The organism is Caldanaerobacter subterraneus subsp. tengcongensis MB4 (assembly GCF_000007085.1).
GTDB lineage: Bacteria > Bacillota > Thermoanaerobacteria > Thermoanaerobacterales > Thermoanaerobacteraceae > Thermoanaerobacter > Thermoanaerobacter subterraneus.
This window is the reverse complement of the sequence record NC_003869.1, coordinates 1,490,001-1,605,343: the sequence shown is the minus strand read 5'-3', so window position 1 is coordinate 1,605,343 and position 115,343 is coordinate 1,490,001. Positions and strand designations below refer to the sequence as shown.

Annotated in this window: 117 protein-coding genes, 2 tRNA genes, 1 rRNA gene, 4 pseudogenes, 1 riboswitch and 2 other annotated features (2 of these 127 cut by a window edge); of the genes and pseudogenes, 104 read left to right on the top strand and 20 right to left on the bottom strand. The window is 38.7% G+C overall.

Features of this window, described 5'->3' with window-relative positions; translation table 11 throughout:
• The 38 genes from rsmH to spoIVA all read left to right on the top strand — a co-directional run.
• Positions 1-748: the 3' portion of a 16S rRNA (cytosine(1402)-N(4))-methyltransferase RsmH gene (gene rsmH, locus TTE_RS07905; RefSeq protein WP_009611109.1), read on the top strand. It extends 179 nt beyond the left edge of the window; only the last 748 of its 927 coding nucleotides appear in the window; its start codon lies beyond the left edge, outside the window; its stop codon occupies positions 746-748.
• Between the two features lie 28 nt (positions 749-776).
• Positions 777-1,217 carry a cell division protein FtsL gene (gene ftsL, locus TTE_RS07900; RefSeq protein WP_011025872.1) on the top strand — a complete coding sequence of 147 codons (441 nt, stop codon included), beginning with the start codon at positions 777-779 and terminating at the stop codon, positions 1,215-1,217.
• 87 nt (positions 1,218-1,304) lie between these two features.
• Positions 1,305-3,305 carry a stage V sporulation protein D gene (locus tag TTE_RS07895; RefSeq protein ID WP_235619547.1) on the top strand — a complete coding sequence of 667 codons (2,001 nt, stop codon included), beginning with the start codon at positions 1,305-1,307 and terminating at the stop codon, positions 3,303-3,305.
• A 106-nt stretch (positions 3,306-3,411) separates the two neighbouring features.
• The gene (locus TTE_RS07890) at positions 3,412-4,815 is read left to right on the top strand and encodes an ISLre2 family transposase (RefSeq protein ID WP_011025025.1); all 1,404 of its coding nucleotides are present in this window, start codon (positions 3,412-3,414) and stop codon (positions 4,813-4,815) included.
• Between the two features lie 172 nt (positions 4,816-4,987).
• Positions 4,988-6,436: a UDP-N-acetylmuramoyl-L-alanyl-D-glutamate--2,6-diaminopimelate ligase gene (locus TTE_RS07885; protein WP_031313955.1), complete on the top strand. Its 1,449-nt coding sequence runs from the start codon at positions 4,988-4,990 to the stop codon at positions 6,434-6,436.
• A gap of 21 nt (positions 6,437-6,457) precedes the next feature.
• Positions 6,458-7,408, top strand: a complete 951-nt coding sequence (gene mraY, locus TTE_RS07880; protein WP_011025868.1) for a phospho-N-acetylmuramoyl-pentapeptide-transferase — start codon at positions 6,458-6,460, stop codon at positions 7,406-7,408.
• A gap of 12 nt (positions 7,409-7,420) precedes the next feature.
• Positions 7,421-8,773 (top strand): UDP-N-acetylmuramoyl-L-alanine--D-glutamate ligase, encoded by a 1,353-nt coding sequence (gene murD, locus TTE_RS07875; RefSeq protein WP_009611118.1) that lies wholly within the window; start codon positions 7,421-7,423, stop codon positions 8,771-8,773.
• Between the two features lie 4 nt (positions 8,774-8,777).
• Positions 8,778-9,884, top strand: a complete 1,107-nt coding sequence (gene spoVE / locus TTE_RS07870) for a stage V sporulation protein E (protein WP_011025867.1) — start codon at positions 8,778-8,780, stop codon at positions 9,882-9,884.
• A 6-nt stretch (positions 9,885-9,890) separates the two neighbouring features.
• The gene (gene murG, locus TTE_RS07865) at positions 9,891-10,985 is read left to right on the top strand and encodes an undecaprenyldiphospho-muramoylpentapeptide beta-N-acetylglucosaminyltransferase (protein WP_009611121.1); all 1,095 of its coding nucleotides are present in this window, start codon (positions 9,891-9,893) and stop codon (positions 10,983-10,985) included.
• 73 nt (positions 10,986-11,058) lie between these two features.
• The gene (gene murA, locus TTE_RS07860; RefSeq protein WP_009611123.1) at positions 11,059-12,312 is read left to right on the top strand and encodes a UDP-N-acetylglucosamine 1-carboxyvinyltransferase; all 1,254 of its coding nucleotides are present in this window, start codon (positions 11,059-11,061) and stop codon (positions 12,310-12,312) included.
• A 56-nt stretch (positions 12,313-12,368) separates the two neighbouring features.
• Positions 12,369-13,067, top strand: coding sequence for a cell division protein FtsQ/DivIB (locus tag TTE_RS07855; RefSeq protein ID WP_011025866.1), 699 nt, complete (start codon positions 12,369-12,371; stop codon positions 13,065-13,067).
• 15 nt (positions 13,068-13,082) lie between these two features.
• Positions 13,083-13,811, top strand: a complete 729-nt coding sequence (locus TTE_RS07850; protein ID WP_011025865.1) for a DUF881 domain-containing protein — start codon at positions 13,083-13,085, stop codon at positions 13,809-13,811.
• Entirely contained in the window at positions 13,811-14,155 is a 345-nt protein-coding gene (locus TTE_RS07845; RefSeq protein ID WP_011025864.1) for a small basic family protein, read from the top strand. Before TTE_RS07850 ends, TTE_RS07845 begins: the two co-directional genes overlap by 1 nt.
• A 24-nt stretch (positions 14,156-14,179) precedes the next feature.
• A complete protein-coding gene (gene ftsA, locus TTE_RS07840) occupies positions 14,180-15,406 on the top strand; it encodes a cell division protein FtsA (protein WP_011025863.1) in 1,227 nt (408 codons plus the stop codon).
• A gap of 14 nt (positions 15,407-15,420) precedes the next feature.
• Positions 15,421-16,494, top strand: coding sequence for a cell division protein FtsZ (ftsZ, locus tag TTE_RS07835; RefSeq protein WP_011025862.1), 1,074 nt, complete (start codon positions 15,421-15,423; stop codon positions 16,492-16,494).
• Between the two features lie 174 nt (positions 16,495-16,668).
• The gene (gene spoIIGA / locus TTE_RS07830) at positions 16,669-17,481 is read left to right on the top strand and encodes a sigma-E processing peptidase SpoIIGA (RefSeq protein WP_031313939.1); all 813 of its coding nucleotides are present in this window, start codon (positions 16,669-16,671) and stop codon (positions 17,479-17,481) included.
• Between the two features lie 14 nt (positions 17,482-17,495).
• Positions 17,496-18,221, top strand: coding sequence for an RNA polymerase sporulation sigma factor SigE (sigE, locus tag TTE_RS07825; RefSeq protein ID WP_011025860.1), 726 nt, complete (start codon positions 17,496-17,498; stop codon positions 18,219-18,221).
• Between the two features lie 72 nt (positions 18,222-18,293).
• Positions 18,294-19,070, top strand: a complete 777-nt coding sequence (sigG, locus tag TTE_RS07820) for an RNA polymerase sporulation sigma factor SigG (RefSeq protein WP_031313941.1) — start codon at positions 18,294-18,296, stop codon at positions 19,068-19,070.
• Between the two features lie 69 nt (positions 19,071-19,139).
• Positions 19,140-19,391: a YlmC/YmxH family sporulation protein gene (locus TTE_RS07815; RefSeq protein ID WP_011025858.1), complete on the top strand. Its 252-nt coding sequence runs from the start codon at positions 19,140-19,142 to the stop codon at positions 19,389-19,391.
• Positions 19,392-19,449: 58 nt separating this feature from the next.
• Positions 19,450-19,926: a transcriptional regulator NrdR gene (nrdR, locus tag TTE_RS07810; protein WP_011025857.1), complete on the top strand. Its 477-nt coding sequence runs from the start codon at positions 19,450-19,452 to the stop codon at positions 19,924-19,926.
• A gap of 21 nt (positions 19,927-19,947) precedes the next feature.
• Positions 19,948-20,670, top strand: a complete 723-nt coding sequence (locus TTE_RS07805) for a response regulator transcription factor (protein WP_009610360.1) — start codon at positions 19,948-19,950, stop codon at positions 20,668-20,670.
• Complete coding sequence (gene pnpS, locus TTE_RS07800) at positions 20,663-22,033, top strand: two-component system histidine kinase PnpS (protein ID WP_011025856.1); 1,371 nt, start codon at positions 20,663-20,665, stop codon at positions 22,031-22,033. The genes TTE_RS07805 and pnpS overlap by 8 nt, the downstream gene beginning before the upstream one ends.
• Positions 22,034-22,110: 77 nt before the next feature.
• A complete protein-coding gene (locus tag TTE_RS07795) occupies positions 22,111-22,986 on the top strand; it encodes a phosphate ABC transporter substrate-binding protein (protein ID WP_009610350.1) in 876 nt (291 codons plus the stop codon).
• A 190-nt stretch (positions 22,987-23,176) separates the two neighbouring features.
• Positions 23,177-24,070 carry a phosphate ABC transporter permease subunit PstC gene (gene pstC / locus TTE_RS07790; RefSeq protein WP_009610335.1) on the top strand — a complete coding sequence of 298 codons (894 nt, stop codon included), beginning with the start codon at positions 23,177-23,179 and terminating at the stop codon, positions 24,068-24,070.
• Positions 24,067-24,954, top strand: coding sequence for a phosphate ABC transporter permease PstA (gene pstA, locus TTE_RS07785; RefSeq protein ID WP_011025855.1), 888 nt, complete (start codon positions 24,067-24,069; stop codon positions 24,952-24,954). The genes pstC and pstA overlap by 4 nt, the downstream gene beginning before the upstream one ends.
• A 43-nt stretch (positions 24,955-24,997) precedes the next feature.
• The gene (pstB, locus tag TTE_RS07780; protein WP_011025854.1) at positions 24,998-25,747 is read left to right on the top strand and encodes a phosphate ABC transporter ATP-binding protein PstB; all 750 of its coding nucleotides are present in this window, start codon (positions 24,998-25,000) and stop codon (positions 25,745-25,747) included.
• A gap of 14 nt (positions 25,748-25,761) precedes the next feature.
• Entirely contained in the window at positions 25,762-26,448 is a 687-nt protein-coding gene (gene phoU / locus TTE_RS07775; protein WP_009610351.1) for a phosphate signaling complex protein PhoU, read from the top strand.
• Between the two features lie 101 nt (positions 26,449-26,549).
• Positions 26,550-27,248, top strand: coding sequence for a DUF1614 domain-containing protein (locus TTE_RS07770; RefSeq protein ID WP_011025853.1), 699 nt, complete (start codon positions 26,550-26,552; stop codon positions 27,246-27,248).
• The gene (locus TTE_RS07765; protein WP_011025852.1) at positions 27,223-28,350 is read left to right on the top strand and encodes a stage II sporulation protein P; all 1,128 of its coding nucleotides are present in this window, start codon (positions 27,223-27,225) and stop codon (positions 28,348-28,350) included. The genes TTE_RS07770 and TTE_RS07765 overlap by 26 nt, the downstream gene beginning before the upstream one ends.
• The gene (locus TTE_RS07760; RefSeq protein WP_009610344.1) at positions 28,347-29,252 is read left to right on the top strand and encodes a YIEGIA family protein; all 906 of its coding nucleotides are present in this window, start codon (positions 28,347-28,349) and stop codon (positions 29,250-29,252) included. The genes TTE_RS07765 and TTE_RS07760 overlap by 4 nt, the downstream gene beginning before the upstream one ends.
• Before the next feature lie 4 nt (positions 29,253-29,256).
• On the top strand, positions 29,257-29,460 hold the full coding sequence (locus TTE_RS07755; protein ID WP_011025851.1) for a capping complex subunit for YIEGIA: 204 nt from the start codon (positions 29,257-29,259) through the stop codon (positions 29,458-29,460).
• Between the two features lie 8 nt (positions 29,461-29,468).
• Entirely contained in the window at positions 29,469-29,900 is a 432-nt protein-coding gene (locus tag TTE_RS07750) for a DUF3189 family protein (RefSeq protein WP_011025850.1), read from the top strand.
• Positions 29,901-29,909: 9 nt separating this feature from the next.
• Positions 29,910-30,374 (top strand): DUF3189 family protein, encoded by a 465-nt coding sequence (locus TTE_RS07745; RefSeq protein WP_011025849.1) that lies wholly within the window; start codon positions 29,910-29,912, stop codon positions 30,372-30,374.
• Positions 30,375-30,433: 59 nt separating this feature from the next.
• Positions 30,434-31,744 (top strand): radical SAM protein, encoded by a 1,311-nt coding sequence (locus tag TTE_RS07740; RefSeq protein WP_011025848.1) that lies wholly within the window; start codon positions 30,434-30,436, stop codon positions 31,742-31,744.
• A 5-nt stretch (positions 31,745-31,749) separates the two neighbouring features.
• Complete coding sequence (der, locus tag TTE_RS07735) at positions 31,750-33,069, top strand: ribosome biogenesis GTPase Der (protein ID WP_011025847.1); 1,320 nt, start codon at positions 31,750-31,752, stop codon at positions 33,067-33,069.
• 18 nt (positions 33,070-33,087) lie between these two features.
• Complete coding sequence (plsY, locus tag TTE_RS07730; protein ID WP_011025846.1) at positions 33,088-33,684, top strand: glycerol-3-phosphate 1-O-acyltransferase PlsY; 597 nt, start codon at positions 33,088-33,090, stop codon at positions 33,682-33,684.
• 15 nt (positions 33,685-33,699) lie between these two features.
• Complete coding sequence (locus TTE_RS07725) at positions 33,700-34,692, top strand: NAD(P)H-dependent glycerol-3-phosphate dehydrogenase (protein ID WP_011025845.1); 993 nt, start codon at positions 33,700-33,702, stop codon at positions 34,690-34,692.
• A gap of 102 nt (positions 34,693-34,794) precedes the next feature.
• A complete protein-coding gene (spoIVA, locus tag TTE_RS07720; protein WP_009610336.1) occupies positions 34,795-36,273 on the top strand; it encodes a stage IV sporulation protein A in 1,479 nt (492 codons plus the stop codon).
• Between the two features lie 43 nt (positions 36,274-36,316).
• Here the strand turns inward: spoIVA and TTE_RS07715 are convergent.
• Positions 36,317-36,392: transfer RNA gene (locus TTE_RS07715), tRNA-Pro, on the bottom strand.
• A 253-nt stretch (positions 36,393-36,645) separates the two neighbouring features.
• Here TTE_RS07715 and TTE_RS07710 point away from each other — a divergent pair.
• A pseudogene (locus tag TTE_RS07710) lies at positions 36,646-36,948 on the top strand (ATP-binding protein); the annotation flags it as partial.
• A gap of 131 nt (positions 36,949-37,079) precedes the next feature.
• Here the strand turns inward: TTE_RS07710 and TTE_RS07705 are convergent.
• From TTE_RS07705 to TTE_RS07685, 5 genes are all read right to left on the bottom strand, one after another.
• On the bottom strand, positions 37,080-37,766 hold the full coding sequence (locus tag TTE_RS07705) for a Crp/Fnr family transcriptional regulator (protein ID WP_009610358.1): 687 nt from the start codon (positions 37,764-37,766) through the stop codon (positions 37,080-37,082).
• Positions 37,767-37,981: 215 nt separating this feature from the next.
• Positions 37,982-38,383 carry a gamma-glutamylcyclotransferase family protein gene (locus TTE_RS13525; protein WP_011025844.1) on the bottom strand — a complete coding sequence of 134 codons (402 nt, stop codon included), beginning with the start codon at positions 38,381-38,383 and terminating at the stop codon, positions 37,982-37,984.
• Positions 38,384-38,399: 16 nt separating this feature from the next.
• Complete coding sequence (gene pcp / locus TTE_RS07695; protein WP_009610337.1) at positions 38,400-39,020, bottom strand: pyroglutamyl-peptidase I; 621 nt, start codon at positions 39,018-39,020, stop codon at positions 38,400-38,402.
• 26 nt (positions 39,021-39,046) lie between these two features.
• Positions 39,047-40,003 carry a DUF979 domain-containing protein gene (locus tag TTE_RS07690; RefSeq protein WP_009610357.1) on the bottom strand — a complete coding sequence of 319 codons (957 nt, stop codon included), beginning with the start codon at positions 40,001-40,003 and terminating at the stop codon, positions 39,047-39,049.
• Positions 40,004-40,018: 15 nt separating this feature from the next.
• Positions 40,019-40,720, bottom strand: a complete 702-nt coding sequence (locus TTE_RS07685; RefSeq protein ID WP_011025843.1) for a DUF969 domain-containing protein — start codon at positions 40,718-40,720, stop codon at positions 40,019-40,021.
• Between the two features lie 792 nt (positions 40,721-41,512).
• On the opposite strand from TTE_RS07685, the gene TTE_RS07675 reads away from it, so the two are divergent.
• The 34 genes from TTE_RS07675 to bcp all read left to right on the top strand — a co-directional run bounded on the left by TTE_RS07675 (position 41,513) and on the right by bcp (position 72,397).
• Positions 41,513-42,280 carry a LamB/YcsF family protein gene (locus TTE_RS07675; RefSeq protein WP_011025842.1) on the top strand — a complete coding sequence of 256 codons (768 nt, stop codon included), beginning with the start codon at positions 41,513-41,515 and terminating at the stop codon, positions 42,278-42,280.
• Between the two features lie 18 nt (positions 42,281-42,298).
• Positions 42,299-43,048 (top strand): 5-oxoprolinase subunit PxpB, encoded by a 750-nt coding sequence (gene pxpB, locus TTE_RS07670; protein ID WP_011025841.1) that lies wholly within the window; start codon positions 42,299-42,301, stop codon positions 43,046-43,048.
• Positions 43,049-43,052: 4 nt separating this feature from the next.
• Positions 43,053-44,060: a biotin-dependent carboxyltransferase family protein gene (locus TTE_RS07665; RefSeq protein ID WP_009610353.1), complete on the top strand. Its 1,008-nt coding sequence runs from the start codon at positions 43,053-43,055 to the stop codon at positions 44,058-44,060.
• 12 nt (positions 44,061-44,072) lie between these two features.
• The gene (locus TTE_RS07660; protein WP_011025839.1) at positions 44,073-44,282 is read left to right on the top strand and encodes an indolepyruvate ferredoxin oxidoreductase subunit alpha; all 210 of its coding nucleotides are present in this window, start codon (positions 44,073-44,075) and stop codon (positions 44,280-44,282) included.
• A gap of 243 nt (positions 44,283-44,525) precedes the next feature.
• The gene (locus tag TTE_RS07655; RefSeq protein ID WP_011025838.1) at positions 44,526-44,945 is read left to right on the top strand and encodes an acyl-CoA thioesterase; all 420 of its coding nucleotides are present in this window, start codon (positions 44,526-44,528) and stop codon (positions 44,943-44,945) included.
• A 394-nt stretch (positions 44,946-45,339) separates the two neighbouring features.
• On the top strand, positions 45,340-45,717 hold the full coding sequence (locus TTE_RS07650) for a RidA family protein (protein ID WP_011025837.1): 378 nt from the start codon (positions 45,340-45,342) through the stop codon (positions 45,715-45,717).
• Between the two features lie 76 nt (positions 45,718-45,793).
• Positions 45,794-47,182 (top strand): tryptophanase, encoded by a 1,389-nt coding sequence (locus TTE_RS07645; protein WP_011025836.1) that lies wholly within the window; start codon positions 45,794-45,796, stop codon positions 47,180-47,182.
• 90 nt (positions 47,183-47,272) lie between these two features.
• Entirely contained in the window at positions 47,273-48,448 is a 1,176-nt protein-coding gene (locus TTE_RS07640) for an HlyD family efflux transporter periplasmic adaptor subunit (protein ID WP_011025835.1), read from the top strand.
• 8 nt (positions 48,449-48,456) lie between these two features.
• Positions 48,457-49,134 carry a YggS family pyridoxal phosphate-dependent enzyme gene (locus TTE_RS07635; protein ID WP_081427411.1) on the top strand — a complete coding sequence of 226 codons (678 nt, stop codon included), beginning with the start codon at positions 48,457-48,459 and terminating at the stop codon, positions 49,132-49,134.
• Positions 49,135-49,150: 16 nt separating this feature from the next.
• A complete protein-coding gene (locus TTE_RS07630) occupies positions 49,151-49,555 on the top strand; it encodes a cell division protein SepF (RefSeq protein ID WP_011025834.1) in 405 nt (134 codons plus the stop codon).
• 19 nt (positions 49,556-49,574) lie between these two features.
• Entirely contained in the window at positions 49,575-49,871 is a 297-nt protein-coding gene (locus TTE_RS07625; RefSeq protein ID WP_011025833.1) for a YggT family protein, read from the top strand.
• 3 nt (positions 49,872-49,874) lie between these two features.
• Positions 49,875-50,621 carry an RNA-binding protein gene (locus TTE_RS07620; protein ID WP_011025832.1) on the top strand — a complete coding sequence of 249 codons (747 nt, stop codon included), beginning with the start codon at positions 49,875-49,877 and terminating at the stop codon, positions 50,619-50,621.
• A 26-nt stretch (positions 50,622-50,647) separates the two neighbouring features.
• Complete coding sequence (locus TTE_RS07615; RefSeq protein WP_011025831.1) at positions 50,648-51,145, top strand: DivIVA domain-containing protein; 498 nt, start codon at positions 50,648-50,650, stop codon at positions 51,143-51,145.
• The gene (locus TTE_RS07610; RefSeq protein WP_031313946.1) at positions 51,135-51,380 is read left to right on the top strand and encodes a TM1266 family iron-only hydrogenase system putative regulator; all 246 of its coding nucleotides are present in this window, start codon (positions 51,135-51,137) and stop codon (positions 51,378-51,380) included. The genes TTE_RS07615 and TTE_RS07610 overlap by 11 nt, the downstream gene beginning before the upstream one ends.
• Positions 51,381-51,440: 60 nt before the next feature.
• Positions 51,441-51,661, top strand: a binding site (T-box leader).
• A 49-nt stretch (positions 51,662-51,710) separates the two neighbouring features.
• Positions 51,711-54,509, top strand: coding sequence for an isoleucine--tRNA ligase (gene ileS / locus TTE_RS07605; protein ID WP_011025829.1), 2,799 nt, complete (start codon positions 51,711-51,713; stop codon positions 54,507-54,509).
• A gap of 50 nt (positions 54,510-54,559) precedes the next feature.
• Positions 54,560-55,861, top strand: coding sequence for an amidohydrolase (locus TTE_RS07600; RefSeq protein ID WP_011025828.1), 1,302 nt, complete (start codon positions 54,560-54,562; stop codon positions 55,859-55,861).
• Between the two features lie 66 nt (positions 55,862-55,927).
• Positions 55,928-56,575, top strand: a complete 648-nt coding sequence (locus tag TTE_RS07595) for an L-fuculose-phosphate aldolase (protein WP_011025827.1) — start codon at positions 55,928-55,930, stop codon at positions 56,573-56,575.
• Positions 56,576-56,597: 22 nt separating this feature from the next.
• Positions 56,598-57,551: an MDR/zinc-dependent alcohol dehydrogenase-like family protein gene (locus TTE_RS07590; protein WP_011025826.1), complete on the top strand. Its 954-nt coding sequence runs from the start codon at positions 56,598-56,600 to the stop codon at positions 57,549-57,551.
• An 11-nt stretch (positions 57,552-57,562) separates the two neighbouring features.
• Complete coding sequence (gene mtnA / locus TTE_RS07585; protein WP_011025825.1) at positions 57,563-58,600, top strand: S-methyl-5-thioribose-1-phosphate isomerase; 1,038 nt, start codon at positions 57,563-57,565, stop codon at positions 58,598-58,600.
• A 10-nt stretch (positions 58,601-58,610) separates the two neighbouring features.
• Positions 58,611-60,320, top strand: coding sequence for an ABC transporter ATP-binding protein (locus tag TTE_RS07580; RefSeq protein WP_009610073.1), 1,710 nt, complete (start codon positions 58,611-58,613; stop codon positions 60,318-60,320).
• 7 nt (positions 60,321-60,327) lie between these two features.
• The gene (locus TTE_RS07575) at positions 60,328-61,077 is read left to right on the top strand and encodes an energy-coupling factor transporter transmembrane component T family protein (RefSeq protein ID WP_011025824.1); all 750 of its coding nucleotides are present in this window, start codon (positions 60,328-60,330) and stop codon (positions 61,075-61,077) included.
• Positions 61,078-61,096: 19 nt separating this feature from the next.
• Positions 61,097-61,879, top strand: a complete 783-nt coding sequence (locus TTE_RS07570; RefSeq protein WP_009610094.1) for an S-methyl-5'-thioinosine phosphorylase — start codon at positions 61,097-61,099, stop codon at positions 61,877-61,879.
• Positions 61,880-61,966: 87 nt separating this feature from the next.
• On the top strand, positions 61,967-62,764 hold the full coding sequence (locus TTE_RS07565; RefSeq protein ID WP_041587170.1) for a QueT transporter family protein: 798 nt from the start codon (positions 61,967-61,969) through the stop codon (positions 62,762-62,764).
• 63 nt (positions 62,765-62,827) lie between these two features.
• Entirely contained in the window at positions 62,828-64,012 is a 1,185-nt protein-coding gene (locus TTE_RS07560) for a trans-sulfuration enzyme family protein (RefSeq protein WP_011025822.1), read from the top strand.
• 18 nt (positions 64,013-64,030) lie between these two features.
• Positions 64,031-64,324: a thiamine-binding protein gene (locus tag TTE_RS07555; RefSeq protein ID WP_011025821.1), complete on the top strand. Its 294-nt coding sequence runs from the start codon at positions 64,031-64,033 to the stop codon at positions 64,322-64,324.
• Between the two features lie 38 nt (positions 64,325-64,362).
• Positions 64,363-64,657 (top strand) — a binding site (T-box leader).
• A gap of 37 nt (positions 64,658-64,694) precedes the next feature.
• Complete coding sequence (gene trpE, locus TTE_RS07545) at positions 64,695-66,125, top strand: anthranilate synthase component I (RefSeq protein ID WP_011025820.1); 1,431 nt, start codon at positions 64,695-64,697, stop codon at positions 66,123-66,125.
• The gene (locus TTE_RS07540; protein ID WP_041587168.1) at positions 66,125-66,691 is read left to right on the top strand and encodes an anthranilate synthase component II; all 567 of its coding nucleotides are present in this window, start codon (positions 66,125-66,127) and stop codon (positions 66,689-66,691) included. Before trpE ends, TTE_RS07540 begins: the two co-directional genes overlap by 1 nt.
• Positions 66,692-67,711, top strand: a complete 1,020-nt coding sequence (gene trpD / locus TTE_RS07535) for an anthranilate phosphoribosyltransferase (RefSeq protein ID WP_011025818.1) — start codon at positions 66,692-66,694, stop codon at positions 67,709-67,711.
• On the top strand, positions 67,708-68,478 hold the full coding sequence (trpC, locus tag TTE_RS07530) for an indole-3-glycerol phosphate synthase TrpC (protein ID WP_011025817.1): 771 nt from the start codon (positions 67,708-67,710) through the stop codon (positions 68,476-68,478). Before trpD ends, trpC begins: the two co-directional genes overlap by 4 nt.
• Position 68,479: 1 nt before the next feature.
• Complete coding sequence (locus tag TTE_RS07525; protein ID WP_011025816.1) at positions 68,480-69,091, top strand: phosphoribosylanthranilate isomerase; 612 nt, start codon at positions 68,480-68,482, stop codon at positions 69,089-69,091.
• Positions 69,088-70,263, top strand: a complete 1,176-nt coding sequence (gene trpB / locus TTE_RS07520; protein WP_011025815.1) for a tryptophan synthase subunit beta — start codon at positions 69,088-69,090, stop codon at positions 70,261-70,263. The genes TTE_RS07525 and trpB overlap by 4 nt, the downstream gene beginning before the upstream one ends.
• A complete protein-coding gene (trpA, locus tag TTE_RS07515) occupies positions 70,260-71,048 on the top strand; it encodes a tryptophan synthase subunit alpha (RefSeq protein ID WP_011025814.1) in 789 nt (262 codons plus the stop codon). Before trpB ends, trpA begins: the two co-directional genes overlap by 4 nt.
• Positions 71,049-71,060: 12 nt before the next feature.
• Positions 71,061-71,843 carry a 3-deoxy-7-phosphoheptulonate synthase gene (aroF, locus tag TTE_RS07510; protein WP_011025813.1) on the top strand — a complete coding sequence of 261 codons (783 nt, stop codon included), beginning with the start codon at positions 71,061-71,063 and terminating at the stop codon, positions 71,841-71,843.
• 80 nt (positions 71,844-71,923) lie between these two features.
• On the top strand, positions 71,924-72,397 hold the full coding sequence (bcp, locus tag TTE_RS07505) for a thioredoxin-dependent thiol peroxidase (RefSeq protein WP_011025812.1): 474 nt from the start codon (positions 71,924-71,926) through the stop codon (positions 72,395-72,397).
• 12 nt (positions 72,398-72,409) lie between these two features.
• Here the strand turns inward: bcp and TTE_RS07500 are convergent, their stop codons facing one another.
• Positions 72,410-73,591, bottom strand: a complete 1,182-nt coding sequence (locus TTE_RS07500; protein ID WP_011025811.1) for a trans-sulfuration enzyme family protein — start codon at positions 73,589-73,591, stop codon at positions 72,410-72,412.
• Between the two features lie 236 nt (positions 73,592-73,827).
• Between TTE_RS07500 and TTE_RS07495 the strand changes: the two genes are divergently transcribed.
• Positions 73,828-74,070, top strand: a complete 243-nt coding sequence (locus tag TTE_RS07495) for a DUF5665 domain-containing protein (RefSeq protein ID WP_043883910.1) — start codon at positions 73,828-73,830, stop codon at positions 74,068-74,070.
• 15 nt (positions 74,071-74,085) lie between these two features.
• The gene (locus TTE_RS07490; protein WP_011025809.1) at positions 74,086-74,706 is read left to right on the top strand and encodes a yteA family sporulation protein; all 621 of its coding nucleotides are present in this window, start codon (positions 74,086-74,088) and stop codon (positions 74,704-74,706) included.
• 29 nt (positions 74,707-74,735) lie between these two features.
• On the opposite strand, the gene TTE_RS07485 is transcribed toward TTE_RS07490, so the two are convergent.
• On the bottom strand, positions 74,736-75,152 hold the full coding sequence (locus tag TTE_RS07485) for a secondary thiamine-phosphate synthase enzyme YjbQ (RefSeq protein ID WP_011025808.1): 417 nt from the start codon (positions 75,150-75,152) through the stop codon (positions 74,736-74,738).
• Between the two features lie 135 nt (positions 75,153-75,287).
• On the opposite strand from TTE_RS07485, the gene TTE_RS07480 reads away from it, so the two are divergent.
• Positions 75,288-76,016, top strand: coding sequence for an SIR2 family NAD-dependent protein deacylase (locus tag TTE_RS07480; RefSeq protein ID WP_009610098.1), 729 nt, complete (start codon positions 75,288-75,290; stop codon positions 76,014-76,016).
• A 19-nt stretch (positions 76,017-76,035) separates the two neighbouring features.
• On the opposite strand, the gene TTE_RS07475 is transcribed toward TTE_RS07480, so the two are convergent.
• Positions 76,036-76,314, bottom strand: coding sequence for a hypothetical protein (locus TTE_RS07475; protein ID WP_011025807.1), 279 nt, complete (start codon positions 76,312-76,314; stop codon positions 76,036-76,038).
• Positions 76,289-77,794, bottom strand: coding sequence for a [FeFe] hydrogenase H-cluster radical SAM maturase HydG (gene hydG, locus TTE_RS07470; RefSeq protein WP_009610104.1), 1,506 nt, complete (start codon positions 77,792-77,794; stop codon positions 76,289-76,291). Before hydG ends, TTE_RS07475 begins: the two co-directional genes overlap by 26 nt.
• Positions 77,795-78,179: 385 nt before the next feature.
• Between hydG and TTE_RS07465 the strand changes: the two genes are divergently transcribed.
• From TTE_RS07465 to queF, 5 genes are all read left to right on the top strand, one after another.
• Positions 78,180-79,856 carry an SWIM zinc finger family protein gene (locus tag TTE_RS07465; protein WP_011025806.1) on the top strand — a complete coding sequence of 559 codons (1,677 nt, stop codon included), beginning with the start codon at positions 78,180-78,182 and terminating at the stop codon, positions 79,854-79,856.
• A 58-nt stretch (positions 79,857-79,914) separates the two neighbouring features.
• A complete protein-coding gene (locus TTE_RS07460; protein ID WP_011025805.1) occupies positions 79,915-80,496 on the top strand; it encodes an RQC domain-containing protein in 582 nt (193 codons plus the stop codon).
• A 51-nt stretch (positions 80,497-80,547) separates the two neighbouring features.
• A riboswitch (TPP riboswitch) is annotated at positions 80,548-80,650 on the top strand.
• Positions 80,651-80,718: 68 nt separating this feature from the next.
• A complete protein-coding gene (gene thiC / locus TTE_RS07455) occupies positions 80,719-82,017 on the top strand; it encodes a phosphomethylpyrimidine synthase ThiC (protein ID WP_011025804.1) in 1,299 nt (432 codons plus the stop codon).
• A 118-nt stretch (positions 82,018-82,135) separates the two neighbouring features.
• The gene (locus TTE_RS07450) at positions 82,136-82,618 is read left to right on the top strand and encodes a QueT transporter family protein (RefSeq protein ID WP_011025803.1); all 483 of its coding nucleotides are present in this window, start codon (positions 82,136-82,138) and stop codon (positions 82,616-82,618) included.
• Complete coding sequence (gene queF, locus TTE_RS07445; RefSeq protein ID WP_011025802.1) at positions 82,608-83,012, top strand: preQ(1) synthase; 405 nt, start codon at positions 82,608-82,610, stop codon at positions 83,010-83,012. The genes TTE_RS07450 and queF overlap by 11 nt, the downstream gene beginning before the upstream one ends.
• Positions 83,013-83,069: 57 nt before the next feature.
• On the opposite strand, the gene TTE_RS07440 is transcribed toward queF, so the two are convergent.
• Positions 83,070-83,318: a hypothetical protein gene (locus TTE_RS07440; protein WP_041587167.1), complete on the bottom strand. Its 249-nt coding sequence runs from the start codon at positions 83,316-83,318 to the stop codon at positions 83,070-83,072.
• A gap of 114 nt (positions 83,319-83,432) precedes the next feature.
• A tRNA-Trp gene (locus tag TTE_RS07435) sits at positions 83,433-83,508 on the bottom strand.
• A gap of 147 nt (positions 83,509-83,655) precedes the next feature.
• Here TTE_RS07435 and TTE_RS07430 point away from each other — a divergent pair.
• Positions 83,656-84,723 (top strand): transglutaminase domain-containing protein, encoded by a 1,068-nt coding sequence (locus tag TTE_RS07430; protein WP_011025801.1) that lies wholly within the window; start codon positions 83,656-83,658, stop codon positions 84,721-84,723.
• Between the two features lie 22 nt (positions 84,724-84,745).
• On the opposite strand, the gene TTE_RS07425 is transcribed toward TTE_RS07430, so the two are convergent.
• The 4 genes from TTE_RS07425 to TTE_RS07410 all read right to left on the bottom strand — a co-directional run bounded on the left by TTE_RS07425 (position 84,746) and on the right by TTE_RS07410 (position 88,133).
• Positions 84,746-86,017, bottom strand: coding sequence for a serpin family protein (locus TTE_RS07425; protein ID WP_011025800.1), 1,272 nt, complete (start codon positions 86,015-86,017; stop codon positions 84,746-84,748).
• Between the two features lie 157 nt (positions 86,018-86,174).
• Positions 86,175-86,519, bottom strand: a complete 345-nt coding sequence (locus tag TTE_RS07420) for an RNA polymerase sigma factor (RefSeq protein ID WP_050724077.1) — start codon at positions 86,517-86,519, stop codon at positions 86,175-86,177.
• 237 nt (positions 86,520-86,756) lie between these two features.
• Positions 86,757-87,668, bottom strand: coding sequence for a sigma factor regulator N-terminal domain-containing protein (locus TTE_RS07415; RefSeq protein ID WP_011025798.1), 912 nt, complete (start codon positions 87,666-87,668; stop codon positions 86,757-86,759).
• Positions 87,669-88,133, bottom strand: coding sequence for an RNA polymerase sigma factor (locus tag TTE_RS07410; protein ID WP_004401162.1), 465 nt, complete (start codon positions 88,131-88,133; stop codon positions 87,669-87,671).
• A gap of 259 nt (positions 88,134-88,392) precedes the next feature.
• Here TTE_RS07410 and TTE_RS07405 point away from each other — a divergent pair, with 259 nt between their 5' ends.
• Together TTE_RS07405 and TTE_RS07400 are read left to right on the top strand one after the other, a co-directional pair.
• A complete protein-coding gene (locus TTE_RS07405) occupies positions 88,393-89,013 on the top strand; it encodes a nitroreductase family protein (protein ID WP_011025797.1) in 621 nt (206 codons plus the stop codon).
• Positions 89,013-89,768, top strand: coding sequence for a sulfite exporter TauE/SafE family protein (locus TTE_RS07400; RefSeq protein WP_011025796.1), 756 nt, complete (start codon positions 89,013-89,015; stop codon positions 89,766-89,768). The genes TTE_RS07405 and TTE_RS07400 overlap by 1 nt, the downstream gene beginning before the upstream one ends.
• A gap of 242 nt (positions 89,769-90,010) precedes the next feature.
• Here TTE_RS07400 and TTE_RS07395 read toward each other — a convergent pair whose 3' ends face one another.
• Positions 90,011-91,639 (bottom strand): peptide ABC transporter substrate-binding protein, encoded by a 1,629-nt coding sequence (locus tag TTE_RS07395; RefSeq protein ID WP_011025795.1) that lies wholly within the window; start codon positions 91,637-91,639, stop codon positions 90,011-90,013.
• Between the two features lie 206 nt (positions 91,640-91,845).
• Between TTE_RS07395 and TTE_RS07390 the strand changes: the two genes are divergently transcribed.
• The 11 genes and pseudogenes from TTE_RS07390 to TTE_RS07340 all read left to right on the top strand — a co-directional run bounded on the left by TTE_RS07390 (position 91,846) and on the right by TTE_RS07340 (position 105,400).
• Positions 91,846-93,744, top strand: coding sequence for an alpha/beta hydrolase family protein (locus tag TTE_RS07390; RefSeq protein ID WP_011025793.1), 1,899 nt, complete (start codon positions 91,846-91,848; stop codon positions 93,742-93,744).
• A gap of 61 nt (positions 93,745-93,805) precedes the next feature.
• Positions 93,806-96,476, top strand: a pseudogene (hsdR, locus tag TTE_RS14640) (EcoAI/FtnUII family type I restriction enzme subunit R).
• A 2-nt stretch (positions 96,477-96,478) separates the two neighbouring features.
• Entirely contained in the window at positions 96,479-98,002 is a 1,524-nt protein-coding gene (locus tag TTE_RS07380) for a type I restriction-modification system subunit M (RefSeq protein ID WP_011025792.1), read from the top strand.
• A gap of 6 nt (positions 98,003-98,008) precedes the next feature.
• Positions 98,009-99,946, top strand: a complete 1,938-nt coding sequence (locus tag TTE_RS07375) for a DUF2075 domain-containing protein (protein ID WP_011025791.1) — start codon at positions 98,009-98,011, stop codon at positions 99,944-99,946.
• On the top strand, positions 99,943-101,139 hold the full coding sequence (locus tag TTE_RS07370; protein WP_011025790.1) for a restriction endonuclease subunit S: 1,197 nt from the start codon (positions 99,943-99,945) through the stop codon (positions 101,137-101,139). Before TTE_RS07375 ends, TTE_RS07370 begins: the two co-directional genes overlap by 4 nt.
• A 92-nt stretch (positions 101,140-101,231) precedes the next feature.
• Positions 101,232-101,979 (top strand): annotated as a pseudogene (locus tag TTE_RS07365) (transposase); the annotation flags it as partial.
• Positions 101,980-102,336: 357 nt separating this feature from the next.
• On the top strand, positions 102,337-102,900 hold the full coding sequence (locus TTE_RS07360) for a GNAT family N-acetyltransferase (protein WP_009610076.1): 564 nt from the start codon (positions 102,337-102,339) through the stop codon (positions 102,898-102,900).
• Between the two features lie 194 nt (positions 102,901-103,094).
• A pseudogene (locus TTE_RS07355) lies at positions 103,095-103,401 on the top strand (nucleotidyltransferase family protein).
• On the top strand, positions 103,379-103,936 hold the full coding sequence (locus tag TTE_RS07350) for a GNAT family N-acetyltransferase (RefSeq protein WP_011025788.1): 558 nt from the start codon (positions 103,379-103,381) through the stop codon (positions 103,934-103,936). The pseudogene TTE_RS07355 and the gene TTE_RS07350 overlap by 23 nt, the downstream one beginning before the upstream one ends.
• Before the next feature lie 100 nt (positions 103,937-104,036).
• The gene (gene lspA, locus TTE_RS07345; RefSeq protein ID WP_011025787.1) at positions 104,037-104,474 is read left to right on the top strand and encodes a signal peptidase II; all 438 of its coding nucleotides are present in this window, start codon (positions 104,037-104,039) and stop codon (positions 104,472-104,474) included.
• A complete protein-coding gene (locus TTE_RS07340; RefSeq protein WP_011025786.1) occupies positions 104,471-105,400 on the top strand; it encodes an RluA family pseudouridine synthase in 930 nt (309 codons plus the stop codon). Before lspA ends, TTE_RS07340 begins: the two co-directional genes overlap by 4 nt.
• On the opposite strand, the gene TTE_RS07335 is transcribed toward TTE_RS07340, so the two are convergent.
• Positions 105,397-106,398 carry an AIR synthase family protein gene (locus tag TTE_RS07335; RefSeq protein WP_011025785.1) on the bottom strand — a complete coding sequence of 334 codons (1,002 nt, stop codon included), beginning with the start codon at positions 106,396-106,398 and terminating at the stop codon, positions 105,397-105,399. The genes TTE_RS07340 and TTE_RS07335 overlap by 4 nt on opposite strands.
• A gap of 216 nt (positions 106,399-106,614) precedes the next feature.
• Between TTE_RS07335 and pyrR the strand changes: the two genes are divergently transcribed.
• From pyrR to pyrE, 7 genes are all read left to right on the top strand, one after another.
• Positions 106,615-107,151: a bifunctional pyr operon transcriptional regulator/uracil phosphoribosyltransferase PyrR gene (gene pyrR / locus TTE_RS07330; RefSeq protein ID WP_011025784.1), complete on the top strand. Its 537-nt coding sequence runs from the start codon at positions 106,615-106,617 to the stop codon at positions 107,149-107,151.
• A gap of 206 nt (positions 107,152-107,357) precedes the next feature.
• Positions 107,358-108,272 (top strand): aspartate carbamoyltransferase catalytic subunit, encoded by a 915-nt coding sequence (locus TTE_RS07325; RefSeq protein ID WP_011025782.1) that lies wholly within the window; start codon positions 107,358-107,360, stop codon positions 108,270-108,272.
• Positions 108,273-108,274: 2 nt separating this feature from the next.
• On the top strand, positions 108,275-109,570 hold the full coding sequence (locus TTE_RS07320) for a dihydroorotase (protein ID WP_011025781.1): 1,296 nt from the start codon (positions 108,275-108,277) through the stop codon (positions 109,568-109,570).
• Between the two features lie 23 nt (positions 109,571-109,593).
• On the top strand, positions 109,594-110,517 hold the full coding sequence (pyrF, locus tag TTE_RS07315; RefSeq protein ID WP_041587324.1) for an orotidine-5'-phosphate decarboxylase: 924 nt from the start codon (positions 109,594-109,596) through the stop codon (positions 110,515-110,517).
• Between the two features lie 8 nt (positions 110,518-110,525).
• Complete coding sequence (locus TTE_RS07310) at positions 110,526-111,257, top strand: dihydroorotate dehydrogenase electron transfer subunit (RefSeq protein WP_009611300.1); 732 nt, start codon at positions 110,526-110,528, stop codon at positions 111,255-111,257.
• On the top strand, positions 111,254-112,159 hold the full coding sequence (locus tag TTE_RS07305) for a dihydroorotate dehydrogenase (RefSeq protein WP_011025778.1): 906 nt from the start codon (positions 111,254-111,256) through the stop codon (positions 112,157-112,159). Before TTE_RS07310 ends, TTE_RS07305 begins: the two co-directional genes overlap by 4 nt.
• Positions 112,160-112,174: 15 nt before the next feature.
• Entirely contained in the window at positions 112,175-112,747 is a 573-nt protein-coding gene (pyrE, locus tag TTE_RS07300) for an orotate phosphoribosyltransferase (RefSeq protein ID WP_009611302.1), read from the top strand.
• Here pyrE and TTE_RS07295 read toward each other — a convergent pair.
• Positions 112,744-112,977 (bottom strand): peptidoglycan-binding domain-containing protein, encoded by a 234-nt coding sequence (locus tag TTE_RS07295; RefSeq protein ID WP_011025777.1) that lies wholly within the window; start codon positions 112,975-112,977, stop codon positions 112,744-112,746. The genes pyrE and TTE_RS07295 overlap by 4 nt on opposite strands.
• Before the next feature lie 65 nt (positions 112,978-113,042).
• The gene (locus tag TTE_RS07290) at positions 113,043-114,218 is read right to left on the bottom strand and encodes a class I SAM-dependent rRNA methyltransferase (RefSeq protein WP_011025776.1); all 1,176 of its coding nucleotides are present in this window, start codon (positions 114,216-114,218) and stop codon (positions 113,043-113,045) included.
• Positions 114,219-114,332: 114 nt separating this feature from the next.
• On the opposite strand from TTE_RS07290, the gene TTE_RS07285 reads away from it, so the two are divergent.
• A complete protein-coding gene (locus tag TTE_RS07285) occupies positions 114,333-115,040 on the top strand; it encodes an ATP-binding protein (RefSeq protein ID WP_011025775.1) in 708 nt (235 codons plus the stop codon).
• A gap of 263 nt (positions 115,041-115,303) precedes the next feature.
• A 16S ribosomal RNA gene (locus TTE_RS07280) occupies positions 115,304-115,343 on the top strand (it continues 1,587 nt past the right edge of the window).

Sequence of the window (115,343 nt, the reverse complement as noted above, 5' to 3'; positions counted from 1 at the left end):
TGCCAAAGAAAGGCTAAAAGATTACAAAAATGTGATTTACATTAAAGACAATTTTAAGAATATAAAAGAGATATTGAGAAATTTGGGGATTGAAAAAGTTGATGGAATTCTTCTGGATTTGGGGGTCTCCTCTTACCAGCTGGAAGAAGTGGAGAGGGGCTTTTCTTATATGAAGGATGCTCCTCTTGATATGAGGATGGATAAAACTTCTCCTTTTTCCGCCTATGATGTTGTGAACAGATATTCAGAAAAAGAGCTAGAGAGAGTGATAAGGGAATACGGAGAAGAGAAATGGGCTTCCCGTATAGCGAAGTTTATAGTGGAGGAGAGAAAGAAGGGAGATATAAAGACTACTTCTCAGCTGGTGGAGATTATAAAGAAAGCTATTCCGGCTTCTGCACGAAGAACAGGGCCTCATCCAGCGAAAAGAACTTTTCAAGCCATAAGGATAGAAGTGAATGAGGAGCTTAAAGATTTAGACAGAGCTTTGGAAGATATGGTGGAGGTATTGAGGGGAAAAGGGAGGATAGCAGTGATTACTTTCCACTCCTTGGAAGACAGAATAGTAAAAAATACTTTCAAAAAGCTTGAAAATCCCTGCACATGTCCTCCTGGTTTGCCGTGCACTTGTGGGAAACAGCCTGTTATAAAAATTATCACAAAAAAACCTATTCTGCCTTCCAAGGAAGAAGTAGAAGAAAATCCTAGGTCGAGGAGTGCAAAGCTTAGAGTGGCGGAGAAACTGTGAGTTCTAAAAGAAATGGAGGTAGAATAAATTGATAGTAGCTCAAAAAGATTATAATTATCAATATCCCCCATATACCTCTTACGACAAAAAGCCTGACAAAAAAGCTAAGCCAAATGCCAAGTTGAAAAATTTGATCTTAGTCGTAATAGTGGCTTCTCTAAGCATCTTGGTATTGTATAGATATGCACTTATTTATGAAAAATCCCTCGCTTTAGATAGACTGGAGAAACAAATTGAGTATACTGAAAGCATTAATCAGCAATTGAGGGCAGAAATTGCTTCTTTAAGCAACCCGGCGAGGATTGAAGAGATTGCAAAGGAAAGGCTTAAAATGCAACTCCCTGAGAAGGACCAGATAGTGTATGTGAAAGTAGGAGAGGTCCCGAAAGTTGCAGAAAGCGATAATCCAAAAGAACCTCATAAAAAGGACAGTTTCTTCATGAGGTTATTGGGGGTGTTCAATAGATAGGGGGGATTTTAGATACATCCAACGGTTTCTACGAAAAAGCGAATTCTTTTTTTGCTGTTTCTGTCTTTTGCTGTTGTGTTTGGACTTATGATGAGACTTTTCTTCATACAAGTGGTAAAAGGCGAAGAATATCAAAAGATGGCTTTGCCTCAATGGACGTTGGATGTGTCTTTAAGTGGCAAAAGAGGGTATATATTTGATAGAAACGGAAAGGTTTTGGCTGAAAATGCAAGTGTGAGCAAAATTAGCGTGATTCCAAAAGAAATTCCAGATTCTAAAAGGCAGGTAGTGGCAGAAACTTTGGCCAGTATCCTTGGCCTTGATAGACAAAAAGTTTTGGAAAGAATTTCTAATAAAAACTTGCAAGAGGTATTGATTGCCAAGCAGGTAGATGAGGAAAAGGCGAAAGCCATATTGAGACTTAATATAGATGGGGTAATAGTTTCTGAAGACATGAAGAGATTTTATCCAGAAGGCACACTTGCCTGCCATGTTTTAGGCTTTACAGGAATTGATAATCAGGGATTGGACGGAATAGAGCTTGTATTTGATAATTTTTTGAGAGGAATACCTGGAAAGTCTACCACTCCCATGGATGCCATAGGGCGAAAGATAGACACAGGAGAGGAAGAGTATTTTGAACCTCTTCCAGGATATAATGTAGTTCTCACTATTGATGAGACAATACAGCATTTTGCTGAGAAGGCTTTGAATCAGGCTATGGTACATTCTAAGCCTTCAAAAGGTGCAGTGGCCATTGTAATGGACCCCAAAACAGGCGAAATACTGGCTTTGGCCAATAGGCCTAATTTCGATCCCAATGATCCCTTTGAAGGTCCTGAAGAAGAATGGTATAGGCGGTGGAGGAATAAGGCAATTTCTGACTCCTATGAACCGGGTTCTGTCTTTAAAACTATAACTGCTTCTGCTGCACTAGAGGAAAAGGTTGTAAGTTTACATGAACAGTTCTACTGCCCCGGCTATACGACTGTTGCAGGGCACAGGATTAATTGCTGGGCAACACATGGTAGCGAGGATTTTGTAAAAGGAGTGCAGAATTCTTGTAACGTGGTCTTTGTGACTGTAGGGCAGAGGCTGGGAGTTGAAAAACTATATAAATACATAAGAGATTTTGGATTTGGAAAGACTACAGGTATTCTTCTTCCTGGAGAAGCTCCCGGGCTTGTATTGTCGGAAGAAAGAGTTGGACCTGTAGAACTGGCAACAAATTCTTTTGGGCAGGGCATTGCAGTTACTCCCCTTCAGATGATTACAGCAGTAGCTGCTATAGCTAATGGAGGCAAATTGATGCAACCGCAGATAGTGAAGGCAATCGTCGATTCAAAGGGGAAAGTGGTAAAAGAGTTTAAGCCGAAGATTGTAAGGCGTGTAATTTCAAAAGAAACTTCTGCTACAATGCGGGAAATACTAAAAAGTGTGGTGGCAGAAGGTACAGGCAAAGCAGGTTATATTGAAGGCTTTGACGTGGCGGGGAAGACAGGAACCACAGAGAAGTACATGCCGGGGAAATATGTAGCTTCTTTTGTAGGATTTGCGCCGGCAGATGACCCAAAAGTTATTGTGCTTGTCGTCATAGATGAGCCTAACAACCCAGAGACCCACTTTGGAAGTCAGCTGGCTGCACCTGTTGTGAAGAGCATTTTGGACGATACTTTAAAATATCTGGAAGTCCAGCCCAGAGGGGTAAAAAAGCCCGAGACGGTAATGGTGCCAGATGTGAGGAACATGAAATTGTATGAAGCAGAAAGAATTATACTTGAAAATAAGCTTGATTTTATTTTACAGGGAAATGGAGATACTGTATTTGACCAGGTTCCAAAGCCTGGAGCTTTGGTCAATGAGAATACTAAAATTATACTGTATTTAAATGGAGTTTCTACAGAGGAAGTAGTGGTACCTGATTTGAAAGGGAAAAGTGTTAAAGAAGCGACAGAGATTTTGAACAGCCTGGGCTTAAGGATAAAAATAAAAGGTACAGGATTTGCAGTGGACCAGAGTCCTAAAGAGGGGACGCTTGTTAAAAGGGGAGAAGTTGTGGAAGTTGAGTTCAGGCCGAAGGAAAATTGACATAGTGTAAAATTATCGTAGGATTTTTTGAGTGAAAAAAACAAGAGACAACCCCTGTGATAAAATAGAACTTGGAAACAAAACATCACAGAAAGGGGTGTCTCTTGTGAAAAAACATATCTTTGAGGATATTATACTACAAAATGCTCTAAATTTCACTGAGGAAGTAGTAGAAATTTTTGGTGATTTGTTAAACAAAGGAATGAATATTACAGAGCTTGTAGCAAGGATAAAGGAACTCACGGACAAACTAGGTAGAGGGGCAATAGAAGCAATTATTGAAGAGTTAGATAGGATAATAAAAGAAGACAAGAGAAGGAAAGAAAAATGGGTAGTAGAGAGGAAAGATAAAAAGAGATTAACGACAGTCCTTGGGGATATTGAATATGAGAGGACATATTACAAATCTAAAGAGGATGGGAGATATACATATTTGGTGGATGATGCATTAGAGATAGGACGGCACGATAGGATAGAAAAGGGAGTAAAGATAAAGTTAGTAGAAAACGCAATAGAAGAATCATATGAGAGAAGTAGTAAAAAAGCATGTCCAGAGGAGTTAAGTAAACAGACGGTATTAAATGCAATAAGGGAAATAGGGGAAGTAGAAGTAAAGAGAGAAATAAAAGAAAAGAAAGAAGTAAGGGTTTTATACATAGAGGCAGACGAGGACCATGTACCTTTACAGGACGGGAGAGATGAAACTCCACGATTAGTATACATACATGAAGGTAGAGAAGAGAAAAACGGAAGGAACGTACTGAAGAATGTCTATTACAAAGCATATGTAGGAGAGAAACCTGAAGACATATGGATAGATGTAGCAAATTACATAGAAGACAATTACAAAGAAGAGAAGATAGAGAAGATATACATAGCAGGAGATGGGGCACCGTGGATAAAAGAGGGATTAAAATGGATATTAAAATCAAGGTTTGTACTAGACAGATATCATTTAAACAAATACGTATTAAAAGCTACATCAAAAGAGCCAAAGTATAGGGATAAGATATGGAGAGCAATAAATGAAGGGGATAAAGAAAGAGTAAAGAAGGTATTTGATGAGTTAATAAAGGCAGCAGAGGAAGAGAGAGAGAAAGAGAAGATAAAAGAAGCAAAGAAATACATACTAAACAATTGGGAAGGGATAAAAATATACAACGAAGACGAAGATGTAATAGGGTGCAGTGCAGAAGGACATATAAGCCATGTATTTTCAGCAAGACTAAGCAGGAATCCATTAGGGTGGAGCAGAGAAGGATTAAAACTAATGGCGAAATTAAGGGTATTTAGCAAGAATGGAGGAGACTTAAGAGAAGTAGAATGGGGCAAGAAAAAGAATATAAATGCAGGAAGTTACAAATTAACGAAGAAGCAAATAAAAGAAGCGGTAAGGAGAGTTAAAACGTCTACAAATGAAAAGATAAACAATATTACAGTTTTGAATATAGGGAAAGTAACGCCAATATATAGGGTTTTAAGAGCATTAAAATATGCACAAGTTATATAAAAAAGCATGATAAGTTGAAGGCTGAAATTAACTAAGTTTCAGGGGTTGTCTTAAAAAAATCCTACAGTATCTTGACACTATCGAAAATTGAACTAGCCTCTATGCAAAATAGATAATTGTGCTATACTATTAGTGATAGCAATTGGTCAGTATCGGTGCGAGGAGGCCTATTATGAGACTTGTAGATTTGTTAAAAGGGGTAAAGCATGAGATAAAGGGGAATCCAAATGTAGATATAAGCGGGGTGTGCTACGATTCGAGAAAAGCTAAGCCTAAATACCTTTTCATAGCTATAAAGGGATTTAAGACAGACGGGCTTTTGTATGTAGAAGAGGCTATAAAAAATGGGGCTGTGGCTGTTGTTACTGACAGGGATATAAGCGAATATCCAGGAGTCACGGTGGTGCTTGTAGAAGATGCGAGGGCAGCTATGGCGAAAATTGCTTCTAATTTTTACAACAATCCTACTAGTAAACTTACATTGATAGGTATCACTGGTACTAATGGTAAAACTTCTGTGACATACATGCTTAAAGCTATTTTGGAACAGCAGAACAACAAAGTAGGGCTGGTAGGAACAATACAAAACATGATAGGAGATAGGGTGATACCTACCACCCACACAACCCCAGAGTCTTTGGATTTGCAGGAGCTTTTCAGCCTCATGGTAAATGAGGGAGTTAAATATGTTGTCATGGAAGTATCCTCTCATTCTTTGGCTTTGCACAGGGTGGACAGCTGCGATTTTGACATAGCTGTTTTTACCAATTTATCGCAGGACCACCTTGACTTCCACGAAAGCATGGAAGAATATGCAAAGACGAAGAGCAAATTGTTTAAGATGGCCAAAAAGGCCTCTGTGATAAACATAGATGACAAATATTCTTCAATGATGATAGAGAGTTCAAAGGGCAAAGTGCTCACATATGGCATAAAAGATTTTGCCTATGTGATGGCAAAAGAAATAAAAAATAGTCTAAGTGGAGTTAAATTTAAAGTCCAGATTCAGGATAAAAAGGAGGAGATTTCTTTAAAAATACCTGGATTGTTTAGCGTGTACAATGCTCTGGCTGCTATTACTGTGGCAGACTTTCTAGGAATTCCTCTAAGGAGTGTTAGAGAAGCTTTAAGCCATGTGACAGTGAAGGGGAGATTTGAGCCTGTTGAGACAGGAAGAGATTTTTATGTGTTCATTGACTATGCCCATACTCCAGACGGTATACGAAATATAATGGAGGCTTTAAAGGAATACGAAGCTGGAAGGAAGATATTGGTTTTTGGAGCAGGAGGAGATAGAGATAAGAGCAAAAGGCCTCTTATGGGAGAGGTTGCAGGTAAATACGCTGACTTCTGCATATTGACTTCAGATAATCCGAGGTCAGAGAACCCAAAAGAGATAATTGCACAGATTGAAGAGGGGATAAAAAAGACAAACTGTCCGTACGTCGTCATTGAAGACAGGAGAGAAGCGATAAGGTATGCATTGTCAAATGCTCAGAAGGATGACGTCATTATATTAGCAGGAAAGGGACATGAGACGTATCAGATCATAGGGGATAAAGTCATTCCTTTTGATGAAAGAGAGATAGTGAAGGAAATCTTAGCTGAAAGCGAAAAATAAGACAGGAGAGGATAAGGTAGGATGATACAAAAGATAATATTTGCGACTTTATTGTCTTTTACTGTAGCTATTATATCTGGGAGATTTTTTATTCCATACTTAAGAAAGCTAAAATTTGGTCAAAAAGTAAGAGAAGATGGACCTAAAACTCACTTGAAAAAGTCTGGCACTCCTACAATGGGAGGAATTATATTTGTAGTTGCTACTTTTTTGACATCTCTGATTTTCTCTCCGTGGAATAAATATCTTTTTATACTGCTAGCAGGATTTTTAGGATATGGACTTATAGGTTTTGCAGACGACTTTTTAAAAGTGTATTTTAAAAGGTCTTTAGGGCTTCGCGCTAGAGAAAAACTGCTGGCACAGTTTTTGCTGGCCATTGTAATTTCTTGGTTTATAAAGAGCAATGTGGGCACAGAGATAATCGTCCCATTTTTTAAGAGGTCTGTTGATTTAGCGAATTTTTATATTCCTTTTGCTGTGTTTATAATTGTTGGAACTGTGAACAGCGTCAACCTTACGGATGGGCTGGATGGATTGGCAGCAGGAGTATCCACTATTGTCATGGCTTTTTTTGCAATGATTGCTCTGTTTTTAAACGATGTGACCTATGGAGTATTCAGCGCTTCTTTGACAGGAGGACTGCTTGGGTTTTTGAGGTACAATAAGCATCCCGCTGAAGTGTTTATGGGGGATACAGGTTCTCTTGCGATTGGGGGAGCGGTAGCGACTGTTGCGCTTCTTACCAAACTTCCTTTGATATTGCCTGTTTTAGGGATAATTTATGTGGCTGAGGCTATTTCAGTTATTTTGCAGGTGTTTTCTTTCAAGTTATTCGGAAAGAGGATTTTTAAAATGAGCCCTTTGCATCACCATTTTGAGCTTTCGGGTTGGAAAGAAGAGAAAGTTGTATACAGCTTTTGGTTGGTTACATTGATTGCTTTATTTGTATCTTTTTACAGTCTGAGTTAAGGAGTGCAGTGTATGGAATTGAAAGAAAAAAGAGTATTTGTAGCAGGGTTAGGCGTAAGTGGTGTAGCACTCTGCCGTGTGCTTGTAAATCTGGGAGCAAATGTAATAGCTTATGACCGGAAAAATGAAATAGCCTTAAAAGAAGCTTTAGAGGAGTTAAAGGATTTGCCTGTAGAAATAAAACTGGGAGAGTTTAAGGAAGAGTTTTTGAAAGGAATAGAGCTGGTAGTTTTAAGTCCAGGCATCTCTCTCGAATCGGAAATAGTAAAAAAGGCTAAAGACATGGGACTTGAAATACTGGGAGAGGTAGAACTAGCTTATAGGCTTTCAAAAGCCCCTATTTATGCAATCACAGGTACAAATGGAAAGACTACTACAACTTCTCTGTTAGGCGAGATGTTTAGAAACGCTGGAAGGAAGGTGTATGTAGCTGGCAATATAGGGTATCCTCTCATCTATGCCGCTTTAGAAGCGGGACCTAATGACCATATTGTAGCAGAGATCAGCAGTTTTCAGCTTGAAACTGTAAAAGAATTTAGGCCTAAGATAAGCTGTATAATAAACATAACGCCTGACCATCTTGACAGGCACAAGACCTTTGAAAACTATGCAAATATAAAAGGAAGAATTTTTGAAAACCAAAGGGAAGAAGAATACGTAGTTTTAAACTATGACGACCCTGTCACATGGGGGTTGAAAGAAAGGGCAAAAGCGAAAGTTTTTCCTTTCAGTAGAAAGAAAGTCCTGGAAAATGGAGCGTATGTAAAAGAAGGCTTTTTATACTTACAGAATAAGAAAGTGATTAAAGTTGAGGATATATACATTCCCGGAGAGCACAATTTAGAAAATGCATTGGCGGCTTCATCGGTAGCTTATCTTTCTGGAATTGAGGTTGATGCTATTGAGACGACTTTGAGAACTTTCAAGGGTGTGGAACATAGAATAGAGTTTGTAGCGGAAATAGAGGGGATAAAGTTTTACAACGATTCTAAAGGCACCAATCCCGACGCATCTATAAAGGCTATTCAGGCTCTTAAAACTCCTATAGTCCTAATTGCAGGCGGTTATGACAAGGGAAGTGAGTTTGACGAGTTTGTAAAGACATTTGATAAGAAAGTGAGAAAGTTAATCCTTATAGGGCAGACTGCTCAAAAGATAAAGAAAACTGCTCTTAAGTATTCATACCCTGAAGAAGACATATTTTTGGTGGATTCTTTAGAAGAGGCTGTGAGAAAAGCTTATGAGGTGGCAGAAAAGGGGGATAGCGTTCTTCTGTCGCCGGCCTGTGCTAGCTGGGACATGTTTAAAAACTTCGAAGAGAGAGGCAAAGCTTTTAAAAAGGCTGTAATGGATTTGAGGAGGTAAAAAGATGAAGAAAAAGCCCCCTGTGGATTACGGAATTTTGCTTGTGGTGATGATTTTAGTGGCAATAGGGGTGGTAATGGTTTTTAGTGCAAGTGCTGCTACTGCCGAGTACATGTACAACGACCCCTATTATTTCCTCAAGAGGCAGCTGGTATGGGCAATATTAGGCTTTTTTGCCATGGTTTTTACAATGAATGTAGATTACCTTTGGTTTAAAAGGTGGGCAGGGGCTTTTCTTGTGATTTCAATAGTACTGCTTGTACTGGTTTTAATCCCAGGAATTGGAGTTGAAAGGTACAATGCTACGAGGTGGATAGGAGTAGGTAATTTTACTGTTCAGCCCTCTGAAATTGCTAAATATGCTCTTATAATATATCTGGCGAAGTACTTTGACAAACATCCTGAATATGCAAAGAGCTTAAAAAAAGGAGTAATTCCCGTCTTGGGATTGGCAGGGGTATTTTTTGGGCTGATAATGCTTCAGCCAAATTTCAGTACTGCAGGCATAATATTTATTGTGTCAGTTGTGATGCTTTTTGTAGCAGGAGCTAAGCTATCCTACATGGGAATTCTTCTTGGTACAGGATTAGGGGTTGCAGTTTTAGTTATCTCTTCCTTCAAATATGTGAGGGAAAGAGTTTTAACCTTTTTAAATCCGTGGCAGGACATACAGAAGTCTGGCTACCAGATAGTTCAATCACTTTATGCCTTAGGCTCTGGCGGACTTTTTGGTGTAGGACTTGGGAACAGTCGTCAGAAGCTCATGTACCTTCCAATGCCTCATAATGACTTTATATTTTCCATAATTGGTGAGGAACTTGGGCTTGTGGGTACAGTGACTATTCTTCTCATGTTCTTGTACATAATTTTAAGAGGTTTGAGGGTAGCAGCTAAAGCGCCAGACATGTTTGGATGCCTTTTAGCTACGGGTATTACCAGTTTAATCGGAATTCAGGCTTTTATTAATGTAGCAGTTGTTACCTCATCCATGCCGCCCACAGGAGTTTCTCTGCCTTTTATAAGCTATGGAGGTACTTCTACGCTCATCATGATGGCTGGAGTTGGGATACTTTTGAATATATCGAGACATGCAAATTTAGATAGGAGCTGATGACATTTGAGGTATCTGTTTGCAGGAGGAGGCACAGGGGGGCATATTTACCCGGCTGTAGCTATAGCTAAGGAAATTTTAAAAAATGAACAGGATGCCCAAATACTATTTGTGGGAACAGAAAAGGGCTTGGAGAAAGAACTGGTGCCGCGGGAAGGCTTTGAGCTAGTCACCATAGAAGTTCAAGGCTTTAAAAGAAAGCTATCTTTCGATACTTTAAAGACTGTGTACAAGGCCTTTACTGGTTTTAAACAGGCTAATAAAATTTTGAAAGACTTCAAGCCCCATGTGGTGATCGGAACAGGGGGCTATGTATGTGGGCCTGTTTTGATGGCAGCAGTGATAAAAAGAATACCAACTTTGATCCACGAACAGAATGCTTTTCCAGGACTTACTAATAGATTGCTTTCGCCTTTTGTAGATATAGTAGCTGTCAGTTTTGAAGATTCTGTTAAGTATTTCAAAAAAGCTAAAAAAGTAGTGGTTACAGGTAACCCTATAAGAGAGGAGCTTTTGAGAGTAAAAAAAGAAGAGGGGAGAGAAAAGCTGGGCTTTTCTATGTCCAAGCCTTTGGTGGTTTCTGTTGGAGGAAGCAGAGGAGCAGAAAAAATCAATTCCACCATGGTGGAATTGTTAAAGATAAAGGATAGAAAGTTTCAGGTACTTATAATAACTGGTTCTTCTAACTACGATAAAGTGTTGGAAAAAGTTAAAAAAGAAAATGTGGTTTTGGACGATTCAGTGAAAATAGTTCCATATAGCCATGAAATGCAGTATGTGTATGCTGCAGCAGATATAATGATTTGCAGGGCAGGGGCTATAACCCTTTCAGAAATTACAGCAGTGGGAGTTCCATCGATTTTGATTCCATCTCCTTACGTTGCAAACAACCATCAGGAGTATAATGCTCGCCTTTTAGAGAGGCAAGGAGCTTTCCATGTGATTTTAGAAAAGGACCTTGATGCCAAAAAGCTTTATGAAAAGATTGAATATCTTTTAAGTGAGCCTTCCCTCCTTAATGAAATGAGAGAAAAAGCTAAAAGTATGAGCAGGACAGATGCATCTTACAAGATATACCAACTCGTTAAAACCATAACTTAATAATATATGTAACACCCCATCTTATCCATGCATAGTATATGGGTGTAAGCGGGAATTTTTTAGGGGGGATAAGATGGGGAAATTCAAGATAAATGGAGGGAAGAGGCTTTATGGCGAAGTAGAGGTACATGGGGCTAAAAATTCTATTCTGCCAATTCTTGCCGCTACTATTTTAAATGAAGGAGTTTCTGTCATTCACAACTGCCCTAGGCTCAAGGATGTAGATTCCATGATTGAGATTCTTGAGCACATAGGCTGCAAAGTAAGTTTTAGCGGGAGAGACATCGTAGTAGATGCGAGAGATGTAAAAGACAGCGAAATTCCAGACAATTTGATGAGAACCATGCGGTCTTCCATTTTTCTGATGGGAGCCTTAATTGCCCGAAACAAAAAAGCTTTTATAAGTTTTCCTGGAGGGTGCGATATAGGTCACAGGCCAATAGATTTGCATCTTAAAGGCTTAAAAAAACTGGGGGTCGAGATTGAAGAGTCTTACGGGTATATAAGATGTAAAGGGGTAAGGGTTAGGGGAAATGAGATTCACTTAGACCTTCCAAGTGTTGGAGCTACAGAGAACATAATGTTAGCAGCTACATTGGCTGATGGGATAACTGTTATAAGAAATGCGGCTAAAGAGCCGGAGATAGAAGATTTGCAGAATTTCTTAAACTCCATGGGAGCTAGAATTACTGGAGCAGGAACAAACACTATTGTGATTGAGGGAGTGAAAAAACTTCATGATACCGAGTACACTATAATTCCGGATAGAATTGTTGCTGGTACTTACCTTTGTGCTGCGGCAATGACAAGAGGAGAACTGACTGTTGTAAAAGCTTTAAAAGAGCATTTAGAGCCCTTAATTTCTAAACTTAAAGAAACAGGTTGTGAATTAAAAACAGGAAATGACTATATAAAAATTACCTGCAATAAAAGGCCAAAAGCTGTGGATATGATTGTGACCTTGCCTTACCCTGGATTTCCTACGGATTTGCAGCCCCAGATAGTTTCTGTGCTTTCTATTGCTGAAGGCACTTCAATAGTCACAGAGACTATCTTTGACAATAGATTTAAATACACAGAAGAACTGGTGAGAATGGGAGCTGACATAAAAGTGGAAGGAAGAGTAGCGGTAATAAGAGGAGTAGACAAAATAACAGGGGCGAAAGTTTTGGCAAAAGACCTAAGGGGAGGAGTAGCTCTTGTAATAGCTGGATTGGGTGCTGAAGGGACTACTGTTGTAGAAGGAGCAGAACACATAGATAGAGGATACGAATCTTTAGAAAAGGCTTTAAAGAGCGTGGGAGCAGATATTGTCAGAATTATGTAAAACAGCGTCATGCTGTTTTACATATTAGCGGAAAAAGGTACAAGCAGGTGAAAACTATGAACAAAAGAGCCTTTAGAGTAATTTTCTTCCTTTTAATTTTGGCAGTTTTGAGTTATGTTTTTGCCTTTCACACAAATTATTTCAAAATAAAGTCTATAAAAGTTGTAGGCAATCAAATTTTGTCTTATAATGATATTAAAGAGATTTCAAAAATACAGGCAGGGACTAATATTTTTAAAGTCAACCCAAAGCAGGTGGAGAAAAACCTCCTAGAAAATCCTTATATAAAAGAATGTAAAGTTAAAATTCTTTATCCAAACAGAGTAGAAATTTTTGTCGAAGAAAGGCGTGTGGTTGCTCAAGTCAGGTACAAAAGCGATTATTTGAAGATAGACAAAGAGGGCGTAATTGTAGAAAAGGGAAGTTTCACACCTGGCCTTCTATTGATCGAGGGAATTAAGGTGGAAAGATATCAGATAGGGAAAAAGTTAAATGGCAATTTTGATAAAACTCTTCTCAGCGAAGTGCTAGGTTTGATTGAGAGTAAAAGTAATTATTATGCCCTCAGGTATATAAAAGAGGATGAGGTAGAACTTCTTTCAAAGCAGGGAATAAATATTTTTCTCAAAAATCCTGCTGATGTTAATTATTCCTTTAAGTTTGCCGAATTAATATTAAAGGATTTGCTTAAAAAGGGTTACAAAAGTGGTAAGATAGAAATTATAGGAGATGGCAATGCCGTATTTATGCAATAGAGGATGGGGGTACGTATGAAAAAAGGTTTTAGTATATATATATCGATTGCGCTGGTTTCTCTTGTGTTGGGCATAATGCTTTCTACACAATTTAAGATTGTAAAAAAAGGTGGAGTTGTGACAGCTCAGAGGGCAGAGGAGCTTGCTACTCAATTAAAGCAATTGCAATCTGAGAAAGAAGCCTTGTTGAAACAAATAAGCGAATTGGAAGCCAAAATAAATGCGTATGAGGACTCGGCTTCTAAAAACAGTGTGATTACACAGACTTTAAAGAGTGAAGTTGAAAAGTACAAAGAGCTGGCTGGGCTTACAGACCTTCAGGGACCAGGGGTCATTGTCACGGTAAATGACAGCAAGCAGCCTGTTCCACCTGGACAGGACCCGAATTTGTTTTTAGTGCATGATGAGGACTTATTGAGGATTGTAAATGAGTTAAGAGCAGCAGGAGCTGAAGCCATTTCTTTAAATGACCAGAGGCTCATTGCAACTTCAGAGATAAGATGTGTTGGACCTACTGTGGTAGTAAATTCTGTGCGATTTGCTGCTCCATATGTGATAAAGGCTATAGGAGACCCTGATACTTTAGAAGCAGCCTTGAAATTGAAAGGCGGAGTTGTAGATAGCCTAGCTACATGGGGAATAGAAGTAAATATAAAGAAGTCAGACAAGATAGTCATAAAAAAGTACGATGGCGTATTGAAATTTAGATATGCGAAACCATTGGTTGAGGGAGAGAAGAAGTAATGGCATATATAATAGCTTTGAGCTTGTTGCTTGGACTTATAATAGGTTTTGTACTTCCCATTAACATACCTTTTAGCTATGCTCCTTACCTTTCTGTGGCAATTCTTGCAGCTTTGGATTCGGTCTTTGGAGGGATAAGGGCAAGTTTTGAAGAAAAGTTTGACAACCTAATTTTTATCACAGGATTTTTTGGCAATATAATTTTAGCTGGAGGGCTCGCGTATATTGGAGATGTTTTGGGAGTTCCTATCTATCTAGCAGCTGTGTTTGTGTTTGGAAGCAGGCTTTTCTCAAACTTTGCCTACATAAGAAGGTATTTGATAGACAGGATGCGGCGAAGGTAGTGGGCTTTTAAGGAGGATTTTCAAATGGGAGATTTGATAGTAGGTTTGGACATTGGCACGTCTAAGGTATGCACAATCATTGGGGAAGGGGATAAGACGGGAGAACTTCATATAGTGGGCATAGGGTATTATCCTTCTACTGGTGTGAAAAAGGGCATTATAGTGGATATAGATGAAACTGCCTACTCAATCCAGAAATCTGTAGAACAGGCTGAAAGAATGGCTAATAGAAAAATTTCATCTGTGTACTTGAAAATATACGGTGGACTTACTACTATATACAAGAATAATGGAGTAGTAGCAGTTTCAAGAGAAGACAGAGAAATAACAAGACAGGATGTGGAGAGGGTATTGCAGGCTGCTAAGATAATAGCCCTTCCTTCGGATAAACAGATCATAGATGTGATTCCTTTGGAGTACATAGTGGATGGATATGGGGAGATAAAAGACCCAGTTGGAATGTCAGGAATACGGTTGGAAGTAAACGCGGCTGTGGTGACAGGGAGTGTCACTGCTATACAGAATATGGAAAAGTGTGTAAGAAAAGCAGGCTTGGAAATAGATGGCATTATCGTAGGGCCTCTTGCTACTTCTGAAGCTGTTCTTTTAAAGGATGAAAAAGAATTGGGAGTTGCACTTATTGACGTTGGGGCAGGGGTTACAGATATATCTGTTTTTAAAAATGGCGGACTCATTTATTCTTCTATGATAGCGGTTGGGGGATGGCATATAACCAATGACCTTTCGGTTGGATTAAAGATTTCCTTTGAAGAAGCCGAAAATATAAAGAAAAAATACGGCACTTTGGAAAAAGTGGATCCAGACAGATTAGAACCCATAAAAATTGCCAGTTTAGCAGGCAAGTCAAAGACTACCACCGATATAAATGAAATTGCTGACATAATAGAGGCAAGGGTGTCAGAACTCTTAACTCTTGTATATGAACGCTTAGAAGAGGCTGGGGTTTTAGAAGACATTGTGACTAATGTAGTCATTACAGGAGGAGGTATTTCCTTTTTAAAAGGGAGTGTAGAGCTTGCTCAGAAAATATTTGACAGAAATGTGAGAATTGGTTCCCCGCAAAACATTGGAGTGGCTACCCCTATTTACTCAGCAGGGGTTGGAGTGGTAAAATATGTATATAACAACAGGAGATTTATGTATCCGAGTACATCCACTGACAAAAAGGAAAAGAAAAATTCTCGGTTGTTAGATAAGTTAAAAGAAATTTTTAGTGATTTTTGGGCGTAAGAGGAGGGTTTTGTGTGATAGGATTGGAGACTGATGTACAACAGTTTGCTGCTATTAAGGTGATAGGAGTTGGCGGTGGCGGAGGAAATGCTGTAAACCGCATGGTTGAAGCGGGAGTTAAAGGTGTGGAATTTATAGCCATCAATACAGACAAGCAAGCTCTTTCTTTGTCAAAAGCTGAAACTAAAATCCAGATAGGAGAAAAATTGACAAAAGGTCTGGGGGCTGGTGCCAATCCTGAAATTGGTAAAAAAGCGGCAGAAGAGTCGAGGGAAGAGATCGAAAGAGCGATAAAAGGTGCTGACATGATATTCATAACAGCGGGCATGGGAGGCGGCACAGGTACAGGAGCAGCTCCAGTTGTAGCTGAAATTGCAAAGGAACTTGGTATTTTAACTGTAGGCGTTGTGACTAAACCCTTCACTTTTGAAGGAAGGAAGAGAATGGCGCAGGCAGAGATGGGAATAGAAGATTTAAAGAAGTACGTAGATGCACTCATAACGATCCCTAATGATAGATTATTACAGGTAGTGGAGAAGAAGACATCTATGCTAGATGCTTTTAAGCTGGCAGATGACGTTTTAAGGCAGGGCGTTCAGGGAATTTCTGATTTAATAGCTGTCCCGGGGCTTGTGAATGTGGATTTTGCCGATGTAAAGACTATAATGGTAAATACTGGACTTGCTCATATGGGGATAGGAATAGCTTCCGGAGAGAATAAAGCCACAGAAGCGGCTAAACAGGCAATACACAGTCCTTTGCTGGAGACTTCTATTGAGGGCTCCAAGGGGATTTTGCTCAACATTGCGGGCGGCCCTAATCTTACAATCTTTGAGGTGAACGAGGCAGCCAACTTCATTTATGAAGCTGCAGATCCAGATGCCAACATAATTTTTGGCGCTGTAATTGATGAAGCACTAGAGGACCAGATACGCATCACTGTCATTGCGACAGGCTTTGAGAAAAACAGCAAAGCTAAAGAGGAGCCAAAAAAGAAAGAGGTTAAAGGGGTGGATGTGAAGCTAGAAGATATTCTAGATAATGATGACTTAGATATTCCTACCTTCTTAAGGCGTGGAAGGCGGTAATCTGCAAAGGCAACTTTGCAGATTTTTTTTGCAAAATTTCTACAAAAATTACCTTAAATTCATTCCAAAATATTACAAACTAAAGGGCGTTTTTGAGATATAATTAAGAATAAAATGAGAAAATGAGAATATAAATTGTATAAGGACCGAGAATGTCCCCGGGGAGGAAAATTGATGTATCTTGATATACTTTTTCTGGAAAATTTGCTCATCAATTATGTCATTCTTTCTCTTACGCAAAGATTTTCTAGAAAGTATTCAACTCCTTTTAAATTGCTGTTGGGGGCTTTTATAGGGGCAGGATATGTGCTGATTTTCTTTTTGACGCCTTACAGTTTTTTTAGAGAATTTTTGGCTAAGTTCCTTTTATCCCTCTTAATAATATATATGGCGTTTAGCCCAGAAACATTAAAAGAATTTTTTAGAATCTTATCAGTTTTTTATTTAGTTTCCTTTGCGATGGGAGGTACAATTTTTGCACTCTTATATGCTGTGAAAGGAAGAGAAACTGCTCTTCCAGTAGGAATTGGATTTGCGGCATTGCTCCTTTTTCTTAACTGGGATTATGTAGTAAAAAAAGCAAAACAGGACAAGATGAAGTACGAGATTTATATAGAAATATTTGGGAAAAAAGTGAAAACCTATGGTTTTGTGGATACAGGAAATAAGCTTTTTGACCCGCTTTCTAACCTGCCTGTGGTTGTCGTAGCTTATTCTTCAGTAAAAAGTCTTTTGCCCTATGATTTAGAGGAATTTGTAGCAGAGGGAAAAATTGATTTTGGAAAAGTTTTGGAAATTATAAAAGATGAGAAATGGCATTCTAGAATAGGAATTATACCTTTTTCTGGTGTGGGAACAAAAGGATTATTGCTTGGCATAAGGCCTGACAGATTGATAATTAACGGAAAAGAAATTAAAGACGTCATGCTTGGTATTTCTACAGACAAAATGGAGTTTGCATTGTTAAACCCCGAAATTATGGGTTGATGGAGGTGTTTTTGGTGAAACTTAAAACAAAATTAAAAATAGAATTGCTATTGATATGGAGAAAACTTCTAGACTTTTTGGACCTTGCAGAAGAGGTATACTACATAGGCGGAAGTGAAGCTTTGCCTCCTCCCCTTTCTGTGGAAGAGGAAAGTTATTTAATATCAAAAATGGAAAAGGGAGATAACGAGGCAAAAAGCATTTTAATTGAGAGGAATTTGCGGCTGGTAGTTTATATAGCAAAAAAATTTGAGAATACAGGAGTGGGAATTGAGGATTTAATATCAATCGGCACTATAGGACTCATAAAGGCTATAAATACTTTTAATCCCAGGAAAAAGATAAAATTGGCCACATATGCTTCTCGCTGCATTGAAAATGAAATTTTGATGTATTTAAGGCGGAATAATAAGACAAGGCTGGAGGTTTCTTTTGATGAGCCTTTAAATGTTGACTGGGACGGAAATGAACTTTTGCTCTCAGATATTTTAGGCACTGACAACGAAACAGTGTATAAGTACATTGAGGACGAGGTTGAAAGAGAGCTTTTGACCTCTGCCTTAAAGAAGCTTCCTGACAGAGAAAAGAAGATAATCAGGTTGAGATTTGGATTGGAGGGCGGTACGGAAAAAACTCAAAAAGAAGTAGCAGATATGCTAGGGATTTCTCAGTCTTACATTTCTAGGCTTGAAAAGAAAATTTTAAAAAGACTAAAGAAAGAAATGAACAGGTTAGTATAAATTTTACAGTATATTTTCCAATCCTGCCGGCAATACTGTAAATGAGCTTAGCGGTTGGAGGCAGGATTGGCTATGAATAACAATAATAAAGTAGAAATTTCAGGAGTAAACACCTCTAAATTGCCTGTTTTAAAGCCCTCTAAACAGAGGGAACTTCTCATCAGGATGAAAAATGGCGATAAAAAGGCAAGGGAAGAGTTTATAAACAGCAACTTAAGGCTTGTTTTAAGCGTTATACAGAGATTTAACAATAGGGGAGAGTCTGTGGATGACCTTTTTCAAGTGGGATGCATAGGCCTTATTAAAGCCATTGACAATTTCGATTTAGATCAAAATGTGAAGTTTTCTACTTACGCTGTTCCGATGATAATAGGAGAGATAAGGAGATATTTAAGAGATAATACTCCTATAAGGGTAAGTCGTTCTTTGAGAGACATAGCTTATAAAGCACTTCAAGTGAGGGATAAACTCGTTTCTGAGAATTCCAAAGAACCGACAGTTGGAGAAATTGCTAAAGAGTTAGACCTTCCAAGCGAAGAAGTAGTGATGGCACTGGACGCTATACAGGAGCCGGTTTCTTTGTTTGAGCCTATATATCACGATGGTGGAGATGCCATATATGTGATGGATCAGGTAAGTGATGATAAAAATGTAGACGAGGTATGGCTTGAGAAAATTGCTTTAAAAGAAGCCTTAGAGAAGTTAAATGAGAGAGAAAAGATGATACTTACAATGAGATTTTTTGAAGGAAAAACGCAGATGGAAGTCGCAAAAGAGATAGGGATTTCACAAGCGCAGGTTTCTCGCCTGGAAAAAGCTGCATTAAATCATATGAGAAAGTACATCTAGCTTATCAGGAATGATAAGCTAGATTTTTTCATATAATGAGAGAAAAGAAAGTGAAAAGGGGAGAGGAAAATGATAAAAGCGTCTGATTTGAGGGATAAAGAAGTGATTGACATAAATACGGGCGAAAAACTAGGAAATATAATTGATATAGACGTAAACTTAGAAGAAGGTAAAATAGAAGGCATAATTCTCCCAAAAGAAACAGGTTTTTTCAGGTTTTTTAGCAAAGAAGCTGAAATATATCTGCCTTGGGCAGCGATAAAAAAGATTGGTTCAGATGTAATATTAGTGGATTTTAGGAGTGCCAATGGTTCAGTTTGACTAACAAACTCAAGTTTATTATAATTTTATTAAACGATGAATTTTTGGAGGTACAGTCATGAAATGTCCGTACTGTGGTTATCCTGATTCGAGGGTGATAGATTCACGGCCTACAGACGACAATACCGCTATAAGGAGAAGAAGAGAATGTCTTAAATGTGGCAAGAGATTTACTACCTATGAGAAGGTAGAGCAACTTCCTATACTTGTGATTAAAAAAGATAACCGCAGAGAGCTTTACGACAAAGAAAAGATATTAAGAGGGATGATAAAAGCCTGTGAAAAGAGGCCTGTTCCTATAAAAGTGCTGGAAGAAATCACTGATGAAATTGACAGGAAGATAGTAAATTCAATGGTTAGGGAAATTACCTCTGCTGAGATTGGAGAAATGGTGATGGAAAAGTTAAAGAGCGTAGATGAGGTGGCTTATGTGAGGTTTGCGTCTGTCTACAGGCAATTTAAGGATATAAACACTTTTATGGATGAGCTAAAAAAACTTCTTAAAGAGAATGAGGAGAAAAAACAGAAGGAGTAAAGCCTATTTGGAGGGGTAAAAATGCCTTATACTGTCCTGGTGATAGAAGATGAGATCCATATCTTAGAGCTATTGAGATATAATCTAGAGGCTGCAGGATATAAAGTCATGGCTTCGGAAAATGGGAAAGAAGGTTTGGAGAAAGCTTTGGAAGAAAAGCCGGATCTGCTGATACTAGATTTGATGTTACCTGATATGGATGGGTTAGAGATATGCAAAGTGCTGAAGAAAAATGAGGATACTAAGAACATTCCAATAATAATGCTGACTGCAAGAAGTGAAGAATTTGATAAGGTATTGGGACTAGAACTGGGAGCTGATGATTACATTACTAAACCTTTTAGTGTGAGAGAGCTTTTAGCTAGAATAAAGGCGGTTCTTCGGCGAACGCAGCAGGTAGAGGAAGAAAAAGAAGAAATAATAAAGTTTGGGGATATAGTGATAGATACTGGAAAGCATGTAGTGTACAAGAAAGGAAAGGCGCTGGATCTGACTTTGAAAGAATTTGAGCTTTTAAAGCTCCTCTCTCAAAATAAAGGGAAAGTGCTGACGAGAGACTATTTGCTGGACAAGGTGTGGGGATACGAATACGCTGGTGAAACGAGGACTGTTGACGTTCACATAAGGCATTTGAGAAAGAAGATAGAAGATGACGACAAGGCGCCTGTCTATATTGAGACTGTGCGAGGGATAGGTTACAAACTCAGAGACTTGAGTGAAGACAAAGGTGAAGAAGATGCTTAGGAAATCTTATTATAGGTTATTTTTTATAAACCTCATAGGGATTTTGACATTGGCTTTATTTTTTTGGGGCAAAGTCTCAATTGAAAATTTGCTCATAGGTGTAGGAATTGCCCTTTTTATCTCTTTTGTTTTAAGTTACAGGTTTTTACGGCGAATAATTGACCCCCTTCAGGAAATTACAGAAGTAACGAAAGACATTGCCAACGGTATATATCACCACGGCATAAAAGATAATTCGATTGACGAGATAAGGGAACTGTACTTTGCAGTGAGCTCTATGTCTCACAAGTTAAGAGAGACCATCGAGGAATTAAACGATAGAAATGCTACACTAGAAGCTATTTTAAAGAGCATTGCCAATGGAGTTATAGCATTTGATAATGCAGAAAGGATATTAATGATGAACGATTCGGCAAAAAAAATTTTGGGGATTGAAGAGAAAGATTTGACGGGAAGGCGCGTCTTTGAAGTCATAAGGAGCAGCAAATTGTATGAGGTTTTTGAAACGTTGAGGAAGAACAAAGTCCTTTCTTCGAAAAGCCTTGAACTTAACTTTTTCAACAAGCACCTCAAAGTCTATATAAGCCCCATCTTACACCCTGTTTCCCATGTGAATTTAGGTTTTGTTCTGGTAATTGACGACATCACTGAGATGAGGAAATTGGAAAAGATAAGAAGCGAATTTGTAGCAAATGTGTCTCATGAACTCAGAACTCCTTTGACCTCAATAAGGGGTTTTATTGAAACTCTGAGGAGTGGTGCCATTGAAAACCCAGAGGCAAGAGAAAAATTTCTAGATATAATTGACTTTGAAGCTGAAAGGCTTACAAGACTGATAAATGACATTTTGACTCTTTCTGAGATTGAAAATGTGAAAGAAGGATACCCCGTAGAAAAGATAGAAATGGATAAGGAGATTGAGGACATCCTCTATATAATGGAAAAAGCTGCAAAAGATAAAAGCATAACATTAAAAAGGGACTTAAATTGTGGAAATTTGACTATAATTGCAAACAGGGATCGATTCCACCAGATGATGATTAACCTTATAGATAACGGGATAAAATATACACAAGAAGGCGGCTTTGTTAAGGTGAGTACTAGATTAGAAGGGGAGAAAATAATTATAGAAGTTGAAGATAACGGGATTGGGATACCAAAGGATAAGATTCCGAGGCTTTTTGAGAGATTTTACAGAGTGGATAAAAGTCGCTCGAGAAAGCTTGGAGGTACAGGGCTTGGACTTGCAATTGTTAAGCATATTGTAGAATCGATGAAAGGCGAAATAAGTGTTGAGAGCGAAGTCGGCAAAGGGACAAAGTTTACTATAAGGTTTAACAGAAAGGATTTAACAAAAACTTAACATTGTCTTAATACAGACTTTACACTAAACTGTTACAATTGACTTGTACAAAATCAAAAAAGTGTGGAGGTGCTTTGATGTTAACCAGTAGATTTGCAAAGACATTTATTGTAGTACTGATAATAGCAAGCTTATTTGCTTTGTCGGCATGTGGAACGAAATCACAAGAAAGCCAAACTCCTTCTCAAAGTTCTACTTCTCAAGAACTTTCAGGGAATATCACAATTGCAGGTTCTACGGCGTTACAGCCCTTGGTAGAGCAGGCAGCAAAACTTTTTATGGAGAAATATCCTAATGTTTCAATTACTGTACAGGGCGGAGGAAGCGGCACAGGTTTGACACAGGTAGTCCAGGGAGCTATTGACATAGGAAACTCAGATATTTTTGCTGAAGAAAAATTGGACCCAAATATTGCAAAACAGTTAGTCGACCATCAGGTTGCAAAAGTAGGTTTTGCTGTAGTTGTAAACAAAGACGTCACAGTTGATGATTTAACACAGCAGCAGCTTATTGACATATTCACAGGTAAGATAACCAACTGGAAAGAAGTCGGCGGACCAGATATGAAGATAGTGATAATCAATAGACCAACCAGTTCAGGAACGCGTGCTACATTCAAGAAGGTCGTTTTGAAAGGGCAGGAAGAAGCTCAGGGTATAGCTTTAACAGAGGATTCCTCTGGTGCTGTTAGAAAAGCTGTTGCAGATACAAAGGGTGCTATAAGCTATCTTGCACTCTCTTATGTAGACAATTCTGTCAAAGCTTTAAAATACGAAGGAGTTGAGCCAACTGTTCAGAACATAATAGACGGCAAATACCCAATATGGTCATATGAACACATGTACACAAAAGGAGAACCTAAGGGTGCAGTAAAAGCCTTCTTGGATTTTATGCTGTCCGATGAGGTTCAGAAGAATTTAATACCAAAGTTAGGGTTTATACCGGTAAAGTAACTATCGTAAAAAAGGGGGAGCTGGATTTTACTTCCAGCTCTTTTTTAATTGGTTGCCAATTTAAGGATTTAACATAAATTTAACATAGATTTAACATAAATTTAATGAATGTTTTTTTCCGGGTTGGTATTATTGAATAGGCGTAATGGTTTTACATGGGTATAAATTGAACGGGGGATGAGAGTATACTATGGACAAGAGGTATGAAGTAGCTAGAAAACGCCAGGATATGTTGGGGAAAGTTATCGTTTTCTCGTCGGCAGTGCTTTTAATAGTTCTGGTCATATCCCTTTTTTATTTTGTGGCATCTAAAGGACTTTCTACTTTTATTGTAAACAAGATTCCATTGAAAGAATTTTTGTTTTCTGCTGAATGGCGGCCTGACAGAGAAGTGCCGCAAGTGGGAGCTTTACCTTTTATTGTAGGTTCTGTTCTTGTTTCGATTTTTGCTATATTGATAAGTGCACCGTTAGGTGTCTCTTCGGCAATATTCATGGTGGAGATAAGCAAAAAAATGGGGCAAAAAATCTTACAGCCGGCTATAGAGATATTTGTAGGTATTCCTTCTGTTGTTTATGGATGGCTTGGGCTTAGCGTATTAGTTCCTTTCATAAGTAAACATTTTGGAGGGCTCGGCTTTAGCTTGCTAGCAGGTATACTAGTCTTAGCCATAATGACTCTGCCTACCATAACGAGTGTAAGTGCGGATACGATAAGGTCTTTGCCAGTAGAAATAAGAGAAGCAAGTTACGCACTTGGAGCAACCCGCTGGCAGACCATAAGACATGTGCTAATACCTGCGGCAAAACCCGGCATTTTGACAGCGATTATACTCGGGCTTGCGAGAGCTTTTGGAGAAGCTTTGGCAGTGCAGATGGTTATTGGAAACCGTCCGGTGATACCAAAATCTTTTCTTGAACCCATGTCAACTATAACTTCGATTATTACAATGGAAATGGGAAATACGGTAATGGGTACTGCTTGGAACAATGCTTTGTGGTCTCTTGCGCTTTTACTGCTCATCATATCCTTCTTCTTTATTATATTGATTAGACTCGTAGGCAGGAGGGGAATGTACAGATGAAGGCAAAACTTTACGATAAAATTGCTACAATATATTTTTACGTGGTAGCAGGGTTTTTAGTGGCATTTTTGATTTCCCTCATAGGATATATTTTGTATCAAGGAAGGACAAGGCTTAATTTGTCTTTCTTAACTTCCCCTCCCAAGTTTATGGAGGCAGGAGGAGGTATAGGCCCTCAGCTTTTTAATTCAATTGAACTTCTGGTGATTACCTTAATTATCTCTGTTCCGATTGGACTTGGAGCGGGAATATACATGGCAGAATATGCAAGGCCAGGGCTTTTTACAGAGGTAATACGCCTGTCTGTTGAGACTTTGTCTTCTATGCCTTCTATTGTCGTTGGCCTTTTCGGACTTTTGGTTTTTGTCACAATGACAGGTTGGGGCTATTCACTTATGGCGGGAGCTCTGGCTCTTACAGTTTTAAACCTTCCTGTCATGACAAGAGTCAGTGAGGATGCCATAAAGAGTGTTCCAAGTAGCTTGAGGGAAGCGAGTTTTGCCCTTGGGGCGACAAAATGGCAGACTATCACAAAAGTAGTTGTACCTGCTGCCATGCCTGGAATTTTAACTGGAATAATTTTAACTGCCGGAAGAATTTTTGGAGAAGCTGCGGCACTGCTTTATACAGCTGGTATGAGTAGCCCTGCCCTGAATTTTTCAAACTTAAATCCTTCAAGCCCAACTTCTCCTTTGAATTTGTTCAGGCCGGCAGAGACTTTGGCTGTATATATTTGGAAAGTAAATAGCGAAGGTTTAGCTCCTGATGCAAGGCAAATTGCGGATGGAGCTTCTGCGGTCTTGCTTTTAGCAGTTTTGACTTTCAACCTTTTTGCAAGGTGGTTAGGCGGAGTTTTGTATAGAAGAATGACAGGTGAAAGATAAAATGGTATAATATATAGATAATAGGAAGGGGAATGACTGGCAGATGAAGAAGATAGAGGTAAGAGACTTGGACTTATTTTACGGAGAAGTACAGGCTCTCAAAAAGATAAATTTGGATGTGGAGCCCAATAGTGTCCTTGCACTTATTGGTCCTTCCGGGTGTGGGAAGTCTACCTTTATCAGGACTTTGAACAGGATGAACGACTTAATTGAAGGCGTTAAAATAAGTGGTACTGTGTTGCTCGATGGCAAAGACATTTACAAGGAAGTTGATGTGATTGAGCTTCGCAAAAAAGTGGGGATGGTATTTCAGAAGCCAAATCCTTTTCCTATGACAGTATATGACAATGTAGCGTATGGACCCAGAATTCACGGAATAAGAGATAAAAGGACTTTGAATGAAATAGTGGAGAAAAGCTTAAAAGCAGCGGCTTTATGGGATGAGGTAAAAGACAGGCTTCATCATTCTGCTTTGAGCTTATCAGGAGGTCAGCAGCAAAGACTTTGCATTGCAAGGACTTTGGCAGTGGAACCAGAAGTTATTTTGATGGATGAGCCTACATCGGCGCTAGATCCTATTTCTACTATGAAGATCGAAGAGTTAATTGAAGAGTTGAAGAAAAAATATACTATAATAATAGTAACCCATAACATGCAACAGGCAGGAAGAGTATCTGATTACACGGCCTTTTTCCTAAACGGTGAATTAGTGGAATGGGGGCCTACAGATCAGGTGTTCTACAATCCTAAGGATAAAAGGACAGAGGATTACATCACTGGCAGATTCGGCTAAAAGGAGGTGAGAGGGTGAACAGAACTCGCTTTGAAAAGGAACTTGAAGAACTTCACTACGATATCCTCAAAATGGGGAGTTTGGTAGAAGAGGCTATTGGGAATTCTATAGCTTCTTTAGTTAACCACGATAAAGAGATGGCTCAAAGGGTTATAGATGAAGATGACAGAATTAATAAGATGGAGATAGAGATAGACGAAAAATGTGCCAAGATAATGGTTACTCAGCATCCCATTGCAAAGGACTTGAGAATTGTGCTGACAGGTCTAAAGATTGTAACAGACCTGGAGAGAATGGGAGACTATGCGGTTAATATAGCTAGGACTACTTTGAGAATTGCCGATGAGAAGTATATAAAGCCGTTGATAGATATCCCTAGGATGAGCGATGTTGTAAGAGAGATGGTTAAGCTGTCTTTAGACTCTTACGTAAGGCAGGATTTAGATTTGGCGAGGTCAATAGGCGAAAAGGATGAAATAGTAGATGCGCTTTACGGCCAAATTTTTAGAGAGCTTTTGACCTACATGATAGAAGACCCTAGAAACATTCATCAGGCAGCTGAATTTTTATTTGTTGCCAGGTACTTAGAAAGAATTGCCGACCATACCACTAACATAGGCGAATGGGTGATTTATCTAGAGACAGGTGAAAGGATAGACTTTAAGTTTGAAAACATAAAGAAAAGGTCTGGGCAGCAATAAAAAAGTGCCTGCTTCCTTCTGGAAAGCAGGCGCTTTTTTGTATATTTTCACTTCAATCTGTAAAAGATAATTTAGGAGACAATTTTATTGGAGGGATTACTATGCCACTTAGCTATATATTGCTCTCTATTACAGCTTTTGCTATACTTTTCGGATTTGCACATAGAGTGCTGGATAGAATGAAAATGACAGATATGTGGGCGTTTCTGGTTATTGTGGGAATGATTATAGGAACTTTTCTTCCCAGCCTTTACGTAACTAAATACGTTTCTGTAAACATAGGAGGGGCAGTAATACCCTTTGCTGTATCATTGTATCTATTTTTGAAGGCTGAGAGCACCAGAGAGAGAGTAAATGCAATTGTTGTCTCAATTTTGGCAGGTGTTGCTGTTTATATTGCTGGGAGGATTTTGCCAGCGGAACCTGAAGCGATGATAATTGAACCTAATTACGTCTACGGGATAGTAGGTGGATTGATTGCCTATCTTTTTTCTCGATCAAGGAGAAGCGCTTTTATAGCTGGTGTCATGGGAGTGATACTGGCAAATGTAGCTCAAGCAATAATAAACTCTATCACAGGCATAAAAGGCGCAGTTCCAATAGGAGGAGCAGGTTTTTTTGACTCTGTGGTCATTTCCATGATTATTGCGGTATTTCTTTCTGAAGTTATTGGAGAGGCGAGAGAAAAATTACAGGGAGGTACGAGTAAAAAGCATCTCGAACCCAAAGAAGGGATGGCAAGCAGTTTAACTGACATAACTTATGAAAAGGGTGATGAAGGTGAAAAGGATAGAGAATAAGATTTTTACATTTTTAGCTTTTGTATTAATTCTTGCGTCAATTCCTTTTGAAGGGCTTGGAAATTCAGGATACTACACAGTATATGACATTAAAACAGATAAAGTGCTGTTTCGAACAGCAATGGATGTGCACAAAAAAGACATGTACCTTTCAGGGGATAACAAGCTGTACGAAATAGTGGAGGTAGATGAAGGAGAGAAAATTGCTTATGCCAAGTACATACGGACGGAAAAGCTTCCAGATGTGGATGAAGAAGTTTCTGCTGCGATAGCTGTATCGCAAAACACAGGTGAAAAAAGGATAGCAATATACTCCACTCACAGTGACGAATCTTACTTGCCATCTGACGGCGCTGCTAGCATTAATGGACACGGAGGAATATACAGGGTAGATACTGCTCTTCAGAAAGCATTGGAAGACAAAGGAGTAAAGGTAAAAGTGGATTGGACCTTGTACCTTCCCCACGATGCCATGGCATATACCCGCTCAAGGGCAGGGGCTGTGAAATTGCTGAAAGAATTTAAGCCAGATCTCCTTTTAGATGTCCATAGAGATGCTGTTCCTTTGGAGGAATACATAAGGAAAATTGCAGGTAAAAATGCTGCAGGAGTGAGAATTGTCCTTGGGAGGAATAACCCCAATTTAAAAGCTAATCAAAATCTGGCGTATAGGATTAAAGCCATTGCCGACAAAACTTATCCTCACCTTATAAAAGACATATTTTTTGGAGAAGGAGACTTCAATCAGGACCTGACTCCCAATGCTCTTCTTTTAGAATTTGGGACATACCCTCACACGAGGCAAAGGGCAGAAGTTTCAGCAGGGTTTATGGCAGATGTCCTTACAAAAGCTCTTTACGGGTTGGATCAGCAAAAACAGGTGGGAACAGTTACAAAAACGCAGAAACCACTTCCCGGGCAGAATAAGGCTGCAGCTACTGGCATATGGATTTTGGTAGGAGTAGGAATAGTTTCTGCCGTTGCCTTTATGCTTCTCAGTACCGGGGGTAGGGAGATGCTGTACAAATTTTCTAAAGCGACTAAAAGAGAATTTGCCAGCTACTTAGGAAGATTTAAGCGAAAAAAAGGAGATGAAGAATGAGCATAGGACATGACCTCTATATAAAAATTGTTTTGATGGGAATTGTTATGGGAAGTCTTGCTCGATTTGTATATTTGCGAGTAGATTACAGGCAATATCCCACATATCCACAAGGGTACATGACACATTTGACACTAGGTGTGATATCTGCAGCTTTAGGAGCCTTTTCTGTTCCTGCCCTTATCGAAAAGCAGTACACTGCTGTGACATTTCTTGCTTTAGCGGCACAGCAGTTTAAAGGCGTGAGGGAGATAGAGAGGACAAGCCTAGAGAAAATGGAATCTACTGAGCTTGTTCCAAGGGGAGCTGCTTACATAGAAAATATAGCCAAGATTTTTGAAGCGAGAAATTATATCGCTATGGCAGTGGCTGCAGTAACTTCTCTTTCTGTTTACCTTGCGAAAAGCGCTTTAGTCGGTCTTGCAGTGGGAGGAATTTCCATCTATTTATCTCGCTATGTGATGAAAACTGCCTATATAAGGGATATCGCTGATGTGATTCCAGCTAAAATAGTATTTAAAGGGCCCCGCTTAAGTGTTGAAAATGTGATTTTGGCGGACATAGGCCTTAAAGAAGGAAGAGAGATTATTGAAAAGTATGGTGTTGCTGCAATAATTCGACCTAAAAGTCTTGACAGTTTGATTTCTATAAACAACCTGGGGATAAGACAGGCCATACTTCATGAGACAGCTAACCAGCTGGGGCTTAGGATGAACATAGATACGCCTGAATTAGCTCCCATGACCATGAACAACAGCGAAAATGGAGATGTTATTGTCGTGATGGTTGTCATGAAGCCGGATGTAGATGCGTTTGTTGAAATTATCAAGAATATTCCTGCTATAGAAACTGTGAGAAAATATCCTTCCAAATCTAGAGGAGCCACAAGGAATTTGGGGTGATATAATGGAAGTTCACGTCACAGGCTATGTAGTAGCGATAGTAGCGTTAAGGAGGGCCAAAGACAATGTATCAAGCGGGACAGCTCCCATCATTTACGTCGATACGGAAGAGGATCAACAGAGAATATCTATGTACATGAGCAGAATTTTCAAAGCAGCAGTTCATGACCTTGAGAACGGAGTTTTTATTTTAGTTAAGCAATATTAGGTGATGTTATGAAAGCGATTTATTATAGTTTCTACGGATGCTATTCTTCTCCCATTTGCGCTTATCTTCATCTGAATGAGAAGTTCGATATTGGAGAAGAGGAATTTTTTAAAATCCCCTTTTTATTCCAAGTAGATTATGGGAATATAAAATACATGGGAAAAGATGGGTGTGGAAATGAAATTTTTGTGATGGGAGTGAAAAATTTTGGTGAAAACATAAAGAGGACTTTAAAAGACTTGATGAAGGTTTTTGACATCGATGATGATGTGATTTTTATAGATACCTCCCAGTATGATTTTAAGTTTTTTGGCTTTTTACTGGGGCTAAGAGAAAATAAGATATTCAGAAATACTGTAGAGAAATTTTTTTATGGCTACTACCTCCAAAAAAGAAAACACATGAAAAAATTTGTTGAAAAATATAAGAGAATTTTATGAGGTGATAGAATGGTTATAATCTACATGTGCTATGGGAGTGCACATTCTTCTGTTGTTGCTGCTTCAATTCACATTGGCCTTTTGCCTACAGATAGGGTACCTAGTTTCAGAGAAATTATTTCTCTTCCTTATTATGATAAGACTTCCAATGAAGAGATTGGAACTCTTTTTTATATGGGTAAAGACGAGTTTGGAAATGAAGTTTATATCGTGGGGGCGAGAAATGGGAGAGATATTGTGACAAAAGCTATTTACAGCTTTTTGAATCTTTATGGGATTAGTGAAAAAGAAGTGCTAGTAGTGGATGCGTTGCCCGCCATTGGCATTACTACAAAAATTGGGGGGATTGCATCGCGTAGACTTGGTATTATTTCACTGGGAAGGCCAATAACAGTTTATGGAATACTGAAAAGGTATAAGAATTTTGTGGAATTAGTAACAGCTATTAAAACAAAGTTGCAAAAAATCTCTTGACGTATTTTTAAGATTAATTCATAATTTAGTAGAGGGGGAGGAGATTTAGGAGGAATAATATGCAGAAGATTAACATAAAAGATGTCATAAAAGGAAGTATAGCAGAGGAATTGGGCATACAAAAAGGCGATAAGTTAATTTCATTAAATGGAAGAGAAGTCATTGATATAATAGATTATCGCTATGAGATGGCTAATGAATTTGTACAGGTGGAAATTGAGAAAATTTCAGGTGAGAGATATGTGTTTGAAATTGAAAAAGATTACAATGAAGACATAGGACTGGTGTTTGAAGAGGAGATAATTGATAGGCCAAAGAGGTGCAGAAACAAATGCATTTTTTGCTTTATCGACCAATTGCCAAAAGGAGTTCGAAAGTCTTTGCTTTTTAAAGATGATGACTACAGACTTTCTTTTCTTCAGGGAAATTTCATAACTTTGACTAATATGAACGAGGAAGAAATTGATAGAATCATAAAATACAGGCTTTCGCCCATTTACGTCTCAATTCACACCACAGACGGCGATTTGAGAGTAAGGATGATGAGAAATCCTAACGCGAGAAATATAATGGAAAACCTAAAGAAACTAGTAAATAATGGGATTGAAGTTCACGGGCAGATTGTCTTGTGCCCGGAAATCAACGATGGAGCTGAGCTTGATAAGACGATAAAAGACTTATCTGACCTTTATTCGGGAGTAAAATCAGTGGCTGTGGTGCCGGTAGGGCTTACTGACCACAGGCATAACCTCTATCCACTGCGCCCTTTTACTATTGATGAGGCGAGGGAGGTAGTGGAGCAAGTTTCTTCCTGGCAGGAAAAATTAAAAGCTAGATTGGGAACGTCTTTTGTTTTTTTGTCTGACGAGTTTTATGTGATTGGGGATTTGCCGATTCCCGATTATGACCACTATGAAGATTTTCCGCAGATAGAAAATGGCGTTGGGCTTATGGCTTTGTTCAAGCACCAGTTTGAAGAAGCTTTTCAGAGAAGAAAGCGGTTAGTGAGAAGAAGTAATAAGCCTTATTTAATCGTCACGGGAATTGCTGCTTATGATTTTATGAGGAATATATCACAAAAACTTAAAAGTATAGGATTTGACATTGAAGTTATGCCCATAGTAAATAAGTTCTTTGGAAAAAACATAACTGTGGCAGGACTTGTAGTGGGAAAAGACATAATAGAACAGCTCAAAGGCAAGGCAAAGGGCAAGACTTTGGTTATACCTCGGGTGATGCTAAAAGAAGGTTCAGATATATTTTTGGACGATGTAAAAGTGAGAGAAGTGGAGGATGCCTTGGGAGCGGAAGTAATTGTTTCCGAAGTTGATGGAAGAGAGTTTTTACAAAAGATATACAGAGGTAGGTGAGGCAAATGTCAAGAGCGATGGTAGCTATTGTCGGAAGACCAAACGTTGGGAAATCCACTCTTTTTAACAGAATTCTTAAAAGAAGGATATCAATTGTTGAGGACATACCTGGAGTTACAAGGGACAGAATATACGGAAATGCAGAATGGCTTAACAGGAAGTTTATTTTGGTAGACACTGGTGGATTGGATCCTGACCCAAAGGACGTGATCTTTTCGAAAGTGAAATTGCAAGTAGAAGCGGCTATTGAAGCAGCAGACTTGATTTTGTTTGTGGTTGATGCGAGAGAGGGACTTGTCCCTGAAGATGAAGAAATAGCCAATATGCTAAGGAAAACCAAAAAAGAAGTGATTTTGGTTTGCAATAAAGTGGATAGTTTCAAAGAGATGCCTGCGAGTTTTTATGACTTTTTCAAGCTGGGTTTAGGAGAACCTATACCCATCTCTGCTTCAAATGGGCTTGGAATAGGTGAACTTTTGGATGAAGTGATAAAGAGGTTGCCTGAAAATGATGTAGAATATGAAGAAGAAACGATTAAAATTGCTGTGATTGGGAGACCCAACGTAGGAAAATCTTCTTTAGTAAATCGCATACTAGGGGAAGAAAGAGTTATTGTAAGTGATATACCAGGAACTACTCGAGATGCAATAGATACTCCTTTTACTAAAGATGGAAGGAATTATATATTAATTGATACTGCTGGAATAAGAAGGAAAAGTAGGATAAGCGAGTCAATAGAAAGGTACAGCGTTTTAAGGGCATTGGCTGCAATTGAGAGGGCTGATATATGCCTTCTCATGATAGATGCTACAGAAGGTCCTACGGAGCAGGATACAAAAATTGCTGGTTATGCTTTTGAAAACGGGAAGGGAATTATAATTCTTGTGAACAAGTGGGACATTGTTGAGAAAGATAGCAATACTTATAAAGAATATACAGAGATGATTAGAGAAAAACTGGCTTTTATCTCTTTTGCTCCTATACTATTTATATCTGCCAAGACAGGTCAAAGAATTCACAAAGTTTTGGAAACTGTAGATAAAGTGTGGGAAGAATATAATAAGAGAATTACTACAGGGCTTTTAAACAATGTCTTAAATGAAGCAATGCTCATGTTTCCGCCACCTTCTTCTAAAGGAAGACCTATAAAAATATACTATGCTACACAAGTAGGAACAAAGCCACCAACTTTTGTAATTTTTGTGAATGAGCCTGAATTATTACATTTCTCTTATGTGAGATTTCTTGAAAACACTATAAGGCAAAATTTTGGTTTTGAGGGAGTGCCTATTGTGATTTCTACTAAAAAAAGAGGAGAAGATTAAAGGGAAAGGGGGGAGAAGATGAAATTTGTACTCGTTGCTGTTTTGGCTTATTTAATTGGCTGTATAAATAATGCATATATTTTCACAAAATACACTAGAAATATTGACATAAGAAATTATGGGAGCGGCAATGCTGGAGCTACTAATGTCTTAAGAGTATTGGGTCCTAAGGCAGCAGCGCCTGTTTTTGTGCTCGATGTGTTGAAAGGGGTAGTAGCAGTCTTACTTGGAAAGTATTTCATAGGAATGCCTGGAGCGTTGATTGCCGGTATAGCTGTTGTGTGCGGGCACAACTGGCCGATATTTTTAAAGTTTAGGGGTGGAAAAGGAGTTGCCACAAGCGTAGGAGTGGTGATGACTATAAATCCCCTTTTAGGACTTATTGCTCTTGCGATTGGAGTAGCGGTAATTGCTATAACTCGCTATGTATCTTTGGGGTCTATGACAGGTGCTATTACTTTTGCTCTTTTGAACATATTTTTCCCTAATTCAGTTCAAGTTTTAACTTTTGCAATAGTCTTAGCGTTGTTAGTAATATTCCAGCATCGCTCTAATATAAAGAGGTTGATAAACGGGACTGAATCTAAAATAGGGCAGAGAGCTCAAATAAAATAAGAAAGGGAAAGAGAAATGAAAATAGCGGTACTGGGAGCAGGAAGCTGGGGAACTGCTATAGCTATTCACCTTAATAAATTAAACCATCAGGTAAGGCTGTGGATGAGAAGTAAGGAGCAATTTGAGGAACTTATTGCAACAAGGCACAATTCGAGATACCTTGACGTGGATCTTCCTTCAAGCATTTTACTGTACAATGACCTAGATAAAGCAGTAGAAGATTCCGAAGTAGTGGTCATTGCTGTTCCTTCCCATGCTGTAAGAGAAGTATCCGAAAAATTAAAAGGGAAAATCTCTAAAAATGCTATTGTTGTCAATCTGGCAAAAGGGATTGAAACTTCTTCATTGAAGAGAATGTCTGAGGTAATAAAGGAATACCTTTTAAACCCTGTGGTAGTGCTGTCAGGACCAAGTCATGCGGAAGAAGTAGTAAGACAGATTCCTACGGCCTGTGTACTTGCTTCAGAGGACGTTAAGGCTTGCGAATTCATACAGGAGGCTTTTATGAACGAGACTTTCAGGCTGTATGTAAATACCGATGTAATAGGAGTGGAACTAGGAGGAGCTTTAAAAAATATAATCGCTTTAGGGGCGGGGATTTCCGACGGGCTTGGCTTTGGGGATAATACAAAAGCTGCTCTCATGACAAGAGGGCTTGCCGAGATTACAAGGCTGGGAGTGGCTATGGGTTCGGACCCTTTGACTTTCCTGGGATTGGCAGGGGTCGGGGACCTTATTGTGACCTGTACAAGTAACTATTCAAGAAATAGAAGAGCGGGGATTTTAATAGGCAAGGGGAAAAGTTTAAAAGAAGCGTTAAAAGAAATAGGGATGGTAGTGGAAGGCGTAAATACTACCAAATCAGCCTACAGGCTTTCTCAAATATATGGAGTGGAGATGCCAATTACCAAGGAGATTTATTCTATAATTTTTGAAAATAAAAATCCTTTTGAGGCGGTTTATAATTTGATGACGAGAGATAAAAAGCACGAGTTACACGGAATTTAATCTCCGGCTTTGCCGGAGATTTTATATTTAATCATATAACTGTGGGGTAAAAGCATATATTAGGAATGAGAATGAGGGACATAGCCAAAAGGAGGGAATAAAGTGGAAGGCTACGACATCTATAGAGACATTGCTGAGAGAACTCAGGGAGATATCTACATAGGAGTTGTTGGCCCTGTTAGAACAGGCAAGTCGACTTTTATTAAGCGTTTTATGGACATATTAGTGCTTCCTAACCTAGAAGAAGCTCCTTTAAAAGAAAGAATAAGGGATGAACTTCCTCAGAGCGCTGCTGGCAAAACAGTTATGACTACAGAACCCAAGTTTGTTCCAGAAAAAGCAGTGGAAATAACTATAAACGAAAACACTAAGTTTAAAGTAAGGCTTGTGGATTGCGTTGGATACATGGTAAAAGGAGCGCTAGGCTACATGGAAGGAGACAAACCCAGGATGGTTTCTACCCCTTGGTATGACTACGAAATACCTTTTGAAGAGGCAGCGGAGATAGGGACAAGGAAAGTAATAAGCGACCATTCTACTATAGGGTTAGTAGTTACCACGGACGGAAGTATTACAGAAATACCGAGAGAAAATTACGTTCCTGCCGAGGAAAGGGTTATAAAAGAATTAAAAGAGCTAAACAAACCTTTTATAATTCTTCTCAATACCACTCATCCGCAGAATACAGAAACAATGAATTTAGCAAGTGAACTGGAGAAAAAGTACGATACACCTGTGATTGTAGTCAATGTGATGCAGATGGAGATTAAGGATATTTACAAAATTTTGGAAAAAGTGCTTTTTGAATTTCCAATCAGGGAAATTGCCATTGACCTTCCTACATGGGTGGATGCTCTTGATAAAAACCACTGGTTTAAAGAAAATGTGCTTTCTACGGTAAAAGAGAGCGTAAAAGATTTGTATAGGCTAAGAGATATTTCAAATCTTGTAGGCGGTCTTAAAGCAAATGAAAACTTTTCAGAGGTGTTTATAAAAAAGATTGCTCCCGGAGAGGGAAGCGCCAATATTGAGATTAAAACCCATGAAGGCTTATTTTTCAAAATTTTAAGTGATGAAAGCGGGCTTACAATCAAAAATGACAAAGAATTGATGAGTGTTATAAAAGAACTGGCACATGCAAAAAGACAGTACGATAGAATAAAAGAGGCATTTTTAAAGGCACAAGAGACAGGAGTAGGGGTAGTTCCTGCGAGTTTAGAGGAGATGAAATTTGAAAAGCCTGAAATAGTGAGGCAAGGTGGAAGATTTGCGGTAAGGCTTAAAGCCTCTGCACCTTCCTATCATATTTTCCGCACAGATATAACAGCAGAAGTGACACCTGTAGTAGGTACAGAAAAGCAAAGCGAAGACTTTGTAAAATACATAACAGAGCAGTTTGAAAATGCCCCAGAAAAAATCTGGGAATCCAACATATTTGGAAAGACATTGAGCGATCTTGTAAAAGAAGGTATGCAAAACAAAGTAAGTGCAATTCCTGAAAATTTAAGTCATAAATTGAGAGATACGTTGGAGAAAGTAGTGAATGACAGTGGCGGAGGAATAATATTCATAATCATCTAAACAAAAAGACCACTTACTTGTGAGTAAGTGGTCTTTTTTTCACTGGTCTGAGTGGGGGGACTTGAACCCCCGGCCTCCAGAACCCCATTCTGGCGCGCTACCAGCTGCGCCACACCCAGACATTCTCTGGTCTACCTTTATTTTAGCTGAAAATGAGGAAAAAATCAAGAGTTTATTTTTTCTGGCCCGTGTCAAGATTTTGTAGGTAAAAATTTTTTGTGGACAACCTTACCGCTAAAAATTTATAAGTTTAAATTAGTGATTTATATATATATTACTATTTATGTTAAATTATTACTTTGACAAAGCGTAAAGATCTTTTCTCCTTTTTCTTGCTTTTTAATGTAAAATAATGGAACTATACTCCTTCCGAGGAACCACATAAGGCCAAGGCTTCTTGTTGTAGATGAAATAGGATATTTGCCTTTAGACAACCTTGGAGCAAATCTCTTTTTTCAGCTGATAAGTGCACGGTATGAGAGAGGGAGCATAATACTTACAAGCAACAAAGGATTTGGGGAATGGGGTGAACTAATGGGGGATCCGGTTCTTGCAACTGCGGCTTTGGACAGATTGCTGCACCATGCTCATATAATCAACATAAGAGGTAACAGCTATCGTTTAAAGGATAGATTAAAGACTGGTCTTTACGGTAGTCCAAACATTAAAGCTTAATTAAAAAAACGCAGGGTGGGTCAATTTAAAACCGTTGAAAATGGGTCAATTTTAATCCGCTATTGACACTTTCAAATTATTAACCCCTTCACTTATCGCCGGGTTGTTATTTATTATATCATGCTTAAATGTTATGAATCCGCATAATTTTCAAGGTAGCGAAGGTCTTTTATTATAATCTTTTTTCCATCTATCTCAATTAAACCTTCTTTTTTCAACTTATTTAGTCCTTTTGTAACAGTTACTCTATCACATCCTATTAAATTAGCAATATCCTCATGGGTTAAAGGGATGTCTATTATATAACCTTTTTCTATTTTCTTACCTTCCTGATAAAACACTCTAATTAGAAAATCGCATAGTCTTCCCATTGAATCTTTGAAAATCAAATCACTCATTTGCATAGTAACAATTCTGAATTTTCTGCTCATGCTATGAGCAATATATTTATACATCGTAGGATTTGTTTTCAGCATAGAATTTAATTTATCTTCAAAAATAATAGATATTTCACTATCTTTTATAGCTTGACCTTCAATTAAATCAAATCCTCCTCCTAAATAAGAAAATTCCCCAAATATCTCCCCTGGCTGCAACAAATAAAGAACTTTTATCTTCCCATTTTTATTTGAAATAAATTGCTTTATCAACCCTTTCGTTATTATGGCAATATATGTTTTGTCACAATCAATTGTTATAGTTTCATTTTTCAAAAAACTCTTTTTATATCCCTCTATAGCTATATTAAGGAAAAATTTTCTCATATCTTTCTGTCGATTTATATCAAACATTTCGTTATATACCGAACTTATAGTCATCCCCTTTCAGCTCCTCATTTCTTTTCTGTTTGGAACAATAAAAATTACACCAACAATTTTGCTATTTTTACAATATGTGTAATTAAAAAGTTAACCTTTAAAATTAATTATACTATCTTTAAAATTGCATTTCTATATTTTGACCTTTATTAGGTTTTCTATATCTAAATATCTAAAAGGCATGGAGCATAAAAATCTCCATGCCTAACATAGTTTCATCTCTTTAATAAAAATGTTCTCCAGTCACCTGTTTCGATATAAATATGAGGTTCTCTTTTTATGTCTTTTTTATATACATAAACATCAATATACTCTTTTTCGCCATTCTCATAAAATACTTCTCTTTTTTCTCTTAAATACATAATTTCATGCTTATCTCCAAAATATAACTCTAACTCATCAATACTTGACAAAACATTGCCATCATCATAGAAAGTAATAATCTCCCCCCATATTTTTTCTTTCCCTTCAATTAAAGCAGGACAACTTTCCCGTATCAGGTGATAGAGATTGCCGTAAGTATATCCTTTCTTTATCTCTTTAACTTTATCTTTTAAATATTTGTTGTAATTTTCAAAACCTCTCATTAAAGTTCCATATACAAATAGTTTTTTCACTTCTCCCAAATAACTGCTATCTACTTTTTTTACAACTTTTTACAATTACTTTTATAGCAGTTTCTATAGCTTTAACCATATCCCCTAAAGACATGGAAGGAGTAGAAGGCTTATTCAAAACTTGCACTGGCAAATAAGGTATGTGAATAAAGCCCGCTTTAATGTTTAATTTGTTTTTGTGAATGTAATTTAGAATTCCATACATTAGATGATTGCACACATACGTACCTGCTGTATTGGAAATTGATGCCGGTATATTTTCTTTCTTTATCTCTTCCACTATCTCTTTTATTGGAATAGTGGCAAAATAAGCTGGAGCTCCTTCAGGGTCAATCGGTGTATCAATTGGCTGCTGTCCTATATTATCTGGAATTCTAGCATCATCGATATTGATGGCTACTCTCTCCACACTTATATCATATCGTCCTCCAGCTTGTCCAATACTTAAAACTGCATCCGGATTAACTTCCTTTATTTTTTCTATTGCCTTCTCAACAGAGAGATAAAAAACAGTAGGAACTTGAATCTTAACTATCTCCGCACCTTCTATATTATCTTTTAAGTTTTTTAATACTTCATAAGAAGGATTAATACTTTCCCCACCAAAAGGATCAAAAGCTGTTACAAGTATTTTCATTACCACATCACCCTTTCATAAAAATATTAAAATGCCCAAACATACATTAGTACTATGTGAATAATGAGCATGGCAATAGCTACAGGAACTTGATATTTTATAACTCCATATTTCTTATCTTCCATTTCCAATATTGCAGTCGGAACTATGTTAAAATTTGCCGCCATTGGTGTCATTAAAGTTCCACAATATCCTGCTGTCATACCTAAGGCCGCTACTATCACAGGATTCCCTCCTTGAGCTATTACAAAAGGAATTCCGATACCTGCTGTAATAACTGCAAAAGCTGCAAAAGCATTGCCCATTATCATGGTAAATAAAGCCATTCCTACGCAATAAGCAATTACTCCTAAAAGTATATTACCTTGAGGAATGACAGTCTTTATTCCACTTGCAATCACATCGCCTACTCCTGCAGCGGTAAAAATAGCCCCTAGAGCAGCAAGCAATTGTGGTAAAATGCTTACAGGTCCTACTACTTCAAGTAACCTCCTACCATCATCAGCCATTTCTTTAACTTTCCCTTTCGTAATAACTAATGCCAAAATTGCAGCTACTACAGTTGATATCCAAAAAGCCACAAGAGAACCCAGTTGTTTAGTCCATATTTGGGCAACAATAAACGCAACAATACCAAGAGCCAAGGCTGGAACAAAGATTAAATTGCCAATTTTTTGTGACATTTGTTGTTTAAATTCTGAGGTTGATTCGTCAAATTTTCCAATTTTGACTAACCGAAATGCAGATAACAGAGTCAATATAATAACCATGTATCCTGTATAGATATCAGGTATATAAATGTTTTTATTACCCCACAATAAGCCTATTCGGCTAAATGTAAAAATTATTCCTAATAATCCCCAAAATAAAGCAGTAGGAATTTTTGAAGGATGACTTTTTTCTTTTAGTGTAGCATACACCGAGTAAAAACAAACTATGCCCATCATAATGTATAGGATTTCAGTTAAAGCATCCTTAAGCATCAACACTCCTCCTTCCTAAGCATTCTGCCTATTTTCTTTTTTAGGCCTTGTTTTTATTCCATATTTTTGGTCAAATTTTCTGTCATAATAGAAAAACTGCAAACTACCAACTACCATTATTATTAACGCGATAGGTATTGACGCTTTTGCAATATCTATAGCTTCTACAGTATAGTTTAATTCTTTTAATACGCCAACAATTAACAAAACTCCTCCTGCTGCAACAAAAGCATTCTGCCCAAAGAAATTGCCATAGTTTTCTACTGCAGCTTCTAATCCCTTAATTGTTTCATGGTCTTCGCTTTTTATTTCGCCATATCTATTCATTGCTGCCCCTTCTGCCATAGGTAGTATCAAAGGTCGTATAAATTGTACATGTCCGCCAAGCCTTAAGCCGAACATCGCTGATAATGTTCTAAGTACTAGATATAAAGCAGTTACTTTCCCCACTGTAGCTGCTTTTATTTTCCCTATTACATATGCAGCTCTTTCACGGAGGCCATACCTTTCAAGGATTCCAATTACAGGCAATGAGACAATAAATATAGACATATACCTATTCTCTACAAAAGCTTTCCCTAAAATTTCTACAATTTTAGGAAAAGGCAATCCTGCCACCAGGCCAGTCACAATACCAGCAATTAAAACCACTGCTAAAGTATCGAGCTTTAAGATAAATCCCACAATAATGATTAAAATACCAATTAACTTAATCATAAACTACCCCCTTTAAAATGGATTTATTTTTTTATAATTATATCAACAATACATAAATAAAACTGTAGTCACGGCTACAATTTGCCCGTGTCAAAATTTTGTAGGTAAAAAATTTTTTGTAGCCGACCTCACCGCTAATAACTTATAAGCTTGATTAGTAATTTATATATATTCCATTTATGTTAAATTATTACTTTAACAAAAACACAAATATCCTTTCTTTCTCTGCTTTTCTTAATGTAAAATAATAGAACTATACTCCTTCCTCAAATACCTACTGCCAAATCTTTGTGCTCGTGTTATTTCCTTTAAAATGTATTTTATCCATAGCTTGCTCGCAAATGGATCTTCCAGTATATGTCTCTTCGTCATACCACAGGGCCTCTAGCAAGTTCTTCTGCAAGTGATAGGGATTTAGTCTATATTCTGCTTCGTTTTCCTTTACTATTTTCATTAAAATCTTGAACCAAAAGCAGGATTATACCCACTACACTATGTGTCGAATATCTAATAATATATCGGACCTTACCTTCCTTTTGTTTTGATTTTTGGTTTTTTCCCGGTGAGGTCTTTTTTTCTACATTAATACCTCATTTTTTCTGCTTTGTCACGTACTGAAATTTCACACTATCAAGCAAATGTGCGAAAAAGCACATTAAGAAATGTGTAGTGCACACTGAAATGGAAAATTAGCCTATCAATTTAGTAGAATTAAAACAGTAAAAGAGCAGAAGAGATGGCACAAAAATTGCAAAGGGTACAATGTAGAATAAAGATGAGGGGGTAATGATTATGTACAGAGTGGATATAAATAGCGATATTGGAGAGAGTTTTGGAGCTTATAAAATAGGAATGGATGAAGAGGTAGTCAAATATATTTCTTCTGCCAATATTGCATGTGGCTTTCATGCAGGAGATCCAATGGTAATGGCTTTGACTGTTGACCGTTGCTTAAAAAATGTGGTTTCAATAGGGGCACATCCTGGTTTTCCTGATTTGCTAGGGTTTGGAAGGAGAAATTTGGACGCTTCTTCAGAAGAAATAAAAAATTACGTTATATATCAAATAGGAGCATTACAGGCTTTTGCTGCAATCAGAGGTACAAAATTACAGCATGTAAAGGCTCATGGAGCTCTTTATAACATGGCAGCAGTGGATGAAAAAATTGCCATGGCAATTGCAGAAGCTATAGCTTCTGTAGACAGAAATTTAATATGTGTTGGAATGGCAAATACAGCGATGGAAAGAGCAGCAGAGAAGGTTGGATTGAGATTTGCATATGAGGTCTTTGCAGATAGAAATATAAATCCAGATGGCACTCTAGTTTCTAGAAAACATCCCAATGCCATAATCCACGATGAAGAATTGGCTTGCAAGAGAGTCTTGAGGATGGTAAAGGAAGGGGTTTGTGAGGCAATAGATGGGACTTTGGTAAAAGTAAAGGTTGACACTATATGTGTACACGGTGATAATCCGCAGGCTGTGGAGTTTGCAAAAAAGATAAGGGAAACTTTAGAAGAAAACGGAGTAGACATACTTCCAATGGGCGAATTTGTATAAAGTGAGGAGTTGATATAGATGTACGAAAAACCCCGAATATTGCCTTTTGGCGACAAAGGAATTGTAGTTGAGTTTGGAAATGAAATAACCGTCGAATGCAATGAAAAAGTTGTAAATCTTTATCGAATATTAAAGAAAGAGAGTAGACAAGGAATAATTTCTATGATTCCCACATATAGGTCTCTCCTTGTAAAGTACAATCCTTTACAGATTTCCTACAATGAGCTGATAAAATATGTTTCAGAAAAAATGGATAAAGAAGTAGAAATAAAAGAGGAATTTAAACCGCAGGTGTACGAAATACCAGTGGTATACGGGGGAGAATTTGGGCCTGACCTTGAATTTGTAGCTAAACACAATAATTTATCTATTGAAGAAGTAATAGCAATTCACAGCGCTCCACTTTACAGAATTTATATGGTAGGTTTTACTATGGGATTTGCATATTTAGGTGGAATGTCCGAAAAAATTGCTACACCGCGCCTTGAGACTCCTCGCACAGAAATAAAGGCAGGGTCCGTGGGGATTGCTGGGAATCAGACTGGGATTTATCCTCTTTCGAGTCCGGGAGGATGGCGAATAATAGGGAGAACTCCTGTGAGATTGTACGATCAGGAGAGAGAAAAGCCAATTTTATTTGAGGCAGGAAACTATATAAAGTTCATTCCCGTCTCTGAAGAGGAATATTACAAGATAGAAAAAGAAATACAAGAGGGTAAATATCAACTGCGCATTTACGAATATCTAAATCATAATCTGAGTGGGTGATAAAATGGAATGTTTTAAAGTATTAGAGCCGGGATTATTTACTACTATTCAAGATTTAGGTAGGTTTGGCTATGAGAGCCAGGGAGTTCCTACTTCTGGAGCAATGGACGAATTTGCTTTTAGGATAGCTAACAGACTTTTAGAAAATGAAGAAAATGATGCGTGTTTGGAAATTACTCTTGTGGGACCTACTTTAGAAGCATTAACTGATACTTTTGTAGCTGTGACAGGAGCAGAGATGCAACCTATGGTAAACGGTATACCAAGACCTATGTGGTCTTCTTTTCCTGTGCGAAAAGGGGATATTTTATCTTTTTCTCCTATTAAGTCAGGCTTAAGGTCATACCTTGCTGTTAAAGGCGGATTCAAAGGGGACTACGTGATGGGAAGTGTTTCTACGTATACCCGGGGTAAATTAGGAGGTATCAAGGGCAGGCGCTTAGAAAAAGGCGACATACTAGAAAAGAATCCTTCTCCTCAGGTGTTACTGCAGACAAGGAAAGTGCGTGAAGAGTACATTCCCTCTTACTCTTCTGAAGAGGAGGTAAGAGTGATATTAGGACCTCAGGATGATTATTTTGAAGAAGAAACTATAAAAGTGTTTTTAAGCTCGTCTTATGTCATCAGCAAAGATTCAGACAGAATGGGGTACAGATTAGAAGGACCTTTTCTTAAGGCGAAAGAGAGGTACGATATTATCTCAGACGGGCTTTTACCCGGAGCAGTCCAAGTACCTGCGAATGGCCAACCGATTGTAATTTTGAAAGATGCCCAGACTACGGGTGGATATACTAAAATCGCTACGGTTATTTCTCCAGATCTATCAAAAATAGCTCAGTTAAAACCAGGGGATAGAATTAGATTCAGGGTAATAACTTTGGAGGAGGCTCACAGGGCTTTGGAAGAGATAGAAAAATTAATAGAGAAGATAAAAACTTCCGCAAAAGAGATAAAGTACTTCACAGTAAGGGTGGATGAGGAAACTTTTGATGTGAGTGTAGAACCTTTTTGAGGAGTGAAATGAATGACAAAGGAAAATAGCGTGAAAAAGTTTAACATAATCCAAGAATGGTGCAAAGGCTGTGGGATCTGTGTGGAATTTTGCCCCAGAAAAGTTTTAGAGATAAAGAATGGCAAAGTCCATTTAATTGACGATGAAAAATGCATAAAATGCGGAATATGTGAAATGTACTGCCCTGATTATGCCATTTATGTTGAGGAGGAAGAGGGATAATTTGGTAGAGTGTTAGTAGGGAAGATTTTTAAAAAGCATGAGAAGATATTATAAAAAATAAGGTAAAAATTATGGTTAAAAATTTGGAAGTGGAATATGACAGGAAGGTATGAACAGATGCACTTAAGATTTATTTCTTCAATTTGAAGATGGTAATATCAATTGACAAAATTTCGGGATCTGGTTATTATGAAAGGGGTCCCGAAATTTTATTTTATAAAAACTGGGCAGGAGGAAGAAAAAATGAAGGAGATAAGCGTTGCTCATCTTGTAAAATCTGAGGACTTAAACCACCATGGTACGCTTTTTGCTGGAAGAATTGCGGAGTGGTTTGTGGAAGCCTGTTTTATAGCTGCTTGCGACCTCATAAAAAAGCCTGAAAATATAGTGTGTCTAAAGATACACGGGTTGGAATTTAGAAAGAGTGCTACAAAAGGGGATATAATAAAGATAAAGGCGAAGGTGGTTCTGACAGGAAGGTCCAGCATAAAAACTTACGCAAAAGTATACAAAAACGATGAAGAAGAACCTATACTTGAAGGTTTTGCTACATTCATTCATGTAGATGAAGAAGGGAAACCAGTACCTCACAACGTTGTACTGCCTGAGCCGGAAAATGAGGAAGAAATGAGATTAAGAGAAATAGCTGCTCAGCTAAGATAAAAAAGGGAGGGGCGGACTTCTCACCCCTCCTTTGGCTATTAGAGGCTTAAGGTGTGTAGAGGTGGAAAGATGGTTTACGAGAGAAAATCTCTCCTTTTTACCATACTTACCACCTCCTGCACCCTTTGCCTACCTTCCACTTTAATAATTACAACAAAGGTCAGGGAAAGTCAAAGTCAAATAAATGAATTTGTTTGCGATTTTCCAGCAAAATTATTGAAAAACTACAGAAAATCTCTATTTTTCTTCTGTTTTCGCTTATTTACTCTTTCTTAATTGTATGTACAAAAATTTTATAATCCTTAAAAAATTATTGAAAAAGCGCAAGTTTAAGTGATATAATATTCATGGACAACGTTTTATGTGGGAAAATAAATAGAAGGGATGGGGATAGATGAAGACAATTATAAACACTGATGCTGCTCCAAAGGCTATAGGACCCTATTCACAGGCAGTTTTAGTAGATGGATTTTTATACACCGCAGGACAAATAGCTATTGACCCTGCCACAGGAGAAATGGTAGAGGCTGACATTGAAAAGCAGACAGAAAGAGTTTTGGAAAATATACGGGCCATCTTAAGAGCTGCAGGTATGGATTTTAACAACGTTATAAAGACCACTGTATTTGTCACAAATATGGCTGACTTTGCAAAGATTAATGAAATTTACGGAAGGTATTTTAAAGACAATCCTCCGGCCCGTTCACTGGTCGAAGTAAAAAGTCTGCCAAAAGGTGCTTTAATAGAGATAGAGGTAGTTGCTCATAAGTAAGAAACTGTTTTTCTGTCTTTTTAAACTGCTATTAAACGATTACAGGCTGGGGATAAAAATTTTAGGAGGGATTTCTGTGTACGATGATTTGACGAGAATGGCTGAGCCTTATAAGATCAAAATGGTGGAGCCGTTGAAAATTACCACGAGGGAAGAGAGAATAAGGCTTATCAAAGAAGCCGGGTATAACTTGTTTTTATTAAAATCTGACGACGTGTACATTGACCTTTTGACTGATAGCGGCACTGCTGCGATGAGCGATTATCAATGGGCAGGTATGATGCTGGGGGATGAATCTTACGCAGGAAGCAGAAACTATCAGCATTTGTGCGAAGTTGTTCAAGATATTTTTGGCTATAAGTACGTTGTGCCAACCCATCAAGGGCGCGGAGCTGAAAAGGTGTTGTTTCCTCTTCTCATAAAGAAGGGACAGTATGTACTTGGTAACATGCATTTTGATACCACAAAGGCCCATATTGAGCTAGCAGGCGGAATTGGTATAGACATGGTGATAAAGGAAGCTGAGGACACAGAAAACTACCATCCTTTTAAAGGAAATTTTGATGTTGAAGCTTTGGAAAATTTCATAAAAGAAAAAGGTGCTGAAAACATAGCTTTTATTTTAGCAACGGTGACCTGCAACAGTGCGGGTGGACAGCCTGTTTCAATGGAAAACATAAAAGAAGTGAGGAGAATTGCTGATAAGTACGGTATCAGGCTTTTCTTTGATGCAGCAAGATTTGCAGAGAATGCCTATTTCATAAAACAGAGAGAAAAAGGCTATGAAAACAAATCCATTAAAGAAATAGTAAGAGAAATGTTCTCCTACGGCGATGGCTTCACAATGTCTGCCAAAAAAGATGCGCTGGTAAACATCGGCGGCCTTATCGCTATAAAGGAGGATGAGGAGCTTTTTACAAGGGTTAAGACGATGCTCATACCTATGGAAGGTTTTGTAACATACGGCGGGCTCGCTGGGAGAGACATGGAGGCTATGGCGAGAGGCTTAGAAGAAGTTCTTGATGAAAATTACCTTGCTTGGAGAATAAATCAGGTAAAATATTTGGGGGACAAGTTGAGAGAGGCAGGCATACCGATTCAGTACCCGACTGGCGGTCATGCTGTATTTATAGATGGCAAAAAGTTTTTGCCTCACGTGCCTCAGGAACAATTTCCTTCCCACGCAATTTGCGTAGAACTTTATATAGAAGCAGGAATTAGGGCTGTAGAAGTAGGTGCTCTTCTAGCAGGAAGGGACCCAGAGACAGGTCAAAACAGGCTTCCAAAACTTGATTTTGTCCGACTTACCATTCCTAGGAGAGTTTACACGAACAGTCACATGGACGTGGTAGCAGAAGCAGTGAAGAGGGTATATGCTAGAAGAGACCAAATAAAGGGTTATAGGTTTGTATATGAACCTCCAATTTTGAGACATTTCACTGCTAGATTAGAGCCTGTAGAATGAGGATGGCGTTTGCCATCTTCTTTTTTTGTGATAAAATGAAAGAAGGAAAATAGAGAGATTTATAGAATATTTATTGATAGGTGAGAAATTGTGAGGAGAAATATAATAAAAATATTAGCTTTTATGGTTATTTTAGCATATGCAGGAAAATCTGTGGTCAGCGTTTACACTGAAAAGAAAGACACTGCAACTGTTACGTACGGAAATGTCATTTTGGGTTTTAATACAAAAGCTTACATAATTAAAGATGAGATGATAATTAAAGCTCCTTTTGATGGCAGAGTGGAAAAACTGGTGAAGGAAGGGGAAAGAGTTTCAAAAGGGCGCGCTATTTTGGAAATATATTCTTCTTCCTTTGATGAGGAAAAGTTAAGACAGCTGGAAGCAGTGGAGAGTGAATTAAAAAAGCAGGATACAAATATCCCCTTTTACAAAGACCTTCAAAAGATTGATGAGATGATAAAAAAAGAGCAGGATAATTACAAGGAGGCTTTGAAAAAAGATGCGGAGCTTGCAAAGAAAATTTTAAGGAGAATAGATAGTTTAAAGGCTAAGAAAGAAGAGATTTTGAAAAAAGGGCCTCTAGTGCTTCAAAACATTGAAAGTTTGAAGGAGCAAAAGGAATACCTTGAGAAGTACATATCTGACAACACTGTCACCATAAATTCTCCTGAGGCTGGAATTATAAGCTACACTTTTGAAGGAGTGGAGGACATTTTAAACACAAAGAACATGTTTGATTTAAAAATACCAAAGCTTTCTAATTTGGTTTTCGAAAATAAAGAGGTGAGTGGGGAAGTCAAAGAAGGACAACCTGTTGTTAAAATAGTAGATAATTTTGACTGGTATTTAGCTGTGATTTTAGAGGATAAACAGGCAAGTCTTCTTAAGGAAGAGAGCGGAATAAAAATTTTATTTTCTGATTATCCCAATGAAATGCGGGGAAGAGTTATAAAAGTCTACAAGGGTGACGATAAATTATATGTAGGTATAATAAAGATGATAGATGAATATCCTGATTTTTACAAAAAGTCAAAGGCAGATGTAGAGATAAAATTGAAAGAGTGTTGGGGATTGAAAATACCTGTTTCAGCGATTGCTGTTGAAAATGGGAAAGAAGGCGTGTGGGTGCTTAAGAATGGGACTTCTAAACCTGTGTTTAAAGAGATAGAGATTGAAATTTCTGATGGAAGCTATGCTATTGTGAAGGGGTTGAAGATTTACGATAGAGTTTTGCTCCAAAAAGAGAGGAATAGGGGGGATTAAAAACGAGCATCTGTGAAAATGTAAAAAGAATAAAAGAAACCATTGCGGAACATGCGCTAAAAGTTGGAAGAGACCCTCAAGAGATACTGATTGTGGCAGCTACAAAAACTTTTGGGGTAGATGCTATTAAAGAGGCCATTTCCTGCGGAATTACTGCTATTGGCGAAAATAGAGTGCAGGAGCTTATGGAGAAATATCCGCATCTTAAAGGGCAGGTGGATTTTCACTTTATAGGTCATCTTCAGACAAATAAGGTGAAATACATTATAGACAAGGTGAAGCTTGTTCATTCGCTGGACAGAGAAAAACTGGCGGAAGAAATTGATAAAAGGGCGAAACAAAAGGGGATTATAATGGATTGTCTCATTGAGGTAAACATAGGAGGTGAAGATACTAAATTTGGCATTTCGCCGGAGGAGATGCATAACTTAGTGAAAAAATTGGAAAAATATGATAATATAAAGATAAAAGGACTTATGACGATTGCTCCTTATCTTCCTCCAGAAGAAGTGAGGCCATATTTTAAAAGGATGAGAGAACTTTTTGAGGATTTAAAAAGAATTAATCAGAGGAATGTAGAAGCTCAGTATCTCTCAATGGGGATGTCGAATGACTACTGGGTGGCAGTGGAAGAGGGAGCTAACATAGTCAGGATTGGCACCGCCATTTTTGGAGAAAGACGATAAAAGCGGAGGGGTTAAAATGTCTTCGAAGGTAATAGATAAGATAATGAGTTTTTTGGGAATTGAAGAAGAGGAGGAGGAAATTCAAACTCCTCAGCCTGTGGTTTCTTATGACAGAAGACCTAAAGTGGTCAACATCCACACCAATCCTCAAATAAAGGTATTGATATCTAAGCCAGAGAAATTTGAACAGGTGCTTTCTATATGCAATGAACTTAAAAGCAAGAAGCCTGTGATTGTGGATTTGCAGAAAATGGATAAAAGTGAGGCTCAAAGGGTGGTAGACTTTTTGAGCGGAGCTGTTTATGCCCTTAACGGAGAAATTACTAAAATATCGGGCTATATATTTTTAGTGGCTCCAGAGAATTTTGATGTAACAGGCGATATAAAAGAAGAAGTGAATGCGCTCTACAATTTAAACTAGATAGTGAGGAGGATGAATTTTGCCTACAAACTACGTGATTTTAACAGCCTTAAACTACTTTTTTGAAGTGATAACGTGGCTTATCCTCATAAGAGTCATCCTTTCTCTTCTGAGGATGGAGAACATGTCAAACCCGATCTCGCGGTTTGTAATTGTGACTACAGAACCGCTTTTAGAGCCTTTTAGAAGGCTTCAATTCATGTCATCTTTTGGAAGGAATTTGATAATTGATTTTTCTCCTGTCTTTGCTATTTTGGTCATTCAGTACGTGGTGAGGCCTTTAGTTTTTCAATTAGTATTCTGGCTGATGAGGTGAAAAATGGAAAAGGATTATGCGATAGCTCGCATGGAGGATGTTTTTAAGGGTTGTTTGAAATCAAAAAGGTTGCAGTATACCGACTTTTTGACGCTGTCTGAGCAGAAACAGTTTGAGAAACTTGCTTTAAAGTATAAAAGCGAGGGAGTGAAATACCTTCTAGAAGGGGGATATCCTTCTGCTGAAAGAAAGATTGCAATTGTTTACCCTGACTTTTTGACCTTTAGAGAGGAAGAATTGCCTATTGTAGCTTTAAGAGTGGAGGGAAAAAATAGATTCTCTCATAGAGAGGTCTTGGGGTCTATTCTTGGTTTGGGAATAAAGAGAGAAAAAGTTGGCGATATAATTGTAAAGGAAAGCAAGTGTGATGTGATTTTAAAGGAAGAGATGAGGGATTTTTTGCTCTTTAATTTAACTAAAATAGGGAGAGAAAGTGTGGAAGTCCATGAAATTGAGCTTTCAGATGTGATGCAGCCGGAGATTAAATACAAGGACATTTTTTCTACTGTGGCATCGCTCAGGGTAGATAGCGTTGCCGCCTCTGGCTTTGGCATTTCGCGCACCAAAGCTTCAGAGCTCATAAAAAGCGGGCTTTTGCGGGTAAATTGGGAAGCTGTAGAAGACCCTTCATTTCACGTTGGGGAAGGGGATGTGATTTCTTTAAGGGGGTTTGGCAGGATAAAATTGCAAGAAATAAAGGGGAATACTAAAAAAGGTAGAATTTCTATACATATTTTGAGGTATCTGTGACAACTAAAGAGAAAGGAGGGATATTAATGCTGACCCCAATGGATATACATAATAAGGAGTTTAGGAGGTCTTTTCGCGGCTATAACGAAGAAGAGGTGGATGAGTTTCTGGACAAAGTAATGGAAGATTATGAAATGCTCTACAGAGAAAATGCTGAGCTTAAAGAGAGAATAAATATAATGAATGAAAAGCTTCAGAGTTATATAAATATGGAAACAACTTTGAACAATACTTTGATAGTGGCTCAGAATACGGCAGAAGAATTAAAGAGAAATGCGGAAAAAGAAGCACAACTTATCATACAAAATGCTCATCAGACTGCTGAAAAGATACTGGAGCAAGCCAATCAAGAAGTCGTAAAGATAAGAATGGAGCTTGAAAGGTATAGAAAGCAACTTAACATCTTTAAAGCGAAGTTTAAAGCGCTTTTAGAAGCTCAGTTGGAGGCAATACTTTCTATAGACGAGAAAGAATTACTGCCTGATGGGGAAGAGGTGGAGGATGTCACAGAAAATGCCCAGTAGGCTGGGAGTTGTAGGGATACTCGTTTACGACAGAGAAAAGGTGGCAGATAAAGTAAATCACATACTGAGTGAGTATGGCCATATCATTGTAGGGAGGATGGGGATACCCTATAGGGATAGAGGTGTATCTGTCATCGCACTTATTGTGGACGGTACAACTGATGAAATAGGGGCCATGACGGGGAAATTAGGGAGGCTTCCAGGGGTTAAGGTTAAATCAGCCCTCACTGCCTAGATTTTAATTGTATTGACTTAATGGAGGATGTGTTATATAATTTGAGTAAAAATAATATCGGGAAAAGCTATGAAGAGGACGAGTAGGTAGAAGCGGCTTTCAGAGAGTTGGCGGTTGGTGCGAGCCAATAAGTTCGTTTCTACTGAAAATCCCCTCGGAGCTGCAGGCTGAACTTGTAAGTAGGCTGGGCCGGATTTTCCGTTATCTAAAATGAGGGATTAAGGCAAAGCTTTGCTTTGTCTTAATAATTAGGGTGGTACCGCGAACTTCTCGTCCCTGACGAGAAGTTTTCTTTTTAGTAGGAAAAATCTTAAAGAGGAGGTAGCGAGAGTGGATTACAACAAGACTTTAAACCTGCCAAAAACGGATTTTCCAATGAAGGCAAACCTTCCAGTAAGAGAGCCAGAGATATTGAAAAAATGGGAAGAAATGGACATATATCGCAGAGTTTTAGAGAAAAACAAAGGAAAAGAGAAGTACATTTTGCACGATGGTCCGCCTTATGCCAATGGGGATATACACATAGGGACTGCCATGAACAAAGTTTTAAAGGACATAGTAGTGAAATATAAAACCATGAGAGGATATGATTCTCCTTATGTGCCAGGGTGGGATACTCATGGGCTCCCAATTGAGCAACAGGTGATAAAAATTTTGGGTGTAAAAAGGCATGAGATGAATCCTGTAGAGTTCAGAAAAGTGTGTAAAGACTTTGCTTTTTCTCAGATTGAAAGGCAGAGGCAGCAGTTTAAGAGATTGGGGGTAAGAGGGGATTGGGAAAAGCCCTACCTTACTCTTGACCCGGAATATGAGGCTAAGCAGATAGAAGTGTTTGGGGAAATGGCAAAAAGGGGCTATATATACAAAGGGTTGAAGCCTGTGTACTGGTGCCCGAGCTGTGAGACAGCTTTAGCAGAGGCAGAAATTGAGTATTTTGATGAGACTTCGGACTCTATATACGTAAAATTTAGGGTAAGGGATGACCTTGGCAAATTCAAAGGGATTGTTGAAGACTTGAGTAATGTGTACTTTGTCATCTGGACTACTACTACATGGACCATTCCTGCTAACTTGGCTATTGCTTTGAATCCCGAGTTTGACTATTCTCTTACAAAATTTGGAGATGAAGTGTACATCATAGCAAAGGACATGATAGAAGAGGTGAGAAAAGAGACAGGCTTGGGAGATTACGAGATACTGGCTACTTTTAAAGGCAAAGAACTGGAAGGAATGAAAGCAGTACATCCAATTTATAACAGAGATTCCATAGTTGTGCTTGGAGAACATGTGACTCTGGATGCGGGTACTGGATGCGTTCACACAGCTCCGGGCCATGGTGAAGAGGATTTCCTCGTAGGTCAAGAATATGGGCTTGAAGCTTTAAACCCCATAGATGAAAAGGGGTATTTCACAGATAAGGCGCCTGGATATGAGGGGCTTTATTACGCTGAGGCAAATAAGGTTATAAAGGAAGACTTGAGAAAAGCAAATGCGCTTTTGGCAGAGAAAAAGATCACCCACTCATATCCTCACTGCTGGAGGTGTAAAAGTCCTATACTTTTTAGAGCAACAGAGCAGTGGTTTGCTTCCGTAGAAGGCTTTAGAGAAGAAGCATTAAAGGCTATAAAGGAAGTTAACTGGTACCCTGCGTGGGGAGAAGAGCGCATCACAAACATGGTAAGGGATAGAAAAGACTGGTGCATATCTAGGCAGAGGGTATGGGGGGTTCCAATACCAATTTTCTACTGTGAAAATTGCGGCAAACCCTTGATAAACGATGAGACTATAAATGCAGTAAAGGAACTTTTTAGGCAAAAAGGTTCTGATGCTTGGTTTGAAATGTCAGCAGAGGAAATACTGCCTGAAGGGATAAAATGTGAATGCGGATCTACCAAGTTTAGGAAAGAGACAGACATAATGGACGTATGGTTTGATTCCGGTTCCAGCCATGCAGCTGTTTTAGAGACTCACCCTGACTTGAAATGGCCTGCAGAGCTTTATTTAGAAGGTTCTGACCAGCACAGAGGATGGTTCCAGTCTTCTCTTTTGACCGCTGTGGCAACGCGTGGCAAAGCTCCTTACAAGAATGTGCTAACTCACGGCTTTGTGGTGGACGGAGAAGGCCGAAAGATGTCTAAGTCATTGGGAAACGTAGTGGACCCCGCAGAAGTGATTCAAGAATACGGGGCTGACGTCTTGAGGCTTTGGGTGGTATCTGCCGATTACACTGCAGACATGAGGACTTCTCCTGAGATACTAAAGCAGATAGCAGAGGTGTACAGAAAAATCCGCAACACTGCTAGATTTTTGCTTGGAAATCTTTATGACTTTGACCCTGATAAAGACATGCTGCCTTACGAAGAGCTTTTAGAGATAGACAAATGGGCTTTATACAGGCTTAACAGGTTGGTCAAGCAGCTTACGGAGTCTTTTGATAAATACGAATTTTACGACTTTTTCCACCCTGTCCACAACTTCTGTGTTGTAGACATGAGTAGCTTATATTTGGATATTTTGAAAGACAGGCTGTACACTTACCCAGCTAAATCAAAGGAGAGAAAAGCTGCGCAGACGACTCTGTATATCATCCTGGACACTCTGGTAAAGCTTATGGCACCGGTTCTCGCTTTTACCTCGGAGGAAATATGGTGGCACATGAAGCATGACAGAAATAACAACTTTGAAAGCGTGCAGTTGGCAGACTGGCCGCAGGTAAAAGAGGAGTATGACAACCCTTATATCATAGAAAAATGGGAAAAGCTCTTTGACATAAGAAAAGACATTTCAAAAGCTTTAGAGATAGCGAGAAGTGAAAAGAAAATAGGGCACTCTCTGGATGCCCAGGTGGATATTTATCCTTCTTCAGAGCTATACGAGTTCTTTAAAGGCTTTGAGGATTTGCAGTACGTATTTATAGTTTCAAAGGTGGTATTGCATGACCCACAGGAGGTTGCGCCAGAGAATGCTTATGTAAGCGAGGATTATGACCTTAAAATAACGGTTACCCGCGCGCCAGGTGAAAAATGCGAGCGCTGCTGGATGTACAGCGAGACAGTTGGAACTATAAAAGAACATCCTACTATCTGTGCAAGATGTGCTTCTCACATTGAGGAGCAGTTAAAGGTATAGAAAGGGGATTCCCCTTTCTATACTTATATTTTTGATAGGAGGGGAAAGAAGTGAATTTGTTAATTAAAAATGTAAACCTTCTTTCCATGGAGGAAGATAAGGTATTAGAGGGCGTGAATGTGTATGTCGAGGGAGATACTATAAAGCACATAGGAGAGTTGCTCCCTGATGTTAAAGTAGACGTAGTCATTGAGGGAAAAGATAAGCTTGCAATGCCAGGTCTCATAAACGCTCATACACATCTAGGGATGTCTTTGTTTAGAAATTATGCAAATGATGTACCTCTTTTTGACTGGCTTACAAAGTACATATGGCCGCTTGAAGCAAGGCTTACTGCAGAGGATGTTTACTGGGGCTCCCTTCTTAGCATGATAGAGATGATTTACTCAGGTACTACTACTTACTGTGATATGTACTTTTTTATGGAGGAAGTAGCAAAAGCTACAGAAGAAATAGGCATAAGAGGCGTGATTTCCAGGGGAATTATAGAAGAACAGGATGCCAAAGTTAATGAAGAGAAGCTAAAGGATACGGAAAATTTGTATAACGCTTGGAATGGCAAGGCTGAGGGCAGAATCAAAGTGATGGTAGGACCTCACGCACCTTACACCTGTGGACCAACTTATTTGAAAGAAATTTTGGACCTTGCCAAGAGATTAGGTACGGGGATTCACATTCATGTGTCAGAGACAAAGAGGGAAGTAGAAGAAAGCCTTGAAAAGTACGGTAAAACCCCTGTACAGCATTTAAAGGATTTGGGAATTTTTGAAGTGCCTACTGTAGCTGCTCACTGTGTACACCTTACAGATGAAGATATTGAGGTATTAAAAGAGATGAAAGTCTCTCCTGTGTACAATCCCACCAGCAATTTAAAGCTGGCAAGTGGATTTGCTCCTGTAGAGAAAATGTTAAAAAAAGGGATAAATGTTGCTCTTGGAACTGACGGTCCTGCCAGCAACAACAATTTAAACATGTTTGAAGAGATTCATTTCGCGGCCACCATCAACAAAGCCTTAAATGAGGATGCTCTGTCTGTACCTGCTTTTGAAGCTTTAAAGATGGCCACAGTGAGTGGAGCAAGAGCGCTTTTATGGGAAAGAGAGATAGGCACTATTGAGGTTGGGAAAAAGGCAGATGTAATTCTCATAGACCTTAATAAACCTCATTTACATCCCAAGAACGACTTAATCTCTGCTTTAGCCTATTCTGTTCAGGGTTCAGATGTAGATACAGTTATAGTAAATGGCAAAGTGATAATGGAAAAAAGGGAGATAAAAACTGTGGACGTAGAGAGGGTTTACTACGAAGTGGAGAAAAGGGCTCAAAATTTGATAAGAGGAGAAATCAGTTGACAGCCCCTTTCTCTTGTTATATGATGGATTTAGTGGGAATATTCATACAAAAACGGGGTGAAAAACGTGCTTTTAAAATATGAGAGAGAACAAATAGTAGAGTACGGCAAAAAGCTCATAGATACAAATCTCACCAGAGGTACAGGGGGAAATTTAAGTGTTTATGACTATAAAAGTGGACTTATGGCTATAACTCCTTCGGGAATGGACTATTATGAATTAAAAGCTGAAGACATATTGGTGATGGATTTAGAGGGAAAAGTTGTAGAAGGGACAAAGGTTCCTTCTACTGAGTACGAGATGCACAGGATTTTTTATGTAAGAAGAGATGACATAAAAGCAATTATTCACACTCATCCTGTCTATACTACTACTCTAGCTTGTCTTCACTGGGACCTGCCCCCTGTTCATTACCTAATAGCTTTGGCAGGACCTGATGTAAAATGCGCTAAATACGCTACTTTTGGTACTAAGGAACTTGCTGAGAACGCTTTTGAGGCAATGAAAGGCAGAAAAGCTGTTTTGCTAGCTAATCACGGGCTTCTAGTTGGTGCTGAAGACCTTCCGAATGCCTTCAATATAAGTATACAGATCGAGTATGTAGCAGAACTTTACTATAGAGCAAAATCTATAGGCGAACCTGTGCTTTTATCTTCTGAAGAGATGGAGCTTATGATGGAGAAGTTTAAAACTTATGGGCAGGTAAGAAAATAAAAAATTTAAAAGGAGTGAAAAAGTGAAAGCCCTTTATTTTGACGGAAAGCTTAAGCTAAAAGACCTTCCAAAGCCTGAAATAGAAGAAGGAGAATCGTTGATAAAGGTTTTACTGGCTTCTGTGTGTAACACTGATATAGAGATAATGAAAGGGTATAAAAATTTTAAAGGAGTACTTGGGCACGAATTCGTAGGAATTGTTGAAGATTCTTCTAATCCGCAATTGATTGGTAAAAGAGTGGTTGCGGATATCAACATAGCTTGTGGTGAGTGCGACCTGTGCAAGGAAGGGCTTTTCCATCACTGCAGAAATAGAAAGGTCTTGGGTATATTCGAAAAGGATGGAGCTTTTGCGGAGTATATTACGCTTCCTAATCGCAATCTTTTCATTGTGCCTGATAGCATTAAAGATGAAGAAGCTGTTTTTACTGAGCCTTTGGCGGCTGCCTTAGAAATTCTTGAGATGTATCATATAAAACCTACTGATAAAGTTGTAGTCATAGGTGATGGCAAACTTTCTCAGTTTATAACGCAGGTGGTAGCTCTTACAGGATGTGACCTTTATGTGGTCGGTAAACATGAGGAAAAACTTGAGCACCTCAAAAATAAAGCTAATACTCTTCTTTTGGAAGAAGTTGAAAGGCTTGAGACTAAAAGCGTGTTTGACGTCGCTATAGAATGTACTGGCAATGAGGACGGATTGAAACTTGCTCAGCAGCTGGTTAAACCTACTGGCACAGTTATTTTGAAGAGCACATACAATGCTTATGCTACTTTGAATCCCACTGATTGGGTGGTGAATGAGATAAAATTGATAGGTACAAGGTGCGGTCCTATGGCGTCTGCCTTGAGGCTTCTTGAAAAGAGGTTTGTCACTACTGATTACCTCATAAGCGGTTTTTATAAGTTAGAGCAGTATGAAGAGGCTTTTTCTCCAAAAAATACTTTTAAGGCAGTTTTTGACTTAAGAGGTTAGGAGGAGTTGGAATGAAGGAGATTAAGACAATGGAATTTAGAGATGGCGTGCTTTATCTGATAGACCAGAGGAAACTTCCCTTAAGTTATGAATTTTTTGAATGCAGAACTTATCAGGATGTAGACTTTGCTATAAAAGACATGGTAGTAAGGGGTGCTCCGGCGATAGGAGCAGCTGCAGCTTATGGCGTGGTACTCGCAGCTCAGCAGTTTATGAAAGAAGAGAAGGAAAATTTTTTAAAAAACATGGAAAATGCTCTAAATGTGCTTTCAAAGTCCAGGCCTACAGCTGTGAACCTCACCTGGGCTATTGGCAGGATGAGGGGTGTTTTAGAAAAGGTAAAGGATTTGAGTGTTTCAGATATATACGAGGCGTTAAAAGAAGAAGCCAATAAGATTTACTTTGAGGATTTAGAGACAAATAAAAAGATGGCTAAGATTGGAAATGAAGTGATAAAGCCAAACGCAGTCATACTGACTCACTGCAACACAGGAGCTTTGGCCACAGTTGGCTATGGCACAGCTTTAGGGGTCATAAGAGAAGCCCATTACAGCGGAAAGAATATTTTTGTATACGCTGATGAGACAAGGCCCAGGCTTCAGGGGGCGAAATTGACAGCTTGGGAACTTGTCCAAGAGGGAATACCGGCTAAATTAATTGCTGACAGTGTAGCTGCTACTCTCATAAGAGATGGAAAGATTGACATCATACTCGTGGGGGCAGACAGAATAGCCCTAAACGGAGATACTGCTAATAAAATCGGTACCTTCATGCTCTCTGTTGTGGCAAAAGTGTACAATGTTCCTTTTTATGTGGTGGCACCTACCAGCACCATCGATTTTAACATAGAGACTGGAGCCGAAATAGTCATAGAAGAAAGAAGTCCTGAAGAGGTAACACATATAAATGGTGTGAGAATTGCACCTGAAGGCATAGATGTGTACAACCCCGCTTTTGATGTTACGCCCCATGAAAATATCACTGGTATAATCACAGAAAAGGGCATAATAAGGCCGCCTTTTAGAGAGAACATATTGAAATTGAGGTGAGGGTTAGGACATGACGTTAAGCGATAAGGAAATAATTGTGAAAGATTTGACATTTCGCTACAAAGAGCAAAAGGACAGAAATGCTATAGAGGGGATTAACTTAGAAGTAGAGAAGGGTGAGTTTATTGTGATAATGGGTCCCAGCGGTGCAGGGAAGTCTACTCTGGCTCAATGTTTAAATGGCCTTATTCCGCATTTTACGAAGGGACACTACAGTGGAGAAGTTGTGGTAAGAGGTATAAAGGTGAAAGAGACGCCTGTCAGCAAAATGGCGAAAGAGATTGGGCTTGTTTTTCAGGATTTTGAGGCACAGCTTTTTTCTACTAATACAAAACTCGAAATAGCTTTTGGACCCGAAAATTTTGGAGTTCCTAGAGAAGAAATTGAGGAAATAATAAGGAGAGTTTTAAAAATTGTAAACCTAGAAGGGCTAGAGGACAGACCTCCTTCTACCTTATCAGGTGGGCAAAAGCAAAGGCTCGCGATAGGGTCAGTTCTAGCTTGTATGCCCAGCATACTTTGTATGGATGAGCCCACTACTGATTTAGACCCTATAGGTAAGATTGGAGTTTTTAATATAGCAAGGGAGCTCCATGAAGAAAAAGAGTTAACCCTCATAATAATAGAGCACGAGACAGAAGAAGCTTTAAATGCGGACAGGATAATTTTGATGGAAAAAGGTAAGATAATAAAAGATGGCAAACCAAGAGAAGTTTTAAAAGAAGTAGATTTGATGGAAAAAATAGGGTTAATGCCGTTGCAGATTCCCAAGTATTTTTCACAGGTTTCTAATCTTGAAAAAGCAGACCTTCCTCTAACTTATGAGGAAGGGGTGCAGAAGTTTAAAGAGTTGGGGCTTCAAATTGATGAAGGTAAATATCAAGAAATTCTAAGAAGAGAAGATGAGAGAGAAAAAAGCTATGGAGATGTAATCATACAAGCTAAAGATGTAGAATATGTCTATTCCAATGGTACGAAAGCTTTGGATGGAATCAATCTGGAGATTAGAGAAGGGGAATTCATAGCTCTTTTAGGACACAATGGGAGTGGAAAAACTACTCTAGCAAAGCATTTTAATTGTCTTTTAAAACCCACAAGAGGCAGTGTTATTGTATATGGAAAAGATACTAAAAATTCAAATGTGTATGAAATAGGAAATTATGTGGGATACGCTTTTCAAAATCCGGACCATCAGATTTTTGCAGATACTGTGTACGATGAAATTGCTTTTGGACCCCGCATGAGAGGCTGTACTGAAGAGGAAGTTAAAGAGAGAGTAGCAGAAGCTTTAAAGGCAGTGGACATGGAGGGGTTTGAAAAAGAAGATCCTTTTGCTCTGTCTAAAGGAGAGAGGCAGAGGATTGCTGTTGCCTCCATTTTAGCAGCAAGACCTAAAGTTATCATATTAGATGAACCTACTACTGGTTTGGACTACAAAGAGCAAAAGAGGATGATGGAACTTGTAAAAAGGCTTAACGAAAGCGGACATACTATAATAATGATAACCCACACCATGTGGATTGTCGCAGAGTATGCTCACAAAGTAGCAGTTATGAGGGATGGAAAAATTGAAATGTACGGAAAAGTAAGGGATGTGTTCAAGGAGGAAGAAAGGCTTTTAGAGCTTTCTCTGAAGCCCCCTTCAATAGTGAGTTTGAGCAACAGGCTTGGTAAGACATTCCTTTCTGTAGAAGAAATGGTCAGCTGTACAAAGAGGTGAAAGCTTTATGGAGATGTTTCTTTACATGGATAAAGATAGTATTTTACATAAATTAGACCCTAGGACAAAAATATTTATCATGTTAATAAGCTTTGCAATAGCTTTAATGTTTAGCTCTTTATCTTTGCTCCTTATCCTTTCTTTTCTGGTCATATTATATGGAGCTTTAGGGAAAGTTCTCAGCAATTTAAAAAGGATACGAGTAATTTTGATAATGATTGCCATAATGTCAGTTATACTTTGGGCTTTAACTTATCCGGGGACTACAAGGCTTTGGGGGCCTGTTACGAAAGAAGGAATTATATATGGAATCGCTATAGGAATAAAATTTGATGTAATGATAATAGCAGGCATGATATTTTTAAGCTCCACAAAAATTGAAGAAATATCTTTAGGTTTAGTAAAACTTGGCATACCTTATAGACCTGCTTTTGCGTTTTCTACTGCTGTGAGATTAGTTCCTATGATAGTTTCTACCAGTTACATAATAACGCAAGCACAAAAATCAAGAGGATTGGACCTGGATACAGGAAACATTTTACAAAGAATAAAAAAATACATTCATCTTTTAATACCTGTTCTTATCTCCGTAATTAGGCAGGCAAATATATTGGCTATGGCTTTAGAGTCGAAAGGATTTGGATACAGTGATAAGAGAACAAGCTATTTGGAGATAAAATTTGAAGTTAGGGATTATGCCTTTTTGGCAGTAGCTCTATTGATTTTGATTGTCGCAGTGTATTTTAAATTTAAATAGCTGTAGGAGGTAAAGTCCTATGGAGAAAGCTATTATAGGTGGTACCGGAGTGTATGACGTAGCCGATAAAGTAGTTCAAAAAAAGGTTGAAACGAAATACGGAACAGTAGAGGTGGACGTGGTTACAGTAGAAGGAGAAGATATAGTTTTTTTAGCACGCCATGGGAAAGAGCATGGTGTTCCCCCGCATTTGGTGAACTATAGAGCGAATATAATGGCTTTAAAGCAGCTTGGAGTGAAGTACATATATGCTACGGCTGCTGTCGGTTCTTTAAACGAAAATTACCCTCCTGGAAGCGTAGTTATTCTAAAAGATTTTATAGATTTCACAAAATCCAGGCCTTTGACTTTTTTTGAGGGAGAAGATGGGATAGTAAGGCATGTAGACATGAGTGATCCTTATTGTGTAAATTTGAGAGGAAAATTTATAGAAGCGGCAAAAAAGGAGGGGCTTACTGTAAAAGGAGAAGCTGTATATGTATGTACGGAAGGGCCCAGATTTGAGACAGCTTCTGAGATAAAGGCTTATAAGATGCTGGGAGCTGATGTAGTAGGTATGACAAATGTTCCTGAGATAGTCTTAGCTAAAGAATTGGGAATGTGCTATGCAGCCGTCGGTATAATCACAAACTGGGCTACAGGCCTTATAGCGGCAAGTTCAGGTCCCGTGAGTCTTAGAGAGATTACAAGTGCAATAGAGATAAACAAGGAAAAGGTGATAAGAACCTTTATAAGGGTATTTACTGAAGAGACCTTAGACCAGGAGCACTGCAACTGTGCCAATTCAGTAATTGAATTATAAAATTACAGGGAAGAGGGGGGATTAACCCAAAGAGTATTCTTTTTATAATTCTCTAAAATTAAAATTTTGAAAAAGGGGGAAATGGGTGTGAAGGAAGTTTTAAGTATGTGGAGACACACCAAGATGGTGGTGCTGGTAGCTTTGAGCGCAGGAATTTATGCAGCTGTGCTAATACCTTTTAAAGGCCTTGTGTTAATTCCAGGAATAACGGAAATAAGACCTGCCAACACTTTACCTCCTGTCTTGGGCCTTCTCTTTGGTCCAGCAGGGGCTTGGGGCTCAGCCATCGGCAACCTCATAGGAGACTTTTTTGGTACTTTGGGTATTGGCAGTATTTTTGGTTTTATAGGTAATTTCATGCAGGCTTACATACCTTACAGGCTATGGAGAAATTTGGGGCTTTTAAGGGCAGATGACTTAGAACCCAATCTAAATTCTGGAAGAAAAATCTTTGCTTATACTGTAGTTGCTCTTTTGGGTTCTTTTGCCTGTGCCCTTACCATAGGCTGGGGACTGGATTTGCTTAAAATGGTTCCCTTTGCAGCTTTAGCTTCTATAATAGCTGTAAATAACTCCATACCGTCAATAGTACTGGGGATTCCCCTTCTCATGATACTTTATCCCAGAGTTAAAAAATGGAATTTACTCTGGACAGATATAATGGAAGAAGATGAAATATCAAAGCCTGACGCAAAAGCAAGGATCGCTGCTTTAATAACCTCACTAGCAATATTGGTGGGACTTTTTGGAGGATTGATGGCGGCAGTTGCCGGAGGACAATCACTTTTTGCAGCAGGTTTTGCGGGAGGAAAAGCAGGACTTGCCAGTGTGGGCTTTATAGCAGGTCTTTCAACTATCATTTTTATACTGGCGAGTCTTTTATAATGATACCAGCAGGGTGTACCTAAAAAGGTACGCCCTGTAAGTTTTAGCAAAGGAGTGAGGGGTGTGAAAAAAGAGTTTAGATTTGATACAAAGGCGATTCACGGCGAAGAGCTTAAGAAAAATCCTGAAAACGCATTGAATCCCCCTATTTTTCAAACCACTACTTTTGTCTTTGAAGATTTGGACCATGTTGAGAAGGTAATGTCTTTTGAGTCTCAAGACTATGTTTACACACGCGGCAACAATCCCACCCTGAGGCTGTTTGAAAACAGAATGGCAGAGCTGGAGTACGGGAAGGGAGCTGTAGCATTTTCATCGGGAATGGCGGCAATAAGTTCTGTGCTCTTTTCTCTTTTAAGGCCTAATGACAAAGTTTTAGCACACAAAACTCTGTACGGCTCAAGCTACAACGTGATAACTAACCTTTTGCCCAAATACGGGGTTAAATATAAACTCATAGACATGACAAGTTTAGAAGAGTTAAAAGAGAGTTTAGATGATACCGTGAAGGTGATTTACTTTGAAACTCCCTCCAATCCTGATTTGTCAATAATAGACATAGAAGAAGTGAGTAAGATAGCCTATCAAAGAGGTATAAAAGTAGTGGTAGACAACACTTTTGCCACACCTTGTTTTCAAAATCCTCTTCTTTTGGGAGCCGATGTGGTAGTACATAGTGCTACTAAGTATATATGCGGGCATGGGGATGCGCTGGGAGGAGTTGCTATTTCAAAAGATGAAGCCTATATTCACTATTTAAAATTCGACTACATGTGCGAGTTTGGAGGGGTTATGAGCCCTTTTAACGCTTGGCTTATGTTAAGGGGTATAAAGACTTTAGGGCTCAGGATGAGGCAGCATGAGAAGAATGCCATGGAGGTCGCAAAATTTTTGAGTAGGCATCCCAAAGTGAAAAATGTTTTGTACCCTGGTCTTGAATCCTTTAAAGGACATGGAATTGCAAAAAAGCAGATGAGAGGATTTGGAGCTATAATAAGTTTTGAGATAGAGGGTGGAAGGAAAGAATTAGAAGAATTCATAAAAGGGTTGAAACTTTGCCAGCTGGCGGTGAGTCTGGGGGACGCAGAGACTTTGGTGGAAGTTCCTTCTATTATGACCCACAGAGGATATCCAAAGGAAAAACTAGAAGATTTTGGATTTAAAGAAAATACCGTGAGGATTTCAGTAGGGCTTGAAGATTACAACGACATAATAGAGGATTTAGAAGATGCCTTGAAGAGAATTTAACACTCAAGAGGTGATTTTATGCCAATTGTCAATTTGAGCTTACAGGTATTGCCTTTAGTCCCAGAAGAGAAAGTGTATCCAATTGTGGATAAAGTGATAAAATATATAAAAAGCACTGGCGTGAATTTTATGGTGGGACCCATGGAAACTACTATGGAAGGAGAGCTAGATATCCTTCTTGATATTGTAAAAAAAGCTCAAAAGATATGCGAAGAGGAAGGTGCGAATAGGGTCATCTCCATTATAAAGCTTGATTACAGGTCTTCAGGAGTAACTATGGAAGAAAAAATAAAAAACTATATTGACAAATGATTTAACACGTTATAAAATTAAAACAAAATAATTTCTGATGAAACCCTATGACCGGGAAGAGTAGATACCGGCGTTTAGTCAAAGCGAGCTCGGGAGGGTGGGAGCCGAGTACTGTAGCCGGTATTGAATGGGCCCGCGAGGGGAACTGCGAAATCAAAGTAGCAGTCTCCGGTGAGCCTACCGTTAAAAAGGCAGGGTATCGAGAGCAATCTCCGTACCCGAAAGAGTGGTCCTGTGTTAAAAAGGTGGCACAAGCATTTCATCCTTTTGGTGAAATGCTTTTTTTTAAATACAGGACAAATTGGGTGGCACCGCGGTCACTCCGCCCCAATGGGCGGAGTGACTTTTTTAATTTTCAGGAGGTGATAGAGTGGTAAATATTTCTAAAGAAGATTTTTATGCCTATAAAAAAATGGGATACACTTTCCCAGTATATGAGGAAATAAATGGTGATGAAATCACGCCAATAAACGTTTTTTATAGTCTTTCTGGTAAACACAAATTTTTATTGGAAAGTGCAAATGGAGGGAGTCACTGGGGTAGATATTCTTTTATAGGAAAGGACCCTTATTTGTCAGTTTTAAGCTATGGAAGGGATATAAAAATTATCACAACAGAAGAAGAATCGAATAAAAGAGGTTTAGCACTGGAAGAGGTAAAAAACTTTCTGCAGATTAATTATAACCCATTAGGGCTTAACATTCCTTTTACAGGAGGTGCGGTAGGCTATGTATCTTATGATGCGATAAGGCTTTATGAAAAATTGCCAGAAAAAAATCCTGATGAAATAAATATACCGGATGTATACTTCATGTTTTACAAGAGTTTCATCTGCTATGACCATTTTAAGCATGAAGTCTACATTGTCTACAATGTATTTGCTAATGAGGATACCGAGTATGAGGAAGTTTTGCAAAAGATTAATGAGCTTTTAAATGAGATAAAGTCAAATAAAATAGAGTTTCACGACCTTTCGCTTCAAGAAGAAAAAGTGATAACTTACAACTTCACAAAAGAAGAGTTTTGTCAAATTGTTGAAAGAGCCAAAAAATACATTGAAAAAGGAGACATATTTCAAGTGGTGTTATCCCAGAGGCTAAAGGCAAAGACAAATTCAGATCCTTTTGAGATTTACAGGAGGTTGCGTTCAAAGAATCCATCTCCCTATCTTTTCTATATCGACTTTGGCGATTTTCAGCTTCTGGGTTCTTCTCCTGAAAGTCTTGTGAGAGTCTTTCAAGACAAAGTGACCACAAATCCTATAGCAGGCACAAGACGAAGGGGAAAAGATGAAAAAGAGGATTTAAAAAACAAAGAAGAACTTTTGAAGGATGAAAAAGAAAGGGCAGAGCATGTGATGTTGGTTGACTTAGGGAGAAACGACATAGGAAAGGTCAGTGAATTTGGAAGTGTTAAAGTGGAGCGCTTTATGGAGGTGGATTTTTACTCTCATGTAATGCACATTGTATCAACTGTTTCTGGAAAATTAAAAAAAGGATTTACCGCTTTTGATGCCCTTATAGCTTGTCTTCCTGCAGGCACAGTTTCTGGAGCGCCAAAGATAAGAGCGATGGAAATAATAGAGGAATTAGAAAATGTAAAAAGGTCCTTTTACGCAGGGGCTGTTGGCTATTTTTCCTATAACGGCAATATGGATATGTGCATAGCAATAAGGACTATTCTCATAAAAGAAAATACTGCTTATTTTCAAGCAGGAGCAGGTATTGTGTATGACTCAATTCCTGAGATGGAATACTATGAAATTTTAAATAAAGTGATGGTACTTAAGGAGGTTCTTTGATGGTTTTGATTATAGATAATTACGACTCTTTTACCTATAATCTCTATCAATACGTAGGAGAAATGAAAGAGGAGGTCATGGTGGTGAGAAATGATGAAATAACAGTGGAAGAGGTTGCAAAACTAAATCCTAATAAAATTATATTATCGCCAGGACCGGGAAGACCGGAAAATGCAGGAGTATGCGTCGAATTGATTAAAAATTTGGGTCAAAAAGTTCCAATGTTAGGGATATGTCTTGGACATCAGGCTATTGGATACGCGTACGGAGCGAAAATTGTAAAAGCAGATAGGATAATGCATGGAAAAACTTCTCTTATCTTTCACAATGGCAGAGGAATATTTAAAAATATAAAAAATCCAATTGAAGGAATGAGATACCATTCGCTGGTTATTGATAGAAATACTTTACCTGAGGAGTTGGAAATAACAGCTCAGACGGAGGAAGGGGTGATTATGGGGGTAAGGCATAGAAAATACCCTGTGTATGGTTTACAGTTTCATCCAGAGTCTATTTTGACAGAACAAGGAAAGGAGATATTGAGAAATTTTTTGGAGGTGTTTTAAATGTTGCAGGAGGCGATTAAAAAAATTGTATTAAAAGAAAATCTTGATGAAAAAGAAGCTTATGAAGTTATGGGGGAAATTATGAGTGGGAATGGCACTCCTTCTTTAATAGGAGGTCTATTGATAGGACTTAGATTAAAAGGGGAAAGTGTGGAAGAGATAACAGGTTTTGCAAAAGCCATGAGGGACAATGCAGTAAAACTGCAATTGGATGCTGACTACGTCATTGATACCTGTGGTACAGGTGGGGACGGGGGAAAGACTTTTAATATTTCCACTGCTGTAGCTATAATTGCCTCTGCTGCGGGTGTAAAAGTTGCAAAACATGGCAACAGAGCTGTTTCGAGCAAGAGCGGCAGTGCTGATGTTTTGAGGGAATTGGGATTTAATATAGAAGCTGAACCCATGTATACAAAGAAAATGATAGAGGAAAAAGGAATGGGATTTCTCTTTGCACCTTTATACCATAGGGCGATGAAGAACGTACTTCCAATAAGGAGGGAATTGGGAACGAGGACAGTTTTTAACTTACTTGGGCCTTTGACAAATCCTGCACCTATAAAAGGACAGGTATTAGGGGTGTATGATAGAAATCTAACTCATCCGATAGCGGAAGTGCTTCTTAAGCTTGGAATAGAAAGAGCGATGGTAGTGCACGGATTTGATGGGCTTGATGAAATAACTACTACGGCTCCAACCTATGTTAGTGAAGTAAAAGAAGGAGAAATCTTTGATTACGTAATAGACCCTTTAGACTTTGATATTCCTTATTCCAAGCCTGAAGACCTGAAAGGAAAAGGACCGAGGGAGAATGCAGAAATAATTATTGACATATTAAAAGGTCAAAAAGGACCTCGAAGAGATATAGTGGTTTTAAACACCGCAGCGGCTTTATACGTGGGCAAGTTGGTTGAAAACTTAAAAGAAGGTGTTGAACTTGCGGAAAGGCTTCTTAATAGCGGTTTGGCTTATGAGAGGTTTTTGGAGATTTTAGGCTACCAGAGGAGGATTATTTCATGATTCTAGAGGAAATTGTGAATTTTAAAAAAGAAGAAGTGAGGAAGAAAAAAGAGTTAAAGCCTTACAACGAATTGCTAAATGTCAACGCAGTATACAGAGGAGATTTTAAAAATTCTCTGAACAAAGGAAAGGTGGCAATTATAGGGGAGATAAAGAGAGCTTCTCCTTCCAAAGGGATTATAAGAGAAGAATTTGACCTTGTAGAAATTGCAAAGACCTACGAAAAGGCAGAAGTTGATGCCATATCTGTCTTGACAGAGAAAAGATTTTTTAAAGGCGAAGGTGGCTACATTCCTCAGGTAAAGAAGTTAACCACAAAGCCTGTTTTGAGGAAAGACTTTGTAATAGATGAGTATCAGATTTACGAGTCAAAATTTCTAGGGGCAGATGCAGTCTTATTGATTGTGGCTATTTTGGAAGATAAGCTTAAGGGTTTTTGCGATATAGCAAAACAAATTGGGCTTGATGTGCTTGTCGAGGTTCACGAGGAGGAAGAACTTGAGACTGCGCTAAAGGCAGGATGCGATATCATAGGGATAAATAATAGGGACTTGAAGACTTTTAAAGTTGACATAAAAACAACGGAAAGACTTATAAAAAACATCCCTAAAGATAAGATAGTAGTATCTGAAAGTGGCATAAAAACTCCAGAGGATGTATTGTATTTATCTTCCCTTGGGGTTAAGGCGGTTTTGATAGGTGAAAGTTTTATGAAAATGGATGAGGGAAGAATAAAGGAGTTTGTGAAAAAAGTGAGGGGAGGATAAAGTGGTAAAAGTAAAAATTTGCGGTTTAAGAAGGCTTGAAGATATCTATTATGCAAATCAGTTACAGCCAGATTTTATAGGTTTTGTATTTTCTGAGAGCAAAAGAAGAGTTGATTTGAAAGAGGCATTGGAATTTGTAAAAAGGCTCAAAGAAGGGATTAAAAAGGTAGGAGTTTTTGTAAATGAACCTGTTGAGAAGGTCATGGAAATAGCTGAAAAATTAAAGCTAGATGTCTTGCAGTTTCACGGCGATGAGACACAGGAGTATATAGACAATTTTAAAAATTTCACGGTCTGGAAGGCTATAAGAATAAGAAGCAAACTTGACTTAAAAAAGACAGGAGAATTTAAAGTGGATGCCTTTTTGTTTGACTCATTCTCCGAGAAAGGATATGGAGGTACAGGAGAGGCATTTGATTGGAATATCCTTAAAGCATACAAAAGAGAAATACCGGTTGTTTTGTCAGGAGGGCTTAAGGAGGAAAATGTTGAAGAGGCGATAAAACTAGTAAGACCTTACGCCGTCGATGTGTCGAGTGGCGTTGAGGTTGGGGGATATAAGGACTTTAATAAAATGAAGTCATTTATTGAGAAAGTGAGGGGTGTTGTATGAAAGGTAGGTTTGGAAGGTTTGGAGGGCAGTATGTGCCGGAGACAGTTATGAATGCTCTTATAGAGTTAGAGAGAGAATTTGAAGAGGCAAAGAAGGACGAAAAATTCATGGAGGAGTACAGATATTATCTTAAAGAATACTCAGGAAGGCCTACGCCTTTGTATTATGCAGAAAATCTCACTAAAAGGCTGGGTGGCGCGAAAATTTATCTAAAAAGAGAAGACCTCAACCACACAGGAGCTCACAAGATAAACAACGTATTGGGACAGGTGCTTTTGGCAAAGCGAATGGGCAAAAAGAGAATTATAGCTGAAACAGGAGCAGGACAGCACGGAGTTGCTACTGCTACAGCTGCTGCTATGTTTGGAATGGAATGCGAAATATTCATGGGAGAAGAAGATATAAAAAGGCAGGCACTAAATGTGTTTAGGATGAAACTTTTAGGGGCAAAAGTGACAGCTGTTACTTCAGGTACAAGGACATTGAAAGATGCAGTGAATGAGGCCATAAGGGATTGGGTCACTAATATAGAAACTACCTTCTATGTGATTGGCTCTGTGGTAGGACCTCATCCATATCCCACTATGGTAAGAGATTTTCAGCGAGTTATAGGGGATGAGACGAAAGAGCAAATCCTTGAAAAAGAAGGTCGACTTCCTGATTATGTGGTTGCCTGCGTGGGAGGAGGCAGTAATGCCATGGGAATATTCTATCCTTTTATTGAAGATAAGGGAGTGAAGTTAGTGGGGGTAGAAGCGGCAGGAGAAGGTATAGAGACAGGGAAACACGCTTCAGCAATGGCAAAAGGTTCAGTTGGGGTGCTCCACGGCATGATGACCTACCTCCTTCAAGATGAGGAGGGGAAAATTCTACCTGTTCATTCGATATCGGCAGGGCTTGATTATCCAGGAGTGGGGCCAGAACACGCTTATTTGAAGGAGATAGGAAGGGCAGAGTACGTGTATGCTACAGATGAAGAGGCTTTGGCAGCCTTTATGGACCTGTCTCGGACAGAAGGAATAATACCAGCATTAGAAAGTGCACATGCTCTGGCTTATGCTATGAAATTGGCTAAGAAATTGGATGAAGACAAGATAATTGTAGTAAATCTTTCTGGAAGAGGGGACAAAGATGTAAATACCGTCGCAAAAGTAATGGGGGTGGAATTGTGAATAGAATTGATAGAAGGTTTGATGACCTCAAAAAAGAAGGTAAAAAAGCCCTTATAACTTTCATTACTGCCGGAGACCCAGACATTGACACAACTTATGATATAGTTTTAGCCCTTGAAGAAGCAGGAGCGGATATAATTGAACTTGGTATACCCTATTCTGACCCCTTGGCCGATGGGCCGACAATCCAAGCTTCTTCCCAGAGAGCTTTGGCTAAGGGAATAAAAATTAAAGATATAATGGATTTGGTAATGAGAATAAGAGAAAAGAGCGACATTCCTATTGTCTATCTTGTTTATTACAACTCTGTCTTCAAATACGGCATAGAGAAGTTTTTGGAGGATTCGAAAAACGCAGGAGTTGATGGACTCATTATTCCCGACCTCCCTTTGGAGGAGAGGAAAGAAGTCTTGGATGTAGCTGATAAGTACGAAATTTATTTAATACCTCTGGTAGCTCCTACTTCAAAGGAGAGAATAAAGGGAATTACTGAAAACGGTAAGGGATTTGTATACTGCGTGACTCTGACTGGAGTTACGGGAGCGAGGGAGGAAATTACAACAGACCTTGAGGAATACATGAGGCTGGTATCTTCATATACCAGCATGCCAAAGGCTTTAGGGTTTGGCATATCAGGACCCGAAATGGCAAGAAAGCTTAAAAGTTTGAGCGATGGAATTGTGGTAGGAAGCGCTATTGTAGAAAGAATTGCTAAGGGGTATAATAGATGTGAAATGTTAAAAGAGGTAAAGGAATTTGTGTTAAGCTTAAGAGAAGTCTTGTGAAAGGTGATAAGTATGGAATTTAAAATAGTGGGAAATAAAGATAAAAAGCCGAGTGTAAAAATAGGGGAGGTAACCGTTGGAGAGGGGAAACTTATAATTGCAGGCCCTTGTGCAGTGGAAAGTGAAGAAATGCTTGTAAAGACAGCCGAAAAGGTCAAAAGCTGTGGAGCCAATGCATTAAGGGGCGGGGCTTATAAGCCTCGCACATCTCCCTATTCCTTTCAAGGTTTGGGCATTGAAGGGCTCAAACTCTTGAGAAAAGTAGGAGATGTTTTTAAACTCCCTATTGTTACAGAGGTTTTAGATGTGAGGGATGTGGAGATTGTTCAAGAATACGCAGATGTTTTGCAGATCGGTTCAAGGAATATGCAAAATTTTCCACTTCTAAAAGAGGTAGGGAAGACTAAAAAAACTGTCCTTTTAAAGAGAGGGTTTTCTGCAACTTATGAAGAATGGCTTTATGCAGCGGAATACATTGCAATTGAAGGGAATACCAGCATCATTTTGTGTGAAAGGGGTATAAGGACGTTTGAAACTTATACAAGAAGTACCTTGGATATAGCAGCAGTTCCTGTAATCCATGAACTTTCAAATCTTCCTATTATTGTAGATGTAAGTCACGGTACAGGGAAGAGAAGCTTAATTATCCCAATGGCAAAGGCAGCCCTCTGTGCTGGTGCTGACGGAATAATGGTAGAAGTGCATCCTGATCCTGAAAAAGCTTTGTCAGATGGTGAGCAGTCTCTCAATTTTCTTGAATTTGAAAATTTAATGAGAGAAATAAAAAGGTGTTGACATTTGAAGGAAATGAGGCTATAATTTAAGTATCAGATAATGATTATCCATAGAAAATAATTTTAGAAAGCAGGGATAATATGGTAGAGGTAGGCAAAAAAGCCCCTGATTTTGTGCTTCCAGATGCTGATGGTAGACAGGTATCTCTTTCAGATTTTCTTGGGAAAAATGTAGTGCTGTACTTTTACCCAAAGGACAATACTCCAGGGTGCACCAAAGAGGCAGTTGCTTTTAGGGACAGTATAAAGACTATAGAGGATAAAAATGCGGTTGTCATCGGAATAAGCTTGGATGACGAGGCTTCTCACAGAAAGTTTATTGAAAAGTACAGTCTTCCATTTGTACTTTTAAGTGACAAAGAGGCAAAAGTATCAACTGAATATGGAGTGTACAAAGAGAAGAATATGTACGGTAAAAAGAAAATGGGGATAGAAAGGTCTACATTTATAATAGATTCAAAGGGAATTGTGAGAAAGATATTTAGAAAGGTAAAAGTGGATGGGCATGTGGATCAAGTTTTAAAAGCGCTTGATGAAATAAAAGAGGGAGTGTAAAAAGCTCCCTCTTTACACTTTATCTAGAGCCTGTTTAAAGTCTCTTATCACATCTTCTATTTCCTCAATTCCGACAGACACCCTTATGAGTCCTTCTGAAATTCCAAGAGCTTTTAATTCTTCTTTGCTCAAAGCCCTGTGGGAAGTGGACTTCGGATGTGTTATCATGGTTTGAACTCCTGCCAGTGATGGAGCAAATTTTATAAGTTTGAGCTCCTGCATGAATCTATTTACAGATTGTTCACCACCGTCAATTTCAAAGCTCAACATGCCTCCAAATTCATCCTTAAAAAGCTTTTTGGCGATGCTGTAATCAGGGTGAGAAGGCAGTCCTGGATAGAAGACCTTTTTCACTTTTGGATGGCTTTCTAAAAATTCGGCCAATCGCATTGCGTTTTTGCAGTGCTCTCTCATCCTTAAAAACAGTGTTTTAGCACCTCTTAAAGTGAGCCATGCGTCAAAAGGACTCATAGAGCCTCCAAAATTGTGGACTATTCTCCTTGTGCGGAAAATAAATTCTTTATTTCCTGCTATAAGTCCTCCTATTACATCACTGTGTCCGTTTATGTATTTTGTGGCGCTATGTATTACAGCATAAGCGCCGACTTCTAAAGGCCTTATCAGGTAAGGAGTTGTAAAAGTATTGTCTACTATAAGTTTTAATCCGTGCCTTTTTGCTATTTTTACAACTTCTTCAATGTCAAATACTCTTATCAAAGGATTTGTCATGATTTCCATGTATATGACTTTTGTATTTGGCTTGATAGCCTTTTCTACAGATTCTAAGTCCGAAAAATCCACCAAACTTATTTCAATTCCCAATCTCTTAAACTCCAAATTAAAAAGGCTGTTTGTTCCTCCGTATATGTCTTTTGCTGCGATTATGTGGTCGCCTGAATTTACTTCTGCCAGGAGAGCTGAGGAAATTGCTGCCATCCCTGAAGCACAGGCTTGCCCTGCCTCTGCTCCTTCTAAATTTGCAATTAATTCTTCTACAGCAGTTTGGTTTGGGTTTCCAAGCCTTGTGTACATATACCTTGAAGGATTGCCGTCTAAGTAATCATAAACTTCTTCAAGAGTATCAAAAGTAAATACAGAAGTTTGATATATAGGGAGAGTTTTGGGTTTTGGAGGAATTTTTTCATCCACATAATTTCCAATATGAACTACTTTTGTTTTGAAATGAAGTTCCACGCTATCACCCTCAATTTTCAGATTTTAACTCTATCATAATATGCGAAAAATTAAAAGTCAACAACCCTTTCTTTGTGATGGATTTTGTTGTAAACTATTATAAAAGAGGGCTTAATGCATATTAATTAAATTAAGAAGTTTGAGTAAAAAGGAGGAAACAACAGTTGAATGATAAAGAGGAAAAAAGAGATAAGGATAATCTGCTTTTAATCGCTATAAAAAAACAGCTTGACCAGATGGCTGAGCTTATGGAAAAAATGAAAATAGCTGACTATGTAGAGCTTATGCAAAGTCCTTATAGGCTTTTGTGGCTAAATTTTATAGGGGGAGTTGCGAGAGGTTTTGGAATAGCAGTCGGTTTTACAATACTTGGCGCAATTATCATATATATCTTACAAAAATTAGTTGTATTAAACCTGCCTCTAATAGGGAATATTATAGCTGATATAGTTAAGATTGTACAGCAAAAATTGTACTGACAGGAGCTGATTATAGTGGATAATGAAAAATTGATGCATTTTAAAAATTTACTTCTTAAGGAGAAAAACAAGGTGTTATCTACCATACACAGGATGAACTTAAACGATGGGATAGGGGGAATTGCTCAGAGGGAATACTATCAGGAGCTTTCTCTTTTGGACAATCATCCAGCTGATATGGCTTCAGAGGTTTACGAAGTAGAAAAAAATTACGCTTTAAAAGACAATGAAAAAAATATACTGCGCCAGATAGAAGATGCACTTCAAAAAATAGAAAATGGGAATTATGGAATTTGTGAGAATTGTGGGCAACCCATAGAGGAAGAAAGACTTGAGGCTATTCCCTATACTACTTTATGCTCCTCCTGTGCAAAAGAAAAGGACTTAAGCTTAAAGGATTTGAAAAATTCAAGACCCAATGAGGAAAAAGTCATAAAATACCCCTTTGGATGGGGATATAAGGACAAAAAAGGAGAAATACAGTTTGATGCTGAAGACACCTTTCAGGAGGTTGCAAGATTTAACAAGACAAGAAGCGGTTCTGACCATTACGAAGAGGTATACGACGAAGAAAATGCAGGGTATGTAGAGGAGACGGACAAGATAAGCAACGAAGATTATAAAAAGACTTTGTAAAAGGCACTTAAAAAGAGCATAAGTGCCTTTTACTCTCCTATTATTTTTACCAGTACTCTTTTTTTCCTTTTTCCATCAAATTCTCCGTAAAAAATTTGTTCCCAGGGCCCTAAATCTAATTTTCCATCTGTTATTGCCACGACAACTTCTCTTCCCATAATAGTTCTTTTTAGATGGGCATCGGCATTGTCTTCATAGGTGTTGTGATAGTACTGGTCATAAGGCTTTTCGGGGGCTAGTTTTTCTAAAAAATTTTCAAAGTCTTTATGTAATCCTGGTTCGTCGTCATTTATAAAGACACTGGCAGTTATGTGCATGGCATTGCAGAGAAGAAGGCCTTCTTTTATTCCACTTTCTCTTACGCATTCTTCCACGAGAGGAGTAATATTGATAAACTCTCTTCTTTTTTTGGTTTCAAACCAGAGTTCTTTTCTATAGCTTTTCACCTTCCGACTCCCCTTTCAGAAGTTTTGTCTACAGGATATATTTTACCATAGTTTTGTTGCTTTTTTGAAAAAAGGAGTTTTGAAATTGAAGGAGAAATTTTTAAATGATAAAAATGTAGGGGGGAGGAAAAGAAAATGGATTTTAAAATATTAAAAGAAAAACTACCTCAATCGAATTTGACAGTTGTGCTGACAGGAGCAGGGATATCTAAAGAAAGTGGGATACCTACTTTTAGAGGAGAAGATGGGCTATGGAAAAAGTACAATCCAGAAGAACTTGCAACGCCATGGGCTTTTCAAAGAAATCCAGCTCTTGTTTGGGAATGGTATGATTACAGAAGGAGGATAATTTCTAAAGCGAAACCTAATAAATGTCATCTGCTCATTGCAGAGTTTGAGGAAAGGTTTAAAAATGTAAGAGTAATTACGCAAAATGTAGATGGCTTACATGAGGCAGCAGGGTCTACAAATGTGATAGAACTTCATGGGAATATATGGAAAGTAAAATGCACAAAATGTGACTTCAGAGGCATAAATAGAGAAGTGCCTTTAAGCAAAATACCTCCTGAGTGCCCGAAATGCGGATCTATTGTAAGACCAGATGTGGTCTGGTTTGGTGAACCTCTCCCATCTGATAAGCTTACAGAGGCTATGGAGCTGTCACAAAGAGCAGACCTTTTTATTGTGATTGGTACATCTTTAATGGTGCAGCCTGCAGCTTCTCTTCCTTTTCTGGCCCTTGAAAGAGGAGCTTTTGTAGTAGAGGTAAGTCCTGAAGAGACTCCACTTTCAAGGAAAGCACATCTTTTTTTCCAAATGGGAGCGGTTGAATTTGCCATGAAATTTGAAGAGAAGGAGGGATAAAAAATAAAAGGGCACACATTTATGTGCCACTGAACTTCTTGAGGTGATTGATAAGCTTTTTCTTTTCTTTTTCAGGAATTTTGTCCCAATTATTTGATACTATTGCAAACCTCTCATTAAGATAAATAACCTGGGGTGGAAGGAATGATTCCTCTTTATGGCCTGCTACATACGAATGCCTTTTTCCCATAATTTCCACCAGCCACAAGCTCACGCCGTACTTTGATTTTATTAAGTCTGAGAGCCTGGTAAATTCTTCGATCAATAGCTTCTTAGAAGTAGAGGTCTCTTTCTCCATTCTGTATCCTCCTGTAATACTCCATGAGCTTTGAAAATACTTCTGCGGGAACTCTTTCTTTGATTTCTTCAATTTCTTTCTGTATTACTTGTTCACCGGCTATTTTTGTTTCCTCGCTTGCAAAATCGTCCAGCCATTCTCTAAAAGTGAGTACGGCGTTTAGCTTGCAGAAAACAGCTTCTCTTCCTGTTTTTAAAAGGGTCATTATGTGTTTGCCTGTTCTTCCACATCTGTAACCTGCTGTGCAGAAACTTGTTATATACCCCATTTTTGCCAGTTCTCTTATCAATTCGTCCAGGCTTCTGGTATCCCCTAGCAGGAACTGCTGTCTCTCTGCTTCCTGCTCGGTGTACCTGTCAGAGTAGGCGCCTATTCCAATTTTTGTAGAAGCATCCGTTTGAGTGACTATGCCCATGGAGAGAATTTCATCCCTTAAGTGAGCAGGTTCTCTGGCGGTTAGAATCATACCAGTATAAGGTACAGAAAGCCTTATGACAGCTATTAACTTTTTGAAATCTTCATCAGATACTTTGTATTTTGATTCTTGAGCAAAAGGTGTATTAGCAGCAGGTTCTAACCTTGGGAAAGATATGGTATGAGGTCCTATGCCAAAAAATTTCTCTAGATTTCTTGCGTGATATAAAAGACCCATTACTTCAAATCTCCAGTCATAAAGTCCAAAGAGCACTCCCAAAGCTACATCGTCAACTCCTGCTTCCAGTGCTCGGTGGTGACAGTACAATCTCCACTGATAATGGGATTTTATGGTTCCTTCTGGGTGTAGCTTTTTATAGGTCTCATGATGATAGGTTTCTTGGAAAACCTGATAGGTTCCTATTCCTACATCCCGAAGCATTTCTAATTCTTCTATAGACATGGGGGCGGCGTTTACATTTACTCTTCTTATCTGCCCATATCCATTTTTTGTTTTAACTTTGACTTCATATATAGTTCTTATTGTATCTGCAATATATTTAGCATCTGTAGTAGGATGCTCACCATATACTGCAATTAAACGCTTATGGCCTATTTCTCCTGCTAGAACTTCTGCTTCTCTTCTTACTTCTTCTAATGTTAACCTTCTTCTTTTGATGACTGTATTTTCTCTCCTAAATCCGCAGTAGACGCAATTATTTACACACAGGTTGCTGCAATAAAGGGGCGCAAAGGTTACAATTCTGCTGTCATAAACTTTTTTCTTGATTTTTGCTGCTGCATCAAAAATTTCTTGCCATAGTTCAGGATCTTTAACATTGAGAAGAGCAGCCGTTTCATCAGGTTCAAGAGTTTCTATTTCTAGTGACTTTTGAATTATTTCTCTTATCCTCTGCTTATCAGGATTCTGGTTTTTCCTCAGTTTTTCCCATATTTCTTCGTCATCAATGAAGTCTCTTCCGTTTTCAAGATATCTGGTGATTTGTTCCTCTTTGATTACTCCTTCCATCCATTTTTTCTCTTTTTCACTAAGCACAACAGCCATTTTTAAATTTCCTCCTTCCCTTGCCCTCAGAGTACCTCCTTGGGCTCAGCATTTCAATTACATTATACAATAGGATTGTTAAATTTTCAACAAAAATGATGAATATAATTATTGTCCTATGAAATCTTACTAAGTACAAAAAATAGAATTGCTTTTGCTTTTAAGTTAATATATCATAAGAATAGACCCACTCTATAAGTGACCTACTCCCGAGCATTTTTATTTTCCTCCAATCCTCCCAAGGTGAATTTTGCTGGGAGTGGGTCAATTGTACATTATTAACCACATAATAAAAGTACAAAAAATTGCTTATATAGCAATTGGTGGGGGTTGGATAATAATACTAAATGTTGTCTTTTTGAGAAAGAGTGGTGAGAAAGTATAAATGACCATATATGATTTTGAAGACTATATCGATGAAATAATTTTAGATAGAGGTTACGATTACTATGTTGGAGGAAACATAATAGACCTTTATAATTCCGGAAAAAATGAATATATTTTTAAAATTCAAGGTAGTGATGACTATGAGGTTATGGTAAAACTAGATGACAATGGGGAAATTCTCTATTCAGAATGTAATTGCCCCTATGATTATGGTCCTATTTGTAAACATCAGGTAGCAGCTTTTTATAAACTGGTGGAGATTTTTAGCAGTCAAAATGAAGCTTCAAATGTACAGAAAAGAGCTAAAGAACAGCAGGATATAAAAGAAGTATTAGACAATCTTTCAAAAGAAGAGTTAATAGATATTATAATGGATTTAATAGGAGACGATGAAACTTTAAAAAATAGGATCGTCTTAAGATATTCAAAGGTTGACAGTAAACAAGAACTTATAAGGTGCAGAAAACTAATAAATTCTATTGTTAGGAAATATAAGGGCAGAGATGGTTTTATTTCCTATAATGAAACATATGATTTTGTAAGTGAAATGGAAGATTTATTGTGGAAAGCCAGAGATACTGAAGATATATTCTTAGCATTGGATATTGCATTTTTAGTACTTGAAGAAGCGATACAGGCTTTTGAATACGCAGATGATTCGGGTGGAAGTATAGATTTGTTGGTATCAGACGCCATAGAAGTTATAGGAGACATAGTATTCCGGAGCGAAAACTTAGATATAAATTTAAAAAAGGAAATATTTAGTAGGTTATTGACATTAAGTGAAAGTAAAATTTTTGATGGATGGGAAAGTTACAGAATTGATATACTTTGGCTTTGTGCTGACTTTGTTGACATAGAGGAACTGAGAGATAAACTGGTGTCAAAAATAGAATATCTTGTAACTAATTGGTCTACCGAGAATCGCTATGGAAAATATATTACTGAAAAATTACTTCAAATTCTTTATGTGATAAAAGAGAGATATGGGAGTAGAGAAGAAGCAGAACAATTCGTACAAGAACATCTTGAATTTGACTTTTTTAAAGAAGTGTTTATTCAAAAGTGTTTTAGAGAAAAAGAGTATGAGAAAATCATAGAGTTAGCTTTAAAGTGGGAGGAACAAGACAGGCAATATCCTGGTTTAGTATCAAAATGGAAAAAGATGAGATATGAAGCCTATAAAAAGCTTTCATTAAAAGAAGAACAAATGAAATTGGCAAAAGAGCTTTTGTTTGATGGAAATTTTGAATACTATCGAGAACTAAAGGAATTAATTACTGGCGATAGAGCAGAGTTTTACAATAATTTAAAACAAGAATTAAAGAGCTATAAGGGATGGCATGGGAAAGATATTTATCTTAAGGTCATATTAGAAGAAAATGACTTGAATGAGCTTATGGAGTTTGTAAAAGAAAACCCAACAAGAATAGAAGAATATGCAGATAAGCTAAAAGATAAGTTTAAAGATGAAGTTATTGAAGTGTACAAAAAATATATAAAACTTGCTGCAAGCTCTTCATCAAATAGAAAAGACTATCAAAAAGTATGTGGAATACTTAAAAGATATAAAAAAATAGCAGGAGAGCAAAGCCAAAAAGAAATTATAAATGAGCTAATGAGGTTGTATAAAAAAAGACCAGCATTTATTGATGAACTTAGCAAAATTAAGTAAGGCAGGACCAAAGAGACTCTTCATTAAAATAATGGGAAAAATATAAGGGGTATTATTTATGGGGAGAACTAAGCAGAAAGTAAGATATAAACTTAATAGTGGTGGGATTAAGAGCTTAAGTGATGAAGAAATTAAGGTTATACTCCGCGCGGCAGATGAACTGATTGGAACAGGTGGACGCAGTATGCTGGCAAAGATCCTTAAGGGTTCAAAAGATAAAAAAGTTTTAAAGTATGGTTTGAACAAATGTCCTTCTTATGGATATTACTGTGAACTTACGAGGGAGGAAATAACCAAACGGATTGACTGGATGATAAAGTCAGGCTATCTTAAAATTGAGTACAGTGGGAGACTTCCAGTGCTTATCTTTACGGAGAAAGGTTGGGAAATTGAACGTGAAACTTATGCAAATGAATTGTTAAATAAACTCACAGAGATTTTGGAAGATCAAGATTATAGTTTTGTTTATGAATTAAAAGATAGAAACCGAGGGATGATACTTCTTTTAATCGAAAAAATCAAGAATACGAAGAATGCCAGGTTTATACCCCTATTGAAAGAATGGAAGAGAATAGAATATAAAAAGGTTCAAACAGAGCTTCAAAAAGCAATTAATTATTTAATGGAAGTTGGATTTTGAGAAATTTTGTGATATAATTACTTTAACCTATTCTATTCTAAAAATTAAATACTCAAGTGCTAGGGGAGCCAAAAATGGCTGAGAGGGGATTCGTTCCCGACCCTTAGAACCTGACCAGGGTAATGCCTGCGAAGGGAAGCACGTTTTACGAAATTTGTAAAAAGTGCTCACCTTTTCAGGTGGGCATATTTTATTATTAAAAACTTCAAGGAGGTTTTTATCATGACTCAATTAGAATATGCCTTATCAGGCATAATTACAAAAGAGATGAAAATAGTTGCGGACTATGAAGGTGTGTCTGAAGAATTTATCCTAGAAGAAGTCAAAAAAGGTGAAATAGTAATACCAGCAAATGTTAACCACATAAATCTCGTTCCCAAGGGCATAGGAAAAGGATTGTCAACAAAAGTAAATGCTAACATTGGAACTTCCGATGCCTTTCCTGAAATTGGAAAAGAAATTGAAAAGTTGAAAGTAGCTATAGATGCTGGAGCAGATGCAGTAATGGATTTAAGCACTGGTGGCGATGTTAACAAGTCACGACGAGAAATAATCAAAAACTCATCTGTACCTGTTGGTACAGTGCCTATGTATCAAGCAGCAGTAGAATCTATATCAAGATACGGCAGCATTGTAGCAATGCCTGAGGAATTTATTTTTAAAGTGATAGAAGAACAAGCAAAAGATGGAGTTGATTTCATCACTGTCCACTGCGGTCTTACTTTAGAATCCCTTAAAAGACTTAAAGACAACAAACGAATTATGAATGTAGTAAGTAGAGGAGGAGCTTTTACAATAGCCTGGATGATTCATAATGAAAAAGAGAACCCCCTTTATCAATATTTTGATAGGCTTTTAGACATAGCAAAGAAATATGATGTAACGCTGAGTCTTGGGGATGGGCTTCGACCAGGATGTCTTGAAGATGCAACCGATGCAGCTCAAATTCAAGAGCTGATAATTTTAGGCGAACTTGTTAAAAAGGCTAGAGAAGCAGGAGTTCAAGTAATGGTAGAAGGACCTGGTCATGTTCCCATTGATCAAATCGAAGCCAATGTAAAACTACAGAAAAGTCTTTGTCACAATGCTCCTTTTTATGTGCTAGGGCCGGTAGTAACAGATATCGCTCCGGGCTACGATCACATCACTGCTGCAATAGGAGGAGCGATTGCTGCTTTTGCAGGAGCAGATTTTCTGTGTTATGTCACCCCTGCAGAACATCTTGGACTTCCTGACATACAAGATGTCAAAGAAGGTGTCATTGCTGCTAAAATTGCTGCCCATGCTGCAGATATAGCGAAAGGTATAAAAAAGGCCAGAGAAAAAGATTTAGCTATGGCAAAAGCCAGGGCAAATTTAGACTGGAATGAACAAATACAACTATCCATTGACCCTGAAAAAGCCGAAAAATACCGTGTAACTAAGAATAAGCCTAATGTGGAGACCTGCAGTATGTGTGGGAAATTCTGTGCCATGCAAATAGTGAGTGAATATTTAGGAACTCCTACTACAAGTTGCTAAGAGGCTATTTTTTAGTTCAAATTACTCATACAATCATGTTAAAATTAATCGCAGTGAGCAACAAAATGCTCACCTGGGTCGCAGTAACCCCAGTTAACAAAACAAGGGAGGTAATTTTGTGCCCAAAAAAAGAATAAAAGATTTAGCTGAAATTGCTCTTGTTGCAGCAATTTATTTCGCACTCACAATTATATTTTCGTCCATTTCGTTTTTACCCGTTCAATTTCGAATCGGGGAAATTACGAAATCCATTGTAGTATTCAATAAAAAATATGCTATTTCCATGATGATAGGAAATTTTTTTGCAAATTTGTTTAGCCCATTTGCTGGTGCAATGGAATTAATTTTTATGCCTCTTTCGAACTTAATAGGCTGTACAATTGGATACTACATTGGAAGACTTACTCACAAAGCGATAGGAGCTATATTCATAGCCCTTTGGATTGCAGCATCAGTTGCAATTACTTTAAAGGTTTCTGCAGGCATACCATTTATTCCGACTTTCTTAAGCGTGGGAGTAGCGGAAACTGTACTTTTGGTAACTGGATATTTTTTGCTTTTCACAATTGAAAAGAAAGGAGTTGTGAAATTTGACAGATAAATATAAAGAGAGAAGATTTGACATTTACGGTTACGAAAAAATTGACAAAGAAGTTCTAGAATCTATTGAATATGAGTATCCTGAAAAAAATACTATCGTGGAGTATATTACCGATGAATTTTCTTCTGTTTGCCCTTGGACAGGATTACCTGACAATGCAAAACTTACTATAAGGTATATACCCCACAAAAAACTTGTAGAACTTAAATCCTTAAAATATTACCTTACATCTTATAGGAATGTAGGTATATTGCAAGAACATGCAATAAACAGAATTTTAGATGATTTGGTGGAATTCCTGCAGCCAAAATTTATGGAAATAATAGGCGAATTTCAGGAAAGAGGAGGAATAGCTACAAGAATTATAGCAAGGTATGAAAAAGAGGAGTATTAAACTTAAAAGGCTGCCTAAAATTTTGTAGGCAGCTTTTTTATTCATTTTAGTTTTTCTTCAAAATGAGTTTACAGAGAACGATGAGGAAGCACTCAAATACTTGAGAAGCGCTATACGGATTTGTTGATAAGTAGGGTAGTTTAATCCTAGAAATTCGATGAACTTCTCAATGGGATAGCGATAATCTTTCAAAGTGCGAGGTGAAAGCCCATCAGTTTCTTTTACGAGAAGAAATTCTTCAAGGAGCGCTTTCATGTCAATAACTGTCTTTGCAGTTATAGATGAGATGTTTCGGATTTTAGACATAATAAAAGACCCTCCTATACCCCTCCGTGGCACACCACCCTCTTTCTCAGTGCCCACGGATTTTTTGGGATTTTAAGGTAGGGTCATCGCCTGCAAATATTGAATTTACAATAATGGCAGGGGAGACAGGACTTGAACCCGCAGCCCACGGTTTTGGAGACCGTTGCTCTACCAGTTGAGCTACTCCCCTGCGCGATTTTTATTATAGCATATAAAACAAGCCTTAGTCAATAATTTGCGCCCTTTTTTATAAATTTATTTATGAGTTTTGTTTGTGTGGTATAATTGAATAGAGGGTAAAATTAGATTTAAGCCCGCATAACAGGGGGTATACAATTTGAGGGAAAATATTTTTTGGCTTATATTAACTGCAGTAATAGTTTTTGTCATATTTTTTAACTCGAGTACAAGCCCTTTGATTGCTGCTTTTGAAGAAAAAGTCTCTTTAATAGAGCAAAGAATGAGTGATTCAAAACTTGTTGCAAATTTTTTGTCTTATTTAGAATCAAATTTTAAAGATAGGATAGTATGGGATAATGGGCGTCTTATAATTGACTTTAGAGTTAAAAAAGAGGTTGATGAAAAGCCTTCTTTAAAGGATTCTCTTGGCGGAGAGTACGTTAACCCTTTGCCGGAGGTTACTAGTGAAAAAGATATGTACGTTCTCATTAAAAATAGCTTAGAAAATACGGCAAGCGATGTGAGTTTTGTTGTAAGTCCTTCCTTTTGTGGTTCAAATTGTTCTATAGATGATGTACTGGGCAAGACATCTGAAATTGCCAAGTTGATTTTATCACATCATCCTGAACTTGCATATGCTGATAAATGGAGTATTTCAGCTTCAACTTATAAAAGTAGTTCTTATAAAATTACGATTACTTTCAATTATTTCTATCCCCTAGACAAAGTGAAAGAGATGAAAGCAGAGACAGAGGCAAAAGCTAGAGAAATAATTTCAAAGATTACAAGTCTCAAAATGACAGATTTACAAAAAGCGAAAGCGATACACGACTATATTGTCAAACATACAAAATATGACTACAAAAACTATATAAGTGGGACAATTCCATTTGAGTCTTTTACCGCCTATGGAGTATTGATAAAAGGAGCAGGAGTGTGCCAAGGCTATACAGCGGCTTTTAATTTGCTTGGGCAGTTGGCGGGATTAGATAGTATTGGGGTTTCTGGAACTGGAATACGCAATGGGAAAGAAGTTCCCCATGCTTGGAATATGGTAAGAATTGATGGTAAAGTGAGATATATTGATGTCACATGGGATGACCCGGTTCCTGACAGAGGAGATAAAGTGATGTATACCTACTTTAACCTAACAGAAAAGCAAATAGAAAAAGACCATAAATGGAATAAAGAAGACTTTTCTGAAAAATATTTTGATTACAAATAAAGAGTCAGACAATGCTGACCCTTTATTTTAAGCTTAAAACTGTTCCAATAAATATTGGAAGATTTGTGCTGTTGTCAATTATTGCAAATATGAAAGGTCTGTTTAACTTTACTGTCTTAAAGTTTACTGGAATGCCAGCAGCTGTTATATCAACCGATGTTACAGCACCAGCTTTTGTGCCTAGTTCATCTACTGATATAAAAGTTTTATGCAGTACTTCTGAAATATACAAATTGCCAATGTCTGACTTTCCAAGCTTACTAAAATCAGCCTTGTCTGGCAAGAAAGCGTCAGTCATACCAAGGGATTCTAGAGTTTCATTCATTTTAATTGTATATTCGTATTTAAATTTTGGAAGAGAAGCACGCACAAGAGTTATTTTAGCATTTTTTATTAAATCTATGAATTTTTGGCCTGTCAATGTTTTTATATATTCGTTTACAGAAATATTTTCATCAGGGAGAATAGCCACAAAACTGTAATGGTTCTTAGCATAAGGTTTAACAAAGCCGACTGCATTCTCTTCTTCAATGTACAGGTTTTCTTCTGAGTTCATAAATTCAACTTTTTGTCTGTTCCCATACACATCAGTGAATATATCTTCATGTACACTAGCTTTTTCGTACACTGTCTCCCATTCTGCATCAAAAGCTACAGCATTAATCAGATACATGACATCTTCTGGGTCAATTTTGTTCAATATTTTGTCAATCATTCCATTTGTTTTCGATTTTACCCAGTTGTTTATGTCACTTACTGTACTGCTGTCAAAAGCAGCTTTAAAAATATCGGCTTTATAGTAATCTGCAATTATCTGAAGAAAATCTTTAGAGGGCATAAAATCATTTTCTTTGAACCATATTGAATTGGCGATAGTTAATTTTGATTTTTCTTCATTGGGAAGCTTTTTCATATACGTGTACAGGTATTTGTTTAAATCTTCAATGGAAATGTCTTTTCCCAGTGCTTTTTCCATTTGTGCAAGAGTTTCATTATCTGCTCCGTTTGCTGTCATAGCTAATGCCAGCATCGCTGAAAGGGGAGAGATTAGGGAATTTTCCTTGTCATCAATTGAATTTTTGAAAAGTTCAATTGAAAAGTCGGCTGTGTTATAGATAAACTTTTCATCTATGTTTTTTTCACTTACTGGATTTGCTTTTATTCTGTCCATCAAATTTGCAGCTTGAACTTTTGAGGTGGAAAAGGAACACGCTGTTATGTTAATTAAAGCTCCAATAAATATTGTTATGCTGAGTATTGCTGTAAAAAGCTTTTTAAGTTCTGGAATCATCATGCAGATCTCACCCCTTTATCTTTTTTTCTACTAAGTTAGACGAATTTGACAAGTAAATGTTCCATAGGAGAATAAAAATAACCTGCCCGGAAAGACTAAGAATGTTTTCCAGGCAGGAAGGCAGGGAAAGTCTTTATTTTTATTGGTTCTGCCATTTTTATCCCTCAATTTCTTCTGTATTGTCCTTTTCTGAGTAAAAGTCTTGTCCTGCTTCTTTCAAAGCTTCCAATGAAACATTGTTTTTGTTTTTTGAGATAGTACCCCAGCATATCCTAGTTAAAATCCTATAAAACCAGCTTTCAAATACTTGAGGGTTTTTAAGCTGGTAAATTTTCTGGTAACACTGAAGGAACGCTTCTTGCACACATTCTTCCGCTATATGTTTTTCGCCTGTGATAAGATATGCGGTTTTCAATGCTTTTGGGCCCTCAAATTTTATGAGATATTCAAAAGCTTCAAAATCGCCTTTTTGTACTTTTTTAATAACATCTGGTATATCCAATGTGTTGTCACCTCTTCTTTGGGAGCTCCCTCTACTATATAAGAGGGGAAAATTGATAAAAAGTTCCCTTATAGTACAAGAAAAGCCATTATATAATTGAGTCACTAGAAAAGGGAAAACAGGCGGTGATATAATAGAACAATCGCCTTTTTCCCTTTGTAGCAGGACTTTTGATTTTTGTTATATTAACTTTCGCAGGTATGCGATGGTTTAAGGAAAAGGATGTACTCGATTGAGTTAATAAGGAGTTGTAACTATACCTAAAACTGCTCCCCTTATAATTGAATTAGAGGACAACTTTTGTAAGGATTCAGGATGTCCCACCACTACAACTCCGTAGTATTTTATGCCCTTTTCCTTTAAAAAACTTACTGTTCTTTTTAGATTTGTCGAAGAATAACTTTGCAAATTACTGAGTTGTTCCAGCTGTTTTAAAAATTCTTTTTCGCCATCACGGCTGTCAATATAGGGGTTTCCCACCAATCTTTCTGCAAGATAGTTTTTTTCTTTATAGTCGTTTTCTTCAAAAACCAAAACAGCACCCCACATTAGCTTTAAATCCTCAGGTATAATAGTTTTAATTTCGCTGAGGGTTAAAGGCCTGTCAAAAGATAAAGCCATTTCAACGAGATTATCGTTAGGTATATTTTTTAGTACATCAAACTCTCTTATAACTTTATCGTATTTTACTGCGGGATTGTAAAATTTTAATTTTGGCACGGCATAAGGAGCAAGGTACTCTTTTGTACCTTCTGGTATGGCTAAAGATTTGTCTCCTTTAAATTGCTCTCCTCCCCAGATATCAAAATCAACTGTGACTATTCCGGCAGGATAAGGCTTATTTCCTATTAACCTTAAAAGATAATATTCTTTTTGCCGCCCGAATAGCCTGACATTATAACTTTCTCCTGAAATTGCGAAGGTATTAGGTTCTGTAAATTTAACAATATCCGGATAAAAGCTATTTATGCGGTTTTCTTGATTCTGCAGCATCATTTCAGAAATTATGATGGTTAATACAAAAACACCTATGGCGATAATTAAAGAAATTATTATTATGCGAAGTATGCTTTTAAAACGAGCTTTGCGCAAAAAAGCTTTTTCGTCAAAAGGTATATCGCCTATTGGCTTATTTAAACCTGATCCCATTTAACTTTTCTCCTCCTCTTTTAAATATTCTTTTAATTTTTTTCTTAGTCTCCATACCATTGTCTTTACTGTATTGGAATTGGTTTTTAAGTAAGAGGAAATTTCTTCATTTGACATTTCTAATATGAATTTAAGGTAAAAGAGCTTTTGCTCATTGAGAGTAAGCCTATTAACTGCTTTTTTTATTACTTCTTTATTTTCAATCTGTTGAAACTCTGAAAAGGTACTTTGAGGAAAGACATTTATAATAGAAACTGCCACATCTTTTTTGGTTTTGCGCAGATAATCAGTGTATTTGTTTCGCGCCGCAGTCAAAACATAAGCTTTTAATTTTCCCTCTTGAATGCCGTCTAAATTCAAGTATGTGGAAAGCAGAGCTTCTTGGGCTATGTCTTCAGCGTCAGCCTGTGGTACACCCAATTTAAGTAAATAATAGAATGCAGCTTTGTACAAATCCTGCCACATTAACTCCTCCTCCTTATAGCTTTTCATTAATAAAGACGTTTGAGGGATGAAAAAGTAAACAAATTAACAATATGCAAAAATTCGTTGTTATTTCGATTATAACTCAAAAGAGTTTGTTCTAAATCTTTTTTCAAAAAGGCAGGAAGGATTTCATACTTTTATGGAGAATATAAATCTATTATCGGCATTTTTTAAAAACTGGCATACCATTTTTAGGTTAGTTTTGTAATTCTGGATTAAAAAAGGAGAGTGTATAAGTATGAAAGAATGCCAGAAACTTATAACAGAGAGAAGGTCTATCACATTTTTTGACACGACAAAAGAAATATCCGATGACCTTATAAAAGAAGTCCTTGAGGTAGCTGCTACAGCGCCTTCAGCTAATAATCTTCAGCCTTGGGAGGTAAAAGTTATAAAGGACAAAGAAAAAAAGAAAATTCTCAAAGAAATCTGTTTTAACCAACAAAAAGTGGAAGATGCATCGGCTGTAATTGTCTTAATAGCAAATCCAAAAGCAGCTTTTGAACATATAGACAGAGTTTTAGACAGTTCTGTAGAACTGGGGTATATGCCAAAAGAAAGGAGAGAATCAGCAAAAGAAAGGGTCCTTGAAGTGTGGAAAGACATGGAGCAAGCTAAAAGAAAGTCCATAAGAGATACTGCACTTTTTGCAATGAATATAATGATAGTTGCAAGAGTTTATGACCTTGAAACCCATCCCATGGATGGTTTTAATGAAGAGAAAATGAAGGAGTTTTTAGGGATAGATGTAGAAAAAATAGTTCCCATGATAATAACGATAGGTTACAAGGACCCAAGTAAAGATTTACTGCCAAGAGCCTATAGATTTAAATTTGATGAATTTGGAGAGATAATCTAATGAGTAATTACGTAATAATTTTAGTGGCTTCTATTTTAGCAGGAGCTACTAATGCAATAGCAGGAGGGGGTACTTTAATAACCTTTCCTGCTCTTGTATGGGTTGGAATAAATCCTCTATCTGCCAATATAACAAATACTGTTGCTCTTTGGACTGGTTCTGTCACAGGTGCATGGGCATTTAAAGAAAGACTGTATCAGACGAAAGAGCTTTTAAGGTTTCTGACATTGCCTTCTTTACTTGGGGGTATCTTAGGAGCTTATCTTCTTATGATAACTTCTCACAAAGTCTTTGATTTTATTATGCCTTTTTTAGTTATGTTCGCTACTGTGGTTTTAGCATTAAATGAAAGAATAAACAAATTTAATCTGATTGATGATAGAAATAACAAAAATAAATCATTAGTAGCCGTTTTTATACTACAGTTTCTTACTTCTTTATATGGTGGATATTTTGCAGCAGGTATAGGCATTTTAATGCTGGCAACTTTAGGAACTGCAGGTATTACCGATATCCATACTGCGAATGGCATAAAAAATATATTATCTCTTTTTATAAATATAACTTCAGGTTTGGTCTTGATTTTCAGCGGTAAAGTGGTATGGGTATACGCATTTATTTTAATGTTAGGTTTTGCTTTGGGAGGTTATTTAGGGGCAGTGATATCACAAAGGTTTGATGGAAGAAAAGTAAAAAATTTTGTAGTCTTATGGGGATTTATTTTAGCAGTAATGTTTTGGGTAAGAGGAGTTTAATTTTGGAGGTGTAGATGTGAAAAGAGCCTTATTTTTAATACCTGTAGTTTTATTCATATTTTTTATGCCTTTTTCAGTAGCTTATGCTAAAGACTACAGTTTAAAAGATAAAAAAGTTTTTCCCAGAATGTCATGCCATCTTCTTCATCGGGTTCATCTCATGGCGGTGGAGGAGGTTTTGGAGGAGGCGGAGGAGGTGCAAGATAAAAAAATCCCTTTGGAAAGGCCCAAAGGGATTTTTTTCAATGCTTTTCTATATAAGTCCATTTCCAGTCATTGTCTACTCCTACAGCGTGCCTTACTACGCCTTTCACATATTTTTGCTGTACATAAGCTGTTGCTGAGAAGAAAAGAGGTGATATAGGCATATCTTCCATTAGTATTTGTTCTGCTTTTTTCATGTTGTCCATGCGCAGATTGTTGTCATTGCTCTTTTTGGCTTCCAGTATTAACTTGTCGTATTCGGGATTTGAGTAAAATACTCTGTTAGGTTCCCCGCTGATTTCACTTAACCATAGGTCCATGAAGGTCATTGGGTCGTTGTAGTCTGCTCCCCATCGCGTGAGGACTACGTCAAAGTCTCCTTGTTTGTACATTTGAAGCCTGATTTTGAAAGGCACATTTTGTATTTCAACATTGACACCCAAGTTCTTTTTCCAGAATTCCTGTATTGCCTGGGATTCTCTTTTAGCTACTTCTGTATCATCTGCCAGTAAGGTTATTTTAGGCAAAGAAGTTATGCCTAATTCGTTCATTCCCTTTTGAAGGAGTTCTTTAGCTTTTACAGGGTCTTCTGTGAACAAATTGCCCACTTCTTTTCTAAATTCCTCATTTTTGCCCGGTATTCCGTAGGGCACAAATCCATAAGCAGGAATTGACCCGTCTTTTAATACATTTTCTGTAAGCTGTTTTCTGTCAATTGAAAGGCCGAATGCTTTTCTTATATTGGCATTTTTGAAAACAGGATTTTTTGTATTGAAGGCTAAAAAATAAGTAAAACCATTGGGATATATTTGTAATTCAGCATTGGGATTGTTTTTGTATCTTTCTACAAAATCTCCGGTTACAGTGATTATATCATATTGGCCATTATCAAAATTTTGGACTACAGTGTTCATGTCTTTTATCATGTCCATATGAATTTCATCTAATTTTACATTGTCCTTATCCCAGTATTTATCATTTTTCACAAGAATTATATTCTGTTCGTGGTTCCACTCTTTTATGATGAAGGGACCGCTGTAAACCAAAGTATCAGGAGTTGTGGCTATTTTATCGCCAACCTTTTCTACAAAAGATTTTTCCAAGGGAAGGTATGTTATGAAGGCTGTCAAACTTAAGAAATAAGGGGTTGGCTCTTCAAGCTGTACTTCTAAAGTTTTTTCATCCAAAGCCTTTATTCCTACCTCATCAGCTGATACTTCGCCAGCATTAAATTTTTCAGCATTTTTTATTGGAAACATTATATAGGCATAATCTGAAGCAGTTTTTGGGTCTAACGCTCTTTTCCATGAGTATTCAAAGTCGTAAGCGGTTATAGGATTGCCATCGCTCCAGTATATATTATCTTTTAGATAAAAAGTATAGGTGAGCCCATCTTCAGAAATTTTCCAATCTTTTGCAAGACCTGAACCCTTCTGAGGTTTTTCATCTGGCCCAAGCCTTACAAGGCCTTCCAGCACGGCATTTAAAACTTGAAAAGAGACTCCGTCAGTAGAAGTTTGAGGGTCTAACCGAGGAGGTTCCTCTCCTAAGTTTATTCTTAGAATTTGCTTTTCCGTTTCAGGAGAGGAAGCAGTTTTGGTTGGTTGACTGCTGCACCCCCCTAATACGGTAGAGATGATAAAAAGTAATGATACAAAAGCTTGCAAGAACCTTGATTTTCATAAGATTTTATCCTCCTTTTGTTTTTAATACTAATTTTACTCTCTTTTTCATAACTGTACAACAGAAGTTTTTTGCTTACTTAAAAAATTTATGGAATTACAAAATTAGAGTACTAAAGCGTAATTTTACCTACAAAAATAGAGGATTTTCTGAGAAAATGTAGAAATATATATGTCAGGAGGGGATTTGAATGAGCAAAATTAAATGGGACGAGAGTACTTTTACGAAATTTGCCTATCTAAAAGACCCGAGAATTTCAAGGGATGGATTAAAAATAGCTTATGTCCTCACAAAGGCAGATTTGAAGAATAATGAATACAAACATACCATTGTTGTAGAAGAAAAGGGAAGCAGGAGTTTTATTGAAAATGCCACGATGCCGCGCTTTTCTCCTACGGGGAGGAAAATGATTTTTGTAAGAAAGCATAGGGATAAGGATGTTAACGAGATATTTTTATGCGATTTAAATTCCATGAGTGAAAGGAAGATTTTGGAATTAAAGGACATTTTGGATATAACGTGGAATAAAGATGACAGAAGAATTTTGATAACAGGGATTAAAAAAATGGAAGATGAAGACCTCATATTTGAAGATGAGGTTCCTGTCTGGTTTGATGATAAAGGATTTTTTAGCAAAGAGAAAACAATTTTTTTGGTAGTAGATGTGGAAGGTGGAGTAATTCTTGATGAGTTTTCTGCAGAAAAATTTTCTACTGCTATCTGGCATGGAGATAGAGTAATCTATAATGTTCCTAAAAAGGTGGACAATGTTCCCCAGTTTTTTGGACTTTTTGACATATACGTTTACGAGAAGGGAAAAAGAGAGAAACTGTTTGAGGATGTTTCGTATACTGCTGTAGATTCTAACGGAGAAGTGGTGCTACTTTACGGTAAACCCAGGAAAGAAAAAGACAGCGAACATGATTTTCACTATCTGTGGGACGGGAGAAAGGTTATCCCTTTGACAGAACATCTTGTGTACAATAACGGACAGGGGAAGTTAGATGAAAAGGGAAATGTATACTTTACTATGGCAAAAGAAGGGAGAATAAGTCTTTATAAGCTGAGGAGAAGAGAATTGGCTTCTATTTCAGAAGATAACTCATGGGTAGGAGAATTTGACGTTAGCGGAGACGGGAAAGTGGTTTTCACTAAAGAGACTGATATTATGCCAAAGGAACTCTATGTATGGGATGAAAGGCTTGAGCAGTTGACAGATTACAATAAGCTAGTAGTTGATGAGCTTGATGTGAAGCCATATAACAATTTTAAATACAAAAGTCTTGATTTAGAATTGGATGGATGGTACATTAAACCTGAAATAGAAGAAGGGCAAAAGGCTCCGGTTTTGGTTTTTGTTCATGGCGGTCCAAAGGGGATGTACGGGTATTACTTTAAATACGAATTTCAACTTATGGCGAATAGAGGATATTATGTGGTATTTGTAAATCCTAGAGGGAGTAATGGCTACAGCGAAGATTTCGCATTGAGAGTGCTCGAAAGAACAGGGCTAGAAGATTTTCAAGACATATTAAATGGGGTAGAAAAATTCTTTGAATTAGAACCAAACGCTGATAGAGAAAGAGTTGGAATTACGGGTATAAGCTATGGTGGGTTTATGACTAATTGGGCTTTGACTCAGAGCAAGCTTTTTAAAGCTGGCATAAGTGAAAATGGCATAAGTTACTGGCTTACGAGTTACGCTTTTTCTGACATAGGATTATGGTTTGACAGAGAAGTCATTGGGGATAATCCACTTGAAAATGAAAATTATAGGAAATTAAGCCCCATTTTTTACGCCAAAAATGTCGAAGCCCCACTTCTTTTGATTCATAGTTTAGAAGACTACAGATGTCCCCTTGACCAGAGCGTAATGTTTTATCACGTGCTCAAAAGCCTTGGCAAAGAAGCCTATATAGCTATCTTCAAAAAAGGAGCTCACGGGCACAGCCTTGATGGAACTCCTCGTCACAGGGCAAAAAGGTATAAACTATTTATGGAATTTTTTGAAAGAAAACTCAAGAGATATGAAGAAGGTTTCGATGTGGAGGGGATTTTGAAAAGGGAAGAGTGGGATAAACAGGAGTAGTAGCTTATTTCTTGGTTATCTCAATTCTGTGTTATAATAGAATTGATGTAGGGGTGAGAGGATGAATGAAGCAGATACCCGAGCAAGGCTTATTGAGCCAAAGCTTCTAGCTGCGGGTTGGACAGATCAGCAAGTGACAAGGGAGTTTTATTACAATCGCGATTATCAATATACTCCTGGTAAAATAATTTTAATTGGTGATAGGATTCGCAGAGGAAAAGCTAAAAAGGTAGATTATCTTCTTCGCCTTTCAGAAGGTTTTCCTATTGCTGTAGTGGAGGCTAAAGCTAAAGAAGAGTCAGCAGAGGCAGGTTTGGAGCAAGCCAAAGAATATGCAAGAGATCTGGGGGTTTATTTTGCTTATTCAACTAATGGAGAAAAAATAGTTGAATATGATTTTTTTACTCATACTACTCGAGAATTGTACAGTTTTCCTAAACCGCAAGAATTATGGGAACGTTGGAAGCTTAACATTGAATTAACTCGACAATGTGAAAGAATAGCAGAAGATGAAGCTGATTATTTAGTTCCAGGAGAAAGATGGAAAAGAAATCCTCTTTTGTACCCTTATTGTCCGGAATACCTGTGTGGTCGGAAACCTTTTTATTTTCAAGAAGTTGCTATTCGTGAAGTAATTCTGCGTTTCATGCGCGGTCAGCGCCGTGTTCTCTTGGCTATGGCCACAGGTACGGGGAAAACTTTTATAGCATTTCAAATTGTTTGGAAACTAGTGAAATCCGGCTGGCTGAAATCTTTACACTCCGATCGTCCTGCACGGGTGCTCTTCCTGGCCGACCGGGTGGTACTCCGAGATCAAGCTTACAACGCCTTTTCTCCATTTGCGGATGGTGCCGCCGATCCCCGTTATAAGATTGAAGGTCATCCACCCAACCTTAACCGAGATCTTTACTTTGGGATTTACCACACTCTGTGGAGCCAAGACGATCAAGGGAAGCGTCTTTTTGAGAAGTTTCCTCCAGACTTTTTTGATCTTGTGATTATCGATGAATGCCACCGCTCTGGCTGGGGTACCTGGAGAGAGATTCTTGACTACTTTCAAAATGCTATTCATCTGGGTATGACTGCCACACCCAAGCAGGACGATAACATTGACACCTATGCCTATTTCTGCGCCGAGGAACCGGAAATAGCTATTGATCCAGAACACCCGGAGAAAGGAACCTGGCGCCCGCCAGCTTATCAATACAGCCTCGGCCGGGGAATCGAAGACGGCTTCCTGGCTACTTACAAAGTGCATCGTGTTCGTACCACGATAGACAGGGAAGGCTTGCGTCTCCAAGATGCCGTGGAGCAAGGAGCCGAAGTCTTTATTCCCGAAGAAGTAGAACCACGGGAAATCTATACTACCCCTCAATTTGAGCGCGAAATCACCGTACCCGATCGCACACGTGCCATGGTAAAGCACCTAGCCGGATTGCTAAGGCGTTTTGGACCCTTAGACAAAACCATGGTTTTTTGCGTGGATATGGACCATGCCCGGCTTGTGGCCAGGCTTTTACAGGACGAGTTTGGCCCCGAATTTGGAGTTGACAACTATGCTGTTCCAATACTCTGAAGAAGGGGAGCAGGCACGTTGCTGGCTTGAGGATTTTGCCAGCTCGGAGAAAAAGTTTCCCGTTGTTGCCACCACGGCTGAGCTCCTTTCTACCGGGGTGGATGTGCCTTCTTGCAAAAACATTGTCTTTATGAAGACTGTTTCTTCTCCGGTGCTGTTCAAACAGATAATTGGCCGTGGCAGCCGGATAGATCAGGCTACCGAGAAGTACTGGTTTCGGATCATCGATTTCACCGGTGCCACGCGTCTATTCGATCAGTGGGACCGGCCCACTGGTGCCCCGACACAGCTTCCTGTGGGCCCGTGTACTGCAGCACTGTGCGGGTGGGTCTTCCACGCGGAAACGGGAGATCGACTGGTAGGCGCGCGGGTATCGGTGCGCACCGGCCCTAACACCCAGCAAGGGCCTATCCTGACCGACAAAGAAGGCTTTTTCTCCTTTAGCGGTCTACCAGCTGGAACCTTAACTTTAATGGTCGGCGCGCCGGGATTTGCTTCGCGCGAGTTACGGGTGGAAACTCTGGCCGAGGAATCTGTTAAAATAGAAATTCCACTCAAGCCTGCGCGCAGGCGAAGCAGAAAGATACGCGTAGAAGGGCTGGAGGTAACCATTGCCGATGAGGCGATATTTTTCATCGAAGCTACGGGCCAGCAACTACGCCTGGAAGAATATCGAGATTACCTCTGCCAGCAAGTAAAGAATCGGGCGTCCAATTTAAGCGCCTTGCGCAGTATTTGGGTAAATCCGGAGAAGCGTCGCGCCTTCTTGGAAGATTTACGCCGCCACGATATTCATCTTGAGGCACTAGCTGAAGTTATGGGCTGGCAGGAAGTGGATGAGTTTGATTTTTTGACGCATCTAACTTTTGGCGCTCCTATTCGCACGCGTAGTGAACGGGCTACAGCCTTTCGTAACCGGGAGCAACTCTTCCTTCACAGCTTTGGGGAGAATGCTCGCCAGGTTATCTTAGAACTTTTAGAGAAGTACCGTGTTGGTGGAATTGAGCAATTGCAACCCGAAGTATTTAGTGTTTCGCCTTTCCGTGAATGGGGCGGCGCTTTTACCATAAGCCGCTGGTTTGGCGGGCATGGGAGCTTACGCTCCACTCTTCTTACAATACAGCAAAAAATTTATCCAGAGGAGGGAATTAGCTGATTATGAACGGACCGCAAACTAGAGAATCTCTTGCCAATGAAATATGGCGTGCATGTGACATCATGCGCCGTGACAATAACTGCACCGGTATCATGGAATACGTTGAACACCTAGCATGGTTACTTTTTTTACGCTTTTTAGACGCTCAGGAAGAAGAGTGGGAAGCTCAGGCTCAAATTGCCGGACGCCCTTACACTCCTATTATTGACTCGGAGTACCGCTGGCGCCACTGGGCAACAAAAGACTGGCCTGCTGATGAACTTTTGGCCTTCGTGCACGGCCGCCTCATCCCCTATCTCCGGAGCCTGGGCGGTGACCCGCTGCGTGAAACTATCAGAAGCCTTTTTAGTGAACGTAACGTTATTGTCTGTGCTTCGGGCTACAACCTCAAAGACGTTATCCAGATCGTAAACGAAATTAACTTTCACAGCCAAGACGATATTTTTACTGTTTCCCAGGTGTACGAAGAGCTTCTGCGCCGTCTGGGGAACGAAAACCGCCTTGCGGGAGAGTTCTACACTCCGCGACCAGTGGTGCGGTTTGTCGTCGAACTAGTAGACCCGCAAATAGGAGAGGCAGTCTACGACCCAGCCTGCGGGACTTGCGGCTTTCTGGTCGAGGCGTACCTCTGGATGAAGCAGAAGGAACGAACCATAGAGGATCACCGCATACTACAGGAACGGACTTTTTTCGGCCAGGAGAAAAAGCCCGTTCCTGCGTTTTTGGGTCTGGTAAATATGATGCTGCACGGTGTGACGGTACCACGTGTGATGCGTAGAAACACACTGGAAGAAAATATCCGCAACGTCTCCGAGCGCTTTGACGTGGTGGTAACTAATCCGCCCTTTGGGGGAACAGAGGGACGGCACATCCAGCAAAACTTCCCCATCCAGTCCAACGCAACAGAGCTCCTTTTTCTCCAGCATATTATGAAGAAGCTCAAACCCCGTGACGGAGCTCGTTGCGGCATGGTTGTGCCGGAAGGAACTCTCTTTCGTGGAGGTGCTTTCGCCGAAGTTAAGCGGGATTTGCTGGAGCAATTCAATTTGCACACAGTGGTGAGCCTTCCTCCGGGCACTTTTGCTCCTTATTCTGATGTGAAAACAGCCCTTATCTTTTTTGAGCGTCCCGGGCCAACAAAGGAAATCTGGTATTACGAATTGCCTTTACCGGAAGGGCTGAAGAAGTTTAGCAAAGGCAACCCCATCCAGGATGAGCACTTTGAGGAAGCGCGCAAACTTTGGCGTGGCTGGGATGCCTACCGAAAGGGCTTGGGGCCCGTTGAAGCCTGCCTTTCGGAACGATCCTGGATTGTGCCCGTGGAAGAGGTAAAAAAGCGGGGCTACGACCTCACTGCCCGCAACCCGAACCGCTCTGGAGGAGAAGAATTGCCGTCGCCGGTGGAAATCGTAGCCGGGCTTTTGGAAAAAGAGCGGGAGATTTTAAGCATTATGGAGGAATTAAGTGAATTGTTAGAAAACGAGAAAGGCAACTCTAGCCGGAAGAACGACGAAGAGGAGGAATAAGAAAGAATGGCTCGCAACTTCGCTCTTGTAAAAAGCATTGCTGAATTTCAAGGGCTAAGGCCAGAAGAAATTATGAGAGAATTGTATAATGGTTTCCAGGAACTTACAGCCGAACAAATGAGTTCTGAGCAAGTTTCGGCCTGGCACGGAGCACTTCCTCACCTGCAGAAAGCTTTCGCCTTGCTTCCCGACAGAGTCCTGGTCGTTTTAGAGTATACCTTGCCTATGAGCAACGAGCGGATCGATGTGGTTCTGCTGGGTTGTTCACCTGAGGGCAAGGCGCAAGCGGTGGTGCTGGAGTTAAAAGGATGGCGGAAAGTGTATTATCTCAATAACAGCCTTGATCTCGATAACGACCTTGTCCTGGCAGATGACGAGGTACGCCAACATCCTGAATTGCAGGTACTCAACTATGTTGGCAAATTGAATTACAGCCATTCAGCTGCCGACCGGTTCGCCTTTGTCGGGTGCACATGGCTTTATAACCTGCCACCCAGAGAGTTGACGTTTAGGAGGGTGGACGCCTTTTGGCAAGGACAGGCGGAGGAGTTCGGACAATACCTTAGGAACCACCTCGCGGGGCCGGTGAAGGAGGAGGATGCGAAAGCGTTTTTGGAGGGTTACTATATGCAGACACCCCGCTTGCTGGAAGCCATTCGCAAAAACTTCGATGCCCTACGTCAAGGAGCGATAGATGCACTTTCTGTCAGCGGTTTTGGACCTTCTGAAGAACAAGTAAAGCTTCTGAATGAAGTGCAAAAAGCGGTAGAAAGTGGCGAGCGAGTTTGTTACCTCGTGCAGGGACAACCTGGTTCAGGTAAATCGTATCTGGCTGTTTTGATGCTGTTGAGGAGTTTGAAAAATGTCGGTCAGTTCCACAGTCAAAATAATGTGGCTGTTCTTGGCTACCGCAACAATCGTCTTATTAACACACTGCGCAAAGTATTCAGAGAATGTAGCCCTGGTTTAGATATTGTTTTGAAATTTTACTCTACTGGTAGAGGAAAAAATGGATTAGCCGAAGGTGATCCGCAAAGCCCTCACTTTTGTTTAGCCATTTACGACGAAGCTCAGAGGATGACTGAGAAAAATATACGCGTTGCTATGCAGCGGGCTGACGTGACCGTGTTCTTTTATGACGAGGCACAAATCTTAAACGCCGAGGAGGAAGGTTGGACAGAAAACTTTAAGAAAATTGCTGAGGAGTTGGAAATTGACCTAAGGGAACGAACTCTAAGCGGCATATACCGCGTTCAAGGAGGAGCTGCGTACCACGGATTCGTAGAAACGGTTCTTACCGACCCAAGTCAAGCAAAGCTACCGGAAGGGTTAAATTACGACTTTCGCGTTTTCACCGACATTCGGGAAATGCTTGAAACTCTTCGCCAAAAGGCAAACCAAAGTCGGTCCAAAGTAGCTCTTGTCGCCGCCTTTACTGAATCGCCGGGAGACCGCGAAAAACCTCTAGAGAAGTCATTAAAGAACCGCCGCATTGGTTGTCCACTTTATAGCGGCTTCAACCACTACAAGGACACTGGATTGGACATCTACTGGCTGATGGACGAGAAAGAGCAGTATCCTGCCTTCTGGTACGGGGGCCAGTCCAACGACCTGACGCACTGTGCTTCGATCTACGGCTGTCAAGGCTTTGAAGCCGATTACGTCGGGGTAGTTTGGGGACGTGACTTCTGCTTCCGGAATGCTCAGTGGGAGTTGGGAGAAAACTGCGAAGACAACATTGGACGCCCTAGTCTCAAGCAGCTTTTTAGCCAGGCTCGGAACGGAGACAGAAAAGCTCGTGTTCTGGCACTCCGCTTGTTGATAAATAGGTATCGTATCTTTTTGACCCGCGGTATACATGGCACTTATGTTTATTGTGAAGACGAGGCAACTGCTCGGTTTTTGCGCGAGATAGCGTCTTCGAAAGGGGGTAGATCCCTGTGACAGAGGGACCGTACAAGCTTCCCCCCGGCTGGCGCTGGGTGAGGTTGGGGGAGGTGTGTCTTCCTACCGAAAGGCGGGATCCTACCAAGAACCCTTCAACCTACTTTGTATATGTGGACATTTCTGCTATAGACAGCACTGTAGGCAAGATAGTGTCGCCAAAGGAGATATTAGGGCAGCATGCACCTAGCCGGGCACGTAAGGTAATCCGAAGCGGTGACGTAATTTTTGCTACCACGCGTCCTTATCTCAAAAATATTGCTTTGGTGCCTCCGGATTTGGACGGACAAATTTGCTCAACAGGCTTTTGCGTGATCCGTGCAAATCGAGAATTTGCTGAACCAGAGTTTTTATTTCACTTGTGCCGTTCCGATTTCATAACCAACCAGCTTACTGCTAGTAAAATGCGCGGAACTAGTTACCCGGCGGTAACTGACAACGATGTTTACAATACCCTCATTCCCCTCCCGCCCCTGGAGGAGCAGCGGCGCATCGTGGCGAAGGTTGAAGCTCTGATGGAGCGGGTGCGTGAGGTGCGCCGCCTGCGAGCTGAAGCTCAGAAAGATACAGAGCTTCTTATGCAGACGGCTTTGGCCGAAGTCTTTCCCCACCCCGGCGCCGATCTCCCTCCCGGCTGGCGCTGGGTAAGGTTGGGTGAGGTATGTGATATTATTATGGGACAATCTCCACCGAGTTCTACTTACAATTTTGAAGGTAATGGACTTCCTTTCTTTCAGGGAAAAGCCGACTTTGGAGATTTACATCCCACACCTCGTATATGGTGTTCTGCGCCTCAAAAAGTGGCACGGCCAGGTGATGTTTTAATAAGCGTACGTGCTCCAGTAGGTTCTACCAATGTTGCCAACTTGGCTTGTTGTATTGGGCGCGGTTTAGCAGCTCTCCGACCCCGTGATTCTCTGGAACGCTTCTGGCTTCTGTACTACCTTCACTACCTCGAACCTGAACTTTCTAAAATGGGGGCCGGTTCGACTTTCAATGCAATTACCAAGAAAGACCTTCAAAATGTCTTTATCCCCCTCCCACCCCTTGAAGAGCAGCGACGCATTGTAGCTTACCTTGACCAGATTCAGCAGCAGGTGGCAGCTCTCAAGCGAGCCCAGGCAGAAACTGAAGCCGAACTTAAGCGCCTGGAGCAGGCAATTTTAGATAAAGCCTTTCGAGGTGATCTATGATGGATAATTTAAATCAACCTTGCCAACCATTCCAATTTGATGGTTCTCGCCAGAGAAAAATATTTTAAGGATTTGGACTATTATAGACTATAGAAGAAGTATTCAAGAATTTGTGGGGGAAAGCAGCCATATGGGTCTTGAGGAACTGTCCATTTCCCAGCATAATACTTAAACTGAGCAAAGAAGAAATAGCAGGGAAGCTAAAGAAAGCCACTAGTAACAAGGTAGGCATGAAAAGGGCAGAAAAGCTCATTGAAGCAGCAAAAAAGTCAATTAGGTGTAAAAGAAGGGATAAAAGGGGCACAAATACGTTTAAACATTTACCTTTGATGAATTAGAATTTTTAAAAACACAATTTAGAAACCGTAGAAAAAGCCATGGAAGAACTACTCAAAAAAATAGACATAGCAGAATATCTGTTTAAGCATTCCAGGCATAGGAGTAATAACAGTAGCAGGATTTTTAGGAGAAGTAGGGGACATAGGGAACTATACGTACTATAAACAGATACAGAAACCTAGGGGATTAAACATAACGGATAACCAATCAGGGAAACACAGGGGGAAGACCAAGATTTCCAAGAGAGGGCGTCCTGAGTTAAGAAACCTTCTGTACAAAGCAAGCCTGACATTAGTAGCCAAAAACAAAGAATTTAAAGCACTTTACAACTACTTTTTAAGAAGGCGAGAAAATCCTTTAGAGAAGAAACAAGCATTAATTGCGATTTCAATAAAACTCATAAGAGTTATGTTTACGCTTGCTAAGAAGAAAGAAAAATACGATTCACAAAAAGTACTTGGAGAATATCGTATGAAGCAAATAAAGGAATTAGTAGCCTAGGGGCTAACAAATCAATTTAGAGCAAATAAGGTTGGGGAAGCTGTAGTACCACCCATAAGGGCAAGACCCTGAATACGAGTAAGAAGCTCCCCAAAAGCCCTCAAAGGCAGGAGGAAGGAATGTAATTAAGGGCATGACCCTGAGAGACATGATAGGGTAGCCGAGGGCTAAGTAAAAAAACATAAAAATATGCTAATAAAAGGCAACCGTAAAATAAGTTGCCTAAGGGAGGTGTTGTGTTGTTTTAAAAAGGCTTCATTTGAAAAGGTAAAAAGAGCTCAAATTTGGTGAAAAAGTGGGATTTTTTAAGCTTGATTGAGCTAAGTTACAAAATATTGAGATAGGGGGATTTAATTTATGTTTTACCAACCTGTTCTTGAGACTTCAAGGCTTATATTGAAGAAGATAAGCTTGGAAGATGCGGAAGATATGTTTGAATATGCCAGTGATCCGGAAGTTACAAAATATGTGTCGTGGGAATATCATAAGAATATTGAGGATTCTTTGAATTTGATAAAACGCATATTGTCTATAAGCGACAAGGAAGAAGTTGCAATTTGGGGATTATATTTAAAAGAAAATGAGAAATTAATTGGAACTTGTGAACTTAATATCGATAGAAAAAACATGATAGGAGAAATAGCATTTGCGCTTGGTAAGAAGTATTGGAATAAAGGGATTATGACAGAGGCTGTTAGAGAAGTGATAGAGTTTGGATTTGAAAAACTAAATCTTAACAGAATACAGGCAAGATGCATGGTGGAAAATATTGCTTCTGAGAGAGTAATGCAAAAGGTAGGTATGAAGTTTGAAGGTATATTAAGAGAAGCACTTTTTGCAAAAGGGAGATTTTGGGATATGAAGATGTATTCTATTTTGAAAAGAGAGTATGGGGAAATAGGGGAGGGGAAAGACAGCTAGATACACCGTAAAAAATTTTATGTAAACTAGCGTGTTAAAAAATGCTTATTCTTTAATCAGGTATGCTACATTTATTTCTTATCCTTCACTTTTATCGCTTAAAATACATTGCTTTAAAATGAGTTGATTTCTTGTATAGTATACTTGTATGGTATAACAAGCTAAACAAACAAAATAACGGGAGGTTTAGAATTATAAAGTCCCTTGAAGAAGTAAAAAAGGTGCTTGAGGAACATAAAGAAGAAATTAAAGAAAAAATACGGAGCAAAATTTATGGGTATTTTTGGTTCTTTTGCAAGGAATGAACAGACGGAAGTAAGTGATATTGATATTTTGGTTGAATTTGAAAAGCCAATAGGGCTTAAATTTTTTGAGCTTGCAGATTATCTTGAGGAAATATTGGATATGAAAGGTGATTTGCTCACATTTGAAGCAGTAAAGCAGAAACGGAGGCTTAATGTAAAGGGGGATTTAATTTATGTTTTACCAACCTGTTCTTGAGACTTCAAGGCTTATATTGAAGAAGATAAGCTTGGAAGATGCAGAAGATATGTTTGAATATGCCAGTGATCCGGAAGTTACAAAATATGTGTCGTGGGAATATCATAAGAATATTGAGGATTCTTTAAAATTTATTAATCTTTTGTTGTCAAGGTATGAAAAGGGAGAGCCATCAGATTGGGGATTGTATTTAAAAGAAAATGGTAAATTAATTGGTACTTGTGGTTTTTTATTTATTGATGAGAAAAATATGGTAGGAGAAGTAGGTTATGTGCTTGGTAGGAAATACTGGAATAAAGGAATTATGACAGAGGCTGTTAGAAAAGTAATAGAGTTTGGTTTTGAAAAATTAAATCTAAATAGAATACAAGCAAGGTGTAAGGTAGAAAATATTGCTTCTGAGAGGGTAATGCAAAAAGTGGGTATGAAGTTTGAGGGAGTGTTAAGAGAAGCAGTTTTTGTAAAAGGGAGATTTTGGGATATGAAGATGTATTCTATTTTGAAAAGAGAGTATGAAAAGAATAGGGAAGCCTAATTACTTTTTAAGCACATTGCTTTAAAATGCCTTGATTTTTTGTATAATATACTTGTGTGGGTAAAGAGCTAAGCAAACAAAATAACAGGAGGAATTGGCATTGGCGATAGTTATTGTAGCTTTTGTGGTTTTTCTTGACCAGTTTACAAAATACCTCGCGGCGAAGTATTTGATGCCTATAGGAAGTTATCCGGTTATAAAGCATTTTTTTCATCTGACTTATGTGGAGAATAGAGGGGCAGCTTTTGGAATGTTACAGAATAAGACTTTATTTTTTATTGTGATAACTGTGGTGGTGGGAATTGTCTTGATTTATTCAATGATTAAGCTTCCAGAAAATAGTTTGTATAATTATACGCTTGCTATGATTTTAGGGGGAGCCATAGGGAATCTCATAGATAGGGTAAGACTTGGATATGTAGTGGATTTTATTGATTTTAAGTTTTTCCCTGCTGTTTTTAACGTTGCCGATTCTTTTATTGTTGTGGGAGCAATTATACTTGGATATCTTATGATTTTTAAGGGCGGGATAAGATGAACATTGTAGACAGAATAGTTTTGCAAGGAGAAAAAGAGGACGAAGGAAAGAGAATAGACGTATTTCTTGCTTCAGAGCTTGACTATTCCAGGTCATATATTAAAAAGTTAATTGAAGAAGGGCTTGTACTTGTAAATGGGAAAAATGTAAAACCTAGTTATAAAGTAAAAGAAGATGATGAAGTTATAGTAAATATTAAAGAAGCGGAAAAGATTGAAGTGGTGCCTGAGAATATACCTCTTGATATCCTTTATGAAGATGAGGACATAATTGTGATAAATAAGCCTCAGGGTATGGTTGTTCATCCTGCGCCAGGGAATTATAGCGGTACACTTGTGAATGCCCTTCTTTACCATTGTAAAAATTTATCAGGAATTAACGGCATACTGCGACCTGGAATAGTGCACAGGCTTGATAAAGATACTTCAGGGGTCATGGTTGTCGCTAAAAATGACAAAGCTCATATGAGTCTTTCAAATCAGATAAAGGAAAGAAGTGTGCTTAAAAAATATGTCGCAATTGTAGAAGGGGTCATAAAAGAGGAAGAAGGGAAAATTGAAGCGCCTATTGGAAGGCATCCTGTTGATAGAAAGAGGATGGCTGTAGTCCAGGACGGAAGGTATGCACTTACTTTGTATAAAGTTTTGGAGAGATTTAAAAACAATACTTTTGTGGAGGCGACCATAAAGACAGGCAGGACTCATCAGATAAGGGTGCATTTGAGTTATATAGGTCATCCTGTCGTAGGAGACCCTGTGTATGGATATAAAAAACAAAAGTTTAAGTTGGAAGGGCAGGCATTGCACTCCAAAGTTCTAGGGTTTATTCATCCGACAAAAGGAGTGTACATGGAATTTGAAGCCCCTTTGCCCGATTATTTTACAAGATTGCTCGAAATTTTAAGGGCAGAGAAAGACAGGGATTAATTTTTTGCCCTGCCTTTATCTGCTCTGTATATTTCGTCTTTTTCAGGTGGAAGAATTTTTTCTTTTCCGGAAGAAGTTATCAAATACCTTCCTTCTTTCACAATTTTTCCTATTATTGTAGCTTGTATTCCTTTTTCAGATAAGGCTTTGACTATTCTGTTTCCATCTTCTGCAGTAATCAGCATGGAACCGCTGGATATCAATTTTAAAGGATTTAATCCAAAAAATTTGCATATTTCCTTTGTCTCACGTCGAAAAGGCAATTTTTCTTCGTATATTTCAATCCCTAATCCTGATGCTTCGGAAATTTCATAAGTTGCTCCTAGCACTCCTCCTTCTGTTATATCATGCATGGCATTTGCGCCATTTTGGGAAGCTATTAGACCCTCCTCTATTACGCTTATTTCGTTTATAAAGCTTTGTGCTTTTAAGACAAAGTCTTTCCCGAAATGTTTGATGAGCAAATCCTCATAATCTGTTGCCAAAATTGCTGTTCCTTCAAGTCCCAAAGCTTTTGTTACAATTACGTCATCTCCTATTTTAGCCCCTTTTGAGGTTATGTATTTTCCTTTTCTAGCAATTCCAATTGCTGTTGTGCTTATTACAGGTTTATTTACTGCTTGAGTTACTTCAGTATGCCCTCCTAAAACTTCAATTCCTATCATTTTAGAAGCTTTGTCAATTTCCTGCATTATATTTTTAAGCATTTGTTCCTCTGTGCCCTCTGGAAGAAGTATTGTGGTGAGTATGCCAATAGGTTCTGCGCCGCAGGCTGCAAGGTCATTGCAGGATATTATGACAGATAAAAAGCCGCTCAATTTATCTGCTGCTGTAATTGGGTCTGTGGAAAGAACTGCTACGTATTCACCAAAATCGATTATGCTGGAGTCTTCTCCTAACTGGGAGTGAACTAAGACTTCTTTTCTTTTTGTGCCAAGATAAGGGAAAATGGACCTTTTCATCACTTCTACAGGAATTTTCCCTATTTCTAGCTTCATTTTGTCACATCCTTTTTTCTTGATATTTAGAGCGAACAATTTCATATTACCACATTTTTGCTTTTTTTAAATATTCCCTATGGACAACTTGAAGAGAATGTGGTAATATATAAAAGAAAAAGCCTTTAAGCAGTCCTGTGAGGCTGGCAAGGTCTTATAAAAAGAAGTACCAGAAACCTTCTTGCCAGTGCAAGAAGGTTTTTTGGAGGTTGTAGGATGAGAGTAAAAGCAGAGATAATGGACGAAAAAGCTATAGATAGAGCTTTGATAAGAATAGCTCACGAGATTGTTGAAAGAAATAAAGGGATAGAGGATGTAGTTTTAGTAGGCATTAAGACAAGAGGAGTACCTCTGGCTAAGAGAATTGCGAGGTACATTTCTAGAATAGAAGGGAAAGAACCTCCAGTGGGGTCTCTTGATATTACGCTGTATCGGGATGACCTCACCACAGACCTTGAACAGCCTGTAGTAAAGAAGAAAGATATTGGAGTGGATGTAGCCAATAAAATAGTGGTCTTAGTAGACGATGTGATATACACAGGCAGGACTGTGAGGGCTGCAATGGATGCCATAATTGACCTGGGGCGACCCAAAGCAATACAGCTTGCTGAGCTTGTGGACAGAGGTCACAGGGAACTTCCTATAAGGCCTGACTATGTTGGGAAGAATGTTCCGACATCTAGAAGCGAGATAATTCAAGTGATGCTGGAAGAAGTGGATGGAGTGAATAAAGTAGTTATAACTGAAAAGTAGCACCTTTAATTTAGCCCAGCGAGGCTAAGAAGGGAGAATATAGATCTATTCTCCCTGAGTGTTAAACTTGACGAGGGGAGGATTTTTTGTGCCTAAAATTAAATTCTTGATTTTTACAAAAAAGTATATTTTAAGAAATAAGAGTAGTTCCATTTCACCTTTTTGTGAAATGGGGACTACTCTTTTTTTAAAGGAGGGAAAAGGTCATGCTCAAAAAGGACCTTCTGGGGATTAAAGACCTTACAAGAGAAGAAATACTGGAAATTCTGGATTTGGCCTTTGAGATGAAAAAGCTGTTAAACGGTGAAAAGTATTCCCAAGCCTTAAGAGGAAAAACTGTGGTGACAATCTTCTTCGAGCCCAGCACAAGGACAAGGTTGTCTTTTGAAATGGCTGCCAAATACCTAGGAGCCCATTATGGAAATATAGAGGTGGCTACCAGCAGTGTAGTAAAGGGAGAGTCCCTCATAGATACTATAAGGACAGTTGAAAGAATGAAAGCAGATGTGATAGTGACAAGGCACAATATGAGTGGAACTCCTCACCTTCTTGCGAAATACACAAATGCTTCCATCATAAACGGAGGGGATGGCATAAATGAACATCCAACACAGGCGCTTTTGGATATGATGACTATAAAGGAGAAAAAAGGGGATTTTAAAGGATTAAAAGTTGCTATAATAGGTGATATTATGCACAGCAGGGTGGCAAGGTCTAACATATGGGGGCTTAAGAAATTGGGAGCAGAAGTGAAAGTGGCGGGACCTTCCACACTAATGCCTCCTCAGATAGAGAAAATGGGGGTCAAAGTCTGCTATAACGCTGAAGAGGCTATAAAGGATGCAGATGTTGTGATGGGATTGAGAATTCAATTGGAAAGGCAAAAAAGCGGGCTATTTCCTTCAATTGAGGAGTACAGGGAGTATTTCGGAATAAATGAGGAGAGAATGAGACTGGCAAAATCTGACGCTATTTTGATGCACCCAGGTCCTATCAACAGGAATGTGGAGGTTACCTCAGGTGCTGCAAATGCTAGTTACTCCGTAATAGAGGAGCAGATAACAAACGGGGTGGCTGTGAGGATGGCACTTTTGAAAATTCTGTGTGAGAGGAGGAATTAGAAATGAGGATCGTGATAAAAAATGGAATTGTGATTGATGGTTTTGGCGGTGAAGAAAAAGCTGACATCCTTATAAATTACGGCATAATAAAAGGGATTGACAAGAATATCGATGTTTCCGATGCTATAGTGATTGACGCTGAAGGCAAATATGTGCTTCCAGGTTTTGTAGACATGCACACCCACCTAAGACAGCCGGGTTTTGAGGAAAAGGAGACTATAAGGACAGGAACAGAGTCGGCTGCAGCAGGGGGTTTTACTACTGTCGCCTGTATGCCTAATACCAATCCTCCTATAGACAGCGAAGTAGTCGTAGAGTATGTGAAGGCTGTGGCTCAAAGAGAAGGAGTAGTGAAGGTACTGCCTATAGGGGCTATGACAAAGGGGATGAAAGGCGAAGAAATAACTGAAATGGCAAAGCTGAAAAAGGCTGGAGTCGTTGCTTTATCTGATGACGGCTTCCCGATAATGAGCGCAGGAATTATGAAAAGGGTTATGACTTATGGCAAAATGTATGACCTCCTTATGATAACTCACTGCGAGGACAAGACGTTGAGCGGAGAAGGAGTTATGAACAGCGGGATAATTGCTACAATGCTGGGGCTTAAAGGAATACCGAGAGAAGCGGAAGAAGTGATGCTTGCAAGAAATATAATACTGGCAAAGGCGACAGGTGCGAAGCTTCACATTGCCCATGTTTCCACTAAAGGCAGTGTAGAGCTCATAAGAAGGGCAAAAGAGGAAGGGGTAAGTATAACAGCAGAAGTTACTCCTCACCATCTTACTCGCACAGATGAGGCAGTCTACAATTACGATACCAATACAAAAGTTTTCCCGCCCTTGAGGACTAGGGAAGATGTAGAGGCTTTGATAGAAGGGTTGAAGGACGGCACTATAGATGCGATCGCTACAGACCACGCTCCTCATACTAAAGACGATAAAAAAGTTCCCTATGACATGGCTCCTTTTGGAATATCAGGTCTTGAAACGGCATTCTCTGTTATAAACACTTTTCTGATACAGACAGGTATAATCACTATGAAAGCCTTAGTGAATTACATGAGTATGAATCCTGCAAGGATACTGGGAATATCCAATGGAATAAGGGTAGGAGCTACTGCGGATATTGTGATTGTTAATCCCCATGAAGAATATACCGTGGATAAAGAAAAATTCAAGTCAAAGGGCAAAAACACCCCTTATCACGGGATGAAATTAAAAGGAGTTGTGGAATACACAATAGTGGAAGGGCAAATAAGGTATCAGAAAAACAAGAAATTTGAAAAGGTCGAGATATGACTTTGATGGAAAGAAGGGGAAATATGTTTGTGGACAGGCTGATAGAAAGTGTGAAGGCCAAAAAAACCCCTGTGGTTGTGGGACTTGACCCGCGAATTGAGATGATTCCGGATTTTATAAAAGAAGAGGCGTTTAGGAGAAAGGGAAATGGGGTAGAAGGAATTGCAGAAGCCATGTACCTTTTCAACAAAGGGATAATTGATGCTGTGTATGACCTTATTCCTGCTGTGAAAATTCAAGTTGCCTTTTATGAGGCTTATGGGATAGAGGGCTTTAAAGCTTTTTTCAGAACTGCGGAGTATGCTAAAAGTCTAGGCCTTATAGTGATAGCAGATGTGAAAAGAGGGGATATACAGGACGTTGCTAAAATGTATTCGAAGGCGTATCTTCAGAACCCTTTGTTTGATGCAATCACTGTAAATCCCTATATGGGTGAGGACAGCATGGTACCCTATTTAGAAGATGTGGAGAAGTTTGGCAAGGGCATATTTGTCCTTGTCAAGACTTCTAATAGGAGTTCAAAGGACGTACAGGATATTGAAACTAAAAAAGGCGGCTACGTATACCAGGAAGTAGCAAAAATGATAAGCAGGCTCTCAAAAGTGATAGTCGGTAAATATGGGTACAGTTCCATAGGGGCTGTGGTAGGTGCAACATATCCTTTTGAAGCGAAAATACTAAGAGAAGAGATGCCGCGGTGTTATTTTTTGGTACCAGGATATGGAGCACAGGGGGCAACAGCTGAGGATGTAGTAAATTGCTTTGATGAAGAAGGATATGGAGCGATAATAAATTCTTCTAGAGGTGTAATATATGCCTACAGGAGCGATTTTTGGAAAGAGGCCTATTCGGAATATGAGTATGGTCAGGCGGCAAGAGAAGAAGTGATTTTGATGACGGGCATGATCAACAATGCCCTTGTAAAAAGAAAATACATTGCCAGTTGAGGTGGAAGATGAAGGCAAGAGTATTGTCCAATAGAAGAATAGCTTCTGAAGTCTATGAAATGACATTTGAGTGGAAAGGAAAAAAACCTCATCCAGGGCAGTTTCTAATGATAGACTGCCAGGGAAAGACCTTTTTAAAAAGGCCGTTTAGTGTGAATGACTTTGAAGAGGAGAAAATGACAATTCTCTATCAAGTAAGGGGAGAAGGCACAAAAAATTTGTCTCAGATGAAAGAGGGAGATATTCTTGAAATAACTGGCCCTCATGGCAATGGATTTGAGATTTTGGAAGGAAAGAGAGTTCTTATAGTGGGCGGAGGAGTAGGAATTGCTCCCCTTTTGTACCTTGCTAAGAAAGTAAAGGCACAGAAGCTGTACATCGCTCTAGGCTTTAAAAGAGAAACTTTTCTTGTGGAAAAATTTGAGGGGTTAGGGGAAGTTGTAGTGACTACAGAAGAAGGAAGTACGGGAAGAAAAGGATTGGTAACTTCTGTAGTTGAGGAAATGATAGGAGAAGTGGATATAGTATACGGATGTGGACCAAAGCCCATGTTAAAAGCTCTTCAGGAAATTTCGATGAAGGCAAACGTCTTATGCCAAATTTCTTTAGAAGAGAAAATGGCCTGTGGTATTGGGGCCTGCCTTGGATGTGCGTGCAAGGTCAGAGAAGATAAAGGCTTTTCTTACAAGAGAGTTTGCAGAGATGGGCCGGTTTTCTGGGCAGAGGAGGTGCTATTTTGAACCTATCGGTTGAGATTGGAAAGATAAAGCTTAAAAACCCTGTGATTACTGCCTCAGGAACTTTTGGTTTTGGCAGGGAGTACAGTGAATACATCGACCTTAATAAATTAGGAGCGATAGTTGTAAAAGGACTTACTGTAAAGCCAAGAGAAGGCAATCCTCCGCCCAGGTTGTTTGAGACCGCTTCTGGGATTTTAAACAGCATAGGCCTTCAAAATCCGGGAGTAGATGCGTTTATTGAAAGGGAACTTCCTTTTTTGAAAAGTTTCGATGTTCCAGTGATTGTAAATATTGCTGGGGAAACGGTTGAGGAATTTGTGTATATGGCAGAAAAACTTGATATTGAAGGGATAGAAGGGATTGAAATTAACGTTTCCTGCCCCAACGTGAAAAAAGGCGGAATGGCTTTTGGTGTAAATCCAGATGATATTTTTGACATTACAAGAAAGGTTAGAAAGGCTACCAGTAAGACTGTCATAGTGAAGTTAACCCCAAATGTAACAGACATAAAAGTTTGCGCAAAGGCTGCGGAAAAAGGAGGAGCAGATGCTATATCTTTGATTAACACGGTGGCAGGGATGGCTGTAGACATCGATAAAAGGAGGCCTGTTTTTGAGAATGTAATTGGGGGGCTATCCGGGCCTGCTATAAAGCCTATTGCTCTTAAAATGGTGTACGAAGTAGTCACAGTTGTGAGCATTCCTGTGATAGGCATGGGAGGAATAATGAACTACAAAGATGCTTTGGAATTTTTAATTGTAGGTGCAAGAGCTATTGCAGTGGGAACTTGTAATTTTGTAAATCCTTACTGTACTGTTGAGATTATTGATGGAATAAAAAAGTACATGGAAGAAAACGAAATTGAAGACATAAATGAAATTATTGGAAGTATAAAAATTTAAAGAGGGGATTTGGAAATGGAAAAAGAAAAGGTTTTGGAAATTTTTGAAAAACTAGAAGTTATAAATAAAGGGCATTTTCTGCTGAGTTCTGGGAAACACAGTGATACGTACCTTCAATGTGCAAAGATATTTCAATATCCTAACTATAGTGAAATTTTTAGCAGGGAATTGGCAGAGAAGTTCAAAGGATACAGAATAGATGTGGTAATAGGCCCTGCGATTGGAGGCATTATATTGGCGTATGAGGTTGCGCGGCAAATCGGTGTAAGAGCTTTATTTGCGGAAAGAGAAGACAATGTTATGAAGTTGAGAAGAGGATTTGAGATAAGTAAAGGAGAAAGAGTATTGGTGGTAGAAGATGTAGTGACAACAGGAGGTTCTGTAAAAGAGGTAATAGAATTGGTCAGATCTTTAGGAGGAGAAGTGATAGGAGTAGGAACTATTGTTGATAGAAGCGATGGGAAAATAGATTTTGGTGTGCCTTTTGAGTCAATTGTAAAGTTACAGATTAAAACTTATGAAAAAGAGGAATGCCCTCTTTGTAAAGAGGGTATTCCTCTGGTAAAGCCAGGAAGCAGAAAGCTTTAGGGCACTAACATCCTTATAACTTTCATCGTTTCAGGGCCCACAATGCCGTCTACTTTAAGGCCGTTGTCTCGCTGAAATTTCATGACGGCCTTTTTTGTTCGGGGGCCAAATATGCCGTCTATGGGGCCAGGGTCATAGCCTAAACTCTGAAGAATCATCTGAAGTTCTAGCACATCGTACCCTGCTAATCCTTCGTACAGAAGGCGAGAACCCAATTCTTGTCTTTCCATTTTTTCACCTCATCTATGCACTTTCCCTCTTTACAGGGTATGCATAAGATGAGGGGAGTGTTCCTTTAAAATACCTGAAGTATAAGGCACTTAAGATATTGGGTTTCTTCGGAAGCCAGCAGTATTGGGTGGTCTTTTGCCTGTGTCCTTTGTTCCACAAGTCTTATGGTCCTTTTAGCGTCAGAAGCTGCTTCTTTTACTGTATTTAAAAACATATCGGGTCTTATGTGCTGAGAACAGGAACAGGTGATGAGAAATCCCCCTTCTCTTATGATTTTTAAAGCTCTTAAGTTTATCTCTTTGTATCCTCTTAAAGCGTCTTTAACTGTTTCTTTGCTCTTTGTAAAGGCAGGAGGGTCCAGTATTACTGTGTCAAATTTTTTCTTTTCTCTGTCGTACCTTCTCAAAAGGTCAAAGGCATTCTCTCTTATAAACTCAGCCCTTTGTTGATAGCCGTTTAGTTCTACGTTCTTTTTTGCCATTTCAAGTGCTTCTTCAGATATATCCACTATTTCTACCCTTTTTGCTCCATAGTGAAGAGCGTGAACGGCAAAAGAACCCGTATGGCTAAAACAATCCAGTACTTCGGCCCCTTTTACATAATTTTGAATTGCTCTTCTATTTTCTTTTTGGTCCAAAAAATAACCTGTCTTCTGTCCATTTTCCATATCAACCCAAAATTTAATGCCATTTTCTTTGAACTGCTGTACAGGGTCAAACTTTCCGTATAAAAATCCTTTTTGCTGAGGTAGGCCTTCAATTTCCCTCACGTTGACATCATTTCTTTCAAATATGCCTTTGGGATTTAATATTTCTACGAGGAGTTTCACTATCGTTTCTTTGTATTTGTCTATACCCAGTGAAAGAGTTTGTATGACAAGATAATCTCCAAATTTGTCTACAATCAATGCTGGTAGAAAATCCCCTTCTCCAAATACAACTCGACACGAATTAAGATCTTCCATCACTTTTTTTCTGTATTCCCATGCTCTTTTAATTCGCCTTCTAAAAAATTCTTCGCCTATTTCCTCTTCAGGGTCTCTTGTGAGAATTCGCACGGATATCATCGATTTTAAGTTTATGTATCCTTTTCCAATAAATTCTTTTTTATGAGTGAGCACATTTACAATATCTCCAGGGATGTAATCTCCCTCAATCCTGTCTATCTCAGTTCTGTATACCCAAGGATGTCCATCTAATATTCGCTTTATATTCATGTTTCTTAAGATTACGTCTGCCATAGCACCTCTCCTTACGGTTTTTGATAAGTTTTTTATACCACAGATGTCTTGATTTTGCAATTGTATATTGACATGGCAAAGAAAGCAGGATTAATATTTAGAGGGGTGATGAGTATGCAGGAGATACTAGGCAAAATAAGAAGAGCGGTGCAGGACTTTGAGATGATACAGGAGGGAGATGCTATAGCTGTCGGAGTGTCTGGAGGTAAAGACAGCATCACGCTTCTTTACGGATTACATCTTCTCAAAAGATTTTATCCAATAAAGTTCGAGGTAATGGGACTCATGCTATCTTTAGGGTTTGAGAATTTCGACCCCACTCCTATAAAAAACTTCTGTGAAGAAAAGGGTATTCCTTTTTTTGTTAAGCATACCGAAATAAAGAAAATCGTGTTTGACTACAGGAAAGAGAAAAATCCCTGCTCTTTATGCGCAAATCTAAGGCGAGGTGCTCTGAATGACTTTGCAAAGGAGAAGGGTTGCAACAAAGTGGCTCTGGCACATCATTATGATGACTTGATAGTTACTTTTATGATGAATTTGTTTTACAATGGAAGACTTCACACTTTTGAACCTGTCACGTTTTTGGACAGGTCTAAAATTACACTAATAAGGCCTTTGATTTATGTGAGAGAGAAGGAAGTGAGAAGTGCAGTGAAAAAAAACAACCTACCTGTTGTGGAAAATCCGTGTCCTATGGCAGGGAATACTACTCGCCACTCAATTGAGAATTTGATTAGAAATTTAGAAAAAGAAATCCCTGAATTGGACAAGAGAATTTTTACGGCCATAAAAAAAGATGTTTTTCAATTGAAAAATTGAGTAAAAAAAAGCTTTGTGCAAAAATTGCGCAGGTTTTTAAGGATATTTCGACATAATTGAGATTTATTGGGGTTTATGGGAGTTGAACCGATTTTTAAAACGTGGTATATTCATAATCGCCGGCGGTAAGCCGGCGGGAACAAAAAAGAAGGGTTGACAAACGAAAAAGAATTTGCTATATAAAAATATTGCGAAAAGCAAGAGAACCTTGAAAAGTGAACAGTGGGGCTCTCACGAGAAGGAAAGCTAAGCTTTATAGGTTTTAATTGGAGAGTTTGATCCTGGCTCAGGACGAACGCTGGC

What these genes read in the sequence shown, in the direction of transcription:
- TTE_RS07350 (WP_011025788.1), top strand. Translation starts at nt 103,379, where the DNA reads ATGTTTTACCAACCTGTTCTTGAGACTTCAAGGCTTATATTGAAGAAG.
- TTE_RS07805 (WP_009610360.1), top strand. Translation starts at nt 19,948, where the DNA reads ATGCCTTATACTGTCCTGGTGATAGAAGATGAGATCCATATCTTAGAG.
- spoVE (WP_011025867.1), top strand. Translation starts at nt 8,778, where the DNA reads ATGAAGAAAAAGCCCCCTGTGGATTACGGAATTTTGCTTGTGGTGATG.
- TTE_RS07705 (WP_009610358.1), bottom strand. Translation starts at nt 37,766, where the DNA reads ATGACTATAAGTTCGGTATATAACGAAATGTTTGATATAAATCGACAG.
- TTE_RS07725 (WP_011025845.1), top strand. Translation starts at nt 33,700, where the DNA reads ATGAAAATAGCGGTACTGGGAGCAGGAAGCTGGGGAACTGCTATAGCT.
- TTE_RS07615 (WP_011025831.1), top strand. Translation starts at nt 50,648, where the DNA reads ATGCTGACCCCAATGGATATACATAATAAGGAGTTTAGGAGGTCTTTT.
- TTE_RS07660 (WP_011025839.1), top strand. Translation starts at nt 44,073, where the DNA reads ATGACAAAGGAAAATAGCGTGAAAAAGTTTAACATAATCCAAGAATGG.
- TTE_RS07885 (WP_031313955.1), top strand. Translation starts at nt 4,988, where the DNA reads ATGAGACTTGTAGATTTGTTAAAAGGGGTAAAGCATGAGATAAAGGGG.
- TTE_RS07665 (WP_009610353.1), top strand. Translation starts at nt 43,053, where the DNA reads ATGGAATGTTTTAAAGTATTAGAGCCGGGATTATTTACTACTATTCAA.
- TTE_RS07795 (WP_009610350.1), top strand. Translation starts at nt 22,111, where the DNA reads ATGTTAACCAGTAGATTTGCAAAGACATTTATTGTAGTACTGATAATA.
- TTE_RS07380 (WP_011025792.1), top strand. Translation starts at nt 96,479, where the DNA reads ATGAACGGACCGCAAACTAGAGAATCTCTTGCCAATGAAATATGGCGT.
- TTE_RS07755 (WP_011025851.1), top strand. Translation starts at nt 29,257, where the DNA reads ATGGAAGTTCACGTCACAGGCTATGTAGTAGCGATAGTAGCGTTAAGG.
- TTE_RS07415 (WP_011025798.1), bottom strand. Translation starts at nt 87,668, where the DNA reads ATGGGATCAGGTTTAAATAAGCCAATAGGCGATATACCTTTTGACGAA.
- pstB (WP_011025854.1), top strand. Translation starts at nt 24,998, where the DNA reads ATGAAGAAGATAGAGGTAAGAGACTTGGACTTATTTTACGGAGAAGTA.
- TTE_RS07760 (WP_009610344.1), top strand. Translation starts at nt 28,347, where the DNA reads ATGAGCATAGGACATGACCTCTATATAAAAATTGTTTTGATGGGAATT.
- TTE_RS07685 (WP_011025843.1), bottom strand. Translation starts at nt 40,720, where the DNA reads ATGATTAAGTTAATTGGTATTTTAATCATTATTGTGGGATTTATCTTA.
- TTE_RS07340 (WP_011025786.1), top strand. Translation starts at nt 104,471, where the DNA reads ATGAACATTGTAGACAGAATAGTTTTGCAAGGAGAAAAAGAGGACGAA.
- TTE_RS07650 (WP_011025837.1), top strand. Translation starts at nt 45,340, where the DNA reads ATGAAGACAATTATAAACACTGATGCTGCTCCAAAGGCTATAGGACCC.
- TTE_RS07555 (WP_011025821.1), top strand. Translation starts at nt 64,031, where the DNA reads ATGCCAATTGTCAATTTGAGCTTACAGGTATTGCCTTTAGTCCCAGAA.
- TTE_RS07770 (WP_011025853.1), top strand. Translation starts at nt 26,550, where the DNA reads ATGCCACTTAGCTATATATTGCTCTCTATTACAGCTTTTGCTATACTT.
- TTE_RS07610 (WP_031313946.1), top strand. Translation starts at nt 51,135, where the DNA reads ATGCCCAGTAGGCTGGGAGTTGTAGGGATACTCGTTTACGACAGAGAA.
- pstC (WP_009610335.1), top strand. Translation starts at nt 23,177, where the DNA reads ATGGACAAGAGGTATGAAGTAGCTAGAAAACGCCAGGATATGTTGGGG.
- TTE_RS07480 (WP_009610098.1), top strand. Translation starts at nt 75,288, where the DNA reads ATGGATTTTAAAATATTAAAAGAAAAACTACCTCAATCGAATTTGACA.
- TTE_RS07310 (WP_009611300.1), top strand. Translation starts at nt 110,526, where the DNA reads ATGAAGGCAAGAGTATTGTCCAATAGAAGAATAGCTTCTGAAGTCTAT.
- TTE_RS07750 (WP_011025850.1), top strand. Translation starts at nt 29,469, where the DNA reads ATGAAAGCGATTTATTATAGTTTCTACGGATGCTATTCTTCTCCCATT.
- TTE_RS07360 (WP_009610076.1), top strand. Translation starts at nt 102,337, where the DNA reads ATGTTTTACCAACCTGTTCTTGAGACTTCAAGGCTTATATTGAAGAAG.
- TTE_RS07405 (WP_011025797.1), top strand. Translation starts at nt 88,393, where the DNA reads ATGAAAGAATGCCAGAAACTTATAACAGAGAGAAGGTCTATCACATTT.
- TTE_RS07745 (WP_011025849.1), top strand. Translation starts at nt 29,910, where the DNA reads ATGGTTATAATCTACATGTGCTATGGGAGTGCACATTCTTCTGTTGTT.
- pstA (WP_011025855.1), top strand. Translation starts at nt 24,067, where the DNA reads ATGAAGGCAAAACTTTACGATAAAATTGCTACAATATATTTTTACGTG.
- TTE_RS07895 (WP_235619547.1), top strand. Translation starts at nt 1,305, where the DNA reads ATGATGAGACTTTTCTTCATACAAGTGGTAAAAGGCGAAGAATATCAA.
- TTE_RS07460 (WP_011025805.1), top strand. Translation starts at nt 79,915, where the DNA reads ATGGGGAGAACTAAGCAGAAAGTAAGATATAAACTTAATAGTGGTGGG.
- TTE_RS07440 (WP_041587167.1), bottom strand. Translation starts at nt 83,318, where the DNA reads ATGTCTAAAATCCGAAACATCTCATCTATAACTGCAAAGACAGTTATT.
- TTE_RS07375 (WP_011025791.1), top strand. Translation starts at nt 98,009, where the DNA reads ATGGCTCGCAACTTCGCTCTTGTAAAAAGCATTGCTGAATTTCAAGGG.
- hydG (WP_009610104.1), bottom strand. Translation starts at nt 77,794, where the DNA reads ATGGCTGTTGTGCTTAGTGAAAAAGAGAAAAAATGGATGGAAGGAGTA.
- thiC (WP_011025804.1), top strand. Translation starts at nt 80,719, where the DNA reads ATGACTCAATTAGAATATGCCTTATCAGGCATAATTACAAAAGAGATG.
- TTE_RS07285 (WP_011025775.1), top strand. Translation starts at nt 114,333, where the DNA reads ATGCAGGAGATACTAGGCAAAATAAGAAGAGCGGTGCAGGACTTTGAG.
- TTE_RS07475 (WP_011025807.1), bottom strand. Translation starts at nt 76,314, where the DNA reads ATGGAGAAAGAGACCTCTACTTCTAAGAAGCTATTGATCGAAGAATTT.
- TTE_RS07400 (WP_011025796.1), top strand. Translation starts at nt 89,013, where the DNA reads ATGAGTAATTACGTAATAATTTTAGTGGCTTCTATTTTAGCAGGAGCT.
- TTE_RS07410 (WP_004401162.1), bottom strand. Translation starts at nt 88,133, where the DNA reads ATGTGGCAGGATTTGTACAAAGCTGCATTCTATTATTTACTTAAATTG.
- TTE_RS07570 (WP_009610094.1), top strand. Translation starts at nt 61,097, where the DNA reads ATGGAGAAAGCTATTATAGGTGGTACCGGAGTGTATGACGTAGCCGAT.
- pyrF (WP_041587324.1), top strand. Translation starts at nt 109,594, where the DNA reads ATGTTTGTGGACAGGCTGATAGAAAGTGTGAAGGCCAAAAAAACCCCT.
- bcp (WP_011025812.1), top strand. Translation starts at nt 71,924, where the DNA reads ATGGTAGAGGTAGGCAAAAAAGCCCCTGATTTTGTGCTTCCAGATGCT.
- TTE_RS07850 (WP_011025865.1), top strand. Translation starts at nt 13,083, where the DNA reads ATGAAAAAAGGTTTTAGTATATATATATCGATTGCGCTGGTTTCTCTT.
- nrdR (WP_011025857.1), top strand. Translation starts at nt 19,450, where the DNA reads ATGAAATGTCCGTACTGTGGTTATCCTGATTCGAGGGTGATAGATTCA.
- TTE_RS07465 (WP_011025806.1), top strand. Translation starts at nt 78,180, where the DNA reads ATGACCATATATGATTTTGAAGACTATATCGATGAAATAATTTTAGAT.
- sigG (WP_031313941.1), top strand. Translation starts at nt 18,294, where the DNA reads ATGAATAACAATAATAAAGTAGAAATTTCAGGAGTAAACACCTCTAAA.
- pyrR (WP_011025784.1), top strand. Translation starts at nt 106,615, where the DNA reads ATGAGAGTAAAAGCAGAGATAATGGACGAAAAAGCTATAGATAGAGCT.
- aroF (WP_011025813.1), top strand. Translation starts at nt 71,061, where the DNA reads ATGGAATTTAAAATAGTGGGAAATAAAGATAAAAAGCCGAGTGTAAAA.
- TTE_RS07325 (WP_011025782.1), top strand. Translation starts at nt 107,358, where the DNA reads ATGCTCAAAAAGGACCTTCTGGGGATTAAAGACCTTACAAGAGAAGAA.
- TTE_RS07630 (WP_011025834.1), top strand. Translation starts at nt 49,151, where the DNA reads ATGTCTTCGAAGGTAATAGATAAGATAATGAGTTTTTTGGGAATTGAA.
- TTE_RS07815 (WP_011025858.1), top strand. Translation starts at nt 19,140, where the DNA reads ATGATAAAAGCGTCTGATTTGAGGGATAAAGAAGTGATTGACATAAAT.
- murD (WP_009611118.1), top strand. Translation starts at nt 7,421, where the DNA reads ATGGAATTGAAAGAAAAAAGAGTATTTGTAGCAGGGTTAGGCGTAAGT.
- mtnA (WP_011025825.1), top strand. Translation starts at nt 57,563, where the DNA reads ATGAAGGAGATTAAGACAATGGAATTTAGAGATGGCGTGCTTTATCTG.
- pcp (WP_009610337.1), bottom strand. Translation starts at nt 39,020, where the DNA reads ATGAAAATACTTGTAACAGCTTTTGATCCTTTTGGTGGGGAAAGTATT.
- TTE_RS07290 (WP_011025776.1), bottom strand. Translation starts at nt 114,218, where the DNA reads ATGGCAGACGTAATCTTAAGAAACATGAATATAAAGCGAATATTAGAT.
- TTE_RS07390 (WP_011025793.1), top strand. Translation starts at nt 91,846, where the DNA reads ATGAGCAAAATTAAATGGGACGAGAGTACTTTTACGAAATTTGCCTAT.
- TTE_RS07765 (WP_011025852.1), top strand. Translation starts at nt 27,223, where the DNA reads ATGAAGGTGAAAAGGATAGAGAATAAGATTTTTACATTTTTAGCTTTT.
- trpD (WP_011025818.1), top strand. Translation starts at nt 66,692, where the DNA reads ATGTTGCAGGAGGCGATTAAAAAAATTGTATTAAAAGAAAATCTTGAT.
- pyrE (WP_009611302.1), top strand. Translation starts at nt 112,175, where the DNA reads ATGGAAAAAGAAAAGGTTTTGGAAATTTTTGAAAAACTAGAAGTTATA.
- ftsA (WP_011025863.1), top strand. Translation starts at nt 14,180, where the DNA reads ATGGGAGATTTGATAGTAGGTTTGGACATTGGCACGTCTAAGGTATGC.
- pxpB (WP_011025841.1), top strand. Translation starts at nt 42,299, where the DNA reads ATGTACGAAAAACCCCGAATATTGCCTTTTGGCGACAAAGGAATTGTA.
- TTE_RS07855 (WP_011025866.1), top strand. Translation starts at nt 12,369, where the DNA reads ATGAACAAAAGAGCCTTTAGAGTAATTTTCTTCCTTTTAATTTTGGCA.
- plsY (WP_011025846.1), top strand. Translation starts at nt 33,088, where the DNA reads ATGAAATTTGTACTCGTTGCTGTTTTGGCTTATTTAATTGGCTGTATA.
- TTE_RS07655 (WP_011025838.1), top strand. Translation starts at nt 44,526, where the DNA reads ATGAAGGAGATAAGCGTTGCTCATCTTGTAAAATCTGAGGACTTAAAC.
- TTE_RS07675 (WP_011025842.1), top strand. Translation starts at nt 41,513, where the DNA reads ATGTACAGAGTGGATATAAATAGCGATATTGGAGAGAGTTTTGGAGCT.
- TTE_RS07425 (WP_011025800.1), bottom strand. Translation starts at nt 86,017, where the DNA reads ATGATGATTCCAGAACTTAAAAAGCTTTTTACAGCAATACTCAGCATA.
- TTE_RS07335 (WP_011025785.1), bottom strand. Translation starts at nt 106,398, where the DNA reads ATGAAGCTAGAAATAGGGAAAATTCCTGTAGAAGTGATGAAAAGGTCC.
- TTE_RS07740 (WP_011025848.1), top strand. Translation starts at nt 30,434, where the DNA reads ATGCAGAAGATTAACATAAAAGATGTCATAAAAGGAAGTATAGCAGAG.
- TTE_RS07575 (WP_011025824.1), top strand. Translation starts at nt 60,328, where the DNA reads ATGGAGATGTTTCTTTACATGGATAAAGATAGTATTTTACATAAATTA.
- TTE_RS07320 (WP_011025781.1), top strand. Translation starts at nt 108,275, where the DNA reads ATGAGGATCGTGATAAAAAATGGAATTGTGATTGATGGTTTTGGCGGT.
- TTE_RS07690 (WP_009610357.1), bottom strand. Translation starts at nt 40,003, where the DNA reads ATGCTTAAGGATGCTTTAACTGAAATCCTATACATTATGATGGGCATA.
- TTE_RS07580 (WP_009610073.1), top strand. Translation starts at nt 58,611, where the DNA reads ATGACGTTAAGCGATAAGGAAATAATTGTGAAAGATTTGACATTTCGC.
- der (WP_011025847.1), top strand. Translation starts at nt 31,750, where the DNA reads ATGTCAAGAGCGATGGTAGCTATTGTCGGAAGACCAAACGTTGGGAAA.
- TTE_RS07540 (WP_041587168.1), top strand. Translation starts at nt 66,125, where the DNA reads ATGGTTTTGATTATAGATAATTACGACTCTTTTACCTATAATCTCTAT.
- TTE_RS07295 (WP_011025777.1), bottom strand. Translation starts at nt 112,977, where the DNA reads ATGGAAAGACAAGAATTGGGTTCTCGCCTTCTGTACGAAGGATTAGCA.
- TTE_RS07845 (WP_011025864.1), top strand. Translation starts at nt 13,811, where the DNA reads ATGGCATATATAATAGCTTTGAGCTTGTTGCTTGGACTTATAATAGGT.
- pnpS (WP_011025856.1), top strand. Translation starts at nt 20,663, where the DNA reads ATGCTTAGGAAATCTTATTATAGGTTATTTTTTATAAACCTCATAGGG.
- trpB (WP_011025815.1), top strand. Translation starts at nt 69,088, where the DNA reads ATGAAAGGTAGGTTTGGAAGGTTTGGAGGGCAGTATGTGCCGGAGACA.
- spoIIGA (WP_031313939.1), top strand. Translation starts at nt 16,669, where the DNA reads ATGTATCTTGATATACTTTTTCTGGAAAATTTGCTCATCAATTATGTC.
- mraY (WP_011025868.1), top strand. Translation starts at nt 6,458, where the DNA reads ATGATACAAAAGATAATATTTGCGACTTTATTGTCTTTTACTGTAGCT.
- trpC (WP_011025817.1), top strand. Translation starts at nt 67,708, where the DNA reads ATGATTCTAGAGGAAATTGTGAATTTTAAAAAAGAAGAAGTGAGGAAG.
- TTE_RS07620 (WP_011025832.1), top strand. Translation starts at nt 49,875, where the DNA reads ATGGAAAAGGATTATGCGATAGCTCGCATGGAGGATGTTTTTAAGGGT.
- TTE_RS07495 (WP_043883910.1), top strand. Translation starts at nt 73,828, where the DNA reads ATGGCTGAGCTTATGGAAAAAATGAAAATAGCTGACTATGTAGAGCTT.
- murA (WP_009611123.1), top strand. Translation starts at nt 11,059, where the DNA reads ATGGGGAAATTCAAGATAAATGGAGGGAAGAGGCTTTATGGCGAAGTA.